Below are 115,343 nucleotides of genomic sequence, written 5' to 3' on the forward strand. Positions count from 1 at the left end.
CTGTTAACAGTAAACTAAATACATTTATATTAGGGAAGTATCCAAGTTTATTTATAATTAAGAACATACCTATTAATATAAATAAAACGCCCCAAAAAATTCTTTCTTTTTTCATCTTATCTCCTCTTTTCTAATAATTTAATTTTTAATGGTTTATAATAATATCTTGAGACATATACCTGTTTATGAGTATTTTGAAATTCAACCTTACTTGATGATGATAGACTATGTGTTATGGAGTAAATATGATTTGTATTTAAAATTGTTGATTTTGAAACCCTCATAAAATATCCTGGCAAAAACTCTTCAAGCTCATAAAGCTTATATTTTACAGTATATATATTATCAATAGTATGTGCACAAATCCCATTTTCTTCAGTTTCAAAAAACAATATTTCTTCCAAAGAAATATAATACTGAGTATCACCTCTATAAAAAGTTATACATTTCTTGTATAATGGCATATCATCAAGCATAATTTGAATATTTTTAACATCTTCATTAATTTCACTACATCTAATAATAACTTCATTTTCTTTAATTGTATTATCTACTTCAATCCGTATTTTCATATTTTCACTCTCCACATTTTCTATTATATTAACTATTTTTTTCCTTGTAAATATAATAACAGTAAGTGGTTAATTATTTCTTGTAAGTGGTATGTTTTTATACAGATGTTATATTAAACTATATAGAATAAGAATTTTCTTGGTATTGATATAGATATTAAAAGAAAAGAAAAAATTGCTTTATCTTTATTGTTTTCATGTCATCAACTTTAACTTTACCTAATAAAATCTTTAATTAATATAAAAAAAGTACTATAATTAATAATACTAATATATTAATTAATACCTATAAATAGAAAATACTGGATTGAGGGGTTTATATATGAAAAAAAAAGATATACTTGAGTTAAAAAAACGTTTTAAAAAAAATGATTGTACCTTCACTAAAATCTGTGGTTGCTATGTCAATGGTGAAAAAAATATTATTTTTAATTTTAGAGAAACCTTTTTAAATTTAGATGAGGATGAGTACTTTAAGTACTTAGAAATTGCTAAAAAAGTTCTATCTGGAACTATTGGTAATAATATTTTAGAACTTAACTTCCCACTTAATGAGAACCTTGAAAATGAAAAACAAATTTCTCTTATACAGCTTAAAAAAAGCCAATTAAAGGATGATTTTCTGCTTCAAGATTTTTATAAATCCATTATAGATAGTTATGATTATACTGGTAATTTTTTAATACTAGTTTTTCATGATGCTTATGATATTATTACTAAAACTACTGACAATGCTAAAATAGATGAATCTGAAGAAGTATATGAGTATATTTTATGTGCAATATGTCCTGTTTCACTTTCAAATCCTGGGCTTAGATACTTTGAAGAAGAAAATAAAATAAAGGCCCGTATTAGAGATTGGGTGGTAGATGCTCCAACCCTTGGCTTTGTGTTCCCTGCTTTTATTAATCGTAGTTCAGATGTTAACTCTGTTATGTACTACACTAAAAATGCAAAGGACCCACATCCTGAATTAATGGAAAAAGCTTTAGGTTGTTCTTCAAAACAGACTGCCACTATCCAAAAAGAAACCTTCCAAACAATTATTAAAGATTATATTAACACCGATGAAAAAAAAGCTGAGAAAACTTTTATAGACATACAAGAAAACCTAAATACTATGATAGATGAATACAATGCAATCTATGATGATACCGATGGTGAACCTATAACCTTAACACAAAAGGATATACAAAATCTTTTAATAGAAAGTGGCGTTCCTGAAGAAGCTACTACTAAGATTGAAAAATCTTATTTAGAAAACTTTGGAGTAGATCTGCCTTTAGCAGAGAATTTAATTGACTCAAAAGTACTTAAGGCAAATGCTCAAAGAAAAAAGGAAGAACAGCTTGAAAAGCAAGTAGAAACACTTCAAGCTAGACTTGAGGACGTTACCCAAGTTGCTGCTGTAGATAATGAAACTCCTCTGTCTACAGAAGTTAATGATGATAATGTGGTTTTAGAAGAAGAAGACGCTGTCGATACAAGCTCAGAAGATAATACGGTTACTTCTCACTATGACGTTATACTTCAAGTAAAACCTGAAAAAATACCTCAAATAAAATATCAAATAATTAATGGTCAAAAATGCATAGTTATTCCTATTAATGAGAATGAACAAACTACAGTTAATGGCTTAACTGATTTGATTTAAGTTATATACTATTCTTAACTTCTCTGTATAAATTAATTTTAACCCCACTTGCAAATGATATGGTTCGACCTATCATTTGCAAGTGAGATTTATTCTATTTACTCGCCTTATAGTTCTCTCTTATAAATGGTTCTTGCACTTTATTATCTAATAACTCTTTATAAGTTCCAACTTTCCTATATGCATTTCCCCAAGTTTCCCTTTTTCTATAATTTCTTATGCTATCTAAATCAAATTCTGCTATTAATATATCCTCTTTAATATCATCTGCTGAAATAATTTTATTATCGATATAATTACCATCCTCATCAAAAACTACTGGACTATATGCACATGAATTTCCCCACTTCTTCCCGGGATAATTTGTCATTGCTATACCAACCATATTTTCAAAAGTTCTTGTTGATAATTGATTTATTCTTGCGGGATTCATATCACAAGCATTAGGTACAAGTATTATTTCTGCACCCTGTAACATTAGAATTCTAGCACTTTCAGGAAATTCTCTATCATAGCAAATCATTACTCCAAGTTTAACTCCACAGAAATCACATATTTTAAACTCTTTTCCACTTTCAAGCAAAGCTTCTAATGAAAAATCACAAGTATGAACCTTTGAATATTTCATCAAAATCTCTCCTGTTCTATCAATAACTAAAGCTGTATTTTGTGGACTAGTATTTCCTTTTGAAAGATATGTTATAACAATACCTATTTCTAATTCTCTAGCAATCACTTTAAAAGATTTAACATATTTACTCTCTTCATCAACAGCTTCAGCAAGCCATTTTTGACGTTCATTTTCGTAACTTTCATCAAACGGATTTTCAAATGCCTCACCATAAGGAGGTTCATATCCGTTTGACCACATTTCAGGAAAGAGAACTATGTCACCTCCTAGCCTTTTTGCTTCACTTATATATTTCAAACCTAATTCTAAATTCATATTAATATTATTTTCTATTGCTTTATGTTGAATTAATCCAACCTTTAAACTCTTCATTTAATAAAATCCCCTTTAATAAACTTTTTACATCCTATACCTATCTACTTTTCTTTGTATTATTTAATCATTAAGTTTTTTCCATATCAAGCCCATGATCTTCAGTTATAAAATTATCTTTTAAATTATAGCTAGACATTACTTTACTATCTGTTTTAGATACTAAATAATTGTAAATTCTTTCTCTTATTATTTTATTTGATACAATAGTATTACTATCATTTTTACTTAAGTATCCAAACATAACACCTAAATTTATCTCTGGATTATCTATATTAAAAACAGATGCTATATTTAATATAAGCAAATTGTACATGTACTCATACTACTTATCATTATTCTCCATATTCTTTATTAAATCATCAAACAATGTGTTATTTTCTTCTAACAATATTTTCATAGCTTTTTGGATATGAAATTCATCCCATGCTTTATCTCTATTTTTTAATATATTTTCATCAATTATTTGACAAATCCTACTTACTAAAAATGGATATCCATTTGTGAATTTATATATTTCCTTACTTAAAACTTCTATATCAAAATTGAGCATATTTTCATTTGAATAATCACTTAGCATAGTTCTTATTTCATACTCATTAAAACTCATATCTATATCAATTTTACCTCTATGTTCCAAGATGAATTATACCTTGACTCTGTATCATCTATAAACTTTATTTTTAGATTCTTGATATCATAAACTCCTGCTAATAGCAAACCAAATTATATTCACAATTTAGTTACGTCCCACGGAAGGTTTTCCAAAGGAGCTTGCGACTGAGGTTGCTAATTTAAAAATACATTGATTAATATGGCATTTTATGTTGAAATAGTTTGTTTTTTTTTGCTGGACAATAAATCCAGGTCTCTTATTTATCTCATCAACTTCCCCTGTTTTAACTATAATTTCTGCAAGTGCTGAATAATCTTATTTTCTAATCTCACGAAATACGATATCCTGTTTATATTTTATTTTATTCATTTAGTTCTTCCTCATTAAATATGTTTTAAAAATAATTTTTACATATATATATATAATTTTTCTATCCAATTAATAATGTTCATATACTATAAATTATTGCCTTTAACGTTTAAAATTATCGTTATATTAAATGTATTATCGCTTTTATTAATTATCATTTCACCACCATGGCTTTCAACAATCTTCTTACATGTTTTAAGTCCTATCCCCGTACTGCTTATAGCTTTAAGATTTTTATTTATAGTATTTTCTATACTAATAAAAAGTTCTTTGTTTTCAACGTAATACCTAACCTCTACAGCTTTAGATTTATCTGCATATTTAGAAATATTAGAAAAAATATTGTCAAAAACCCTTCTCATTGAAATAAGATTTACCTCTATAAAGAATTGACTCTCATAGGAATGAATTTTAAATATAAATCCTTGATTATTTAGCATAAAGAACTGATCTTCAAACAGCTGTTCCAAAAGTTCATTTCCATTAAATTCTTCAAACTGAAGCTCATCCTGTTTATTAAAAAGTATAAAATATTCAAATAGTTTGTCAGACAATGATTTAATCTGATATGCTTTTTCTCGGCTGTTATGAATATACCGTTTCAAATTATCCTCTGTTTTATATTTCTTATATTCTATAATATCTAAATATCCTACTAACGCTGTAAGCGGTGTCCTTAAATCATGTGACATTGCTGTAATAAGTTCGCTATTAGCTGATTTTGCTTCATCCTCATTTCTTAATCGTTCAATAAATGACTTTCTCATTTCATTAATACTTTGAGCAAGCAGAGAAAGCTCATCATTATCTTCTATTGTAATCTCATAATTTAAATCTCCACCTTCTAGTATTTTGATTTCATTTTCAAGTGTCCTTATGTATGATATCTTTTTTTTAATTAAAAGTGATGTAATTACTATAAAACATAATAAAGAAATCGCAATATTTATACATATTAAAATATAGTAGTACTTATATTCAAAATAGCACATTATATACACCTGTGCTCTTAAATCACTAAAATTGATATTATAAGAATAACCAGATAATATCAAAGGTTCGTTTTCCTCAGACTCTAAAGGCTCTTTACGATTAGTTGAATCATAAAGCATATTATTATTTTTGAATATATATATATCTATATATTTATTTTTACGTACCCATTCATCCATTTTTTCAGAATCATTTATTGAAAGATTGTTATTTGACACATATGTTTTAAAATCAGACATAGCTTTATTTTTCTGATTTTGAAAAAAAGAAGTTTTATACAAATGCCTGTCAAGCAGACTCTCACCATTTATCTGAAGTATAAAAAATAAAGAAATAGATATAATCAATGAAATTATAATGGCTATAATTAATTTAATTTCTAGCTTTTTATTTAAAAATTTTTTATTAAATTTATTCAATTCTATATCCCTTTCCCCATACAGTCTTTATATATTTTAGATTATCAGGATTATCTTCAATCTTACTCCTCAAATTCCTTATATGCACCATGACCGTGTTATTGCAAGAATAGAAATATGGTTCTTTCCATACACTTTCATATATATTTTGTGTTGAAAATATCTTCTTTCTATTTTTAGATAACAATAATAATATATTATATTCAATTTCAGTCAGTATAATTTCATTCCCATATAATGATACTTCATTTGATATTTCACTTACTTTTAATCCATTTATATTAATTGAATCACATTCATCAGTCTTTTCTTTGCCTTTATACACATAGTATCTTCTAAGTAATGCTTTTACTCTCGATATTAATTCTGTATATGAAAATGGTTTTGATAGATAATCATCACATCCTGCAGAAAATGCCATACATTTATCAGAATCCTGAGATTTGGCAGTAAGAAATAAAATTGGAGCAGTTGTTTTTTCTCTAATTTCTACACATGCCTTAAATCCTGATTTTACAGGCATCATTATATCAAGTATTATTAAATCTATGTTTCCATCTACTTTATTTACTGCATCTTCTCCATCAACAGATTCTATTACATTATAGCCTTCACTTTCTAATAAGATACGGACTATATCTCTTATTTCATCATTATCATCTGCAATTAAAATATTCCTCATATTCTTTTCCCTCCATTTATCTTTAGTATATAATGCTATACTTTTAAAATCTATATTATTTAAGCTACTTAAGAATTCTTAAGAACTATTATATGTGCAACTTAAGATATTGCAAATATAATAATAGTTATAAATCTTCTAAATAGAAAGGATTAAATAATTATGAAAATTTTCAAAAAAGTATCTTACATAAAAATATTATTAGTTTTATTAGCATTTTCTACTATTGGATTAATCTTTAAATATATTCCAAATATACTTGCAGCTACAGTGTCATTGGATGAATTCAACAAATACTTAATGTCCCTCGGAAAATCTGGAAGTATTATAATAATTTTATTTCAGATATTGCAAACTGTAATTGCACCTATTCCAGGTGAAGTAGTTCAAATTGCAAGCGGATATATTTATGGTGTACCTTTAGGATTATTGTTTACAATGTCAGGACTTATCATAGGTTCTGCAATAGCCTTTTATTTTACTAGATTAATAGGTGGGAACTTTATAACAAATTTTCTTAAGAAGAAAAATTCAAAGTGGCTGCTTGATATTATGGAAAGTAAAAAATTCTCAATTATATTATTTGTGATTTTTTTCGTTCCAGGCCTTCCAAAAGATTTTTTGATATATGTTGCAGGTCTTACTACTATTAAGCCAATAAAGTTTTTTTCCATATTAGTAATAAGCAGATTTCCTTGGATATTAGCTTCTGTAAGTATTGGATCTAATATTCAGAATGGTAACTATTTATCAACAATAATAATATCAATTATAGCTATGCTTTCATTTTTAGTAGGCATAATTTACAAAAATAAAATTATAAATAAATTTTTAGAATATAAATACAACCGATAAGGAGAAGGATATGATAAAAAAATATGTACCTAATATACTAACATTTATTAATCTATCATTTGGAATTACTTCAATAATTAATATTTTCGATCAAAACTATTTGTACGCATCGTTATGTATACTTGCCGCTGCTTTAGTTGACCGATATGACGGAAGAATTGCCCGATATCTTAATGTATCAAGTGAAATAGGGAAAGAACTAGATTCTTTAGCTGACCTTGTTTCCTTTGGAGTTGCACCAGCTCTGATAATCTTTACAAAATATAATTTTTACACTGTAGGCTTTAGCCGCATACTAGGCATATCACTCTTATTACTTTATTCTATATGTGGATGCTACAGATTAGCAAAATATAATATAAGTACATTTGAAGGTGTTTTCACAGGAATACCAATCACCATTGCTGGATGTATTCTTGCCTTATTTTCTTTAATTATTCCATCTACCATAAATTCAGTTGTTCCAATACTATCATTAATAGTACTTTCCTATCTTATGGTATCAAGAATAAAATTAAAGAAAATTTAATTAAATATGAATACAAAATAAACCCACGAAAATCTAACAATTAAATTTCCGTGGGCTTCATGGTGGAAGCGAGGTTTACCATATCTCCATCCAATTTTAGAAAAAACCTCATTTATTTATGGTACGGTTCTCTTTTTATTATTCTAAATATTAATATATCAATCTAAATTAAGTTCCACAGAAGGTTCTATAATTAACTTTTGTTTTAACAGCCCTATACTCCTCTTGCTCCTTTGAATAACTATACGGCTCTGAAAGAACCTCTAAAAGCTTTTCTAAAACACTGTAGTCTCCTTTATTTACAGCATAATCTAATGCCTCTTCTACCCTATGATTACGAGGTATGACTGCTGGATTATTATTTTTCATAAGATTTAATACAGCTTCTTCCTTCTCATCTTGTCTTGATTGCCTTTCCTTCCATAGGTTAATCCACTGGTTAAAATCTTCTTTATCTATAATTTCTGTATCTTCATATTTATTAATGGTTAATGCTCTAAATGTATTTGTATAGTCAGCACTATATTTTTTCATAATAGTTAGAAGACCTTCAATTAAATTTTTATCCGCTTCCTCTTCATTAAATAAACCAAGCTTTTTTCTCATTCCAGAAAGCCATTGCTTAGTATATAGATTATGGAATTCTGAAACAGCCTCTTGAGCTATCTTTATTGCCTCATTCATATCATCATGCAATAAAGGTAAAAGGGTCTCCGCAAATCTAGCAAGATCCCACTCTGCCATACTTGGCTGATTTTCATAGCTATAACGACCATATTTATCAATAGAGCTAAATACAGTTTCTGGATTGTATGTGTCCATAAAGGCACAAGGTCCATAGTCAATTGTTTCTCCACTAATTGTCATGTTATCTGTGTTCATAACCCCATGTATGAAGCCTACTAGCTGCCACTTTGATATAAGGGTTGCTTGCTTCTTTATTACTTCCTTTAGTAGATAAACATATGGATTTTTTTCCTTTATTCCATCTTTATAATGTCTCTCTAGAGTATAATCTGCTAGTGCTTTAAGGTCTTGTATATCATTTAAACCTCTTGCATATTGAAAAGTCCCAACACGAATATGACTTGAAGCCACTCTAGTTAATACAGCTCCTGGAAGTCTTGTTTCACGGTATACCTCTTCTCCAGTCGTAACTACTGATAAACTACGGACTGTTGGTATTCCTATCCCATTCATAGCCTCACTTATAATATACTCTCTAATCATAGGGCCAAGGGAAGCCTTACCATCTCCACCCCTTGAATATGGTGTTCTTCCTGAACCCTTAAGTTGAATATCAAACCTATTCCCCTCATCCGTTACATGCTCACCAAGTAGTATGGCTCTTCCATCCCCTAGCATAGTAAAATTACCAAATTGATGACCTGCATAAGCCTGTGCTAATGTTACTGCCCCCTTTGGAGCTTTATTTCCAGAAAGTATCGCTAAGCCATCTTCACATTGAAGTTCATCTAACTTTAACCCTAGTTCCTCTATTAGCTTATTGTTTAATATCACTAATTTGGGATCTGGTACTTTACTAGGTGATACTAAAGTATAAAATATATCTGGAAGGTCTATATAACTATTTTTAAAATTAAATCCTTTATCCATCATTCTGTCTCCTTATATAAAATTATTTTTTAATTGATATTTATTATCATTTATATTTTTATTTTACCATAAGGTTAGTGTTTCTCATAGATATAGATAATATGTTTAAATTTAATTTTTTATTTACGTATAAAACACCTTTATTCTGAAATTCTTATTATATCCATATTTTCATCATAGCTAATTCCCGACTCCCTATTCTTTATATTATATTTTCATTTTCATTTTCTAGTAACCATTATTTCACTGATAAATTTGTAGTATACAACTAAATCCATCTCTTTACTTATAATAATGTTCTTTACTTTTAAAAGTAAACTTAACGAATTAATATCAATGATTAATTCTACTTTTATCATTGATTTGTAATACTGTTCACTGTAACATGTCTAAATAAAATTTTATCACCATAAACATCTATTATTTCATTGATTATTGGTTAGAATAACATCAGCATTAAATTTTTTGGATAAAGGAGGTATCTTATATGGATTTTTTACAAGGCCAAGAAACACTTACCACCATTGAGTGGATTCTTCGTGCCATTATTGCTTTTTTCTTTTTGCTAACTGTTGCAAAACTCTTAGGACAGCGTACCATCTCCCAATTAAGAATCCTTGATTTTGTTATTTCTTTAGTAATTGGAAATATTATTGCCCATCCGTTGTCTGACGAAAACCTTGGGTTAAAAGGATCCATCATTTCAACAAGTGTATTAGTTGTTCTATATCTTGGTGGCATATTCAGCCTTCTTAAATTTCCATTTTTAAGAAGACTTATTAATAGTTCACCAATCACAATTGTTCAGGACGGAGAAATCCTTTATAAAGGATTAAAAAAAGCAAGAATATCAATTGATGTGTTATTAGAAGAATTGCGTGAAGAAAAAGTAGAGGATGTGAAAAAGGTAGCATTAGCAATTTGGGAAGCTGATGGAAAAATTTCTGTCTTTTTACATCCAAAATACGAACCTATTACTCCTTCATCCTTGCAACTGGAAACAGAACCTTTTGATTTGCCAAGGACCATTATTAAGGAAGGTAAAATTAATCTTAAGGAACTAAACCAAATTCATAGGGATGAAGTCTGGGTTGCTTCCAGTTTAGAAAGTTTATATCAAACTGAGATAAAAAACGTTCTACTTGCCACCCTTGATAAGAAAGGTAATCTAAGAGTTTTTTTATATAGGTAATCCCTTGAGGCCTAAACATCTCCATTTATATATACAGATTAGTTTAAGCCTCTTTGTTTTGAAAAAACCTCATTTACTTATTATAGTATAATTCCAAAGTACAATCTTATGGTTAAATGTGAGCTACTGGTATCATTCACCTTTCTTTGTAAAGGAGGTGATATTTTTACTAGTACTACTAACATTTATAGTGTTACTTATAAATCTCAATAATATATCCTTAATTATCTATAAAAGTTACCATATCTGACAAAGGAAATACTATTGTAACTTTAGTTCCTTTATTTTCCTCAGAGTTAATTTTAATTTTCAATCCTAATTGTGAACACAGCTTTTCGCATAGATACAATCCCATTCCTGTACTTTTACTAAATCTTCTTCCATTCTCGCCAGTAAAACCTTTTTCAAAGACTCTATTTATATCTTTATCTACTATGCCTACTCCATTGTCCTCTATAATTAACATTACTGAATTATCTTCCTTAACTGAATATATACTTATCATTGGCTCTTTACTACTTGAATACTTTATAGAGTTTCCTATTATCTGATTAATAATAAATCCAATCCATTTTCCATCACTATATACAACTTCATTAATATCTTTTATATCTACTTTTATTTTTTTATAAATAAAATCTCTATAATTTCTTTTGACTACCTTTCTTACTACATTATCAAGGTTAATTTGTTTCATAATATAGTCTTTACTAACATTATTACTTCGAGAATAATAAAGCGCTTGCTCTATAAATCCCTCAATTTTATCCATCTGAAAATCTATTTTATTAGTTATTTCATTTTGATTATTTGCAATTATTAACTTTGTAGATGCTATTGGTGTTTTGATTTCATGAACCCAAGTCTCTATGTATTCTCTATAATCTGATTGCATATCTTTATAATATTTTACGTGCTCATGCATATCTCTACTTATTTCTTTAAGTATATAATTAAGTTTTTCTCCTTCGATAAAGGTTGCTTCCCTTATCATCTCTGGAAGTAAATATTTCTTGTCCAATTTTTCTAATATACTATTAATTTCATCATAATAATTTTTATATTTTATAAATTCATAAGCCATATATGAAGCTAATGGTAAAACCCAAATACAAAAAACAAAAGAAATTATAATGCATTTAACATTAATAACAAGCAGTATAGCTGCTAATACAATAAACATTAGTATATTCCATAATATTATCAATATTTTATCTTTTAAAAATTCACCTATACTCATGGCATTATATACCCTAGTCCTCTTCTTGTTTCTATTGGATTTTCTATACCTATTTCTTCAAGCTTCTTTCTTAATCTATTAATATTAACATTTAAAGTGCTATCATCTACAAAATAATCTGATTTCCACAAGTATTCCATAAGTGAATCTCTTTTTACTATATTCCCCTTATTATCTATCAAGTAAGAAAGAATCTTAACCTCATTTTTAGTTAGCTCTAAGGATTTATTTTTATAAATAACCGTTGCATTTGAGAGGTTTAAATTAAAATCTCTATAATTTAATATATTATTAGTTTTTAAGTTTCCATATGTTCTTTTTAATATATTAGTTATTCTTGCTAATAATATCTCTGTATTATAAGGCTTTGTTATAAAATCATCTGCACCTAAATTCATACTTATTAATTCATCTACATCACTATCTCGACTTGTAACTATTATAATTGGAACCTCTGAGGTTTTACGTATTTCTCTACATATATAATAACCATCAAAAACAGGAAGATTTATATCTAGTAATATAAGGTTTGCATTCGCATTCTCAATATATTTTATTATATTATTAAAATCTATAGGCGCTTTTACTTCATATCCATACTTTTTCAAAAAACTTTGTAATTCTTCTCTTATAACTTCATCGTCTTCAATAATAATAATTTTTTGCATTATTAAATTTACCTCCCTATACGAAATTTAGGGCTATTAAACTTTTGGAAATAATAGCCCTAATAATTATTATAAGGTTAAATATTATTTTTTACTATATTTTTGTACCCTGAATAGGTTGTATAGAAATATCCTATATAAACTATAATAAATATTAAAGCTGTTATTAAAGCTGAAGATCTAATATCTATTGGATTAAAATTACTTATATAGTCATTAACTACTACAATTCCAACTACAGAGTGAATTAATGCAAGAATAACTGGAAGACTAAAATATATCAAGGTTTGAATAAAAATTGTTTTGTCTATCATTTTTTTGTTTGCACCAAGTCTCTTTAAAGCTTTATATCTTTCTATGCTATCACTGGCTTCTGATAATTGTTGAAGAGCTAATACAGCCATACTAGTTATTAAAAATACGATGCCTAAATATATTCCGATAAACAGTATTGTAGTTGAGGCTCCCTTATATCGAGAATAAACACCATCCTTTGAATAAGCATCTATATCTTTAACGTTTAAGATTTTATGCTTGCCATTAATTGAATTTTCATTAATTTCCTCGTATTTTTTATTGTTTTCTTCCCTATTATTATCAGAATACATTATATTAAGTACTGATTTATAAATTTTATAATCAGATAAAAACTTATCATTTATAACAATTGTGCAATAAGTATTCGCGCTAGAGGAAGTTTGAAGATTTTCTTCTATAGCCTTATCATTTTTCACCAAGTATTCTTTTCCTTTAATATTAACTTCATTGCTAATTTTTAATTTTTCATTAATTGGCTCAACTAACTTGTTATAATTTGATAAAAGTAAAACCTCATCCTTATTTAAATTTATCTCTTTTTCACCCTTCAATTCCAAGATTTTGTTATAATCAGATATCTTTATAAAGGTGCCCCCCCAACCTTCCAAAGTTTCATCTTCAGTTGTAAATAAGTCCTTCAGTTTTATTCCTACAACATATTCATTGTAAGTTGCATATGTTTCATTTCCACTTATTTTAAAATCAATTTTATTAAGTATATCTTCTATATTTTTGTTTTCATCATTAGCAGATAATATTATACTAGCATCAAAGGGTGTTGTTTTTTCGAGTCCTGCTTCTGAATCTTTTTTAAAGCTTATGCCTATAGATAATACCACTATTGTGATGAATAGCATTATAGAGATTAAAGCCATTGATAAGAAATTTGTATTAACTTTACTATTTATTTGTTTTAATACAAATATGTTTAGCCCTTTAAAATAAACTTTTTTATTCTTATTTACTACATATAATATAAATCCAGATAAACTAAAGAAGAATACTATTGTACATATTATTGCAACAGCAATTGATAATTTAAACATAGGTTCTCTTAAATCTAGACCTATCTCTAGTATGGATTTATATGCAAAGCCAAGTGATATTACACATAAAATAAATGACAATAAATATATAAATGGACTTTTAAATTTTATATTTTCGCCTTTTCTACCTGCTGTTAATAAATCAATTATATTATATTTAGAAATAACAAATACATTAAATATCATAACAAGTAAAAACATTATTCCAAAGTACAATATAGTCTTCCCTATAGCACTTGTTGAAACAGCAAATCTATATTCATCCATTCCAACATCAAATAACTTTAAGGTAAAAGTAGATAATCCCTGTGATACTCCAATTCCTAATATAAGACCAGCAACTAAAGATATAGCTCCCACTATAGATGTTTCTGTTACTAAAATTCTAGATATTTTTCTTTTTCCCATACCTAAAATCATATATATTCCTAATTCTTTTTTACGTTTTTTTATTAGAAAATTATTTGCATATAATATTAAACCGCCTAATATTATAGATACAAGTAATGAGACTCCAGACATGAAGTCAATTAATCTAGATATATATTCTGCATCTAAAGAGTTTATTTCAGCAAGAGCCTTTTGTGAATCTATTGAGTTAAAGCTATAAAATATACAAACAGCTAATATTAGTGTTAAGAAATATATAGTATAATCCTTATAACTCTTTTTTATATTCACCGCTGCTATCTTAAAATACATTGTTATCATCACCTCCAAGAAGAGATATAACTTCTATAATTTTATTAAAGAATTCTTTTCTTGTATCATTTCCTCTTACTAACTCACTAAAGATTTTTCCATCTTTAATAAAAAGTATTCTATGAGCATAGCTTGCCGTAAAGGGATCATGAGTAACCATAAGTATTGTAGTGTTTAACTCCTTGTTTAGACTTTCAAATCTTTCAAGTAATAATCTAGCTGATTTTGAATCTAATGCCCCTGTTGGTTCATCAGCAAGTACTAAAGATGGATTAGTTACTATTGCTCTTGCCGATCCAACCCTTTGCTTTTCTCCGCCTGACATTTGGCAGGGATATTTTTCTAATACTTCTTCAATTTCTAAATACTTTGATACTGCTCTTATTTGACCATCTATTTCTGAACTCTTCTCACCTTTTATTGTTAATGCTAAAGCAATATTCTCATAAGCTGTAAGAGTATCTAATAAGTTAAAATCTTGGAATATGAAACCTAACTCATTTTGTCTAAACTTATCTAACTCTTTTGATTTTAACCTAGTAATATCCTTATTATTTATTTCTATTTTACCTGTGGTAACATTATCAATAGTTGATATACAGTTAAGTAATGTAGTTTTACCACTTCCAGAAGGTCCCATTATCCCAAGGAACTCCCCTTCATCTACCTTAAAACTGATATTATCTATAGCCTTTGTTACATTATCTTTATTACCATAATACTTTTCAATTCTTTCTACACTTAATATGCTTTTCATTTCTAACTCTCCCCTTTTTCTTTATTTAAACTAGTACTTTATAACGTCATCTCATGCAACTTATTTTATATCATTCTATTTTTTGTATCAATTTAACTATATTTCATTAACATTACATTTTCGTTATGTTAATATAAATTTAATTATTTAAATACCAACAAAAAAACCTCGACTAATTAATTAGCCGAGAGTTTTTAATTTTTATGCAGTTCTTGATAGAAATGCTCCATAGGAAACTAGGTATCTTTAATTATGATTTTTTAACTGGATAGATTTTTACTTGTCTTAACAAATCTGTTATTCCTAATTCTTTATCATAAATAAACATGAGGTTTGTAAGTATCTCTTGAGTTATCTAAATATTACTTTATTTTGGAGTGATCCGAATAATTTTATCATCAGCTATATCAGGATTCCCTCTGCCATCCCTATTACTTGTTGTCAGGTAAATCGAACCATCTTTATCCTGAATAACCTCCCGCAAGCGTCCATACTGATTCTTAAACCAGGACTCTACATTCTTCACTATCATTCCATTTCCATTAAAGGATATAGCCAGTAGTTGCTGTCCACGCAAATTTGCAACAAGTAATTTCCCTTCCCACGGACCTTGATTTACGAAGGCAATACCAGAGGGCGCCCATGTATCTTCTCCGCTGTGTATTAATGGCTTTTGTATTATAACTTCCGTGGAATCTTCACTACCTTGAACCATAGGCCATCCATAATTAGCTCCTTGTTTTATTATGTTTATCTCATCATGGGCTGATTGTCCATGCTCTGATGCATACAAGACATTTTTTGAATTCCACGCTAACCCTTGGGGATTTCTATGACCTAAGCTATAAACAGGCGAATTGATAATTGGATTATCTTGCGGAACCCTGCCATCTAATTCTATTCGCAGTATTTTTCCAGCTGTACTTGTGGGATCTTGTGCCAATGCAGGATTCCCTGCATCTCCCGTTGTTATATATAATCTCTTATCAGGTCCTATCTTTATCCTTCCTCCGTTGTGAATTTGTCCACCTGGGATTTTATCCAGAAGAACTCTGTCAATTGATGCCCTATTATTGTTTTCAACTAATCTGACAACGCGATTATAAGCTCTGCCGCCTTCCAAGTATGAATGCATAACATACATATAATGATTTTCTGAATAATTTGGATCAAGGACAATACCCATTAAACCACCTTCCCCTTGACTTACAAAAGGTGCAGGAAATGTGATTAGCGGCTGTGGAAGAAGTTTACCATCTTCAATAATTCTAATCGATCCAGACCTCTCCGTAACATATAGTTTCCCCTCATCGCTTATGGCAATAGCCCAAGGTACATATAAGTTTTCAGCTATAACTTTAATTTCGTAAGGAAATTGTCTTGATGCAATTGTTTTTTCTTTTACATTAACTGCATCACGACTATTAAATACTCTATTAACAAGAAAATTATAAACCATTTTGTTCATACAGTCGCCCTCCAAACTTAAATGAATGTACAATTTAATAAAAAAATTGTAACTTTAAATTATTAATTTTATTATTTTTCTAATTTCCATACTATTCATTTATTAGGATAACAGTACCATCTTAGTCAATAAATCCTAATAAAAATAAGAAATTAAATTTGAACTTTATTTAATCTCTATCAAACTAATAAATAAATTTGTTTAAAAATTCTTTATCCTCTAAATTATCAATAACCAAATTAGGTTTTGCATTTGTATAAGTGAAGCTTCTTCTGCTGAAGTTAATTATCAAGATTATACATTTACTTCTATATCCTATTTTCACTTTCTAAATTTATTTCACAATGCCCGTATAGTCCATTATTAAATGTTATGGTAACTCTATATTAAATAGAATAAATTTTAGGTTAACTTCTACATGCCTCTTCATTAATGGATAATATATATAATGCTAAAATTTTTCCTGTTCTTTATATCGAAAAAGCTACCACTGATTATTGCAGTAGTAGCTTATCATGCTTGTTTATATATATAATTACCTCAATACTTTAAATGATAAATAAATAACTTTTTAGAACTCTTTCTGGTTTTAACCCCAAATTTGTCTTGCCCATTCTGGATGATCAATAAAAGGATTCCTGTTGTGCTGATATTTATTGTATATTATATCATTTCTGTTTCTTTCAAAGTCATCAACAGGATCTTGGGCATTCCATTGAAGCAATGTGCTTAACTTTCCAAAGTATGGGGCAGATCCATTATTAACTTTATTGTTCAATTCTAAATCTATTTCCCCACTATCACCTTCATATCTTACAGCCATGTAGAATAGCATTCTAGCTACATCACCTTTTACACTATCTCTTGGCTCCCATGAATCACTATCATATTTACATAAAGTAGCTTCACGGTCTGCAACTCCACCATTATCAAAATCTAAATTCCCTCTTGTACTATTTACAGATACATCCGTAGGTCTTAAGTGATGTATATCTGTTCCTGGACCTGCTTTAGTTCCAAAATCACCATGTGACTTTGCCCACACATGCTCTCTATTCCAATTATTCACACCTGATCCTTTTGTACTTTTTCCTTGTGAACGGCCTGTATATAATAATATTACATTGTTTGAGTTATTAGGGTCTTCATCTGTATCCATCAATGCATTCCAAACAGCACTGTATGATAATTTTGTATTATCATCAATTATATTATGAAGTGTTGATTTTAAAGTTGTTCCTGTCTTTCCTATCGCTTCTGCATAATAGGTATTATCGTAGGAAGTTGTGCTTGATCCGGTTCCTGTTGCAGCATACGTTGCCGGTGGTATAAGAATAGATAAAATTACAACTAAAATAAGCATAAACCTTTTACTTTTAAACTTTTTATTTTCCAAGATTATCCCCCCCCAAAAAATATTTACTAATAGTTAAAATATATTCTAAGCGCTTAGAATATCCAAATTATACCATACAAGAATTAAAAAGACAACGTTTACAATTAATATTTTACTTACTATTAATATTTCTAACTATAAGTAACACTTTATACATTCTTATAAAAATCATTAGCTAAATTAAAAAATCAACATCTCAGTTCCATGTGGTCAAATAGCCATTCTATCAGGCAAAAAACACCTTCCCTAAATACGTATTCTTACTCAATCTATTCCTTTAAGAATACCTGCCCTCTATTTTTTTGCAACCAATACATGAAACTCACATAAAAAATCCACGTCCAATCTATCTCTAGATTGAATGTGGATTTGACTGGTAGAGGTGAAGCGCACCTAACCCCTGTTTCACTATCCAATTTTAGTAAAAACCTCCGTTACTTATGATATGGTTCTCCGTAACTACTCTAAGTGCAAATAGTTTTCAAATTTATACCTCTATATCTTATCTACTATAACTTAGTTTTCGATGTTTAAAAATAGACCAAAGGATATATCTCTAAAGCTATAGATATATAGATAAAATCAATAATAATAGAGCAAACTATATCTGACAAAAATAGAAAAAGAAAAGAGTGGTACTATGAGTACAGATATAGAAAAAATATATACAGAAAAAATAGGGGTATTACCTATGGTTGCAGAATATTTGATGAAAATGAATTTTATAAATGCTATAGATACAATAGTTGAGCCGTTAAGAAGTAATACTAGACGTTTAAGCCATGGGCAAACAGCATTTATTGTTATATTATTTTTAATATGTCGCCCTCATTGTATGTACAAAGTTGAACAATGGGTAGCTGATACAAGTTACTTAAAGCTTTTAATCCCAGAAATAAAAGGAGAATACTTTACTAACGATAGAATAACCTATACACTTAAGGCTATTTTTAATGCAAAAGTAAAAAATCTATTTAGTGCTCAAACAATAAATGTTATAAAAGCATTTAATCTTGATGTATAGCTCTAATTATGTACTTCAAAAATTTGAGGAAAGCACTAAACCGACTGATATATCACGATTAGTAGGAATTAGCAAAGGTCACTAATTTAAGGTGGAAAGGTAAGTATAAAGATAGTGTTTTATCTTCTATTCCATTAATTGCTCTTTGATGTTTTGGAATTATTTTAGGTTCAAATTCTCTATTTCTATCTCTTGGAATGCTAATTTAAACTGGTCCTAACTCTGATTTTACAGTTTTCTTTGAATATCCATTTCTACTATTATCATTAATCCTTTCGGTTGAATTATATTTACCATCCCCCAATGTTTCATCCATTTCAGCTTCTAACGATTCTTGCAATACATCTCTAAACATATCTTTTAAAGCCATTAAAAGATCATTCGGGTTAGTAAAATTTCGCTCCTTAATATATTCTCTTAATAATTCTTTCGACATATTTGGCATAAAAAACTCCTTCTTGTAATAATTTATTATCTCAATTATTGACAAGAAGGAGTTCATTTTATTCAGTTTACACAAAATTCTTTACAAGGCTTTATTCAAGTAAAAATGCACTATTATAGTTTTGTAAATATTTCTACCTAATTACTTTTATTCTACTATATTATAAACCTCTAACTTATTTGTTGCATTATAACTTTCATCAGCTATACTTGATCTTACATAAAATGTTTTTCCACCATTTTCAAAGCCTACAAATGCTTTATGATGTCTTTCCTCTGTATTAGTAACTATGTTGGTTATATTTGTAATTTCTAACTTATCATTAATATCTGCAATATTTAAAGTATTATTTTGTTTTCCATCCTTTTCCATGGAATATTTCAAACTACTTATAACAACTTTATCTTTATTTTCATTGATATGAAATTCAAAGAATGTCTCACTATCTACATCTACAATTTTTGTAAGCTTCTTGTTATCTATATCATAATTCCAAATTCCATTTTTACCTTCTGCTAAGCCTGAAAATAGTATTCTACCATTTTCACAAAGCATTTCTCCCCTAGTATCAATTTTAATACCATCATCTTCTGATAATATCTTAGTGAATTTATTGTTTTCAATATATCCTATAGTATTTTTTGTAGTACTTTTTTTAGACATATCGAACTTATCTCCTTCTATGTACTCATAGTTAACATAAATTCTATCGCCATCTATTCCTAATATTTGTCTTAAATCCCCATCTCTATCATTAGCTATTAATTCATTTGGAATAACATAATATTTTTCATTTGGGATATCTATTACCGCTGATTTTGGATCTTCCCTACTTCCAAAGTCTGCTACATCTATAGTTCCATTTCTATAGGAACTATGAGTGTCCAGTACATTACCTTGTTCTTTAATTAATTTAGTATATCCAGCTAATTCCTCTAATTCCCCATCCGTATTAACATTGTATACTTTATTATCGTTTTTTATCTTAGTTGAGTACAGTCCATAATAAGAGTTGTCTGTATATATTTTCCCATCAAGATTTTTACTAGTCCAATTTACTTTATTATTGCTATCTAATTTACCAACTCTTACTTCACTAATAGCATCCCCTGGATATTGATAAATAAGTTGAATAACATTTTCCTTTACACCAAGCATCCAATAAATAGTTCCTGGATCTATGGCTTCTGTTTCTGCAACCATTTTAATTTGAAAACCCCCATTTTTTTTGTCTTTTGTATTGTCATCAATAATAATTTCTTCTGTTCCCAATACTACATTTCCACTGTTTCCCTTTGAACATCCAATTGGTATTATTGTTGTTACTATAACAATTAATAATACTAAATATTTTTTTTCATATTAACTCCTCCAATCACTTTATATACTTAGTATAATAATTAGTTGTTGCTCTAATAATATTAAGATGTTTCCAAAATGTTAACATTTGTAAATTTGACAATGAATTTCGATTTAGTTCCATCTACCTCTACTTCTATTGTAGCATTATGCGCTTCTACAATATTTTTACAAATATACAAACCTAATCCATGAGAATTTTTCTTATTTTCACTAGTACCATCACCCTTAACAAAGGGTTCAAATATACTTTCCTTTTTCTCAATTGGAATAACCTTTCCTTGTGATGAAATTGAAAAAATTGTATGTTCATTAATATTTTTTAATTTAATCACTATTTTACTATTATTATTTGAATACTTTACTGCGTTTTCTACTAAGTTATTCACTAATATATATAAATATTGTTTATTGCCCTTTACACTAATATCATTAGTTTCATTAATTATTTCTAATGATTTTTCCTTTATACTTATTAACTTAGCTTGGACTATATCATTTAAAATAAATTTCAAATTAACATTTGCATAGGAATAATCTTCCAAATCACTTATTTGCTTTGAAATATCTAAAAGTGTACCTACTAACTCATTCATTCTTTTACACTCAAAAATAATTCTTTTTATAGCAATAACTTTAAACTCCTCATCCTGAAAGTTATCCTCACTTAATATTTGTGCATATCCTGAAATACTAGTAATTGGTGATTTTAATTCATGAGTTATATTTCTAAATATATTTTTTTCTTGTTCATCCTTCATTTTCAACTTTTCACTCATTAAATTAAAAGAGTCTACTAAAACTCCTACTTCATCATTTGAAGTAATATTAATTTTTGAAGGATAACTACCTTTTCCTACTTCTGAAACTTTATTCTTAAGAAGTATTAAAGGATTAACTATCTTTGATGATAAAAAATATATAGAAATTAATATAATTAAGAAAAGTCCAGTAAAAATATAATTAACTAACTCATTGATATTTTTATTTCTTATATAGTCCTTTTCATAACTATTGGTTAACATTATAACTCCTATAGCCTGATTATTTTTACCATATATTAAATGACTTACTTTTCCAATAATACTATTAGGTCTTCTTTCAATATCTATAATAGCCTTATTATCTTTAACTATATTTAAAGTTTCTTCTGATATCCCATATATATTTAGATCTATTTCTTTTTCATTAATTGCTCCTTTTAATAATAACTTACCATTTAAGTCATATAAAGCGCCTTGGCAATAAGCTCTATTTAAAATAAAGTTAATTACATTATTATTTAAATCACTTACTGTCATTTCATTTTTATTAATATTATTAATGGCTAAATAATCATTTAAGCTGCTAAGTGAAACCTCATAGTTTTTCTTCATATCATTTGTAATATACTCTTTAAAATTCTTATAAAAAAATTTGGTTAATATTATATTGGATATAATTATGAATACAATGAAAATTAGGGATAATACTACTCCATATTTACGTCTTATTGTTAACATTACTTTCCTTTAACATATACCCCACTCCGAAAACTGTTTCTATGTTAACTTCCTTTTTTAACTTTTGACGTAATCTTGTTATATGTACATCTATAGTCCTTGTATATCCAATAAAATCATATCCCAAAACTAAATTTAATAAATCATTTCTTGAGTAAACTCTATTTTTATTTTTTGTTAAAAATAATAAAAGATCAAATTCCTTTGGTTTAAGTTTTATTTCTTCGCCATTAAATTCTACAATTCTACTGCCTTCAGAAATGCTAATTTTGCCGTTAGAAATACTTTCTTTAGTATTACCTTCATTAACAATTTCTTTTTTTCTCCTTAAAGCTACTCTAATTCTTGTTATTACTTCCCTAATATCAAAAGGTTTTGTAATATAATCATCTGCGCCTAATTCAAGACCAAGAATCTTATCTATAATATCAACTCTTGCCGTAAGCATAATTATAGGTATCTTATATTTTGAAATTTCTTTGCAAATAGAAAATCCATCTCTATCACCTAACATAATATCTAGCAATATTAAATCTGGCTTAAAAGTTTGTATATCATCTTCTACTCTTAATCCATTATTATTTATCTTAACTGTATACCCTTCTTTAGTTAATGAAAACATTAATATCTGGCTTATATCTTCATCATCTTCAATTATCAATATATTTTCTCTCAAAGTATCACCTCTTTTATTACCATTATATATTTTTTGTTACTTTTTTACTAGTTTTCTAATTATTATAATTTTATTAATGTTTTTAAATAGAATTGCAAACCTCTGCTGCTTTTTCATAATCCTTTCTTTTCTCATATATAATAGCTAACCTTTTAAATGCCGGTATCCTTCCCTCAAAGGTTTTAATATTACTAATTTCATTTTCTATTTTTTCCTTATTATAAATATTTGAAAGTGCTATAATTTCATTTACTCTACTATGTCATTGCTTGTACTTAGAAATTCGTTGTACCTGATGGATCTTACGCCCACCTTTAGTTTACAAAGTGGCAAAGGCGTTGCTATTATTTTCAAATTTATTATATAATTTTTTACACTACTAAAACTATGATTAGCCTTTTATTTTAAATTAAAAAATGATAGACATCTATATAGATGTCTATCATTTAGTTATAGCTATAATGAAATTGTAAACTAATTATCTTTTATTTTCTATTATATTTGATATAATACTTTTACATCTTCCACAACCTGTGCCTGCATTAGTAACTTCTCCAACTTTTTCAACAGTATCAGCTCCACCTTTTACTGCTTCTACAATTGTATCTATTGATACATTTTTACATCTGCATGCAGTTTTTATAAGAGCTTCTACGTCCTTAAGTTCCTCTTCATTTTCAATAACTATATCAGATAATTCTTTAAGCTCTTCAATAGTTCTAGCTCCCTCTACTTGTGCCTTTCTAACTTGTAAGTATTTACTCATTTCTAATGTCATATATACTCCTCCTAATATTTAAATTTATTTATTAATATTTTATAAATAAGCTTTTTAAATTATATATTTAGTTAACTAATATTAATTTATTTTATTTTATAATAACCATTATAGTCAATATAGTTGACTATATACTTTATAGTACAATATAATTCAAATAAAGTCAACTTAATTTACTTTATTTACTATTAGTTTATTTCTTTCTTTTATGAATTCTTCATAATTATCAATTTCCCATAAGTTTTTATCCTGTGGTATTAAATGCATTTCTAAGTATTCTTTACTTTTAGTAGCAAACCAATCTTTAGGTAAAATGTCACTTTTGCCTGCACCTTGATTTTCATTTAATGTTAAGAGCATGCAGTTTCCTATTTGATTAATTTCAGGCACCTTATATTTTTGTACAGATCTTCCCTTATCACCTTTAACCTTTACTTTTTTCAAGGCTGATTGTGGAAATATATGATCTATATTCGGTTCATTCTCCTTAAAGCTTGGCCTAAAATTGAATTGTTCGTACCATATATTAAATAATAAATATAATTTCCGATTTGATGTTTCAGGGCTATATCCAGCTGCTAAAATATTAGCTTCTGTTATTTCTGGTGATTTATTTTTATTCCTAAACAAATCATTTAGCTCTTTGAAATTCATTCCAATTGTTATTTATATTTTCAATATTTTCAGTTTTTCTAAATTTCTCTACATCATATTTTGCTCCAGCACCTATTAATGTTAAGCATATTTTAAGTATTAAATCTCTATTAAATCTCTATTAAATCTATATCCTACAGAATTTAGTTCCGTTATTAACTCATCAAGCTTTTCCTCTATATCATCTACACTTATTGTTAAAAGCGCAAATAATAAATCACTTTTCTCAAGTATAGTTCCTCCAGAGTTTGCCCTTATAAATATTTCTACAATATCATTTTCCTTGTAAATATCAGTATTATCTACACTGTCTAGCTCTTGATATGCTATTATTTCCTGTGTACATACAACATCTATAAGTTGATCTACTATATCTATTATTTCTTCCTCTTTCTTTTCATCAAGGTTAATTTTAGCATCCTTTATTTTTTTATAATCCCTCTACTAATGCTCATTGGCTTATCATTAGATTCTATTATGTCTTTTACCTTAATCATATTAACTTCTGATTTATCCTCTTTCATAAATTTAAATCTATATTTTACATCATCGTTACTCTCATCATAATTTAATATATCTAAATACGGTAACTATCAAGTGAGTTGACGTATTATTATTAAAAAAAGTTTTACTTGCGCTTATTGGGATTAAATTTAAACTTTTCAATATTATTGAAGTGAATTCGTAAATAGTGACCATTAAAATTTAAAGTATTTTTTTATTAGATGGCCTTATCTATTATTTTTTCTTTAACTTCATCAGTTGGATTTAATGATACAATTTCTGGTGGATTCCAATTTCTTGTTCCTTTTTGGAACCTTAATGGATTAAGTTTTTGTGCTGCTTCATATAATTTCTTCCTATTAGACATTATCTTTTCAGTCTCTCCATTGTGCATACTACTTGGTGTCATAAATTTTAGAGCACTATGATAGTGCTCATTGTTATACCAGTTAACGAATGATAGTACCCATTCTCTAGCTTCTTCAATTGAATAAAATCCATCCTGTGGATAGCTCTGTCTATATTTCATAGTTTTAAAATGAGACTCTGAAAAAGCATTATCATTACTAACTCTAGGTCTTGAATATGATGATAATACGCCTAAACCTTCTAGTTTTGCTTTAAGAGTATAAGATTTCATCGGTGCTCCATTATCTGAATGAAGTACTAGTGGTTTTCCTTTAGTATTTTCCGTAAGCATAGCCCTTTCTACTAAGTCAGCAGCTAGCTCACCTGTCTCTTCTGTCCAAACTTCCCAACCTACAATCTTTCAGCTATAAATATCAATTATTGTATATAATTTAAAGTACATTCCTCTTGTATATGTATTTAGCCAGGTAATATCCCATGTCCACACTTGATTTGGACCATCCGCTATATGTGTAGTTGGTATATGTACTCTTTCAGACGGTTTTGTATGCCTACGATGATGTTGCATATTTTCTTCCCTAAGTATTCTATAGAACGTTGATTCTGAAGCTATATATTGACCCCTATCAGCTAGGGATGGAACTATTTGTGTTTGTGGTAAATCTGCATATTCTGGTATACTTACTATATTTAAAACACTTTGTCTTTCTTCTTTAGAAAGTTTATTCTTGGGTTCTGGTCTTATGCAGTTTTTTCTTTTATCTTCATTTATAGTATCTCCAAGACGCCACCTTTCAAATGTTCGTTTACTAATACCAACTACATCACAAGCGGGAATTAGCCTTGCACCATGGTTATTTGCTTCTTCTATCAGACTTATAATTTTTTTGCGATTCTCTATGCTGATTAATCTTCCTCGTTGTCCCCGAAAATCGCACCTAACTTTTTTTTGAGTACCAATAGAGCTACTGTTTCAGCTAATGCTTTTTCTTTATATATTAAATCTCTAGCTAGTTCTTTTGATTTCTTTTTTTCTTCTTTTAATTCATCACTTAGGTCTAAACTATTAATCCTAACACCGTCATTTGCTGCTATGCAGCTAGAGCGCCAAGCCTTAACTTCTTCAACATATAATCCATTTTCACGACAGTATTTTGAAAGTTCTATTTCGGCTAGTGTGTAAGTTTCCATAACAACCATAAATTTATCTTTAGAAGATTTATTTCGTTTAGGTTTACTTGTTGAACCGCGAGTAGCTAATGTAGATTGGCTACTACCAGTTTCTATTGAAAGGTTTCTTGTTGATATTTGTTCTGGTGGTAACATTCTTGCTATTAATTTTTCTTTTTCTTCTTTTGTATACTTATTATTAGCTCTATTATCTTTTGCCATAGGTAATATCTCCCTTACTTTTATCTAATTTGAGAATAACATGATTTATCTCCTACGACAACTATCTTACCATCTAGGGAACTTCATCTGGATATACCATAATCTTTTCTTCATTTGATATAACCCAAAGCTTAGAATCCATATTTTCAACAAACCCTTTTATCTTCTTTATTTTTCCATTCTCTACTGAACAATAAATAACCACTTCATCCTCTTCACATTCTCCCTGTTTCTTAACAGTGACTTTCAATCCATCCCCTCCTTTTCCCTAACAATAGTTTAATTAGAATCAAAAATCAATACCTCAGTTCCATGTGGTCAAATATCTATTCTATCAGGCAAAAAAACATCTTCCCTAAAGACGTATTCGTACGCAATCTTTTCCGATAGCTAAATAAAACGGTCTATCAATCTCCGCTTTACCAATCATTTTTACAATATCAGATACTTTATTTTTTGTAACTCTTGCAATATATTAAATAATACTATACACATATATTAAATCATTTTTTTCTTCTTTGACCCTTCAATAATTCACGCCTCTCAAACTTTGGGCAAGACAATGCTTTAAGTGTATGAAATCTAATTTGATGTGTAGGATACTTAAACTTCGCCAATTGCCAAAATGCATTTCTAGAAATATCTCCTAAAAAATAATCTTGCACATAATCCCATACAGTATCATCAGCCATGATATATTTCCATTATTATGACACCTCCATATAAAAACGTATACGAATTATTATTATAAATTTCATCCAATCTTTTATTTAATTAAACACATAAAAAAATCCACGTCCAATCTATCTCTAGATTGTCGTGAATTTGACTGGTGGAGGTGAATCGCTGCGGGCGAAATCCACCATATTTTTAAATTTCCAAATACCTGCATCTTATACTAATTACATAAGATAAATTTGATGTGCAATGGAAATTAGCTGCTAAAATTAAAGAATAAGAATATTATTCTCCTATCTACATGTCTTATATCTAGAAAGTTTTCGCCTTATCTTGAGCTTCATTAATTGCAACTTGAACAATCGCCTCTGCATCTTCACCAATAACATCTAATTTATTTGCTGCTATTGTAGTAAAATCAGTTATTCCTAAGAATCCAACGATTGTTCTTAAATATCTATCTCCCATTTCATATCCTGCAGCTGCTCCTTCTGAATATCCACCACCTCTTCCAACAATATGAACTGCCTTTTTGCCTTGGCATAATCCAACTGGTCCCTGTGCTGTATATTTGAATGTAATTCCTGTAACACATATATAATCTATATATGCCTTTAATATTGCCGGGAAGCTTAAATTCCAAAATGGAGCTGCAATTATATATTTATCTGCTTCTGCAAATTGATAGGCATATTTTAGAATTGGATGATCTTTTCCTTCTCCTGGATTAGGTCTATGAAGATTAATTCCTTCCTCTGTTAAAAATCCTATTCCTTCCTTATATAAGTCCAAAGTTATTATTTCGTCATTGGGATTTAACTCTTTATATTTTTCAATAAAGCTATCAGAAATTCTAAAAGTTCTTGATACTCCTTCCTTTTTAGCATTTGCTTTAATATACAATACTTTGCTCATATTAATTAACCTCACTTTATATTTATTAATTTTTATAATGTTATCAATGTTTATTTATTAAAACCATTATAGTTTACAAATTCCTGTATTGGTTTTCTATATCCTCGCAATCTTCTATTCGTTTTATCTTCCTTACCTATAGTAATCAATAAAACCGGTTCAAATTTATCTGGTACATTAAATAACTTTTTTACAGCTTCAGGCTCAAAGCCTATCATAGGACATGTATCCCACCCTCTATCCTTAGCAATAAGCATAAACATCATTGCTGATAGAGAGGCATTTCTAATAGCCTCTTGAACTTTAAACTCTTCCTCTCTACCTTCATATAAGCTATTGATTATTTGCAGTATTCCGTTATATTCTGTTTGATTTAAGATTCCTAGCGAAAGCATTCCCTCATAAATCTTGTTTGCATCCTTATTTGCTTCTTTGCTTCCCAAAACCAAAACAGCAGCAGATGCTGTATGAATCTTATACTGCTTAAATGCTACTTCCATCAGCTGCTCTTTCTTCTCTGCATCATCTATAACTAGATAATTAGCATGTTGAAGATTATAACAGGATGGTGTAAGGGTAACTAATCTAAATATCTCATCAAATTCAAACCTTGGTATCTCTATTCCTTCAATAAAATTGTTTGCAGATCTTCTTTCTTGTATTAAATTAACTAACTCCATTTATAAAATCCCTCCCTTCTCAAATTAACACATTTATCCATCATAAAACAATTCTTATTATACTGTTATAACAACTTTACTATTTACAGTTATCAAATAATTATTCAAAAATAAAATTGTTTATAATATTTAATACAGAATATAAGAATGTCATGACATAAGCCTTATTATAATTTATAATTTATAATTTCAGTCGATTTTGTTATCTATTCATTTATTATACAAATCTCTATCAGAAGAAAATTTAAAGTTGCGTTTCACAATAACATAAAAATTTTAGTCGTTCTATGCTAAAATTTGAATCTGCCAATATCTCTGGCCAAGCTTTTATATCTTCTATTCTTACATTTTTGCTATCAATAGGTAACCTATCCCAAGGTAAAAGCGATGGATGTGTTTTTTTCTTTACATCTATATTATTACCATGTTTCCAACCTGCTTCCTTTTTTTCAAGTGACCAACGTTTATGCTCATATTCTGCTAAAATATTTAATTCTCTTTCTGTAAATTTAACAGCTTCAGGTTTTTGATTAACAGAGGTAACCTCATAATTCACTCTTTGTAAAGCTCTAGGAATATGCTTTACCTGATCGCGAATAGAGTTTTTATGTTCTTCACTAAGATCTTGCCAAGATTTTAAACAATCCAAATTCTGCTTATGAGTATCTACATGAAATCTTAAATTCTTATAATGTATATCCTTAGAAAGCTTTTCAAGCTTCTCACTGAAAAATGTATCCCTCATTAATTGGTGGTAAAATTGCTCTTCATCTACATGTAGCTTTAACTGATTTTTTGAAGGTAAATGAGACTGTTCCCATTTTTTTGCGCTAGATAACCTGCTCATTTCTAATATTGCTTCCATGGATCTTGATTCATGTTTATATCTTGAAACTTTAAGTAATGCTCGTAATACACCATTATCTATTTGTGCTCCACCTCTTTCATTTATCAGATGAGGTGTTTTGCGCTCTAGCAATGAACGTAGCAGCATTGCTCTTCGGATTATAAATAGTTGATCCCATTTTTCATCTATTTGATTAGGGCCTAAAATATTCACATAACCTCTTAAACGACTTATAAAATCTGGCCCCTTAGCACTTTGAAATTCTTTTATAAACTTTTTATGCTCATTTTCATCTGTAATATCTTCTCCACAGAATTCTTTATAAGTACTGCTTGTTCCACCGGCAAATACAAAGATAGCTTTTCCTATGGGATGGACTGAATCTCCTTCTCTAAATATTCCATCCTGCATAGGTGCTAAAAAATATTTTAACCATCCAAGTTTCCCATCAAAGTTAGAATCAAACTCATCAAAAAATATAAGTGGTACTTTACCTTGCAAAGAAACATCTCTTATCTTATGAAAAGCAACAATTAAATCTAAGTTAGTTTGAAACTGAGATAAATTGAAGTTCAATTTTTCAATTAATTTGGGAGCAATACTACTAGCAACTTCTGATACACCGAAAGATTTACCGGAACCCGGTGTTCCAAATACAGCAATAGATAATGGACGATTCGTATTTTTACCAGAAACATACTCTACCAAAAGATTTTTAATACTTCTATATGCTTCAATTTCAGCTCTATCAACAGCTTTTAAGTTTCCAAACTGTGCTATCGGTATAAATTTCAATGCACTTTTATCTCCGTTTTTCACGATATCATAGGCTATTTCTGCTAAATTTGTAGAACTTTTATCTTTAATGATATACCAACAAGTTTGGCAATTAGGATTATTCGAATTTCGTATTACTACATCTTGTATATGCTCCTTGTAAATAAAGTCATTTTCGCCTTCAATAAATGCTTTTGGGTTAGGGAAATCATCCTTATCTACTTTTTCGTCAAAACCATAAATAAAATACTTTTGTGCAGCAACAATACCTTCTCGAATACCTTCACCTATTGCCTTATTCAATTCCTCTTTGTTATGGATTCCTAACATAATATTACGTGTAAGACCAGCAACAAAACAAGAAGTAAGTCCATACATTTTACCTTGAGTCTCTTTAATGAAATCACCTTCAAGTTCATATGTTAAAAAATATAATTCAGATTTTGCTACTCCTTCATTTCTATAGTAAATAGCACCTTCTAGACCAAAAGGTACTATAAGATGACGACAGTTTGCAAGAAAAGATAGATCAGGGTTATTATTAATTTGCCAAACAAAGTCCAGTGCCGTTTTTTCCCATGAAAGCCCTTTACTAATGTTAACTCCTTTTGAACGCAAATCATCTCCATTTATAACTACTATCGTATTTTCAATATAGAATCTTTCTAGGTGCTTCCAAAGTTCAGTAGAGCTATTTGGGTTATTTATTTTGTATATAACTATTGGAGATTTTCCAGGTGTCTTTATAGCTAATGGCCAAAATTCTTTGTTTGAGTTAAAACCATTATCTTCATCATCTAATACAACAATATCAGCATTTTCATCATCGTCTATAATAGGAAATAGTTTTGGAATACCTGAAGTTGGCCCAGTAAATCCTAAAAAGTCCTTTACACGATAAGTTTTATCATCATCCCTTTCATCATTAGTTTTTGCTAATAACTCTAATTCTGCAGTAGAAGTAAGAATATCTTCTTGTAATAAAACATCGGTATTTTGTATTTGTGGTGATAATATATGAATACCTGTAGATAAAGATATAAGTTTTGATAATAGTAATGCTCCTCCAATTTTATAATTCTTATGGACTTCAGGATACTGATGCCAACTCAATCCTTCAGTGCACTGATGGTAAGTTCTCCATAATAAAACATTTATACACACATCTCCAGATACTACGATTTTTAAATTTTTATTTTCCATTATTCTAACCTCTTTTAGTAAATAATTTTTGTTTTATCTCAGTTAATTCTGAAAAGAAGTATTTTGAGCATATTGACCAAAACACTAGGAAAGTATTCTTAGTAACAATTTTAAAGTAACAATTATATCTTCAAATAAATTAAATTTATGCAGTCCTTCAAAATAACTGAATATTATTTTTAAACCATTCTCTATATAACTGAAAAGTGGTTATGCTATAATAGTAACAACATAATGTTTTTATAACAAGAAGGCACTTTTTTGTTTCAAAGTACCTTAAAATATACCTCATAAGGAGAAAATTATATGAAAAATAATATAAACCGTCATGAACAGTGTCATATGAAAGACCAATGCCTTAAATATGAAATATGTCCAATGGTTTTAGCAGAAAATTTATTTTCAGGAAAATGGAAAATATCGATTTTGTGGTATTTAAGTTATTCTCCACTTAGATTTAGTAATATCCAAAACCAATTACCAAATGTCACCAGAAAAATGCTTACACAGCAATTAAGAAGTTTAGAAGATGATAATCTTATATATAGAAAGGTTTATCCTGTAGTACCACCAAAGGTAGAATATGGATTAACAGAAGTAGGTAAAAAGATAATACCTATTTTAGAAATGATGCATAGCTACGGAGCTGAATACTTAAATAATAATTACGCTATCAAAAACCAGTCACAGTAAGATATGAGATTAAAAATAATTTAAGATAGTATTAACGAAATCCAGAGCTTATTAAGCACAATACCTAACAAGGAGGGTGTGAAAATTTTTCTGTAAATAGCTTTCTATGATAATTATTTTAATGGCATGGAGGTCATGATACGGCCCCATGCCTTAAACCTGATATACTTTGCTAATTCGCTGCCTTTGTTATCACTCATTGTATGAATCAGAAGGTATTTTTTATTAAATATTAGCTTGATTGATATATCTCCCCATATCAATCAAGCTAATATTTTGAGGTACTTCATATTTACCAAACGGGTCTTAACTTCGATGGCAATTTACCTTCACTCGTTTCATAAACTAATTTAGTTAAATCTCCTTTAAGCATTTGCATTCGTTCAGCACCTATATTCTCACTCCAACGTTGCTCAATTTCGGTTAGTATCTCATCTTTTGCTTTCATTACTGACCAGCCTCGTTCGGTCAAAACAATAATTTTTCCTCTCTTATCAGAAGGGTGAGTTTTGCGTATTACATAATTATTTTTTTCAAGATAATCTATTATTTTACTCACAGCTTGCTTTGTAATTCCTAAATATTCAGCTAGTTCTATACCTGTTGCTCCATCAGGGCTGATACAACTAAACATAAAACCATGTACAGGTCTGATATCTTCAAATCCCAATTCCATCAATCTGTCATGTAATTCGTTAATAGCTGTACTAAAAGATAATAAAAAAAGTGATGTAAGATCTAATCTATTAAATGTTTGATGACTCATACATAAAACCTCCTCAAAAAGTCAATTATGTTGACTTTTTTTTATTTTTATTATACTATATACAATATAGTCAATCAAGTTGACTATATTGTTTTTGTTATGAATAACTAGGTTCGCTAAAAAATCAATACACTATGGATGTTATATTTAACATTTTTTCTACTCTACCGGCAGTATACCTAATAATAACAATCGCAATGCAATACCTATTTTTAATGATTCATATACCAACGTAAGATAAATTAACAGGAGGCAAAGATAATGACAACAGTTTTATTTGTAAAAGCAAACAATCGTCCTGAAGATCAGGCGGTTAGTGTAAAATTATATGAGGCTTTTTTAGCAAGCTATAAAGAATCACATCCAAATAGTACAGTGGTAGAACTTGATTTATACAATGAAGAATTACCATATGTGGGAGTAGATATGATTAACGGTACTTTTAAGGCTAGCAAAGGATTTGATTTAACAGAAAAGGAAGCAATAGCAGTTGCTGTTTCTGATAAATATTTAAATCAATTCCTTGAAGCTGATAAAGTTGTATTTGTGTTCCCGCTATGGAATTTAACAATCCCAGCTGTGCTACACACATATATTGACTACTTAAACCGTTCTGGTAAAACATTTAAATATACACCAGAAGGTCCAGTAGGTCTTATTTCTGATAAGAAAATTGCATTATTAAACGCAAGTGGTGGTGTATATTCTAAAGGACCAACAGCTGAAATGGAAATGGCAGTTAGATATGTATCAAACATGATGTGCTTCTTTGGGGTAAAAGATATAGAGACAGTAGTCATTGAAGGACACAGCCAAGCACCTGATAAAGCAGAAGAAATTATTTCTTCTGGACTTAAAAAGGCTATTAAGCTAGCAAGCACGTTCTAATTAAGAAAATACTTGTCAATCTATGTAGCAGTTCTAATACTTTTTTAAAAGTATGTACTGCCTTTTTATTTGCTTACCATGCTATTTCGGAGTAATAATATCCCAACTGCTGTGAGCTTTTCATTTTCAATTTATTAAACAAAAGAAAGCGAGGTTTCAATATAATGGAACGTTTATGGACAAAAAACTATATAAAGCTGACAATTACAGCACTACTGCTATTTAGCGGTTTTTATTTACTAATGCCAACACTACCTATGTTTATTAAAGAATTAGGTGGAAGTGAATCTCAGGTTGGATTTATTGTTGGAGTATTTACAATTTCTGCAGTAATTATTCGTCCTATTATTGGAGGATTAATGGATAAATATGGCCGACGAGTATTTATAATAAGTGGGCTACTATTTTTTGCAATTACAATGTATTTTTATAATTGGGTACTAGGAATTGCTTTCTTAGTGGTTTTACGTATCCTTCATGGAGTTAGTTGGGCAATGGCTACAACTTCTATAGGAACGGCTGTAACTGATGTTATTCCACAATCTCGTCGTGGAGAAGGAATGGGATGGTATGGACTTTCAATGACTTTAGGAATGGCTCTTGGCCCAATACTCGGTCTTTGGGTAGCAAAATCATATTCATTTAATTATCTATTTTTACTATGCACAGTATTAGCAATTATTGCATTTATTCTTGCATTTAGTACAAAAATACCAGTAATTAAACATACACAAAAAAGCACAATATCATTTTTTGAAAAAGACCTTTTACCAATGGCTATTGTTACATTTTTCCTATCAATAACTTTTGGTGGAATTACAACATTTTTACCACTGTTTGCGGCAAAAATTCAAGTTAATGTTGGTACTTTTTTCTTAGTATATGCTGCAACACTTGCAGTAATTAGACCAATTACAGGAAAAATATCTGATAAATATGGAGAAGCTGTCATTATTATTCCTGCGCTTTTCACACTAATTATCGCACTATTAGTCTTAACATTCACAAATGGAATTGTTGGACTAGTTATTACAGCTATTTTGTACGGAATTGGATTCGGCTCAGCACAACCTGCCCTTCAAGTAGCTATTCTAAAATTAGCTAAACCTGAAAAAATAGGAGTAGCTAATGCCACATTTTTTACTGCTTTTGATTTAGGAATTGGTTTTGGATCTATTATTCTAGGATTTGTTTTACAACTCATAGGCTATAAACTGTTATTTATTGTTTGTGCTATCTCTGCTTTTATTAGTCTATTAATTTTTATTTTCTTTGTAAAAAAGACATTAAAATAACTTTTTAGCTATAAAAATACCTTATGACTTTTTAAGCCATGGCTTCCAAGTAAAGTTTTATAGAAAGCCAGCTTCAATTATGGTAGGATACACAAAAACTTATAATACAAGTTTTTTAAACTATAAAACCTATGCACACTCTATGCATAGGTTTTATTTTTTCTTCTTCAATCATCGTTTCACTTCTGTAATTATATTAATAATTACAAGGGAAATGCAGATTAAATTCAAAATTAATATTTCTCTTAGTTATATTAGATACATTTCTCCCACTGTAATTTCAAGAAATGGAAGTAGAGCTTTGCCACTTTCATTAACAGAGTATTCCACATGAGATTCATTTCGTTAGATTGTTGCCCAGAAACAACACTAATATCCTCTAAATTATAAATAGCTAGCGTTAACATTGTGTTTTTAATATTTGGAATTGCTTTTTTCAATTCTCCAAAACGTCTAGAAGGCTGGTTGATTCAACGTAATTTATTTAATTAATATATTAGTCCTCAGTGAGTGCATAATAAAGTTTTCCATCATAACCACTATAATTAGGATTATCAACTTTAAGACTTTGTTTAAACTTCATTCCCATTTTCTCTATTACTCTTTTTGAAGCTACATTATCAGACTTTACTACTGCAATGATTCCCTTTAATCCTATTATATCAAAGCCATACTGTAGAATTGCAATAGCTGCTTCAGTGGCTAATCCTTTTCCCTAATATTCGCCAGATAAGCCATAAAACATCTCTACATCTTCTGGTTTGCAATCAAGGAACCTAAACCACACCAGCCTATTATAAATTTAAATGTATCGATAATATGTACTATTATATCATCGTATATTTTTACTTTATTATATATGTTTGTGCTATTTTCATTATAATAATTATGGATTATACTATTTAATTTGTTTTTATCATCAATATCTATATTACTTATCAATAAAAATCATGAGTTGCCATGTAATATTTTTTCTCTTCATAATTACTCCCTTTTACACCTTTCTTATGATAAGGTATTTTCAACTTTAAAACTAGCCTTAGCTATTAATTTCACTTAGCTAAGTCTAGTTTTCGCATTTATTTATGGTACGGTTCCCTATTCATTATTATAAATTATTTACTTGCAAATTTATTTATAGCATATATATATTCTGCAAAATCGCCTAAATGTTTTTCTATAATCATTTGAACAACTTTCATATTAACATTCTCATAATTATGAACTGCTATATTTCTAAATCCAACCATTGATTTCATCTTATTTGATAATTTTTTCTCTACTACTCCATTAGACTCTAAAACTTCAAATCCATCTCTACTATTTTGTGGTATACCAAGTTTCTTTTCTGAAACTATATGCATAGCTAAATCAATTGAACATTCACATGCTCTTTGAATATTTAAAATAATAGAATACTGTTTGGTATAATCCTCTAAACTTTCAGGATTACCACAATAAACTTCCTCTATTCTATTTATGCATCTTTCTATACTAGAAATTTTATTAAAAATTATATCCTTTAATATTTCCGCTCTTTCTTCATTTAGCAATGCATATTCTTTGAAGCTTCTCATTTCAAAATACATTCTTTTATTCTCATCATTACAGAATATTTTTTTAGCTGTCCCTATGATTTGTGCTTTAAAAACAGTTGATGCCTTTTTCATATCTATTAAATCAACATCTCTATTAAAAATACTTGCAAGTTCTTGTGCTTTCATAAAACAAATATATTCGTCAATGTCATCATCTGATAAAAAAGAAATATCAATATCACTCTCGTTTCTTAGTTCACCTCTACTAGCTGATCCAAATAAATATATAATTACAGGATTGAAATCTTGTAATAATTTTATTGCTTCATCTAATTTTTCTTCAAAATCCATATGATCACCTCTCTTATTTAAGATTATGATAAATCAATATATTTTAAACAACAACTTCAAATATACTATTATCTTCAACACAATACTCATGTGTTCCATAACTACACATTATCCTATACTCTACATGAACCATCATGATTATCTTTAAACATTTCTGCGCGTCTTTTCTTATTAATATAATTAACAGCTCTCATTTTAAATCTTTCTGGTTGTTTGTATTTATAAAATGCAACTAAGTCTGCAGATATAAATAGTGCATCCATAACTAGATATTTAAGATCTCTAAGATTTTCTTGGTCTTTTTCTTCTACTTTTTCAACATCTATTCTTATTTTTATTGATTCAAAACTATTTTGAGCACATAAAAGTTCTTCTTTGATTTGTGTCTCATTGCAATCTCCAAGGTCACTATTAACTAATCCTTCTATAAAATTAACATAATCATTATTTACTCTAGTATATTCTTCATAAGCTTTTATTAAATTCATTTTTACTACCTCTTTCTCTCTAAGTAATATTAGTCATTTCTAAATAAATAACAGTCCAGTTTTTTCTATATCATACGTGTAAGCCAATAAATTTTCTCTTTGGATATTTTGAATCCTAGATTTTCTTGAAGTTTAGTTGATGCTTCATTTCCTATTACAACTTGACCATAAGGGATTCTATTTTGATATAACGCCAAATTTGTAGCATATATTTGCAATGAAGTTGCTATTCCCATTTTCCTATATTCAGGTAACACATCTAAAAGTCCAATTGACCCTTCTTCATGAGTACCTACAAATCCTACTAATTTATTATCAATAAATGCTCCAAACATAGTTTTAGACTTTATTCTTTCTCTTATATATTCAATCCCAGTTGTAAAGTCATTATGATACTGGCTAAAAACATCACTGGTATATTCCTCTGTAAGAAGTTTTATTGTTCCAGGACAATTTGAAATTGGAAGTGGCTCACTTTCTATATAAACAGTTTGATAGCAATACATTTCATTTATTGCATTAAATCTTTCCTTTAAATATTCATAATATAAATCCTGATGGCCAACTACAAGTTCTGTTGAATCTGGAATTTTATCTATTAACTTTTTAGCATCTTTAAAATTATTAGCACTAATCATAACAACTTTGCTAGATACATCTTCAATTAATACCCCATCTTTATTTAGATCAATTATTTTATGCTTATTTCTTTTAATACAATCAATCATATCTACATTTAATAAAAAATCCTGTGATAAAAATTCTATAATTTCCTTATTATTCATAAATATTCTCCCCTATTTTGGCCATAGTATTATTTAAATGAGCCTTATGTTACTTACTATTTTTTTTGTAAAGCGCCTTAATTCCCCTAGTAATCCATTCTGGTGCATATGTTGAAGTTCCACCTTTAGGAACCTGTCTCTTATCTAACTTACCTAAACTCTCTCCAACTTCAATACATTTTTGTGTGTATTCTGAAAAATGTATACCTATTTCACATAAACAACGGTTCATAGATTCTTGCTTACATCTTGGAGCATCCTTCATTTCGTTTTCTATTTTTTTAATAATACTATCAAGATCCAAATCTATAGCCCTATCTATAGTATTTTCACTTATTACTTTTGCAATTATAATATCCCAAGCTGCACGACCTCTACACTCATCATCTGAATCAACTAATTCATTATATAATTCATCTGCATAAATTGTTTTTGCTATAACATTATAAACAAACTCATCTACTAATACAGAATAAGTAAGTCCATCAATCATCTCCATTATTTCATTTGCGGATAATTCATCTTTATCAATAATCATAGTAGAAAGTATTCTAGCATCTACATTTCCACTTTTCCAAAGTTCCATTGCAAGAATATGATTTATTTTAAGTTTAATAGCTAATACTCTTAAATTACCAATGGCAACTCCAAATTGATTATCTCCAGCATTTTTCTTTGCATTTGTCTTTCTTCTTGCTTCTGTTCCCCATGCTTCAAGCAGTGAAAAAACCTCATCAAAGGTCATTTCTGAACTCATTTTTAAATTTTCCAATGTTTATCACTCTCTTCATCTTTATTTATCCACTGCACTTTTTTTAAATAATATCTTAGCAAATTGATCTATTACTATTTTAAAAAGTATCCAATATCTATTAAATTAATCTTTTCTATAAACTTACTATATAGCTTTTGCATATGTGGTTCATTTATTGTGTACTCTTCTAGTTTATCTAGCTCTATCCACTTAACACCACTATTTTCATCCTCTTTAACTACTAACTCTTGCTCTTCATTTGCTTCTAATAAATAAGCTGATGATAGATGTAAATGAGGTGCTACATATTTACCTTTTTTAATATGGCTTTTAACTTGAAGCACATCTAATGAGAATATATTTGGTACTATAACTTTAATATCTGTAACCCCTGTCTCTTCTTCTAATTCTTTAATTGCAACTTTTAGCAGATCAGCATCCCCATCGCAATGCCCACCTGTCCATGACCATGAGTTGTATATGTTATGATGAATCATAAGAACTTTATCTCTTTTTTTATTAATTACAAATGCTGATGATGTCATATGTACAATTTCATTATTTCTAGTTAAAATATCTTCAAATGTTTTTATGCATTTTAAAATTATTTTCTTATCCTTTTCTTCTTGTTCATTAAATGTCTTATATCTTATTATTGAATTAATCCATTCCATAAATAACTCTCCCCATTGTATCGCCCTTAATATTTATCAAAGTCATTATTTTTTATTTGAATTTAATATTATTGTGGTCTTAACTGACAGCTATTACCTTCACATCTATATGCATTTTCACCATCATAGCCTATTTCACTTAGCATTTTTCTTACTACTCTTTTTCCTATTTCATCTTCTGTCATTTCACATAATGCATCTTCTATCTTTGCCCAGCCTATTCCTTCTACTTCATCAGATTTTTCTATTTCTCCATCTAAGTACTTAGCCATAAATGTTAGCATTAATATTTCTTTATCTTTTACATAGTCAGAGCCTAAGTACTTAACATCTTTTATCTCTAACCCAGTTTCTTCTTTAACCTCTCTATATACTGCATCTTCTGCTGTTTCATTATTTCCTACATAGCCTGAAACAAGAACCCTAGAATTCTTAAATATATAACTTTGCTTTAATAAAAGAATTTCATCACCTTTTATTATAGCTACAACTATACAAGGTCTTGGAGTATCAAAAAACATTATATTATCATGTTTACAATAAGGAACTCCACCCTCATCCCAGCTATATTTCTCGTCTAATTTTTTCCCACACATAGGGCAAAATTTAAATATCATAAAGTATACCTCTCTTTTCTTAATTATACTATAATATTATCTCTACAGGTTCATTTATTGATAATCCATCTTCTTCTACTATACAATTATATGCAAAAACATCTACACCGCTTTCTTTTGCCAGTCTTAAAGCTATTCCAAAGGCTGGATCTCTTTCATCTTGAGGTGAAAACTTATCAACCTCATCTAATTGTATTAAGAACATAACACCAGCTCCATAGCCTTGCTTTTTAGCTTCTATTAATTCCATTAAGTGTTTTGTCCCTCTTTCTGTTGGAGCATCTGGAAACCTTGAATACCTATTTTCCTCTAAAGTTACTCCCTTAACCTCCAAATAATATACTTCATCTTCATCTGTGGATAACTTAAAATCAAATCTACTTTTTCCAAAGGTCTTTTCTCTTAATATATTATTATATTTCTTGAGTTTTTCTATTTTACCCATTTTTAAGGCTTCATCCACAACTTTATTAGGTACTTGCGAATCTATGCTTATTAATTTATCACCTTTTAACGCTGCAACCAAATCATATTTAGTTTTTCTTGTTGGATTTAGCTCTTCTCTTAAATATACTCTGCACCCTTTAACCAATATTTCCCTGCATCTTCCTGTATTTGGAACATGTACAATAATTTCTTCATTATTCAACAAAACCAGAGCATTAAATCTATTTGGTCTTTCTAAAAATATTGCTTCAAATATTTTTTTTTCATACTTCATACAGTTTTCACCTCTAAATATCCTATTTTTCGACTAAATTTACTATATAATTAAAATCATTTTTCTGAAAATTAAAAAAAGTTGTCCACAGTTTACTCTATTTTTATCCTATTTTTGGTTTTTATTCTTTAATTTGGTTTAATAATAGTTATTATTGAAGGGTTATCCACAGAACTTATCCACATTGTGTTGATTTTGTGGATAAGTATGTTTTTTCCAAAAACTTGATTTTTTCCCTTTTTATTCACTTTATATTTTTCCCTAAAAATCATCATATTGTTACACACAATATTTTGCCCCATATATGTTGTGTCAATACTTTTTTTGCGATTTTTAAAAGTTGTCCACCGTTTTTCGAAGTTATCCACATTTTGTGGATAACTTTCCACATTGTTAACAGCCTATATATTAGTATAACAAGACTACTTATAAAGAAAATAACAATTCAATATATAAAATATACTAGTATGTTGCCTTGTTATTTTTTTTAATATTCATTATTCTACTTCAAATAAATACATTAATATATCTTCAACCTTTACCCCATGATAACTAGGTTTTAAAGCTTTAAACTTTTTTTTAAATTTTATTTCAATTCCATCTATATAACTCAAAGTAAATGGTAAATAACTACTTATCACTTTAATGTATTCTTTAGAAAAGTATTCTTTACTATCAACAATTGCAAAAAGCACCATGGTTATGCAGTTATTTTTTATAAGTTCTTTTAGCTCTTTTATATTTTCTCCTTTAAAACAGGTAGCATTATCTACTATATCTATAATTATATTTATTAACTTATTAATAATTTTATCTAGATTATATTTTCCTGCTAATTGAGATATTATTGTCATATGATTTTTTTCTAAATCTGAATTAACATCTTGAAGATCATCACATAGTTGAAGCAAAAACCCATATCCATAAGCAAATATTTCTTCTTCTTTTGTAAGTTCTCCGCAAACTAAATATCCATCTACTAAAACAGAAGCTCCACCTTTTTCAATTGAAATATTAAGCATATCTCTTTCATATGGCATACTAACTGATTCTTGCTCATACAAACTTTTTTCCTGACCTTGCTGTATTAATAATAACCCTTCATAGACTTTTGGATAATCAACTCTATTAAATACCTCTTCAATACATTCAACTAGCTTATATACCTTTTCTTCATAACTATCTTTAGCTTCTATATTTTCACCACTTAGTCTTTTAGAAAATCTTTTATTAAAATCATTCTTGCTTTTTAAAGTTACTTTTGTATCATCTAAATAATTATCTGTATATGGATAAAGCATACTATAACCAAATATGGCCTTGCTAAATTCAATATCTCTTCCTATTATTTTTTGAAAAATATTAACTATCCATACATTTCTCATAGCTTGCCCAATGTCTTTATACTCTATATTTTCATCAAATTCTCTACAAGTATTTATAAATATTTTTGTACTTTTAAAAAATTGTTCTTTCATTTTTTTATCTAAAGTTCCAAGTCTAAATGTATCCTCTACCTCAATCATTTTATCAACATATTTATTACCTGTATTTCTCCATACTTTTCTTTCTTCAACATCCTTTGGGAATTCACCTATATGTTTAATTATTTTATCTATAAATACTTCTAAAGTCTTTTCTCTTTTCTTTTTTTCTAAATAACTAATTTTTTTCATATTTATATTTAATTTTGCACTAGTTTTCCACCACATATTACTGTATAAATCATTTAAATAGTCAATATTTTTAAGCACTCCCCATCCCCCTTTTTTTGAAACTCCCTTAGGAATATTTAAATAAAAAGGCTCCCTTATGGGAACCCTTTTATTTAAATATCTATATTATTAATAATTAACCTAACAGAGGCTTAATAGCTGTAACTATTGTATCTATTCTTCTTAACCCAAAATCTGATCCTTTAGCTGAATAATACTTAACACCTTTTAAATCTAAATCTTTTTTAACTTTTGCATCAACAACTAACATTTCTGGTGATATAAGTACAAGGTCTATATTGTCCTTTTCAACAATCTCACCATATTGATTTTCATTAGCAAAAATCCATTCTATATCTAATGTATTCTTTTCTGTAAATTCTAATGTAGCTTTCTTAAAAGCTATTGATTGGCCTGTCCCCTTGCACATAACTAAAACTTTTTTCATAATTATATCTCCCTTTTCTCATACCCATAGTATTTATTTTTTTATTAACTGTTCATAATTATTATATCACTTTTTCCCAAATTTAGAATACACCTTCTCATTTTTTTAATACTTTTTACATTTATGATCTAGACAAGACGGGGATGTCATAATAAAATGACATCCCCGTCTTGTCTATATACTATTCATTTATTGAAGGTAATGCACTTAAGTTATTTCCTTCATTATCATCTGGTAAACTTCTTAAATATTCTTCACCTTTACGGGAAATTCCTACTGCAACTCCTGCAATATGACCTTCTTTTGCCATTTGAACACCTTGTTCTTTTGAAATTTTTTCTCCATTTGAAAGTTCATAGCCTGTAACATCACCTGAATTTTTTACTAGCTTTGTTATTTGCATAGCCTCACTATCTGGATTTGGAACTACTTTATTAATATTTATTGGTAATCCACCCATCATTCCATCGTTATTGTTATTATCACTCATATAAAAGTACCTCCTTATTTTTATACTATTAGATTTCCCAAGAAAGTTCTTTTAATACATATTAATTTAATTAAGTGCCCCTCAAAAAATAATAAGCCAAGATGCTAGTTTTTTGCACCTTGACTTGTTATTTTTTAAATTTGCTAAAATTCAATTATTGGGAATCCTTTTCCTGTTACCTCTTCTATATGCGCTACTGTTAGAAATGCGTCTTTATCTATTACTTTTATAAATTCTTTTAATTTACCTATTTCCTTTTTCTCTAAAACTGTATATATTACATCTTTACCTGTCCCATCAACCATATTGGAAGCTTTCAAATGTGTACAACCTCTTTCAAGGGTATTCTTAATGTAATTTGATATTTCATTGTTTTTATCACTTACTACTGTTATTTGCTTTTTAGCATTAAATATTCCTATTAATTTATCTATCATAGGTCCATTTCCTAATACACATAATAGTGCATAAAATCCTGTATCTAATCCAAATATTAATCCGGCTAATAATGTTACTAAAAAATCAACCATAAGTAATGATATTCCTATATTAAATGTTGTATATTTGTTTAATATTTTTGCTATAATATCAGTTCCACCTGTAGATGCATTTGCATTAAATACTATCGACATTCCTATAACTACTAATATTGTTCCAAAAATTGATGCTAACATTAAATCATTTGTAATAGCTTGTGGCTTAAAAAACTTTTCCATAAACCATATTATTGCTGACAATCCAAAACTTGCATATATAGTCTTGAAACCAAACTCAGGTCCTATTATTAAGAATGCAATTACATATAAAATACTATTCCCTACAAATAGCATTCCTCCAATTGTTATACCTGGAATTAAATGATTAACTATTAGCGCAACCCCTGATAATCCACCTGCTGCTAAGTTGTTTGGAGCATAAAAATATACAAGTGCTATTGCAACTAGTACTACTCCAAAAGTAATAGTGACGTAACTTTTTAACTCTTCAATAAAATTCTCTTTATTCATTTGTTTCACTCCTATAATGCATTTATAAATGCCTAACTATTTAAAATTAGGTTTATTACTATTAATTAACTATTCATATTTATTACAGTGCCTTGTTATTATTTTTAAACCCACTTAATAGAATAACAAATTTTTTTAAAATTTAATAGTAAAAATAAAAAAATACTAAGTTCAAATAATATGAACTTAGTATTTAAACTTATAGAACTGCAAGAGAATAACTAGTCAAAGATTCTGACTAGTTATTTCTTCAAATATTACTAATCCAGAATAGCTTCTGCTTGTTCTCTTAATAATTCTATTTTATTTTCTGATTCTACTACTGAAAATTTATAAACATCTGTGAAGTTGTAGAAATAATTTGCAAAGGCTATTCTCTTTGTTCTTGATATTCCAAATTGCTTTGCTATATTATCTAAAAATTCAACTTCCTTATCTCCATATTCACCATCTACTAATGCAAGTCCTATAAGTTCAAAATAAACTATTTTTTTTATTCTGTCCTTTGATTCATTTAAAGTTTGTAGTGATTTATCAAAATTTAATTTACCTATTATGTCTTTAGTTAATTTTAGGTCTTTTAAATAACCTTCTAAAACTTCCTTTTCTTCTTTTGCAAATGTATTATCCACATTTGCGAACTCTGAAACTACATTTATAAATGCAGTTGCTTCATTTTCATTTAATTCATTTAAAAACATGATACATACTCCCCCAAACTCTAATATTTATTTTACTATATCTTTCATTATAACTAATATTATATATTTTTTAAATAGATTGATTATAAATTCTTAGTATATTTTTCTAAGGTCTCCATACTTCTGCTATAACCCCATCTATTTTTTGTATTGCTTTTTCTACTGCCTTTTGTTTATCCTCTTCTGTAAATCCTGTCCCATCTACTAATAATTCCTCAAATCTTTTTATTCCAGCAAACTTCATTATATCCTCTATATAATTTACACCTTTATTCATTACCATTTTTAAAATCCAAGGTATTGATGCCCCTGAGGATTGAATATAAACCATACCTCTTTGTTTATCATCTAATAAGCCATCTATTTTATCTTTATTTATCTCCACTGTTTTCCCTTCTATAAGAATACAATCAATATATTCCTTTAAAGGCGCTGGAAATGATAAACTCCACATTGGTGCTGCAATAACATACATATCCGCTTCTTTAAATTGATCTGCTAATTTAACTATTTTATGAACTTCATCTTGACCTTTTTTATCCAATTTATTAAATGACTCTTTTTCAACTAAACAATTTCTATTTTCAAAATACTCATATTGAAGCCTTGGTAATTCAGTTTCAAAAAGATCTAACTCTTCAACTTGAAAATCATTATATGTTTCTAAAAATCTATTAACAAATGCTCTTCCAACAGTTTTGCTTGCTGAAAGTTCTTCTGGCTTTGAATTTACTGTAATGTATAATAACTTTTTCATAAATAAAACCCTACCTCTACTAATTTATTTTAATTAGTATTTACGTTATAGATAGGTTTAATTCATTTCTTTATGATGATACTTGTTCAAGACACTTTTATACTTTATACATTGCTTAATATTACTTATAATTTAAATTTGTTAAATTCATTCATTATATCTCTTGTTTTTGAACTTAAACCTTGAGCTGAAATTGCAACTTCTTCACTTGCTTGGTTTAATTCATTGCTTGATGCTGATATTTCTTCAGATGAAGCTGATACTTCTTCTGAAATTGCTGATATTCCCTCTATATTCTTAACTATATTATCTTTATTTCCTTTTATTTCCGCAAACTCTTTATATGTATTATTTAATTCTGGAATAATACTTTCTACAGAATCTGCAATATTATCAAATACTTCTAATACATCTCTTATATTATCTTTTTGATTTGTTAATTCGTTATTTATATCATTTGTTTTCAATACTATAGCATTAGTATTTTGACAAGATTCAGTTATTATTCTATCTATCTCTTCTGAACTTGATTTACTTTGTTCAGCTAAGTTTCTTATTTCATCTGCAACTACTGCAAATCCTCTTCCCATTTCACCAGCTCTTGCTGCTTCAATTGCTGCATTTAAAGCTAATAAATTTGTTTTATCTGATATTTCTTTAATTAAATTTGTTATTGAACTTACTGTAGTCATATTTTCGCCTAAGGTTGAAATATTGCTATTAAATTCATTGAACTCTTTATCAAATTTATTTACTGAATGTTCCATTTTTAAAACTGTAGCTTTAGATTCTTTTGTCTTTTTATCTATTTGAATAGCATTAGTATTTACATTATTAACATACCCAGATACAATATCTATTTTATCTGAGAACTCATCTATTGTTATAGTTATATCACTTATTGAACCAGCTTGCTCAGTGTTTCCATTCGCCACCTCATTAATAGCGTTTGTAATATCACTTGTGGAAGATGCTAATTCCTCTGAGAATGATGATAAACTTGTAGCTTCACTATCTATTTCATTCCCTATATTCTTTATACTTAAAATCATAGTACTAATTGAATATTTTAATTCTTCTAGAGCCTTGCTTATAGTTCCTATTTCATCTTCTCTATCTAATAATTCTTTTTCTATTTCTACTGTAAAATCACCCTTTGAGATCACATCTACTTTTTCAGTTATTTTCTTTATTGCTTTTGATAACTTATCAGCAAATAAAGCTGTTATTAAAATACCTACTAATATAGAAATTAGTGTTAAAATTAGTGCTGTATTTTTAATTCCCTCAACACCAGCTAGTATATCATCATACTCAGCAAATATTCCTATAGACCATCCGCTATCTCCAACTGGTGAATAACTTATTGTTTTCTTTTTACCACCATAGCTATATGTACCTATTCCATCTTCACCATTAATCATTTTGGTTTCTATTTCTGCTAACTCCTTTAAATCTACATCACTTTTTGAGGCTTCTATAGAATTATCGAAAGTATTTACTAATTCTTGATTTGGATGCGCTATTACGGTACCTTTTCTATTTAACATATAAGCACTTCCAGTTTTTAAGAAAGTAATTTCTTTTATAATAGAACTTATTTCCGCTGCTGGTCTTGTATATTCAAGTATTGAAATTACTTTGCCATTATTATCTTTAATAGGTATTCCATACGCTATTATAATTTCATTATCTACACTGTCTATAAATGGTTCCGATATAAATATATTTCCCTCCACTGTCTTTTTGAATATATCTTGTCCACTTATATCTATTATTTTACCTGTAGATAATGTTAACTTCCCATCTGTAGTTATTATACCTATAGACTTATGTTCATACAATTTCATATTATAATTTAACATTCTATTTTTATCTTCTATTGATGAATTTAAATTCTTTATAATAGGGTCACTGGCAACTGTTAATCCCATTGTTACTTGTTCACTTAATTTAGCTTCCACTAACTTTGCAGCTTGTACAGACATTGTATCCATCATACCCATAGTATTATCTATATTAGATTGTCTTGCTTCTAAATAGAAGACACCTGAAAATACTAGGGTAATAACTACAATTAAAGTCCCAAAATTTCTTATCATAGACCCCTTTATACTTTTTGATCTGCTATTATTAAATCTTAAGTTCATGATTAACTTCCTCCCACTATTTTATTTTTTCATTTCAATATGTTATCGTTCTACTTAATAAATACTTGATATTTTTTAAATAAATATTGTAATTTAATTATAATATTTATTAAATTTGGCTGTTTTTTCATATAATTATTTAATATAAATATAAAACAAGCACCAAATTTATTATATACATCTATTATTTTAATTTAATAATAGATTTCATAATAAACTTGATGCTTGATATGATATATTTCAACATAATTTGCAACACTTATTAAATACAAGAAAATTTAAATAAGCATTGAAACCCTGAATGGTATTTTATTATAATTTGAATTTGTTAAATTCATTCATTATATCTCTTGTTTTTGAACTTAAACCTTGAGCTGAAATTGCAACTTCTTCACTTGCTTGGTTTAATTCATTGCTTGAGGCTGATATTTCTTCTGATGAAGCTGATACTTCTTCTGATATTGCTGATATTCCCTCTATATTCTTAACTATATTATCTTTATTTCCTTTTATTTCTGTAAACTCTTTATATGTATTATTTAATTCTGGAATAATACTTTCCACTGATTCTGCAATATTATCAAATACTTCTAATACATCTCTTATATTATCTTTTTGATTTTTTAGTTCATCATTTATATCATTTGTTTTTAATACTATAGCATTAGTATTTTGACAAGATTCAGTTATTATTCTATCTATCTCTTCTGAACTTGATTTACTTTGTTCAGCTAAGTTTCTTATTTCATCTGCAACTACTGCAAATCCTCTTCCCATTTCACCAGCTCTTGCCGCTTCAATTGCCGCATTTAAAGCTAATAAATTTGTTTGATCTGATATGCCTTTAATTAAGTTTGTTATTGAACTTACTGTAGTCATATTTTCGCCTAATGTTGAAATATTACTATTAAATTCATTGAACTCTTTATCAAATTTATTTACTGAATGTTCCATTTTTAAAACTGTAGCTTTAGATTCTTTTGTCTTTTTATCTATTTGAATAGCATTAGTATTTACATTATTAACATACCCAGATACAATATCTATTTTATCTGAGAACTCATCTATTGTTATAGTTATATCACTTATTGAACCAGCTTGCTCAGTGTTTCCATTCGCCACCTCATTAATAGCGTTTGTAATATCACTTGTGGAAGATGCTAATTCCTCCGAGAATGATGATAAACTTGTAGCTTCACTATCTATTTCATTTCCTATATTCTTTATACTTAAAATCATATTACTAATTGAATGTTTTAATTCTTCTAAAGCCTTGCTTATAGTTCCTATTTCATCTTCTCTATCTAATAATTCTTTTTCTATTTCTACTGTAAAATCACCCTTTGAAATCACATCTACTTTTTCAGTTATTTTCTTTATTGCTTTTGATAAATTATCGGCAAATAAAGCCGTTATTAAAATACCTGCTAATATAGAAATTAGTGTTAAAACTAGTGCTGTATTTTTAATTCCCTTAACACCATCTAGTATATCATCATACTCGACAAATATTCCTATAGACCAGCCTCTATCTCCAACTGGTGAATAACTTATTGTTTTCTTTTTACCACCATAGCTATATGTACCTATTCCATCTTCACCTTTAATCATTTTAGTTTCTATTTCTGCTAACTCTTTTAAACCTACATCACTTTTTGAGGCTTTTATAGAATTATCGAAAGTATTTACTAATTCTTGATTTGGATGTGCTATTACGGTACCTTCTTTATTTAGCATATATGCACTTCCAGTCTTTAAGAATTTAATATCTTTTACGCTATTACTTATTTCGTCTGCTAAACTTGTATACTGAATCATTGAAGTTACCTTGCCATTATTGTCTTTAATAGGTATCCCATAAGCTATTACCATTGCTCCATCTATACTACTTATATAAGGATCTGCTATATATACATTTCCCTTCATTGTTTCTTTAAAAAGTTCTCGTTCACTTATATCTATTGGGTCTCCTGAAGTTAATATTAACTTTCCGTCTGTAGTTGCTATACCTATACTCTTATGTCCATATAATTCCTTGTTATTATTTAATACTCTCTTTTTATCTTCTATTGATGATTTTGAATCTCTTATAATCGGATCATTAGCAACTGATAATCCCCTTGTTACTTCTTCACTTAATTTAGCTTCCACTAAATTTGCAGCTTGTACAGACATTGTATCCATCATATCCATAGTATTATTTATATTAGATTTTTTTGCTTCTAAATAGAATACACCTGAAAACACTAGTGTAATTACTACAATTAAAGCTCCAAAACTTCTTATCATAGACCCCTTTATACTTTTTGATTTGCTATTATTAAACCTTAAATTTATCATAAACTTCCTCCTACTATTTTATATTTTTTCATTCCAATATGTTATCGTTAAACTTATAAAATACTTAACATTATTATTAATTAATGTCATAATTTAATTATAATATTAATTAAATTTAGCTATTTTTTTATATAATCATTTAATATTAATATAAAATAAGCACCAAATCCATTATATATATCTATTATTTTTAATAAAACAATAGATATGAATAATAAACTTGATGCCTAATATGATAAATTACAACATAATTTGCAATACTTATTAAGTACAATAAAATTTAAATAAGCATTGAAACCCTGAATGGTATTTTATTATAATTTGAATTTGTTAAATTCATTCATTATATCTCTTGTTTTTGAACTTAAACCTTGAGCTGAAATTGCAACTTCTTCACTTGCTTGGTTTAATTCATTGCTTGAGGCTGATATTTCTTCAGATGAAGCTGATACTTCTTCTGAAATTGCTGATATCCCCTCTATGTTTTTAACTATATTATCTTTATTTCCTTTTATTTCCGTAAACTCTTTATATGTATTATTTAATTCTGGAATAATACTTTCTACAGAATCTGCAATATTATCAAATACTTCTAATACATCTCTTATATTATCTTTTTGATTTGTTAATTCGTTGTTTATGTCATTTGTTTTTAATACTATAGCATTAGTATTTGCACTTGATTCAGCTATTATCTTATATATTTCTTCTGAACTTGATTTACTTTGTTCTGCCAGGTTTCTTATCTCATCTGCAACTACTGCAAATCCTCTTCCCATTTCACCAGCTCTTGCAGCTTCAATTGCTGCATTTAAAGCTAATAAATTTGTTTTATCTGATATTTCTTTAATTAAGTTTGTTATTGAACTTACTGTAGTCATATTTTCACCTAATGTTGAAATATTACTATTAAATTCATTGAACTCTTTATCAAATTTATTTACTGAATGTTCCATTTTCAAAACTGTAGCTTTTGATTCTTTTGTCTTTTTATCTATTTGAATAGCGTTAGTATTTACATTATTAACATACCCAGATACAATATCTATTTTATCTGAGAATTCATCTATTGTTATAGTTATATCACTTATTGAACCAGCTTGCTCAGTGTTTCCATTCGCCACCTCATTAATAGCGTTTGTAATATCACTTGTGGAAGATGCTAATTCCTCTGAGAATGATGATAAACTTGTAGCTTCACTATCTATTTCATCACCTATATTCTTTATACTTAAAATCATAGTACTAATTGAATTTTTCAATTCTTCTAAAGCCTTGCTTATAGTTCCTATTTCATCTTCTCTATCTAATAACTCTTTTTCTATTTCTACTGTAAAATCACCCTTTGAAATTACATTTACTTTTTCTGTTATTTTTTTTATTGCTTTTGATAGATTATTTGCAAATAAAGTTGTTATTACAATACCTGCTAATATAGATATTAGTGTTAAAATTATTGCGGTATCTCTAATACCCTTAACACCATCTAGTATATCATCATACTCAACAGTTATTCCTATAGACCAACCTCTATCTCCAATTGGTGAATAACTTATTGTTTTCTTTTTACCATTATAGCTATATGTACCTATTCCATCTTCACCATTAATCATTTTAGTTTCTATTTCTGCTAACTCTTTTAAATCTGCATCACTTTTTGATTCTTCTATAGTATTACTTAAAGTATTTACTAAGTCTTGATTTTTGTGTGCTATTGTTACCCCTTTAGAACCAATTACATATGCACTTCCAGTTTTTAAAAAAGTAATATCTTTTATAATATCGCTTATTTCAGTTGCTGGTCTTGAGTACTCAACCATTCCAATTACTTTTCCATTATTATCTTTGATAGGTATTGCATATGCCATTAGCATTGTCCCATCTATTTGATCTACAAATGGCTCTTCTACATATACAGAACCCTTTATTGATTCTTTGAAAATATCATATTGACTTATGTCTATTGTTTTTCCTGAAGTTAATGCTAACTTACCATCCGTAGTTGCTATACCTATAGACTTATGTCCATACAATTTCATATTATCATTTAACACTCTATTTTTATCTTCTATTGATGAGCTTGCATTTCTTATAATGGGATCATTTGCAATTGCTAACCCCATTGTTATTTCTTCATTTAATTTAGCTTCAACTAACTTAGCTGATTGACTAGACATTGCATTCATTATATCCATAGTATTATCTATATTAGATTTTTTAGCTTGTGAATAGAATACAACCGAAAACACTAGTGTAATTACTACAAATAGAGCACCAAAATTTCTTATCATATCACTTTTTATACTTCTCGACTTATTGTTACCCCTTAATTTTTTCATCAGCTTCCTCCTACTATTTTATATATTCAATGTATTATCGTTATATATTATTGAATACTTAACTATATTTTCGACACAATAAAAGTTTTTTCTACATTTTTATTATGACTTTATTTTAATTTTATCGTTTTCATATTGATATCGATACAAAAATAGGCACTAAATTTATTTTAGGTTGATTTTTAATAAAATCAACCTAAAACAAACTCAATGCCTACTATAATATTTATATTATTCTCTTTTAAAATAACTTTCCAATAGTATGTTCATATTGCCTAGTTTTTTTGAAACAAACTTAATTTACTTGAGTTAATAATCTTTTTATTATATCTCTTAATTTAACTTCTCCAAGTTCATCATGAGCTATTGCCACTACTAGCTTAATATCATTATCTGATGGCTCCCACTTATATGTTCTAATTTCTATAATAGCTTCTTCTGGAAGGTAATCTTCTATTTCAATTGCAAGCTCTTCCCCTAACGCTACATATTCTTCAAATAATTCATCTTCTGTTAAATCATCTAAATTACAAGTATCTTTTATTTCATCATTTAAAACATCTAAATCAATACTTATGTTATAAGCTATAATATCTTCTCTTTTTGAACCTTTAGTCATATCTTTAATTATTTTCATTTCTGTATTTGCTTCTATCTTTTCCTTTATCTCTGTGCTATCTACAATTTTATTTCCAAATGCTACGTACATATTAATCCACTCCTATTTATTACTATGGAACCTTATGCCTATTCAAAAAATAATAAGCCAATATGATTCCTAATATTAATTTTCTCACCTACCATTATAATCATAACTTATTATAATAGTCACTATATGATACTAATTTTTATAATTAATTATAAATAAAAATCTATTTTTATAGGTTCACTTTTATTTTGACATATAAAATCACCCCATTAAATGAATTTTACAACTCTTTTTAGCTGTTTCCACTTAACAGGGTGCAGTTCATATATGTCTATTAAAAAATTTTTTTCCTAAATTATGCTCCGAACATTGATAATACTTTTCCTAATATAACTCCAATTACTCCAAAGTCAGCATCTGAGAATGTTGTCCCACCGAACCCTAGTCCTGCTAATACTGGAAGTAATAATGCTGGCAAGAAAGTAATTAGTAATCCGTTTGCGAATGATCCAAATATTGCTCCACGTCTACCACCTGTTGCATTACCAAATACCCCGGCTGTTGCTCCGCAGAAGAAGTGAGGTACAACTCCTGGAAGAATTGCTGGTGCACCTAATGCTATTAGAATGAATAACCCAACTAGTCCACCTAAGAAGCTACATAAGAAGCCAATTAATACTGCATTTGGTGCATATGGGAATACTACTGGGCAATCTAATGCTGGTTTAGCATTAGGAACTAATTTCATAGCTATTCCTCTAAATGCTGGAACTATTTCGCCTAAAATTAATCTAACTCCTGCAAGTATTATAAAAACTCCACCTGCAAATGTTATTGATTGAATTAATGCAAATACTACTAAATTTTTACCGCCACTAATTCCTGCAACAAATTCTGGACCTGCTGCAAATGCAACTATTAAGAATAATGCTAACATTGTTATTGAAATAGCTACTGACGTATCTCTTAAAAATGTTAAACTTTGCGGAAATTTAATTTCTTCTGTTGATTTTGATCCTTTTCCAACTACTTTACCAACTAAAGCTGATAAAACATATCCGAATGTACCAAAATGTCCAAATCCAACTTCATCTGTACCTGTAATTTTTCTCATAAATGGTTGTGCCATTGCAGGCATTAAAGACATTGTTAACCCTAAAAGGATTGACCCAACAATTACTGCCGTTGTTCCAGTGATTCCACCTGCATATAATATAGCTGCAAACATACAAGCCATATATAATGTATGATGTCCTGTTAAGAATATGTATTTTAATTTTGTGAATCTAGCAATTAATATATTAGCTACCATACCAAATGCCATAATTAAAGCTGTAGTTGTTCCTAAATTGTCCAACGCCATTCCGACTATCGCTTCATTGTTTGGAACTATACCTGTAATCCCAAATCCATGTTCAAACATTTTCCCAAAGTGCTCAAGTGAGCCTACAACTATACCTGCTCCACCACCTAATACTAAGAATCCCATTATTGTTTTTACTGTTCCTGATATACAATCTGAGAATGATTTTTTTTGCAATACTAAACCTATAAGTGCTACTACCCCCACCAATACAGATGGTTCGCTTAATATGTCAACTATAAAATCTAACATTATTATTTCGCCTCCAATTTAATTATCTTTTCTTATATATGGTTTAATTTCTTTAATACTTCTACTAATTTTTCTTTTAATTCCTTTGAATCTATCATATTGTTTAATGAAATAACTTCTCCGCCTAACCCTTCTAATCTACTTGAAAGATCTCTTGTTGCTACATAAACATCAGCTGGAGTTCCTTTTGCTGAAGATAAATCTGAATGAGCTACCTCAATACCCTTTATTCCTAAATCCCTTAAAACATTTTCAATATTCATTTCAATCATAAAACTACTTCCTAAACCTGACCCACAACACACTAAAATTTTCATAATAAATTCCTCCTAAATTTTATTTATTTATATTTTTTTATAATATTACTTACATCTTTAACCGATTTTGCGTTAAAAATCATATCTAAATCTTTACTATTCATTAACATTTCCATTAATTTAGATAATAAGCTAACATGTCCCGTATTATCCTTTGCTGCTAATGTTAGTACTAATGTAACTGGATCGTTCAACTCACTTCCAAATTTGATTGGATTTTTCAAAGTCATTATGCTCATTCCAGTTTTATTTACTCCAGCTTCTGGTCTCGCATGTGATAATACAATTCCAGGTGCAATTACCATATATGGTCCTAAATTCTCAAAATTTTTAAATATTTCTTCTTTATAGCTTTTTTCAACTATGCCCTTTTCTTCTAACATAGCTACTCCATTTTCTATCGCTTCTTTCCAATCTTTACAATCTACTTGTACTTTTATAAATTCTTGTGTTATTATTTTTGCTAACATTTTGTTCACCCCGTACTTTATTTAACTCCCTTGCTACAATATCATTATATTATATTTCTCCCCCTACTTGAATAGGTTTACACCACCTTCTATTTCTAATTAAAAGTGAAGAAATGAACTTATTTATTTTTCTACCTATTAAACAGAAAAAGGACATGCATTTTCAGCTTGCCCTTTTTCTATTTATTCAAATATCCCTAAGTACTAATAAATTTCTATTTTACTAACTCTGTGCACTCTCGTGCTATATCTTCAGCTGTCATTCCATACTTCTTAGCTAAAAATTTCATTCCTCCAACTTCTCCAACATGATTCAAAACTCCTAGACTTCTCATTAATGTAGGGCACTTTCTGCATGATACTTCTGCAATTGCACTATATAATCCACCCATTACATTATGATTTTCAATTATTACTGCCTTTTTAGTTTTTGCTAATGACTTAATAATTGTTTCTTCATCTAAGGGTTTTATTGTTGGAATAGAAATAACCTCAGCATTTATACCTTTTGATTCTAATATTTTGCTAGCTTCTAATGCTGCATTTGTCATTAAACCAGTTGAGAATATTGTTACATCTTCTCCTTCTTTTAACACATCTGCTTTTAGCATGTCATATTTATAGTCCTCTCCATGTACTCTTGGTACTTCTTTTCTTGGCATTCTTATATAAACAACACCTTTATAATCAACTGTATTTAATAAAACTTCTCTTAATTGAACTTCATCAACTACATCAATTATTACTAAACCAGGTATGCTTCTTAAAACTGCAATATCCTCAAAGCTCATGTGAGTTCCACCATTTGTTTCTGCTGCAATACCTGCATCTGTAGCTATAATTTTAACACTTTGCTTCGCATATGCTAGTGAAATTGCTATTTGGTCACATATTCTTCTTGATGCAAATGCTGTGAATGTACAAATATATGGGTTCATTCCATAAGCACTCATTCCCCCTGCCATACTTGCCATGTTTTGTTCACTTATCCCAACATCAAATGCTCTTTCTTTAAATATTTTCCTAAGTGGCATTGTTCCATTTGCCTCTGCTAAGTCAGCATCCATAAATATTATATTTTCATGTTTTTCCATTAACTCTTTCATTGTGTCACATAAAACTTGTCTCATTTCCATAATTATATCCCCCTTACTTTAAATCTTCTAAAGCTTTTGTTAATTGTTCTTCTGTTAATCCCATACTATGGTTCTTGTATCCTGCCTCTTCTATTACAGAAACGCCTTTTCCCTTTATTGTGTTTAATATAATGGCAACTGGCTTATCTTGTTTTTTACCTTCAACTATCGCCTCATGCATTTCTTGCATATTGTGTCCATCAACATTTTTAACAAAGAATCCAAATGCTTCCCACTTCTTATCCATTTTCCCCATATCAACTATATCTACTAATTGTCCATCTAGTTGCATCTTATTGTAATCTACAAATAAAATTAAATTATTTAATTTAAATGAAGATGCTGCTAATGCGGCTTCCCAAACTTGTCCTTCATTACATTCTCCATCACCAATAGCACAATAAATATATGCATTATCCTTCTTTATTTTAGAAGCTTTTGCCATACCAACAGCACAACTAATTCCTTGACCCAGTGATCCTGTTGTCATATCTATTCCATTTGTTCTGTTCATGTCACAATGACTTGGTAATAATGTATTTTCTTTATTTAACGTTAATAAAGCTTCCTTTTCTAGGTATCCTTTATCTGCTAATGTTGCATATAAAGCTGGGCCTGCATGGCCTTTTGATAAAACGAATCTATCTCTACCTTCCATTTTAGGGTTTTTGACATCTATATTCATTTCTTTGTTATATAGTAATACCAATACATCAACTATTGATAAGCTTCCACCATAATGCCCTTTGCCTGCACTGTGAATTTCTTGCACTAATAATCTTCTAACTTCATTTGATCTTTCTTTAAGGAAATTAAGTTCCTCTATTCTCATATTAATTCCTCCTACATTCTTTTATATTTTTTTAATATTTCTCTTACTTCATCTTTAGATGAAGTGGTCATAAGCCTATCTAAATCTTTTGAATTATTTATCAAACTCATAAATTCTAATAGTGCATTTAAGTGTGATTGCTTGTCCTTTGTAGCGAAAGTTAGTATTAATTTTACTGGATCATTAAACTCACTATTAAATTTAATTGGATATTTTAAATTTACTAAACTCATACATGTTTCATTTATTTCATCTGTCCTATCTACATGCGCTAGGCATATTCCTGGTGCGATAACCATGTATGGTCCTAATTTCTCAAAGTTTTCAATTATGCCTTCTTTATATTTTTCTGTTATAGAATCTTTCTTTATTAGGATATCCGATGCTTTACCTATTGCATCTATCCAATCCTTACAATTTAACTTTAGTTCTATGTTTTCTCTTTTTATGAAGTCTTTAAGGGAATTTTTTTCTACTTTATTAATTTCTTTTTCATTTTGCTTTTTTAACTCATATAAAATTTCATATCGTAATTGTTCCTCATCTCTTACTTCACAATGTTTTTTTACTTTAGCTAATATTCTATTTACTAGTAAAAGTTCTTCTCCCTGTTGTTCTTTTTTTGCAACTGGAACTAAATACTTTTCTAATTTCTTAATATCATTTTCTGAAAACAGTGGAGATATTTTTATGTACTCGTCTTTATTTAATCCTCCAATGTCTATTGTACTTATTATAAAATCACAAGTACTTTTTAACTCCACATCAACATTTCTACTTCCATAAGTTCCCATTATGTCTAAGTTGAATCTTTCTGATATTTTAGAAGCTATCATTTTAGATGCTCCAATTCCAGATCCACATACTATTATTATCCTTGTTTTCCCATCTATTCTTTGTTTATATCTAGCAAGTGCTGCTGCATAATGAAGAACTATATACGAAGTTTCGTGTTCTCCAAGTTCTTCGCCTATAAACTCTTCTAAGTATTTGCAAGCAGCTTCTACAACTTTAAATAAATTGCCTTGCTCTTGCTTAATTCTATCAAACAATGGATTTTCTATTCTAGAACCATATTTTATTCTATAAAGGCTTGGTCTTAGGTGCAATAATAAACCCTGATATAATCCTTCTCTCTCATTATTTAAATTTATATTATAGATTGACTCTACATATTCAGTCATAACTTTTATTAAGCTTTGCAACTCATTTTCTCCACAAGTATCCCCAGCTTGAAATGTATTGTTAACAACTTTTGCTCCTAAAAGATGTATAACTATATAACATGACTCCATTTCTGGAACAACAATATTATAATATTCTTCAATCTTTCCTATTATTTCTAGTGCTACTTGGTATTCTACTGTGCTTTTAACAAATCCATCATCTAGCTCTGGAAGATAAATCACTTTGTCCAATTGAACTCTTTTTATCATTATTGATAAGTGAGTTATAAGACCGCCATATGCCTCATCGCTAAATTCCCTTTTTAAATCTATTTCAGCCTTCTTTATTAATCTATCTATAAAATCTATATCTATATCTTCAAATAAAGTGCTGAATTGTAAGTTATTTATTTTCGATTGAATTGATTTTTTTGAAACATAATTTACAACATCCTCTGCTGATACACTTTTAGCCATTATATCTATTACAGCATTTCTCTTATTCATTTCTAACCCATCTGCTATAAGTCCTAATCTTGGCTTTCTAACTAGTTTTAAATCATACTTTTCTAATTCATAACCAATTTCATCTAATTCTTTTAATAATGTATTCTTTGATACACATAACTTTTCTTCAAAATCTTTAATTTTTATATACTCATTGCTTTGAAGTAGCTTTAAAGTCATAAAAAGTTTTCTTTCATATTTTGAATATACATATTTATAAGGTGTATATTCTCCTATGAATTTTTGCATGTATTCCTTTACTTTAAGGGTGTCGTTTATTCTTATACCCTTCTTATACTTTTTATCAAAGTATCCAAATCCATTTTTCACTAAGAAAGATTCAATTTTATCAATTTTATATCGTATTCCTCGATTAGTTATTTTGTATCTTGCAGCTATTTCTTCTAATTGCACATAGTCATCTTTTTCAATCATGTATTGAAGTATCTCCATACATTCTTTATTAAGCTCCATATTACCAAATCCCCTCTCCTATATTATATAAATATAGTCTTATCACTTGTATCTCGTATATATACTTTTCTCTTCTGTTTAAATGTGAAAATATGAACTTATTATTAGTAATATTAAGTTCACAAAATTGCTTAAAAGCATTTTTACTCCTAAGTTTCTTTTTCTTACCTTATATACCACCAATTATGTTAGTATTCGCTAGTACATTATGCTATTATTAAGTAATCATAGCGTATCTATTAATATTTTAAAATAAATATTGCTTAACCTAGACACATCAAGGTGTCTAAACTATATTCTAAAAACGAAAGGTATGAAATAATGAATTTTAAACAATTAGGAATAAATGAAGAAATAGTAAACTTATTAAAAAAATCTGGAATCACAGAGGCAACTCCAGTTCAAGAACAAAGTATTCCATTAATTAAACAAGGAAAAGATGTTATAGCTGAAGCTCAAACTGGTACTGGGAAAACCCTTGCCTTTTTACTTCCTATTATTGAGAATATATCACTAACTAATAATTCAGTTCAAGCATTAATTATCTCTCCAACAAGAGAACTTGCTATTCAAATAACTGAGGAAGCAAAGAAGCTTAAAGAGGCTAAAGATATAAAAATATTAGCAGCTTATGGTGGAAAAGATGTAGGATCACAAGTTAAAAAGCTACAAGGAAACATTCATTTAGTTATTGCAACTCCTGGTAGACTTATAGATCATATCGAAAGAGGAACTGTTGATCTTAGCACATTAAAAACTTTAGTTTTAGATGAAGCTGATCAACTGTTATTTATGGGATTCAAAAATGAAGTTGACACTATTATGAGTAAAGCTCCAAAGAAACGTCAAATACTTTGTTTCTCTGCAACTATGGATTCTCAAGTAAAAAAACTTGCTTATAGATACATGGTTGATCCAAGTATTATTACTGTAACTAAAGAAGAGGAAATTACCCTTGATAGCATTAAGCAATTTGTTGTTGAAACTACAGACAGAAAAAAACAAGATGCTTTATGTGCTGCTTTAGCAGAAGATAATCCATTTATGTCTATTATATTCTGTAGAACTAAAAGAAGAGCTGATGAGCTTGAAATGGGACTTAGCAGACGTGGTATTAAAACTGAGAAATTACATAGTGATATCCCTCAAGCGAAACGTGAAAGAATAATGAGATCTTTTAGAAAAGCAGATATTCAATATCTTATAGCTACTGATGTAGCATCAAGAGGATTAGATGTAAGTGGAGTTACTCATATATATAACTATGATATTCCTGAAACTGCTGAAATTTACATTCATCGTATAGGTAGAACTGGAAGAGCTGGAGAAGCAGGATATACATGTATGTTCATAGATCCAAAAAACCAAAAGATTTTAGATGAAATAGAATCAAAAATCAAATTCAAAATACCTAGAAGAGAATTAAATATATAATATAGATGAACATTGTAATGTTTTAGAATTAATTTAAAAGGTACTATTCCGCGTAGAAATACACGAAATAGTACTTTTTTTATTTAATTATAAAAACATTCCATTAAATTTACTTAGTTCTATAATATAATATTAACCTCGGTTCCCTTTTCTAATTCACTAATCATTTCAATTTCTCCACCATGATTTTTAATAATTTCTTTTGATATAGCTAATCCTAATCCAGAGCCCTTATGAGCCTCACCTGTATTTGTTCCTCTATAATATCTATCAAATATATATTTAAGTTCCTCTTCTTTTATTCCTCTTCCATTATCTTTTATTATTATTTCAACTTTGTCCTTTTTTCTAATTTCTACTTTTATTGAAGCTTCTTCATTATTATGAACCATTGAATTGAAAATCAAATTAGTTACTGCTCTTCTTATTAAAATAACATCTATCTCTTTTTCAATAACTTCCATACTACTAATAAATTCTATATTTCTATTCTCATATCTACTATCATTTAATATATCTATTACTATATTCCTAATTAGACTAACTAAATTAGTATTCTTTTTATTTAAAACCAAGCTATTATTTTTAAGTCTTGTTGATAAATTTAAATCATCAACTAATTCTTTTATATATTTTGATTTACTATATATTATTTTATTATAATCTTGAATTTCCTCTTTAGAAAAATCATATTCCTCATCACCTATAATTTCTGCATACCCTTGTATTGATGAAAGAGGCGTTTTTATATCATGAGTTATGTTTGCTAGCCATTCCTCTCTCATTTTTTCTAGCATTTCTCTTTCATTCTCATTTATTTTTAAAGTATCAGCTAATCTATTTACATTTTCAAATACACCTTTATATACTCCATCTTCTTTTATATATAAACTGTATTCCCCTTTTGCTAGGGTATCTACTCCCCCTATTAGTTTTGAAATAGGCTTAGTTAATTTTCTACTAAATAAATATCCAAATATTAATGCAATAATAGCATCAATAATTAAACCTAAAGTTATTATTGATTTAATAAATTCTATTAATGCCTCTTTAGAATAACTTATAGTTATTCTGCCTACTTCATCACTAGGTAATGCAATTATAATATTAACGTGCTTATCACTTAATTGCTTCTCTAGAATAAAATTTATATAATAACTCTCTATATATTTATAGTTATTAACTATCTCAAAAGGTGTATATTTTTTAGGCACTCCTTCTGGCACATTGAACTCATTTAGCACTTCACCATTATCATTTAAAACCTGTATCCACCCAGCCTTATTTTTTAATATTTCCTGTCCATTTTGTGCTATTTCTAGTTTTCCATCATCTTCATATATATATTGCTCAAAGTCTCTTACAAATTGCTCTGGTCTACCTTGCAAGTCCCCTCTTTTCCATTCATTATTTAAGCTTATAATATATACCATAAATATAGTAATAATATTTATTATTGCTACTAATATAACTACTGCAACAATAGTTCCTATAAATCTACCCGTTACTTTCCACTTCATAATTACTCTTCCTTTACTGATAGTTTGTATCCAAGCCCTTTTGCTGTTAGAATATACTTTGGCTTTGATGGATCATCCTCAACCTTTTCTCTTAACCTTCTCATATGTACCATTATTGTATTATCAAATCCTATATACTCTTCTCCCCATACCTTGTCACATAACCTTTCTTTACTTATAATTTGATTTGGATAATGTGCTAGTAAAGAAAGTATCTTTAATTCCTTAGCGGTTAAATCTATATGCTTTTTACCTTTTATTAATTCTGCTCTACTTTCATTTAACATATATGGTCCAAACTTTATAATATCCTCTTTTTCTATCTCTACCACATTATTTGCTGATTCATTAACATAATTTGCTCTTCTTAAATGAGCCTTTACTCTAAACGCTACCTCTTTAGGGCTAAAAGGTTTACTTATATAGTCATCTCCACCTATTGCAAATCCTAATATTTTATCTAATTCTTCTGTTTTTGCTGATAAAAATAGTATTGGCACATTAGATTTTGTCCTAATTATTTTACATGCATCATATCCCTGACCATCTGGTAACATTATATCTAATATAACTAAGTCTGGATTTATCCTTTCAAATTCAGATAATCCTTCTCTCATTGTAGTTGCCGTATATATGTTATTAAATCCTTCTTTTCTTAAGACAGTTTCTAATAGCTTTAATATTTCTCTTTCATCATCTACTATTAATATTTTATTATCCATAACTTCCTCCTCAGTTTAAGAGTTCTAAAAAATAACAATCCCACTTCAAAGCAAACTAGGATTTTGGCTATTTATTTTTTGCAAATGCTCATCTCTTATATTTTCTTATTTTACTACATTTATCTTCTAAATTAACCTTATATTTTTTTTAATATTCCTTGTACTAAAGTAGGGAGGAATTTAAATATAAATTCCTCCCTACCTACATTTTTAGTTATTTGTTTGTGACTTCCTAAGGTTCTTTCAAAAATAATAAACCAATTTACTAGTCTATTATTTTTTTAAGTGCCTAAAATAGATTTATTATAATAATCTTTTACTATTTACAAAATTCTTATATGCTATCATTGGTAATAGTATTATTAATGATACTGCAACTATACCAGATAAAATCCTAATTGTTATAGGAACTTCATACCTGACTATTAATTGGCTCATCATCATCCAGTTTGGTGTTAGTGCCATAAATTTCACCATTTTTTCTGGAACAAATGCTAACCCAAAATAAGAAATTCCCATAATTAATCCGCCTAATATAAATGGCATTGTTGCAGATTTAAAGGCAGATGATAGAGCTAATCCTATTTGTGCGAATACAAATGAACCTACTATAACAGATGCTATAACTATTAAGTACATTTGCAATACAGTAATATTCGATCCACTATTTTCAAAATACCATAATTGTTTAATTGGTATATCTAAGCTTTGGAAATTTTCATATTTAAATGCCTTTATTCCCATTACTAATACTGCTGAAATATTTATTAAGGATAAAGCTATTCCATTTGCTATAGCTTTAGCTATTACTACATTCTTTCTACCATTTTTTGTAGAATTTATTAACCCTACCATGCTTGATTCATATTCTTTTGTATAGTTACCTGATATAACTATAAACATAACTAACCCAATAAACGGTATGCACCCTTCTATTTTACTAAATACATCTGAATAAGTATCTAAAGTTTCAAAATTTCTAATTAATAATCCTGAAAACCCTAAAAATAATATCCAAATTATTAAAATGCTTTTTTTACCTAATGTTTTTCTTAATTCTGATTTTATTAAATTTATCATATCTACTACACCTCTTTTGCATCTTCTAAATCAAAATAGAACATATATACATCTTCAAATCTTGCAGGTTCAGCTTGTATATTAGCTTCCTTTGGAATTTCACTAGATACTACCCTAAGTACAGTTGAATCTACATCTCTTTGAATGCTTACAACCTTATATTGGCTTTGGATTCTATCAACTTCACTTTCATCCTTAACACTTATACTATAAACCTTATTAGCCATATCAGATAATATTTCCTTATGAGTTCCCTTCATAAGAAGCTTCCCGTTTTTAACCATTATAGTTTCCCTAGCTACAGATTCAATATCTGATATTATATGAGTTGAAAGTATTATTATTTTATCTCTTGATATTTTAGCTATTAGATTTCTAAACCTAGTTCTCTCTTGTGGATCTAACCCCGCTGTTGGTTCATCTAAAACTATTATTTTAGGATCATTTAATAAAACTTGAGCTATTCCAACTCTCCTCTTCATTCCTCCTGAAAATTTTCCTACAGCTTTGTTTCTCACTTCATAAAGCCCTACTAATTCTAATAATTCATCTATTTTGCTTTTTAATTCTTTACTCTTCAGTCCTTTTAAAGCACCTACATACTCTAAAAACTGCTTTGCTGTAAAGTTTTTATAAACTCCAAACTCTTGTGGCAAATATCCAATAATGTCTCTATACTCATCACCCATATCAAATATATTTTTGCCATTATAACATATTAATCCGTCATCAGGTTTTACTAATGTTGTTACTTGTTTCATTAATGTTGTTTTTCCAGCTCCATTTGGCCCAAGTAATCCATAAACACCATTTTCTAATGTTACTGTTATTCCATCATTAGCTTTTTTCTTACCATATACTTTAGTTAAATTCTTAATTTCTAATTTATTCATATTAACTCCTCCATTTATCTGTTATATATTTATCTGTTTATATATTTTGTTCTAGTTACCCATACGCTCAATGCTGTTGCAATTGCAAATATGGCTCCTAACATTACTATTGCTAAATTCATAAGATCCATATTATATCCAAATATATTAATTGATCCCATATAACTTCCTATTAGAGTATTAAACATAAACATTAAGTCATAATAATTGCTATATGAAAACATTAATACTAAAGTTGATGGAAGTATCTTAACTGCTGATATAGCTTTTGTTAATGCAATAAATAATCCAAAACCACTTATTGACCCTATAGAACTTGTACTTATAAATGAGAATAACATTAATATCATTGCCCATCCTTCAAACATTAAAAGTGCTACAGCTATATTTCTTAAAACATTTTCTACAATAGTTGGATTACCTTTTAAGATTGATATATGATTAATTATTCTAACAGCCTCTAATTCACCATTAACCGGACTTCCTTTTTGTATATAAGTTATAGTAAATACCCCTACCAAATATATACTATAGATTACTATAGGTATTAAAAGTGCAATTACTATTTTAGAATTTAAAGCTCTTTTTTTCTCCTTTGAAGAAAGTATTATATCTCGTACAGAGCTTATTATTTCATCCGTATATAAATTAGATATAAGTATCATTATAATTACAAGCATTCCTATGTTTATAAGAGGGTTTGTAGCCCTGTAAGTAAACACTTGCCAAAATCCTACCTCTTCATAATTCATACCCTCTATACTTTTTATTTTCTCTTCTGCCATAGATTTAAGTATTTTAGAATCTTTATCATTATCAGTTAAATTAGCTTGTTCTTCTAAAGATTCTACTTTCATTTGAAATTTTTCTTTAGCTATTTCTAATCCAGCTCTACTATCTACTACAAAACCTTTATTATCATCAAAGTAATTATTTTCAGTTTCTAATGTTGGCTTTATAAATATGGATATTATCAACACTAAACAAAGTACTCCTAATGACATTAACGTACTTTTAGATTTAATTAATTTTTTTAATTCCCACTTTATCATTTTGTCCTCCAATCTTCTTTTGTCTTACTAATTCTTATTTTAAATTACTAACCTTACATGAATGTAATCTCAAGCTTAAATAAACCTTAAATAAAGAATCTACAAATAAATAACAGAGCAGTATTCTTGATTTTACAATGTCTAATATATTTTTAATAAGCAAAAAAAACTTTAACAAAGGCTATCCAATGTTAAAGTTTCTTAAAATTATATTTCTACTAAATCCTATTTTATAATTATATCTATTTGTTTAATTTAGATATACCACTCTCAACTGCAACCCTTGCAACTTCTTTAGCTACAACTTGTGCAACTCTACTATCAAAGGCTCCTGGTATTATATAATCTTCATTTAATTCACTCTCTTCAATTAAACTTGCTATAGCTTTAGCTGCTGCAAGCTTCATTTCTTCTGTTATATCGGTAGCCCGTACATCTAATGCACCTCTAAATATTCCTGGGAATACAAGAACGTTGTTTATTTGGTTAGGAAAATCTGATCTTCCTGTAGCTATTACTCTTGCTCCACCTTTTTTTGCTTCTTCTGGCATTATTTCAGGGCTTGGGTTTGCCATAGCGAATACTATTGCATCTTTATTCATAGTAGCTACCATTTCACTAGTTACACAATTTGGACCAGAAACTCCTATGAATATATCTTTACCCTTCATAACATCAATTAAATTTCCTTTTTCATTATGCTTATTAGTTATTTTTGCCATATCTTTTTGAGCTTCATTAAGCCACTCTGCACTAGATTCTACAGCTCCATTTCTATCTACAAGAACAACATTTCCTACATTAAATTGTAAAAGCAATTTACATATTGATATTCCAGCTGAACCTGCTCCGTTTATTACTATGTTAACATCCTGCATTTTTTTACCAACAAGTTTTAATGCATTTATAAGTCCTGCTGAAACTACTATTGCAGTACCATGTTGATCATCATGAAATACTGGTATATCTAATTCTTCCTTTAATCTTCTTTCTATCTCAAAACATCTAGGAGCACTTATATCTTCTAAATTTATTCCACCAAAGGTAGGTGCTAGATATTTTACAGTCTTAACTATTTCATCTACATCCGTAGTGTCTAAACATATTGGAAATGCATCAATATTTGCAAATTCCTTAAATAATATAGCTTTTCCTTCCATAACTGGCATAGCCGCTTCTGGTCCTATATCTCCAAGGCCTAGCACTGCTGTTCCATCTGTAACAACCGCTACTAAATTTCCTTTTGCAGTATATTTGTAAACATCTTCTTTGTTTGCATGTATCTTTCTACAAGGCTCTGCCACCCCTGGGGTGTAAGCTGTACTTAAATCTTCTCTTGTTTTTACACTTACCTTTGAAGTTATACTTATTTTCCCCTTGTTATTTTCATGCATTTCTAAGCTTAATTTGTTATAATCCATAAACTCATCTCCTATATATATCTAGTGTATGCAATGATACACTGATTGATTTTTCTTATTTCATACCTAAACTACATATAAACACTGTCGTCTATTATTTTTTGAAATTTCCTTACTACATTAATATCTTTAATAGAGCACTAGCTAGTATAAGCACTAATGCACCACATATCCGAGTAGCAATTTGAGCAAATGGTATTAATTCCATTCTATTTGCTGCTGATAAAACTGCTACATCTCCTGTCCCACCCATATTAGTTGTACATAGCCCTGCAGTAATAGCTGATTCTATAGGATAGAATCCTACTATTTTACCACCTATTCCAGCACCTATTGCAACACCAGATACTACTATAAATACAAGTATTAGATATAGTGGGGTTATAGCTGCTGCAACTGCATTTAAATCTATCATAGATATTCCTATTCCAACTAAAAGTGCACTTGTTAAATTAGTCATTACAAACTGTCCCCATTGACTTGCAGACTGTTCAATCTTTTCTGGTATTAATCCTACTATTTTAGCAAATACAACTCCTATTATCATCCATGCGTAGGTATGTATTGATGGTATTATTTTTCCTATTACAGTACCAAAAGTGAAGAATGTAAGTGATAATAATAGTCCTATTCCAAGCATTCTTAAATCTAGCTTACTACTTACTTTTTCATTTAATTCTCCCGAATCATCTTTCATTAATTGTCCATTACCTGACCAACTTGGCTTTATAATAGCTATCTTAGCTATTATACCACCACCTATTATAGCCATAACATTTCCTAAAGTCGATGCCGGTATCATAATTGAAATAAGTTGTGCTGGATCTCTTCCAAGTGCTTCTGCATACATATTAGATAAAGGAATAACTCCAGCTCCCATTCCACCACCCATCATAGGAATTGCAATAAACATTATTGCCTCTTTAAACCCATAGCCCACAAGGAATCCTACTGAACCTACTAAAAGTAAGGCAAAAGTTATTGCACAAATAGCTACTGGTAAAAACCTAACAGATGCCTTTATTAAAAGCTTTCTATTCATTCCAAGGATACTACCAGTTATAAGTGCTGATATATAGAAGTTTAAAAAACCTACATCATTCATAAAAAAATCCACATTTTCTATAACTTCTTTTGGAATTACATTAAATGTAACTAAAGCTGCTGATCCAAATATTGCAACTATTGCCCCTCCCCCTAAATAAGTTTTTACTATTGGAGTTCTATTTCCTATTTCATTAAAAGCTGCCCCAAGCACTATTGTTATAGCTAGCGCTCCAACCATTCCACCAGGTAGATATCCCATAGCAGTTGCTCCTAACACTATTATAGCAACCATTGAAAATTGTAATAAATTCATTCCCATTACTTGTATTTTATTACCCTGCATAATGATCCTCCCTATTTTACTAATTTATTTGTAATTAATAAACTAGTCCCATATATAATTTCTTTCTTTAACATCATTATACAGAAAACGTTTTCTAATATATATATTAGAAAAGTATTGAATACCTTTTGTAAGTAAAGTACATGTTAATAAAATAGCAATCTATATGATTTAGCCAATATTAAATATAATATTTAATGCTTGGTCTCCCACCAGTTTGATAATCTATCTCACTATTAATTTCCTTAATTTCTATCATGTAATTCATATATCGTCTTATTGTAACTCTAGATAACCCCACCTTTTCTGCTATTTCTTCACTAGTATGTAATTTTTCACTACTAGCTTTCATAAATTCTCTTATCATATCTAATGTCTTTTCATTTAATCCTTTTTTAATATTTCCTGAATCATCCTTATTTCTATTCGCTATAAGGATATCTATATCAGATTGCTTAAATTTATAATTTGTGTTTATAAGCGTATATTTTTCTAGAAATTTATTCAAAGCTCCTAAAAACCGCTTATATTCAAAAGGCTTAATTAAATAATCTATAACACCTAAATTTAATATTTCATTTAATGACTTAGTTTCATCTGCGGCTGTAACCATTATTACATCACTATTAATATTCATTTTTCTTAATTCCTTTAAAAGTTCGATTCCATTTAATTTTGGCATATATACATCTAATATAATGAGATCCACTTTGCTTTTTTTAAGCACCTCTAATGCATCTTTTCCATTGTTACATATCCCTACTACGGTTAATTGTGGTACATCTTCCACATATTTTTTATCTATTTCCGCTACCATCGGATCATCTTCCACTATAAGCACTCTAATCATTTATCTTCTCCTTATTCTCATTAAACATATTTAAATAAATAACAAGCTAGTATTCTTGTCTTTTATTTTACAATACCTTACTTATTCTTATTTCAATGCAAGTCCCTATCTCTTCTTCGCTTTCTATAACTATTTCCCCACCATAGTTGTCTAGTATACTTTTTATTATATACATTCCTACACCTCTATTTTTGCCTTTTGTTGAAAATCCTTTGTCATATATTCGTTTTAAATTCTCACTACTTATTCCATTACCAGTATCATCTATAGTTATTAGCAAACTATTTTCATCATTATAAATTAGTAAACTTATATTTTTTAAATCATTATCTTTTTCATTTATAGAATCTATAGAGTTTTCAATTAGATTTCCTATTATAGTTACTAATGAATTTCTACTTATTAAATTATCATTCATATTAAAATAACTGTTTGGGTTTAAGTTTAGTTTTATACCCATTTCTTTTGCTCTACTAATTTTACCAATAATCAAAGCCGCTATAGTAGGATCTTTAATTTTTTTTATAATAAGGCTTACTATTTCACTTTGTTCTTCTCTTATATTCATAATATAACTTTTAGCATCTTCAGTTTTACCTATTTGTATAAGCCCTAGTATAACATGTAGCTTGTTCATAAATTCATGAGTATTACTTCTTAGCGAATCTATTATTTGATTTATACCTGTAAGTTCCTCTGCTAGCCTAGTTACTTCAGTTTTATTTCTTAATATAGTTACTGCCCCAATAACCTTATTATTTTCTATTATGGGTATTCCATTACTAATAATAATATTATCTTTTATTATTATTTCTTCATTATTTCGACTTTCTCCACTTTGAATAATATTTACTAACTTACTCTTTGAAAATATATCATTAATAAATTTACCTTCTATATTCTTAGTTTTTCTTATATCTAACATATTTATTGCAGCCTTATTAAATATTATTATTTTTCCATTTTCATCTACAGCTATTATTCCTTCTTCTAATGAATCAACTACCTCTTTTCTTTGCATATACATTTTTGTAAATTTGTAAGGTTCATGTCCTAATAAAGATATTTTTATATTTCTAGATAAATATAATGATACAACTATTCCTACACTAAATATAAATGCAGCTAAAATTATGTATATTTTAAACATTTCAATTTTTAGTTTATTTATATTTTCCATAAGAGTACTTATCATTATAAATCCTAATTGTTTTCCACTTTTATTTTTTATTACAAAAAATGCACGTTTTTGTTTTCCTAAACTACCCTCTGCTTCAGATATGTAACTTTCCTCTCCACCTAAAACTTTTTTTTCATCTCCACCTACAAATTTTTTTCCTACCTCATCTTCATTTGGATGATAATATCTCTTTCCATTATTATCGGCTATAACTATAACATCTATATCGTTCGCACTAACTATTATGTCATCTAGATATCTCTCTACAGCGCTACTAATTTCTTTATTATTTAGATCATCTATAACCATAGGATTTTTAGCTATTATTTTCGAAATGTTTAATAAATTAGCTTCAAGCTTTTTCTCAATTATATTCATATTGAATTTTAAGGTTATAGTCATTGTGGTAATTAACATGATAGTCATTAGTAATATATTTGTGAAAGTAATTTTACTTTTTAAAGATACTTTCTTATTCGATATCTTATTTAACATATTCCCGTTGCCAAAACCTTATAAAACTCTATAAAGCTTGTTTAATCCGCTAATTTTCTATGAAGTAGTTTAATCTGCTTTTTTATTTTTATAATATTACTTGTTTTGACGAACTTACTCCCTTCCTTATTTTTTAGGTATTTGCTATATACCCTACGTTGTAATCTACGTAGCCTGTTTTCAATTATGATTGAATTTTCTTTGACTTTACATTTTGAAGATGCTCATCTCTTACATTTTCTTATTTTACTACATTTATCTTCTAAAGTAACCGATTCAAATAATGCTCAGCCATTAATTTCTGTAAGAGAACAATAAAAGAATAAAAGGTTGAACTAAGTTATCTTTAGTCCAACCTTTTCTTATATATTTTCTATTTTTGTATTTTAACAATAAATTCTTCTACTAAGGCATCATATTTAATCTAACATTTCTCCAGCCCTATAACTTTCATATATGCACTCTGGGTTACAATAATAAAATCCTATTATATAATCATCTATACATTTTGATATATATGAATTATAAACTTCTATTATGTTATTAATTATATCACCTTGTAATCTTAATAATAAATCCATATAAACTCGTCCAATATCCCAGAAAGAAGGAATTCTTAAGTTGTGTTTCTCAAGTTCTACAGTATTATCAAAGCTACCACTTTGAATATTATAATCAATAATAAACTCATTTGCAACAGCTTCAATATTTTCACAATGCATTACCTCAGCATCTTGATATATTCTATCTAACCCATTTTTTCCAATAGTATTCACAATTAGACTTCCTTCATTTTTAGTAACTCTACCTATATATTCTATAAGTGAACATGTAAATAATAAGTCATTATCATATATGCTTTCTATCACATTTAAAACTCCTCTCAAACCTTAATACCTCTAATGATCTATTTGTACAAAAACATATTTGATGCGTTGGATATCTAAATTTTGCAAGTTCCCAAAATGCCGTTCTACTAATTTCACCTTTTAAAAATTGATTAATAAAATCTTTAACAAATTTTCTCATTTTGCATAACTATATCTTTATTATATCAAGCCCTCCTGTTTTAAACAACTTTTATAGCACTATGTTCACTGTGACCATCATAAGTATAACTTATTAATGTTTTTCCAGATGCACTCTTAGATTCTAAAATCCCTTCCTTATTATATGTGTAATTATACATCATATTTCCAGTGTAGGCATTATTCAAAGTTCCATCTGCATTATAGTTAAATCTTTGATTTACAAGGTTTAGCTTATACTTATCTAAGTCTTCTATTACTTTAGGATTTTGCTCTTCTAATAATTTCTTTTCTTTTTGCCTTTTTATTCTTTCTGTAAATCTATTATTACTAAGTGCTAAAGGTTTTGTTAATCCTATGTTTTTAGCATTTTCTTCTTCAGCTTGTTTAGCTTCTATCGCCATTAATTTTTGGTTTACTGTATAAGCTTTCAGATCAATAATATTTCTATCAATATTGTATCGTCTTTCCACTACCACCTTATATTGCTCTTTTACTTTCGCTTTGCAGGAAAAACCCCATCATAATTTACTTATGATGGGATTCATAATTTTACACTTCTAATATGTCTTGAGAAATAAATTATTGAATTTTAACTCATCCTCAAATTTATTGTCACTTCCATAATAATAGTAAATTAAATTAATTCTTATAATTAATAATTATTGGTTTTAGACCTGACCCCATAGAATAAACTGGAAACCTTTTATTCTTGCTACTTACATTTACTAAATGGCAAGAGAAAATTTAAATTAATGTGTTACTCTAGGGGTAGATATCTATACTAATACATATTTCCAAAATATATTATTTATTAATTCTTATATTATCTCATATTGTTTCATAAAGTTATACCACTTTTCACTACTTCCAAGCTCTAGGTATCTTTCTCCAATCACATATTGATTAAAGAAATCTCGAAATTTATTGTATTCCTTTATTTTGCATTTTTCTCCCAACTCACTAGTTACACAATATACATTCCCATTTTTTTTATTAAGTAATATTGGATATGGCTCTATTTGTCCTATACATATATATTGGCTTTGATTTGGAACTTTATACATAATAATATCATTCTGATGTTCTTTAAATTTTTCGTCATCTACCCAAAACAAAACATCAGCAAATCTCATATATTCATATTGATTTCTTATCCATAAAAAGTCTTCTATCATATCTGTTGATTTAAAGTCTATTATATATTCGTTACTATCTCTCTTTTCTAATAATGCTAATGCCATCTTCATAATATCTTTATCCAAAACTCCCTGTATTCTTTGGAGTTTTATAATTATATCTTTATTCATATTATCACCTTTCCGTAATTATTTTTACTCTTCCATTTTCAGGTACAGCCCTCATTTGTGATCCTAAATTTATCCCAATCTTTCTATTTGTATACATTTCTGCCATCTTTAGATTTCCCCATTCATCTGCTCCATTCAATTGCAACTCCCAAACATGATCAGGATCCATATTATCTAATTCTTTCATAAACTTCTTTAATTCTACAGTATTATCTTTGTATTTTTCTACTAAAGCCTCCCTCATATATTCCTTATAATCTCTTGTAACACTTGGTTTCCGTTTAGATTTTGTTTTATATAATTTATTATTATCACTTAGTCCCTCTAATTTTCCAGCTTTATAATTAAAATAATCTATATTTATTTGCTTTAAATCTTTTCCCCACTTAAATGTTTTTTCATACTTTAATTTGACTTGATAGTAATCTCCCAATAAATCATACTTTTTAATTGCCTTATTATAGTCAGGTATTCTTCCTTCTACCGCTTCAACATTATTCCAATATGAATTGTATCTCTTTCCATCTTTTTTGGACATTTCTCCAAAAGCACTTGCTTTGGTATCACAATCCCTAGCATACCCACTAGGATCACAATACCCAACTGGATTATTCCCACAATAAGCATAAAGATTTAACCCATCGCCCCTATAAACATCTTCCTGAGTAAATCTCCCTATTACAGGATTATAGAATCTAGCTCTCAAATAATACTGCTGAGTAATTCCATCAAATTGTTGCCCCGTATAAGTTATCCTATTATGAACATCTTCCTTACTATCTAAAACATTACCAAAAGCATCATAACAATATTCATTCTTTATTCGCTGCCCTTTATCTGTAATAAATATTGTACTACCCTGCTCATCCTGACTATAATAATACCTGTTTAAATTATATTCAAATTTCGAATTTTAATCTTCATTATTACCATCAGTAATATCAGCCGCAACAACTTCATAACCTCTAACAAATCTAGAAATCGAATTATAATCCCCATCTGTTTCAACTAAAATATTTTCCTTATGGAATATAAATTTAGTTAACTTTTCATTTTCTTTAATCTCAACTCTTAAGCCTTCTGTATCATATCTACTAACTAAAGTATTTCCTTCTTTAGTTATAGCTTTCACTTGTTGGTTTAACGTATTGTATTCAAAATTGTTATTCCCATCTTTTCCTTATTCTTTTATTGTATTTCCTTGTTTATCATAAGTAAAGTAGTTTATTTCATTTTTATTGTATAGTTCTTTTAACTGATTTTTCACATTATAAACATACTTGTCAGTTATATCATTTGTTGTTTTTGTTAATCTATTTCCTACTTTATCATAAGTGAAGCTTTCTTTTCTTCCATCATAGCTAGAATCTTTTAATCTATTCATACTATCGTAATCGTAGAAGTTTTTATGCTTTGAGCTCAGCTTTTGAAGTCTATTTCCATTTAAATCCTAAGCATAATTATAATCTACTAATACTTTTCCAGTTGATGATATTGTAACTAAGCTTTGAACATTTCCATTATAACCGTAATCTATCTTTAATCTATTTTTACAGATAATTAAAGAGCCAATATTGACTTTATATTTACTCAATATCGGCTCTTTATATTATAGATTTTTTACTTAGTGGTTATAATATTTCATTTATATACCCACTAAATTCTGCATTATCTTCATGTGATATTTCTAATAATATACTCTTAATAATTTCTTTATTGCTATCATCTAAAATTTTAAATATACTTTTATACATTCTTCTTGATGGAGCATCATTCAATATTCTATAATGAAGTATTTTGACCCATTTTTTTGCTTGTGGTAACATTTTCGGAACTGCTTTAGCTAATTCTAATAACCCATCTTTCTCATCAAAATCCTCAATAAGATGAACTAATCCAAACATCACTTCTTCATCTTCTGTATTATCATCAAGACATTTACATAATTCTATTATAATTTTAGGATCTCTTACATTTGATAAATTTTGTACTGCTTCTTCAAAATTAATAAACTCATCTCTATCTCTTAATAATCTATTATTTTTCAACTTGTCTAATTCTATATTTACTTGATTCAAATTCATTTTAGTACACTCCTTTTCCAAATATATCATGCCTATATTTCACATATTTTTCTGAATATGATTGTAGCACTGGTAACATTTCTTTATATATTCCTTATATTTTTTAAATCAAATGCTACAGCATCTCTTGGTTTTAATAAATAATAAAATTTCTTTTGTTTATCAGTCATATTACGCCCATAAGTATAAGTTTCTCGATGCCTTCCGCCCTTAGTGCCCTGTTCCATATTCATACATAATCCTTCACCTTTAGAGACTGTATATTATTTCATAAATTCAGCTGATGGGAAATGGTGTGGCGTAATGTTATCTCCTCTTTTCCCCAATTTAACTAATTCTTCATACGTGCCAATTTTACCTTCCATATAAAAAGATACTTTATCACAATATGAGTTATACATCTTTGCATCTTCTTTGGACATTTCTCCAACAGTACTTGCTTTGGTATCACAATCCCTAGCATACCCACTAGGATCAAAATACCCAACTGGATTATTCCCACAATAAGCATAAAGATTTAACCCATCGCCCCTATAAACATCTTCCTGAGTAAATCTCCCTATTACAGGATTATAGAATCTAGCTCTTAAATAATACTGCTGAGTTATACAATCAAATTGCTGCCCAGTATAAGTTATCCTATTATGAACATCTTCTCTGCTATCTAAAACATTACCAAAAGCATCATAATAATATTCATTTCTAACTTGCTGCTCTTTATCTGTAATAAATATTGTACTACCTTGCTCATCCTGACTATAATAATGCCTGTTTAAATTATATTCTAATTCTAAATTTAAATCTTCATTATTACTATCATTAATATCAGCAGCAACAATTTCATAACCTCTACCCAATCTAGAAATTGCATTAAAGTCTTTATCTGTTTCAACTAAAACATTTTCCTTATGGAATATAAATTTAGTTAACTTTTCATTTTCTTCAATTTCATATCTTAAACCTTCAGCATCATATCTACTAACTAAAGTATTTCCTTCTTTAGTTATAGCCTTAACTTGTTAATTAAACAATTAATTTCAAAAGCCACCTGAAATTAATCAAGTGGCTAATAAATCCTTAATTATATCTTATTCATTATTTTTTCAACTTTTAGTAACTTTCCTAATTCTCCAAGTGATTTTATCTTTTCTAACGCTTCATCTATTTCAACATCCTCTATCAATACAAAAGGTACATCTTTATATCCTTTCAGTATCTCAAATGCAAGATATTGTATATCAAATACTTTTTCTATAATTCTCAAATCACTTGACCCATTTTTAGGAGGTTCGATTAATATCACTCTTCCTAAATCCTGTTCTTCTTCATCCTCCTCATCTTCCCAATCACTATCTTTTGCTCCATCATTTATCCATTCTATAAAACTTTCGTTAACTAGAGTTGAATATTTAGGATTTAACACACCGGAATCTACTTGTAAAATTGCTAAATCACTTTCATCTGCAGCCATTAAAATAAACTTTCCGCCCCCGTTACTTGCAATAGCTATATATCCACTTGCATATTTACTAACTTTATATTCTATATTCATTTCTACAAGAAGTTCTGTATCAAAAATTTCCATTCCATTTTCTACTGATAAGCCATTAGACATCTGTAATAAATTTCTATATACTTTTGGTAATTTATATCCTAAAGCGATTTCTACTTTTTTAATTTCATCTAATTTTGCTGGTTCACGCAATGCATAATTTAAATTATCTAATTTAATCATTTTTTAAAATCCTCCTATATTGTCAAAATATCTATAAGCTTCTCTAATAGCTTTTTTAGCATATTTACATTTAGCACCTGCTTGTATCAGTTCTTTATATCCCATATTAAATTCATGCACTATATCAGTGTTAAATCCTTCAATACTCCATCTTTCACTTTGCAACGCTGAAATTTTAGAGTGTATTTCTCCTTTTCCTGTTCTTAATAGTATCGTTGGTGCTTTATAACTGCTATATTTTTTTCCTGTTGCTTTTTCCCATTGTTTTGCCCATTCATCTTGTATTGGATGATGCGCTTCTATTAAGCCATCTTGTTTTGTATGTGCGTAGCCATTAGCACGATTTCCGCCTTTTCCTGCTTTACTATATTTATCTATATCATAAGTCTTATACCCTCCATTTTTTAGCTGACTTTTTGCTGCTCTTGGTGAAAATTCAATACCAGATCTTTTATTTATCTTAGAGTGTAATTGTTCTGACGTTAATCGTCCATGTTTCTGTCTTAACTCATCTAATCTAGATTTACTGGAAGATTGAACTTTACTATCACAGTTCTTATATCCACTAGGATCAAAATACCCCACCGGATTATTCCCACAATAAGCATAAAGATTTAACCCATCTCCCCTATAAACATCTTCCTGAGTAAACCTACCAATCACAGGATTATAGAATCTAGCTCTCAAATAATACTGCTGAGTTATTCCATCAAATTGTTGCCCTGTATAAGTTATCCTATTATGAACATCTTCTCTACTATCTAAAACATTACCAAAATCATCATAAGAATATTCATTCTTTATTCCCTGCTCTTTATCTGTAATAAATATTGTACTGCCTTGTTCATCCTGACTATAATAATACCTGTTTAAATTATATTCTAATTCTGAATTTAAATCTTCATTATTACTATCATTAATATCAGCCGCAACAATTTCATAACCTCTAACCAATCTAGAAATTGCCTTATAATCTTTATCTGTTTCAACTAAAGCATTTTCCTTATGGAATATAAACTTAGTTAACTTTTCATTTTATTCAATTTCAAATCTTAAACCTTCAGTATCATATCTATTAACTAAGGTATTACCTTCCTTAGTTATAGCCTTAACTTGCTAGTTCAACAAGTTATTTCAAAAGCCACCTGAAATTAATCAAGTGGCTAATAAATCCTTAATTACAGCTTATTCATTATTTTTTCAACTTTTAGTAATTTTCCTAATTCTCCAAGTGATTTTATCTTTTCTAACGCTTCATCTATTACAACATCCTCTGTCAATACAAAAGGTACATTTTTATATCCTTTTAGTATCTCAAATGCACGATATTGTATATCAAATGCTTTCTCTATAATTCTCAAATCACTTGAACCATTTTTAGGTGGTTCAATTAGTATCAATCTTCCTAATTCTTGTTCTTCTTCCCCATTCTCCACTAACTCGTAAGGATCAATAGCTCCATTATTTATCCATTCTATAAAATCTTCTGCAAACGGTTCTGCATTAATGGGATTCATGTCCCCACAATCTACGCTTATTACTTCTTTTGCAGTTTCTTCTGTATGCATTAGTAGAAAATCATCACCATCTCTAAGCCCTATGGATACATATCCCTCTGCATATACTTGAACTTCATAGGTTCTATTTCTTTCAAGTATCTCGGCTGTCCCAAATATTGATACAGTTCCATTTGTTAATAAACCATTAGTTACAGCTAAAAAGTCCTTATACTCATTTGGCAATTTAAATCCAAACTCTTCTTCAATTTTGATTACCTCCTCTTTAGTTGCTGGTTCATATAATGTAAAATCTGAATTATTAGTTATATTAATCATTTAAAGTCCTCCTAAACTTTCAAAATATCTATATGCTTCCCTAATAGATTTTTTAGCATCTTTAGGGTTAACACCTGCTTTTATCATTTCTTTATATCCTATATTAAATTCATGTACTATATCAGTATTAAATCCCTCACTACGTCTTCTTTCTCTCTAAAGTGTACTTAATTTAGCATGTGCCTCACCATAATTACTTCTAAGGAGTATTCCTGGTGCATTTCCTCTCACATATTTTATACCATTTCTTTTTCCCCATAACTTAGCCCATTGATCTTGAATCGCATGGTGTGACTGTACTTGCCCATCTGCTTTTGAACGTGAAGACCCATTAGCTCGATTATCATTTATACTATTTTTCCTATGTTTATCTATATCATTTGTTTTATATCCCCCATTTTTTATATACTTGTTTTCTGCTCTTGGTGAAAATTCAATACCAGATCTCTTATTTATCTTAGAGTGTAATTGTTCTGACGTTAATCCTCCATGTTTCTGTCTTAACTCATCTAATCTAGATTTACTGGAAGCTTGAACTTTACTATCACAGTTCTTATATCCACTAGGATCAAAATACCCAACCGGATTATTCCCACAATAAGCATAAAGATTTAACCCATGGACTCTTTATATATAGCCGTTATAACTCTAGTTGTTAATAATCAATAATTTAAAATGTTACATAAGTATTATAAAACTAGACCAGTAAATCCTTTAACCGACAAGCAATCTTTAATTGCACTTTACGATAATATTCTTAAATTAATACTTGGAATTATAAAAAATAATAGAGAATATGCTCCTAATAAATTTTTAGAAGTCATAAACTAAAGCTACTTGAATTAAAAATAGAACTGGAAGGAATGGTTATTAAAAACAAGACCTTATGACTTATATCCAGTCTCGGAGAATATAAAACCGGCCATTCCATTAAGATTGTGCACGATGGAACTTTTGATTAAATTCATTGAGAAATGAGAGGGTTGATCTAATGTAAAACTGTAGTACTCCATAAGTCTATATAATTAAATTTTGAACATCTACACGATGTTCTATTTTTCATGCAAAATACAATTATCTATTATTATAAATTACATAGAAATACTTAATTCATAAGCTTTGTTTTATATATAAATTATAAATGCTAGAGTATTTTTAAGAATACTCTAGCAAATCAAAGATTTTTTTAACTTATACGAAAGAGGTATTAGCCCCTCTGAACTTGTGAATGGAAACGGTGCTTTCTATTATAGTCTTTTATTAAGCACTCTATTGAAATACTTCTTAATCATAATATCCCTTTTCAAATATAATAATAGATTCTACAGGTTCTTTTGGTTCATCTTCTGCAAAAGGTGCATAAACTCCAATCCCATATTTTATTGATGTAAACCCATTATCATCAAAATCAATTGTATTATCAATAACTTCAAAAAATTTCTTTATATTATTGTAAGGTTCTCCCATTAATGATTTTCCGTTAAATGTAATTTTAGCTATCTCAAAAAATTCAATAGCTTCACACTTATCTTCTTTGGTATAGTACACATGGCAGTATCCAAAGTCATCTGTTGAAGTTTCACTAATTGGTGTTTTTTTAAATTCTTTAAATTTATTATCAAAACATTTCCTAATATAATTTCTAGTCTTTCCTAACTTCAAATATCCTGCTCCAACATAAGAGCTTATTTCTAAATTCATTTATACTCCTCCTCATTTTCATGGTCTCTTTTTCAATAATTCATCAGTTAATGGTTTCTTTTTTAATAATTCATCAGTATACTGTGTTAATTCATCTATCCCCCCATCATATTTAGCACCAAATTTTGACTTTACATCATCAAAATCCATTTGTTGTGCTTCTTTAAACTTACCTTGTTCAATCAATTTCTTCTGAGCGAGCCTATGGGCTTTTGCTTCTTTTGAACTACCACAACTTGCTGTTTTTCTATGATCTGGCTTTTCCATATTTAATGCTGGTCCTGAATACATGCTATATGGACTAACAGAATTTGCTGGAATATGATGGTTTTCGCCTCCATTTTTAGGTACTGTACCATATGCCCCTGCAATTTTAGGTGATGATAAACCTACTAGAATTTTTTCTTCTACCAATTCTACTTGCCTGTCTTTACTATCACATTCCATATATCCACTAGGATCGTAATACTCCACAGGATTATTCCCACAATAAGCATAAAGATTTAACCCATCGCCCCTATAAACATCTTCCTGCGTAAATCTCCCAACCACTGGATTATAAAACCTAGCTCTCAAATAATATTGCTGAGTTATACCATCAAATTGTTGCCCTGTATAAGTTATCCTATTATGAACATCTTCTCTGCTATCTAAAATATTTCCAAAAGCATCATAATAATATTCATTTCTAACTTGCTGCTCTTTATCACTAATATAAATTGTACTACATTGTTCGTCTTGACTATAGAAGTATCTATTTGAGTTCGATTCTAATTCTAAATTTAAATCTCCCTCAGCAATATCAGCCGCAACAACTTCATAACCTCTAACAAATCTAGAAATTGAATTATAATCCCCATCAGTTTCAACTAAAATATTTTCCTTATGGAATATAAACTTAGTTAACTTTTCATTTTCTTCAATCTCAGATCTTAAACCTTCTGTATCATATCTACTAACTAAAGTATTTCCTTCTTTAGTTATAGCCTTAACTTGTTGGTTTAAAGTATTATATTCAAAATTGGTATTCCCATCTTTTGCTTCTTCTTTTATTGTATTTCCTTGTTTATCATAAGTAAAGTAATTTATTTCATTTTTATTGTGTAATTCTTTTAACTGATTTTTTACATTATAAACATATTTATCAGTTATATTATTTGTAGTTTTGCTTAGTCTATTTCCTACCTTATCATAGTCAAAACTTTCTTTTCTTCCATCATAGCTAGAATCTTTTAATCTATTCATGCTATCGTAATCGTAGAAATTTTTATGCTTTGAGCTCAGCTTTTGAAGTCTATTTCCATTTAAATCATAAGCATAATTATAATCTACTAATACTTCTCCAGTTGATGATATTGTAACTAAGCTTTGAACATTTCCATCACCATCATAAGTATAATCTGTTTTTAAACCATTGCCTACAGTTAGTGTTTTAACATTATCATTTTTATAATAATCATAAACTGCTAAAGAATTTTCATTGTTATCTTTTATTTCTTTAACTCTGTTAGCCTTATCATAACTATAACCACTGCTCTTTCCTGTAATATCTTTTATAGTTTTAATATTATTATTTCTATCATAAGTATAACTTATTAATGTTTTTCCAGATGCACTCTTAGATTCTAAAATACCTTCCTTATTATATGTGTAATTATACATCATATTTCCAGTGTAGGCATTATTCAAAGTTCCATCTGGATTATAGTTGAATCTTTGATTTATAAGGTTTAGCTTATACTTATCTAAATCTTCTATTACTTTAGGATTTTGCTCTTCTAATAATTGCTTTTCTTTTTGCCTTTTTATTCTTTCTGTAAACCTATTATGACTAGGTGCTGAAGGTTTTGTTAATGCTATGTTTTTAACATTTTCTTCTTCAGCTTGTTTAGCATCTATCGCCATTAATTCTTGGTTTACTGTATAAGCTTTTAAATCAATAATATTTCTATCAATATTGTATTTTCTATCTACATGATTTTGATTTCTATCAATGTGTTTAGTTAAATTCCCTTCATTATCATAATAGAAATATTCGCTATTTCCTTCTTGATCTTTTATTTCAGATACTTGTCCTAGGCTGTTATAGAAATATTCTACAGTTCCACCATTTGCATCAGTGGTACTTGTTATATTCCCTGCAAAATCATAAGTGTATTTTTCAGTTCCACCTTCTGGTGTTTCTATTTGAGTTATTCTTCCCCAATCATCTAAGATGTAGCTAGTTTCATTTCCATTGCCATCTGTTATTCCAGTAATATTTCCCCTAGCATCATAATTATAACTTTGAGCTATTTTATTTTCTTTTTTAGAGTTTGGAGTTGTTATATCTTTTATTTGACCAAGTAATGTGTAGGTATATTCTACTTTATTATTTTCCCCATCAATTGAAGTTTTTATATTTCCTTTAGGGTCATAAGTATTTTGAGTTATAGTTTCCCCTAATGCATTTTTAACTTCAACAACTTGTCCTTTTAAGTTATAGACATATGTTGTTCCTACTCCATTATCTTTAGTTTCATCATATTGCTCTGGAAGTACTTGTTTTATTATTCTATCATTTCTATCATAAAATAACCTCGTTGTATTCCCTGAAACATTAACAAAATGAGTAAGTCTATTTTGAGAATCATAATTGTAAGTCTTTTTCTTTTCATATTTAGCTTTATCTTTAGCTTCTGTTCCTGAATATTCATTTAAAGAAACAACGTTATTAGCTTTATCGTATTTATAAATATTACTTCTAAATATTCCATTTGCTTCATCTTTTTCATATTGCTCTATAACTCTATCAATTTCATCATAAACTCTTTCTATTTTATAGCCCTTTGGAGTTATGATTTTAGTTATATTTCCATTTTTATCATATTCATAACTTGTAATTGCCCAAACATTTTTCCCTTTAGTTTCTGGGGCTACAAACTTACCATTGATTTCTTCTTTCTTTTCTATTAAATTTCCTACTTTATCATAATTGTAATGAATTATTTTATTTGTAGTTCCATTAATTTTAAAGCTTTCATAAATCTTATTATTTAAGCAATCATATTTATATAAAGATTTTGCTCCATATTTATCTTTTACTTCAATAAGCCTATTTTCTTTGTCATATTCAAAGTAAATTTCATGGTAATAGTTACAAACTTCATCTTCTTCTACTAATTCAGTTCCATGTTTTTCTAATGTCTTATTACTATTTTTATCATAAGAATAGCAAGTTACATTATATTTAACTTTCTCAACCTTAATTTTATTTGTAGGTTTATTTTCTTCTGCTAAATCTACTTCTTCAGCTGGAACTCTCTTTTCAATCAGATTTCCAAATAAATCATATTTAAATAAGCTTGAATTTCCTTCACCATCAATTTCTTTTATCATATTTCCATGAAGGTCATATTCAAAGGTTTTTTCTGCAATTCCTTCTTCATTTATTATTGAACTTAATCTATTCATAGCATCATAAACATAACTATATCCTAATCCATTATCTGTTTCAACATTATAATATTCTGGGCTTATATGTCTTATAACATTTCCATTTGAATCATAGAAAAATCTTTCTATTCCCCCATCTGGATATATAGTTTTTATTTTTCTATTATCTTTGTCATAGACATATTCTACTCCAAGACCATCTTTACTATCATCATTATAATAATTAGGGTTTATTTCTTTTATTATATTTCCTTCGCTATCTCTTATGCTTTTTTCTACAATTCCTAATGGATTTTTTATGCTTATTAGCCTATCCATATGGTCGTATTTATATTTATAGCCTTCACCTTTAACACCGCTGTTTGGCGTATAAAGACTTACTAGATTACCCATTTTATCGTAATTTTTTATTGTTTTATTTCCACTAGCATCTTTAATTTCAGCAACATAATTTAAATTATTATATCCAAATTCTATAGTCCCATAATCTGTCTTTATCTCAGTATTTCTTCCTACTTCATCATACTCATATTCATACTTATATCCACTGTTTGTAAATACTCTTACTGGATCTTTTCCTTGTTTTCCTTCTAAGAAATTTCCTAAGTCATATTCATATTTTGAAGTATTTCCATTACCATCAGTTTTACTTGAAATTCTTCCCTTAGAATCATATGTGTAACTTTCAGTTTTCCATTCTCCAACTGAAATCTTTGTTTGCTCTTTTATTAAATTACTTTCACTATCATAATCATAAATAATCTCTTTTCCATTGTTATCTGCTTCTTTTATTAGGTTTTCATTTTCATCATACGTATATTCTGTTTTTAACCCATTTGGCAGGGTTTCCTTAAGTAAACTTCCAAATTCATTATATTTTCTATGAGTTTCAAAACCATTTCTATCTTTTATATAAATCTTATTTTCATAATCATCATATTTATATTCTTCCGCACTTCCATCTTCATAAAATACATGTGTTATTAGTCCATCTTTATTAAATCTTGTTTTTTCTGTTCTTTGACTTTTATTGTAATAGAATGTTACTTCTTTTTTAGAATCATTATAAGTTATATTACAAACATCATCATTTGGAAAATATTGACTTGCAACTCTTCCTTTTTCATCAAAGAAGTTCTTAGTATAAGTTTGTCCATTTTGGTCTGTTATGCTGCTTATATATCCTTTTTCATCATAAGTATATCTTGTTATCCCTTGATCTACATGAACAACATGAGTTAAATAATCTCCATCATATTTATATTGAACTGTTCTATTAAGTTCGTCCCTTATTTCAATTACTTTTTTATCTTTATATGTGAAGAAAAGCTTATAATTTGAGAATGTTGTTAAAGTATCTATATTTTCTCCAACATAAGTTAAGCTAAGTTTATTATTATGCTTATCAGTTATATCAATAAGCTTACCTAGATTATTATATCTATAAGTTTTTTTATCTTGGAAGGATTTAAATATCCAATAATTTTCTTTTCTATCTAAAGCGTAGATTCTTGCTCCGCCTTTATCATTTACCCATTCACCATCAAGCTGATAAAAGGTTTCAACATGACCATCTGAGCAAAGTACACAAGCCTTTTCTCCTACTACGCTAAGACAAGTTTCAAAGTTATTTGTCCAGCCATATCCAAGTAATCCTACTCTATTATTTACAGATTCATATTTTCTCTCTATCTTAAATTCTTCATGAATATCTGGTAATACAATATCTGTTGCTGGAATATATAAACTTCCTGTTGCTCCATCTACTGGGTCAGAAAAACACACTTTGTTCCCCACATACTTCTTTAAAAAGGTACTTGTAAGGTTGGCATCTCCTGTAGTAGCTAATTGACCTGCCATGTCTAATGCAACATCTGAAGCTAATCTAATTTTACCTAGTGTTTTACATGAAATCTTCTTAGCTTTCTCTAGATTTTTAATATTCTCTAGTTTTTTAAATTTATTCATCGCACCAATATTTACACATGATAATGATGCAGAAGTTGCAGCTGATTTTACATAACTCATTACGTCATTATCAAGTTTTCCATTATCAGCATAATCAGCTAGTGCATTGAAAGCAACATCTCCACCTGCATCTAATGCTGTCTTTAATAATACTTCACTAGCCGCTCCTCCTGTTGCAACCGCAAGTATCACACTTGATATAAGAACTGAACCATACTTTACAATATTATAAAGTGTTTCATTTCCACCACACACAGTATCCCGCATAAAATTATAGGATTTCGAGAAATCTGCACTTTGCACTTTACTATAATCTGATAGACCCTCACCAATTTCTGATGCACCTGCTGCGGCTGCTGCCATACCAACCCCTAAAGCTACAAGTGCCCATCCCCCAGTTAAAACTGTAGCTGCTGCAATTAGTACCCCTACACCAATAGCTAAAGCAATAGCTCCAAATCCTATTTTACTTTTAGCTTCTTGAAGTTTTTCTTCCACATAAGCTTTAGCCCCATTATTAATTTCCTTTATTTTATCTTCATCTTCATCATTTCTATTTGCTATTTCAGCTGGTAATTCTACTGAATCTTTAATAGCTCCCTCATATTTAATTACAGGTCCTTGGATAAACATTTCCTCACCCATTTGAATTACAAGTGCTCCACCTTTAGATATTTCTATTTTACTTTTAGCTGAAATTTGTATGCTCTGTGGTCTAAAAGCCGGACCATCTCCACCACTAGTTCTCATTCCAAGCTCTAAATTTTCTGTAGCTGTAAAATTTATGTTTTTTCCATTAATAGACACATCTCCTGATTTAGATAAGTTTAAATTTACCCCACCACTATCATCTGCTGTGAAATTCATATCATTTGGTGTTAGCTTCATTTCGCTTCCGCTTGAATGAGAAAATGATTTATCATCTGGATTTTGTGTTTTACTTGCATACTTTGCAGCTCCATCTGCACTTCTTACTGCATGAATTGCAATTGCGTCTTTTTCTTCATTAGTTGAAAAATAAATATGAACTTTACTTTCTTTTTCTGGCATACAATACCAACTACTGCTTTCTATGGCATATGTGAAATATTTTTGATTTGAGTAAGATTCACAAGCTTCATCTATCTCAAAATGTACACTCATAGTGTTACCTTGTACATCTTTTACGGTTGCCGGAATGCTCATTCCAAAGATTTTATGATTAACCTTAGATATACTTCTAAGTCCTCTTTTTAATCCTAATGTATAAATGGTTCTAAGTTCTTCTTTATAAATTTCAGTATGAATTTTTGCTACTACGCATTTAACATTATTAAATAAAATTTCTTCTCCCAGTATTAATTCCTTAGCACTTATAATATTCCACTTTGTATATTCTTGAATAAAATTATCTTGCAAATTCATAGCTTCGCATTTATTATAATTATCAATATCTTTTACAACTTCATATTCATCTAAAACTATTTCTTCATTGTTATTAATCTTTGGTATTCCAAAATGAAATCTTCCATAATCCTCTGTACATTCTGAAAGTAATACCCCATTAAAATGACTTGCGATTCTTTTTAAAAACTCCCAATCAGTTTCTTCGTATTGAAGTATAAATTCCCCTATAGCTTCCCCATTAGTTATATTATCAGTGAAACTTTTACTTGAGTAAGGTTCTAAAACCTTATTTATAACTTGCTTATATGTCATATCTAAATCACAAAAAGTTCTGCTATTTTTCTTAATATCAAACTCTTTTGTACAAGAAACACATTTTAGTTCCATAATATGAAGTCCACCTTCATATGACATATGAACTTCCTTTATTTTTCCTACAAATATCTTAGTTTCTTCGCTTTGTCTTATTACTGTTATTTTTTCTTCACTAACGTCATTATTTATATACTGTGATATTTTGCCTTCTACTATTAATAATTTTATTTCTAAATAACTATGATCATTAATAGGCTGTATTATATCTATATCTTCCACTTGAATTGCTTCATAAGGTATTTCTATTTTAAGATTCTTATATGTAAGTATCATATAACTCCTCCTTGCCCTTTATTATTCCATTTGCCCACTTGTATATAATGTAATGTGTCCCCCATATGAACATTCAAGGGTGCATTTTCCAAGTAATGATGGTTTCCCATCAACAAGAACATCCTCCTTGCCATCTATCCACTCTGTAAATATTTGAGGAATACACTTTCCTACACATTTTGATAGTAAATCATCACTTACTTCATAAGATGGTTCTTTAGAAAATAAATCCATAACTTTATCCATAAAACTTTTCGGTCTTTCTTTAATATTCTTCATTATTTCCTTAGCAGCTTCTTGCACTGCAGGATTCTTTGGACTATTACATATACCAAAACTTCTTATATTTATCTCAGGCTTGCTATCACCTACGTTTAACTGATAATTTCCATGTATCAATTCTCCATGACTTATAGGAAGCACAACATAACTTTCATGTATTGCACAACTACAAATAATAACTGCAGTATGTAAAATATAGCTCTTTTTAAGTTCTTCCATTCTCGCGGCTTCTACTTCTGCTGCTTTTTTTTCATCATCTTTTTTTTGATCTTCTGCCGCTTGTGCCTCATCTGCTTCTTGTTTTTTTCTTTCTTTTTCAGCAGCATGCTCTTGAGGTGTCATATTAAGCCAGTCGCCTGCTTTTTTAATATCCCTATTTAAATATCCACCTACATTCTTTGCCATAGTAGCCATTTGAGATGCTGACTCTACTGTATCTTTTACACCTTTTTCCACTTCCGTTTTAGCCGTTCCTGCTATAGTTCCATATTGTTCTTCATTTTCACTTGCCATTATTTATATCACCTCTACTTCCTCGAATTTAATTCCTATAAATTTTCTCTTTAATATACTTTCCACTACATCTAGAGAAACTATAAAATAATAATCTACACCCACTTTTATTTCAAATATATTGTAATCTCCTATTTTTTTAGAATCTAAAACTATTTTATCTACCCACCCATTTTTTAAATATAGTGTTTTATCACTTAATACATCTAACAAATCAGGAAGGACTAATCTATACACCTTTTGTTTTTTCATTTCTAAGTCACTAAATACTGCAATTTTATAAATTATTGTATTTTCATATAAGTTAAAAACCTTATGAAGCGCATCTGAAACAAGTAATACTGGTGCTTGAATAAAATCTGGATAAACACTGTTTTCATTCCCTTTTACAGGCACATTTGTAGATTCCTTAAACTTATTTTCATTTTCTTTTAGCAATGTCATTCTTTTACTATTATTAAAACCTTCTATTTCAATTGCATTTTCAAGATTTTTATCTTGTTTTAAAATAAAGTACTTCATACTTCGTTCCCTCCATCTATGTATATAGTTTGGAGTTGCTCTGGAGTTAAATGTATATATGGTATATCTTTTTCACTAAATATTGCGTCTTCTACATCTGCACCTTCAAAAGATACATTTGTAAAATTTGCATTTGTAAAATTTGAGTTTTTAAGATTTGCATTTCCAAAATCTACATATTGCAATTCTGATTTTCTAAAATCTCCACCTCTGCAATCCCCATTATTAAAATTGCAATCTTCAATTTTAGAATTTTCAAAAGACGTTCCAATTAATATTGAATTTTTAAATTCACATTTTTTAACTTCTGTATCTTTAAATTGTGATCTTATTATGTCACTTTCTGAAAAATCTATCTTTTTTAATTTGCTTCCTTTAAAATTAATAAATAACATATTTTGTTTTGTTAAATCACCATTTTCTAATATGCTATTTTTCCATACAGTATATACAAAAGGTAACTTTTCCTCTGATTGTTTTTTTAATTCTAATAGTTCTTTAATATTTTTTTCTTTATTATCCATTGTGAATATTGTTTCACTTTCTCCTTGATATTCGCTCCATTTTATAATATAAAAATCTTGTATTGAGCTTTCTTTCATCCATTCTTCTTCATCTAAATTCCATAACCAATTCCTTGCACTCTCTGACATATTGTTATAACATTCTACTGCTAAATCAAAGATTATTTCTTGAATATCATAGTTATTCACTTTTCCCATATAAATCTTTTTCTCTTTAATTAATTTTTCCTTTAAATCAATAAAAGGCTCAAATAAAAATTTCAAATCTATTTCTTCATATATTGAATCTTTATCTAAATACCACAATGAATTATATCCATGAATAAACGTCTTATAACTTTCGTTTAAAATATTTATTCTAAGAAGTTCAAATTGAAAAACTGCTATCTTATAATCTTCAATTACTTGTTGAAAATCCTTTGCCTTTTTTATTAAGCTTTTCATATTATCTATTATTAGATTTTTAACATTTTCCTCATTTTCTTTAAAGTTTTCTTCAAATTTTACTTTACACTCTTCTGCCAAATTTTTAGCCATATTTTCTTTAAACTGTTTTAATGACTCTTCTCTATTCATCAAAATCCCTTCCTTTACTTATAGGAATTATAATCTTCTTCTTAAAATATTTTTTCATAAATTAATTGTTATTAACTTTTGTGCCTTTTTCTCTTATTTGTCCTTGCTCATCAAAATCCAATCCTGCATTCTTGTCACAAGCAAAGTTTATTGTTTGTTTAGCACTTATTAAAAAGCTTTTTTGAGCTTCAATCTTAATATTTTCTTCTGCTGTTACATTTATATTGTTTTGACTTGTAATATTAAGTGTTCCATCACTTGTAAGATTCATCTCTGCTTGTCCACTATCACAAGAAATAAAAATACCTGCTGGAGTTAGTTTTACTTGCTTATCCTGTGCTGTTCTTAAATATTTATCATCTGGACTTCCCATTCTATCTTCTGCTTCCCCTGCACCTTGTTTGTATTCACTAACTGCACTTACTGCAAATGATTCATCTTCATCTTTTGTTGGGAAATATGCTTTTACGCTATCTCCTATTTCAGGCATGCAATACCATCCACTTCCATCACTTGAAGCTGACATAGTAGAAAATTTAAACAAATATGCACTTCCTATATCTTGAGATTTATCTATATTCAAGTGAATTTTTACTAAATCTCCTTGTATACTTATTATTTTTCCATCAATTGAACTTCCTATAATCTTTGTGTTATAAATTCTTTTTTGTCTTAATCCATTCTTTATCCTTAGCTTATAAGTATTTTCTAAAATACCATTTTTCATTTCATAGGTTCCTTTATATACATAAAAAGCTTGGTTTTCTAGTTGTATATTATCCCCTAATTTTAGTATTTCGTAATTTTGTATTTTATAAGTTATATAATCTGTTTCACTAGCATCTTGAAGATGATTTTGAAGCATATACTTATAATTCTCTAATTCTTTATATACTTCATAATTAGTGTTTAATGATTTTAACTTCTTAAATTGATTTGGAGTTGCCATAACATATTGTATTTGCTTAGACTCCATAGATCCAAATAGCCCTTGATTATATTTAGATGCCATTTTCTTTAAAAATTCCCAATCAGTTTCTTCATATTGAATAAGTAATTCCTTCACAGGCTCATCTGGTATATTTAAAATATAATTAGAATTGCTATACTCTTGCATTATAGAATTTATAAGCGTATGAGTTGTCATATCTATATTTTGGAAAGATCTAGATTTTAATTTTATATCCATTAAATAAGACATACTCTTTGCTTCTATATTAAGGGTGTACACTTTAAAATCTACATTTATTTCAATATTAGTCACAACTCCATAAAATAAAGTTGCATTTTCACTTCCTTCATAATAAATCTCTATAGTTTTATTATTTGTAGTTGAATGAATGTCTTTTTCCCCTTCTTCATTCTTTAAAACCCCTGTTAACTTTAAAGTTGCATGTTCATTTGTAGTAGTCTCTATCTTTAGGTTTTTAATTGACTCTAAGTTGTAACCATTAACTCTAATTTCTTTATAATTAATTGCTTCTACCATTTTTATACGCCCCCTTCTTTTTTAAGTTTCTTTTTCTTAATATACTGATGATATTGTTAATTAATTTTCATAAGCATTATGCTTGCTTTTATAAATAGTTCCCATGTTTTTATATCTGTATAAAAGCAATTATAATTTCCAATCAATACCGTTCCCTTATGTTGTTTATAGAAAATCAGATTATAAAGGTCTCCTTTACCTGTTGGTGTCTTATAAGTTCCATAAGATATTTTAGAAGTTCCTTCTCCTATTTCCCCTTCTTCTAACCATTCTAAATAAAGCTCCATATCCTTAAGGCTTTTTTCCATTCCTGCTTTAAATTGCTTAAATGTTTGCTTCACTGCACCTTTTTTAACATAATTTGCTGCAAAGCTTACTCCATACAAATCATTCACTAATGTAACATTAGAAGTAGTATTTACCTTCTCTTCAAAATATGCTAAAGGAACAGGCATCTCTATCTTGTTACCTAAAAAAGATTTTCGTCTAAATTTAAAACTTCTTTCTTCTAAATTCACCTCGCCTTCTTCCATTTGCTTTATTACTTCTTCAAGAGTAATCTCATCACTATTCTCTTCTGTATCTTTTTCTAATTTTTCATTTGATTCTTTTTCATTTAATTCTTTTTCTTTCTGAATTCTTTGCTCTAGCTTTAACTTTGCTATTTTTTCATCTACGTTATTATTCATCTTAAATTGCACTCCTTTATTGTAATTACAACCATAATTTTTATTTAGAGATGTTTAAAATCTACTCTAACCTACCCATTGTTATGAACTCTATTTCCAGCAACTAAAATTTCATCCCCATCAGACATTATTAAACTACTTCCTGATTCACATAAAATATCTATACCCTTTTGAGCTGTAATTGTCATTTCATTTTCTGCCCTTAAAGACAAACTTTGAGCACAAGCAATATAAATATTCTTCTGTCCAACAATATCTATTGTTCCATCCTTATTAAGATTCATAGAAGTTTGTCCGCCATCACATTCTATAAGTACTCCCTTTGGTGTAAATTTAATTTCTTTTCCAGATTCTGTCTTTAACGATTTATCATCTGGATTAGACATTCTATCTTCTCCACCATTTGATTTTTTAGTATCTATTGCATTTATAACAAATGCCTTACTTTCATCTTTAGTTGGACAATTCAATCTTATTTTTTCACCTATTTCCGGCATACAATACCATCCCCCACCATCTGGTGATGCTGCAACTGAAGCATAAGGGAACCAATAAGCTGTAGAGCTATCTGCATTATCGCTTATTTCTAGTTTTACTTTAACCTTATCTCTAGCAACTTCTAATATTGATCCATTAATAGATATCCCTATAACATTCATATTATATAAACGTTTTAATCTAAGACCGCCCCTTGGTCTTAATTCATATATATTTTCTAATTTACCTTCATCCATTGTATAAACTGCTTTTTTAACATAAAATTGTTGACCAATAAAATTAAAATTTTCCCCTAAATTTAATATTTCTTGAGTTCGTATTTTATAAGTAACAAAATCTGTTTCTAATACATTCTCTACGTCATTACTTCTTACATCATTGTATTCCTCAATAACTTTCGAAAGTGTATAATTGAAAATTTCTGTTTTAGGCTTTACTGATATCTCAGGAGTACCTAAAAACAAATGAATATTAGGTATTTCCATTGCACTTATAAGACTTTGATTATATCTAGATACTATACGTTTTAAAAATTCATAGTCAGTTTCATTGTATTGAAGTATGAATGCTCCAATAGGTTCATTTGGAATATTTATATCATACTTTGCACTAGGATAAGATTTCATCACTTCATCTATTAATTCATGTGTAGTCATATTAACATTTTGGAAATCCTTTTTTTTCTTCCTAATGTCCATTCTATAATCAAGACTCTTAGCTTCTATAGACATTATGTATACATAATTAACCACATTAACTTTTATTTTTGTAATAAGACCATTAAATAAAGAAAAATGTGATTCATCTTTTTCATAAAATACTTCAATAAGTGTTTCTTCATCTGCTGCTTGTACATAGCTATCTTTCATTTCATCATCTAAAATACCCGTAAATTTTAGAATTGCATGATTATTTATATCATTTTCTATACTCATATCCTCTATATGCTTAAATTCAAATGGGGATATTCTTAAGTTATCATATGCTATAAAATCCTCTTTCATAATTACACCCTTCCTTTCTTTTTAATCTATAAGTATCTTTCTATACTTGCTTCTCCCTTGATTACTACTTGCCCTAGTTCCACCTTTTATTGCATTTAATATCTCTAAAAGATGATTATAAATTTCTTGATTTGAGTAATCATTTATTTTAATATTTAATTTGTATACTAAATAACTCACTATTATTTCTTTTTCAACAGGATCTTTGCTTTGAATGCAAGTCATTCCAAAGGATATATCCCAAGGATCAGTTAAATTACATTTTAATAGACCCTTTCCGAATTCTCTTAAAATGTCAGAGTTTAGACTACTCTCTCCATATGCTGCATAAGGTGCATTTATGGTGTTTACTGTATCGTATTCTGTACATAAATCATCGAAACCTACGTGATTTGTCCTAAGCTTTGCACCAGTTCTAAGCTTAAATCTGCAGATCTCAATTTCATCAACTTTAAGTTCTAAATTTTCATCTAAGTAAACTTCTGTAGAAATTTTTATAAAATCCTTACATTCCACATTAGGTAAAAACTTCACTTTTAAAATCATCATTTTATTATTACATTTATACTCAATTTCTCTATCATCTTTTAAAAGATAAAGAACATCTTGATATTTTATTATTCCTTTTTCAACAACTATACAATCATCAGTTACATGTATATCACAGCCTGAAATTATTCCATTTGAATATTTTTTTAACATTACATCAAAAAATTCTCTTGGAAAATCTCTAAGTTCTTCTAACATATTTATTTTTAAAAGTCGTCCACTATTAAAAAGCGGATAATTATTCTCAAACAAAATCTTTACCCCCTAACTTCTATTTAAGCCCATCAAAAAAGTTTTGTTCCCATTTATCATTTTCAAAATAAAAGAACTTTTCTTTTCCCTTATAAAGTTCGTCATCTTTTCTTAAAATTGCAAGGACATAAAATCCCCAAAGTTCTTCCTTTGCCCATACAAAGAATTTTATTTCATTGTTTTCTATATTGTCTGTTTCATGTTGATTTATATTAGAATACATTTCCCCTATGGTCATTGCATCTGTTTCTTCTAATTCATCACTATTAAATTGGTAATTGTATTCATATTTTACAGCATCATTACTATCCTTTAAATATAATTTCAAAAGGATTCTATCCATAAATCTTGATATAAATCCCTTGCTTATTTCCTTACCTTTAATTAATACCTTTTGATCCCCTGTATGGCTATAAGCCGTTACAAGGTATGGAAGAGTTGGTGCTTTGCTTTCTATTTTTATATCTGCATATCCAAAATTTCTAGCATATAAATACTTTAATGCTCCCTTAAGACAAGTTAACTTTAATTCATACTCTTCTTTAGCTTCTTTTCTACTCTTGTTAACTTCAATTATTCGTCCTGGTATAAATTCTTTTAAGGCATCTTTAAATATCTCAACCTTACAAGATTGCCCTGTTAATTTAATAATAGAATAATCAAATAACTCATCATTTTCATATAACTTTTCTAAAAATTTCTTTATTATGTTATAAATATCACCTTTTATTAAGGTAGTTATCTCATATATACTAAGAGAAATTTCTGGTGCTTCTTTCACAACCTTTAAAACATCTTTATCTATATATGATAATTTCCACTTATCATATTTTACTGTGTTATCCTCTGAATCTTTAAGGTCTTTAGGCGTTAACATAACCTTTAAAATATCTGGATTTGTAAAAAATAACTTTTTAACTTCTTCTGCTAAATCAAATAAAAGGTAATAATTGCTCCTTACCTTACAATAATCGTTTTTGCTTCTTGTTTCATATAGTTGAAACTTTGTAGGAATTATTGATTCAGATTTTTCATATTCTTCATTTAAAGTCTCATATAATTGATTAATTCCTGACTTGTCTATAAACTTGAATATATCAATTTTAAATTCATCTATTATAGCTTTTTTTATATTTTCGCTTGTGTTTCTTAAAGAATTTGCCATTAAAATCTTTATGAACTGCATTATTCTAAAAGTAAGATTATTTCCACCAAAATCAGTATCTCCATTTTCATATGATGTCTCTATGTCTAATTTATAAGAAACCCTACTATTAGATATACTAAAGCTACATCCTGAAAGGTCTGTAGTTCCCCCTCCGCAATCTATAATAAGAGCTTTATACCATTCTCCTTGAACATACTTCTTTCTTTCAATTAAATCAGAAATAGTATTATAAAGTACGGCAACACTTTCTTCTAATATATTTTCACTTTCAACTGTATAATCACTTAAAATATCCTTAAATAAAGTATGGAATTTATATTTTTGCTTTGATGGACATGTTATATAAATATTCTTGAATTTGCACTTAAATCTTTGCTCTGCTAAGGATATAACATATTCCAAATAGGCTTTTATAATATCCTTTCTTTTTATAAATGTTGTTTTTTCATTAACATCTATTACCTTTTCACTTTTTTCAAAATCACTTATCCATCTTTTTATATCATAAAATAAGCTAAGTCCATCATCTGTATATCTTTTTTTTGATTCCATCATTGCATCATATCCAAAGATATATTCTATTTTATCTTCTTTTATATGTTTAACCCCTACAACACTTGGTATAAGTGGTGTTATATCTACATTTTCTTTAGTTGTATTTATTATTTTGACGAATCTTACTTTATCTTCTTCATAATCTGTATATTCTTCATTTTCGGTTAAGTTTTCATTTAATCCTGGAAATATCTCTTTATCTATGTAAATGCCAGCTGTTGTATTTGATGTTCCAAAATCAATGGCTAGTGGCATTGTTGTCTCATTTAATGGTTTTACTTCAAATTGCAATATAGGAAAAGAATTGAAGGATATAGAATAATCTATCTCATTTGTATCGCCTTCATAAATATCGTAAAGAAGCTCTGAATCTTTTTCTGAAAAAAATAAAAGACTGTAGTGCTTACTTTGAGATTCTATTACCTCTATTTTTTCATTTTTTGTTAAAAAGTACTTTTCTTTATTATTTTGAATTATTTTTTTTATATTAAATATGCTACAAACCTTAAATTTTTCATCAACTAAAAGTACATTACTCTCTTCTAAATTTTCATAACTATTTAGAATATAATTATCATAAATATCAAGTGATAGATTTTCATAAAGAGTTATTTTTCCTGGATAATCTATTTTTTTGCTTGTCATTATGGTTTTATTACTTCTTTTTAAAAACTTCTCAATTTTTTCAATTCCATTAGCCATATAGTGATTTATAAGTCTACTATCTTTTTCACCTCTATACTTCATTATTAGCCTTATAAGTTCTTCTTTATCAAGAGGATTGACTATGCTTTTTACTAGCTTTTCTTTATTACATATTTCCCTTAATTGAAATGTAGTCATGAGCCTTATATCTTTTTCTTTATATTTACTTTGCCTCTTTTCTTCTTTAGTTACCTTATGTAACTTGTATGAATATAAACTCATCTTATCCCCCTAATTTTTCATTAATTTTACTCAACCATAACTATTTCATCATTTTTCATAGTACTATTAAGTCCTAAAATCCCAAAGTGATGATTCCAAAATATTAATGGCTTCATCTCTATGGATAGAAATGTATCTAATATAAAATCAATTTTATTTTCAAGCTCTTTTGTCCTTATCTCATTTAAATAAATGTATATATCTTTTGGTTTTTCTCTATTTGAATATACAATACTATTTTTAAATATTTTTCTTAAAATCTTATTAAATAGCTGAATTGATACCCCTGTTTTATACAAAGTAATAAGTCCATTTAATAAAATATCTAATTGTTCTTTTTCAAAAGAAAGTATGTTTTTTGCCAACTTATCTCCAAAAACTTTATCTAATATATCTTTTAGAAGAAAAAAACTATAGAATTCTGTTTTACACAATCCTCTTTTAAGATCTAATTCTCCTAAATAGTGCAATAATATATCTAAAAGTACATCTCTAAATTCTCTACTTTCCTCAACATTAATATTAAATAAATCTTTGAAAATCCCATAAAATCTATAACACTCATTTACCTCTATAACTTTATCTTCTGGTAGCAATGCAACATTAAGATCTTCAAAAGCAATTTCCATATAAGGGCTGCATATTTCAGATTTTATAAATTTTATCTTTTCCCTATCAATTTTTTCTTTATCAGCATTTAATAATATATCCCAAATGTAATTCATAGTAATCTTCCTTCACACTCATACTCAGGATAAAGAAATTGTATTTCTGATACTAAAAAGCTTAAAATATCTTTATTTAAATAATTATCCTTATCTATTGGCTCAAAATATAAAATTAAAGCTTTCTTTATATTTTCATCTCTTATTTCATCAATTATAAAGTCATTTACATCATAGGTTTCTTTAATTTTTTTCAAATGATTTTTTTCTAATTTTATATCCTTAAATTTTAGATATTTAGATGCTTTTAATGAATTTATAACCCTTGCTAGTTCTGTTTTTGTCTTTATTGTATATGGATTTTGAAATGCTAGTTTATTAGAAAAGTTTACATTAACTTTATTAGTCATTAGTTCATATTCATATTTAGAAGTTTTATTTTCTTCACCGGATATAATATCCCATAGATTCCAAAATGCAGTTTCATTTGTGGTTGAGGATATTATTACTGATTCTTTTGTAAATGTAACATAGTTAATATCTACATTTTCATAATCAACTAAATATCCATTTTTCTCTCCTTGTTTTACAATTGAAATATTATGTTCATAATTAATTTTATCAATGCATGGCATTGGAAATCCATTGCATTTTAGCTTTAATTCCTTTATATTCCAAAGTGGTACCATATCATATTCTACGTATTTATTGTATTCTCCAAAATCCACTTCAATTTTAATTACGCTTTCATCATTTTCAATTTTATCTTTACATCCTATTAAAACTATATCAGCAATCTTATGAATATAAGGGTTATTAACCGTTGTCCATGTTACATTACTATTTATAAAGCTTTTATATAATCTGCTTACTTTATCTGTATATTCTTTATTTTCCACTACTTTAAAATAGGCTTCATGAACTTTTTTATTTGTTTCAATAACTCCCTTAATATTTAAATTATTACTAATAAATTCTTTAAAAATCAGATAATCACATTTAAGAAAAACCTTAAACATATTACTTGTCTTTTTTTCTTCAATTGATTTTAAAATCTTTATAGTATCATATGTTTTTTCTTCCACATCTTCTGATAAAATAGGATATAGGAAATCATCAGTTTGGTCTATTTTATTTCTTTTTATTATTGTTGAATAAATATTATATTTTTCTTTTACATACGGCACTTCATTAAAGACTCTTTCTTCTAATTGATTAAATCTATCTTCTGAATATTCTTCTAGTGATGAAAATACACTATTCATTATTTTTTTTAGTAATACTCTATCCCCTAATTCCTTAATTTCATTTAACTTCTCATGAATTTTATTATCCATTTTTTCACCTACGTTTACTTATTATTGTGCTTATATATAGACTATTTTATTGCAGCTAATTTACTATCTACTTTTGCTATGTCATCTATGTATCCTAAATTACTGTATATATCTTTTGCTAAAATATATAATACTTTTGCCGAATTAGTATCTCCTGAAGCATACCTTTTGTTTCCCTCAGCTACATACCTATCTGCCTCACCTTTTTTATCTGCCACTTCAATTATTTTTTTATCCATAAGTGCTATTTTTTCTTCTAACTCATAAACTGAACTATTTGCCCTTATCGCTTTAAACGCTTCTTTAGCTAAAGCATAATACATTTTTGCACTTACATAATCCCCTGCAACATACTCTAAATCTCCATTTTTCCTAAGATCTATAGCTTTACTTTGTAGTTCTTCTATAGCCTTCTTATCTTCATCTGCCTTTTTTTTAGCATCTTCATCTGTTTTTTTCTTATCTTCTGCGGTTTTATCTTTATCTGCTTTTTTCTGTTTCATATCTTCCGCTTTTTTATCATATATTTCTTGAAGTTTACCCATAGCTTCTTTCTTTTCATCTTTTAAATAGTAATTTAAAGATAATTCTTTAGCTTCTAAATAATTTGCTTCAGCTTCATTTAGCAATCCGCCTTCTACTTGTTTATCTCCTAAAATTAATAAATCTGAAACATTAATACAATTTTTAACTATATCTATTTTTTTAAGTATATATTCTCTTCCTATGTTTTCAACATTCCCTGCTTTTTCTAATGCAATCATATATTTATCTAAAGCATCCTCATATTTTTTAGATTCTAAGTCTTTATCAGCTTCTGCTATTATTTCTGTGTACTTATAATCTTCATCTAAAAGCTCAGCATCATTTTCAAGTTTATATTTTTTAGCTATATCTAAAGCCTTTTTATATTCTTCACTTGATTTTTCAATATTTTCATTTTTTATGTATTGCTCCGCATTTTGTTTATATTCACCCATAGTTAAAATATTATCTTTCTTTCTATTATTTTTAATAATTAATATAGTTACTAGTATTGCTATAATCAAAAGTATCGGTATTGCGGTTAATATAACTTTTTTTATTATTTTCTTTCTTTTAGGGTTTATATAAGCTTTTTCTACAAAAGTTAATGCTAAAGTATAATTTTCTAGATCCTTTGATTGCTTTGATAAAATCATATCTTCTACGCTATCAACTACATCTTTTGGAGACTTTGCCCCTTCTAGAGCATCTTCTATTTCCTTTGCATCACAATTTTCCCATATCCCTTTTGTAAGAAGAGCAAATGCATCTCCATCTGCAAGCTTAATTCTTTTTGATACATATGGTTTGCTTATATTATTTTCTCCTAAGTATGAAGAAAGATTATTTCTCTCAGTATGTTTTGCTATTTTATCTAAAGGAATCATTTCTTTATCTGCTAGTTCTTGAGTTAAAGACTCATCTTTACTTTTTAATTTTAAATATCCATCTTTAAATAAATAAAATCTAGTGTTTCCAATAGTTGAATACACTAACTTACTATAATTAGTTACAACTACCGTAATTGATGCTTTTAATCTCACATTTCTACTACTTGCTATTAATGCATTATTTGCATTTTTTAAATATTTTCTTATAATAAATTTGTTCATTGTAGGCTTTTCTGTGAAATCTTTTATAAATTGTGTTACTGCTATTTTTTGACTTTTTAATTCTTTATCCTCATCTATTCCATCTGCTATTACATAGCATGCATAATTATCTAGTTCAATAAATGCAAAATAGTCTTTATTTTGTAGAAAAGCTCCTTCTTCTGATACAAAGTTTGTATTAAATCTTGAGTTTAGCTTCTTCATTTTATTCACCCTAACTTATTTTTATTAGCTCTGCTATTTCTATTAGCTATATTTTTTATATGTATTATCTCTTTTTTTACCACAATATTTCATAAGTATGATACTACCATTACAATTATTTGAATTGTTATTTTTAACTTTTTGCATTATTTCCTTACATACTTCTTCTATGTCAATATTCTTTTTTTCTAAAATACTCTCAAGCTCTATCCACCTTAATCCTTCATATACTCCTCTACTCATAAGTACAATTATGTCATTTTTATAAAGCTTAATTGGGACTTCGCAATTTTCCATATTCTTAAATGATTCTTGACCTAGATAGTATAAAAGTTTTTTTTCTTTTAATGCATATAAAGCCTCTAACTTATGAATCTTTCCATTGTAATATTCTCTTTTTGCTACTTCTCCCATAGCATGTCCTTCACTTAATCTAATAAGCTCTTTGTTTCTAAAAACAGTAAGCATGGCGTCTCCAACTAATGCATAATGTAATAAATTATCATTTATTATTACACTAAGTACAGTTGCCCCACCCTTGTCTCTTTCAACTCTTTTTATTATTTCATGGTTTGCCTTATTGAAAGCCTTTTTAAAAAAATAATTTACTTTATCTAAGCTTCCTTCTTCTTTAAACATCTTTGTTATTGTCTTAACTGATACCATGCTAGAAATTCTTCCTGCTTCATTTTTACCTCGACCATCTGCTAAAACTGCTAATGTTCCATAAGGTGCACTTACTATATCTACATAATCTTCTTGAATTTCTTCATATCCAATACATACGCCTTGTGCTATTTGTAAATCTTTTTTATTTATTTTCTTTAATAAATAAACCCTTATTATCAATAGAATTATTAGTAATGCTCCAAGTAAAACTATAAGCTTTATATTTCCATATTCATTAATATTTAGCATATATAATTCACCTACTCATTATCTTGCCATTCAAAATGTTCTCCACAAAATGGTACAAAAAGGAACTTGCTTTTTCCAAGTTCAATTACATCATAAGCAGAAAGTTCTGATGGCATATAAGCTGGTTCTCCATTTAAATAAGCTATACCCGAAGAATCTCCTGGTAATAATACATTGTTTTTCTTTTTAGGATCATATACTACTATTGCATGATTTCTATTTGCAATATAATTATCTCCTATTATTTGTATATCCATATCATCTGCTCTACCTATGAAATTTTTCCCACTTTTTATCTTATAATCTTTACCTACCCTTGTACCTTCAATACATACAAGCCAGCCACAAACAGGATCAACTTCTTGATATAAAAGATTAGTCTCTATATCTGATTTTTTTGGCGAAACTTCTGATTTAGTTTCTTTTTTTGTAGTGTCCATATTACAATATGGACATATTGTTCCATAACGTCTTTCACTAAACATATGTCCGTTTTGACATCTAATAAGTCCCACTTATCTCACTCCATTTCATTTAAGTAAAAGTTTAACTTTAGAAATAAATATAATATCTCCTTTTTTTAATTCACAAGGAGCATCCTTTACAATTCTATACTTTTTACCATCATCTATTTTTTGAATACTAACTCCATTTTCAGAAGATAAATCTTCTATATACCACTTTCCAGCAGCATAATTTAAAACAGCATGATTATTATCAATCATCGTTGAATAAATAGAATCATTTAAATCTATAAAAACTTTATCATTTATAGTATTTTTTCCTATAATAAATGCTATTTGCTCTTCTATATTCCATGTTCTTATAATTTCATTATCTTCATTAATTAATTGAATACTATTTATATTACTTTCATCTTGTAAAATTTCTTCTTTATGTAATTTATAATATAACTTTATAAAACATATTATTCCAAAAATTATTGCAATAATTATAATTATTCCTCTTATATATGTAGATTCTATGGTAATATATGCTACCATACATATTAATGCAATTATAGCTCCTATAAATACATTAATTAATTGCATACTTGCTACTAATTTGTTATTAAAATTTTTATTATTACTATTCAAAGTAACTCACCCCATTACTTCTTTTTTATATTAAAAAAGCCTTCAAACATATTACTCGTATCTATTGGATTCTTTTGGTTTTTTAATTTATCTTTATCTATATTATTTGTATTTGCATCAAATCCAAATAAGCTTTCAAAATATTTATTCAAATCTGCCATACTATCACTTTTGTCTTGAGATTTTCTATTATCATTACTAGATTTATTATTTTTACTATTTGTATCTTTACTATTGCTTTGCTTAGAACTAGATATTTTTTTATCATATTCTTTTCTTGAATCTTCATTACCTAAAATTTCATATGCTTCATTTATCTCTTGAAAATTTCTTAAAGCATTTTCATTATTTACATTTCTATCTGGATGATATTTTTTTGCTAAAATCCTAAATGCCTTTTTAATTTCATCTTTAGTTGCATTAACTGATATATCTAATGTTTTATAATAATTCTTCACATTCTACCTCATCTTATATTTTTATAGAAAAAGATTTTCCTCTTGAAAGTATGCTCTCAAGAGAAAAATCAATTGTAATATTAAGCGCTATATCCGCCTTCTATTGTAACTAAGCTTAGCTTGTCTTTCTTTTGTCTTACAATAAGCTCAAATGTACCTATACCTTCAGTATCTCCAAAATGTTCTTTATAATCTACTACAAAAGCATTTGGATATGTTATTTTTCTTATAATTTGATCTGCTGAAATTACTTCTACAGTAATTTTTCTATAACAGTCTGCTTTTTCTGCAGGTACTAGTGACCATGTTCCCATTTGTCTTGTAGCGTCAAATGGATCTCCGTCTACCGCTGTTAATATTTTACCACTTATTATCATTGTACTTCCTACGTCTTTTGAACGAGCGTTTGTATCTTTTGGTGTATCAGTTGCAAACTTTACAGTTTCAACACTTTCTATACTAAGGTTTATTGTTTCTGCACCTTCAATTTTTACTTTAAATCCCATTTTTTATTTCCTCCTTATCTTAAATTCTATTCTCCGAAACCGCCTTCAAACTTAACGTTTGCTGTTTTGTCTTTCTTTTGTTTAACATATAATTTAAATGTTCCTACGCCTTCTTCATCTCCATAAGATTCCTTATAATCTACTACAAAAGCATTAGGTAAAGTAAGTTGTCTTACTATTTGTGAAGCTGAAATAACATCTACTTTTACACTTCTGTAACAATCAGCTTTTTCTGCTGGTACAAGTGACCATTGTGCTAATTTAATAGTGTTATCTGCTGCCTCTCCTCCAACTGGTGTTAATATTTTACCAGTTATAACTAATGATGTTCCTAGATCTGTTGAACGTGCATTAGAATCGTCTGGTGTATCTGTTTTAAATTCTACAGTTAAAATACTTTCAATATTTAAATCGATACTTTCTGCGCCCTCAATCTTTACTCTAAATCCCATTTTTTTGTCCTCCCTTTAATTTTTATTTATAATAAAAATAGATGTGTAAAACGTCTATTGAAATTAACCTACATCGTTACGTGTGATTTCCACTTCTAAATTCTTAACATTTCCGTTAAATACAAGATCAATGTTACATTTTCCTGTTTTATCATTTATCACAAAATTGATATCATCACCATCTTGAATAATAGAATTACAATATTCTTTATTTGCCATCCATTTGCTTTTTACACTTGTTGGATTATTACTAAAGAATCTAACAATATTATCTTCTTTAAAATCATTAGTGTGGAACCTTAATATTCTTTCTATATATGTTGTAACTAATGTTTTATATATTGATTCAAAATCATTTTCAGTAGCTTGTAAACTTCTTGCTTTATAAACTGTTATTTGCTTTATATCTTTTCCTTGTAATTGGGCATTTTCAGATGAAAAAACAAATCCAAAGTTTCTTTTATTTATTAAATTTTTAATTTCATTTGTAAACCCTGATATTTCTTTTGCTAGTGTTGTTGTTATTTTCAATGCATTTGATCCAGATTCTATATCAAATCTAACCCCTGGATATTCACTAGATATATAATCATAATATTCTCTTAAATATTCTGGACATTGGTATGCAGCTACAATACCCGCTGCTATATATGAACTCCCAATATAAACCCCTTCTATCCAAAGTTTAAGAATATCTTCTTTTTCTTTAGATAGTTCTGCTGATCCATTTTGAGAAAGTATCATTCTCTTATCTAATATTACTCCTGATTTTTCTTTTGGAATAACTGTAAAATTAGGTATACATGGAATTGCAAATTCGCTATATGTATTATTTAATAAAGGTGAACATTTATCTATAAATTTATCAATTCCTGCTGTTGCTACATGATTAAATGTAGTATCTTCTCTTGGTTCAAAACTAAAGAAAATTTGTATTCTATATTTTTGAACTGTATCTAAAAGCAGTGATAATTCTTCCATGGAATTTGAATCTGTCTTTTCAGTTTGTTTATTTGACTTAAATCTTTCTCTTATAATTTTATTTTTACTTTGTCCTTCAAGTTCAATTGATGGAACAATACCAAACCAAATTGTATTATCAAAATCATTTTTGTCATTTACTGAACTTAAAAAAGTATTTAATCTAGGTAAATTATTAGAACTTACTAACTTACCTAACTTTGTATTTGTAACTAATAAAGATGGCTTCATACCTTTATTTTTTGTTTTATATTGATCAAAAAACATTTTCACTCCTAATATTTTTTCAATCAGAGGTTTTACTGTCTTTATGAAATCATCTTTAGAACTTTTATAAAACTCTAAATAAGTATTATAATTTTCTACTTCTACATCTAAATTAACTGAGCTTTCCATAGTTGACACTAATGGACAAAATGTTCTTATAACTAAGCTCTTTACATAATCAGATTTAACTTCATTAATATCATCATAATCATCTTGGAAAGCTTCCATTAACCCTACATTTGCTTTATCATCTATTGCAACTAATGATTTTTCCTCTACCTTTGGTGCTTCTAAAACTTTTAATTCTCCATTTCCACCCATACTCAAAACACCTATTTGAAAACAATCATTTCCGTTCTTATTATCTTCTGCCCCAAGAAGTAATCTTGTTTTTATGTCTTCAATAGCAAGAGGTAACATTGCCATAATATTATTATAATTTGAACTTGCTTCTTCAAACATAATATTAAGCTTGTCTCCTAAATCTAATTTACTTGGGTCTTCATCTTCTAAAGCTTCATATTTACTATATGTATATTGAATTTCTTTTCGAGTTTGTTTTATATCATCCATAACTTTTTTAGGAGATATCATATCCAACAAATTTTCGAATTTAAAATCTACATTTGCTATTCCTTGGGCTCTTTTGGTATCAATTAAAGTAAATAACATTTTTAAAAAGTCATTTGATTGATTAATTGGAATTTCTGTTACCAATTCATCTGAAATGCCTTCTGGTTTTTTTAGTGTATACATTACCTTTTGATTTGATGCATTAAAAAATGAATATACTACTGGAGCAAACTTTTCTAAAAATTCATCAAAACTGTTAACTAGAAAATAGTCATTAATTTCCTTTACTTTATCATCATTTAAACTATTTAATCCCTTTGTGTCCCCTATTACTGAAATTAAATCTAATTTTTCTGGATTTATTTCCTCAAATAATATTGTTCTATTTGTTTGTTGAATTACTTCCATATTTGCACTCCTTTGTTTAATATATATATAATTGCAAATTATAGTATATATTTTTCATTTTTTTAATGTTTTTTTAAATTTTTCATTAACTTTCTTGTCTACTTTTATTATTTCGTAGTTTATGTATATTACTTTATAGCAAATTTGTTATTTTTTTGTTATATGTGTATATTAATCCAAATTCAAAATTTTTTAAATATTAAAATTTTGCTTACTTAGAGTATAATTTTAGTAGGCTACCCTAGTAGAAATGAATAGAATTTCAAGCAAAAAAAGAGTGCCTAATACCTTAAAGGTATCAAACACTCTTTCATTATTTTCTTAAGCATCTCCCAATAAATAACTAATCAGTATCCATTGGTTTTACGATGCCTTATTTAAAAGCTTTTTCGTAATCTTGTGTGAATTTTGCGATTCCACTATCTGTTAATGGATGTTTTATCATTTGAGCTATTACTGAATATGGTACTGTTGCTATATCTGATCCCGCTAGTGCTACATCTAATACATGCATTGGATTTCTTACACTTGCAGATATTATTTCTGTTTCTATTCCATGTATAGCAAATATTTCAGCTATTTGTTTTACAACTTCAATACCTGGATTTCCGATATCATCTAATCTTCCAAGGAATGGACTTACAAAACTTGCACCAGCTTTTGCAGCTAATAAAGCTTGAACTGATGAGAATATAAGAGTTACATTTGTCTTAATTCCATCTTTAGATAATAACTTAGTTGCTTTTAATCCTTCTTCACACATAGGGATTTTAACTACTATATTTTTGTGTATTTTTGCTAATTTCTTACCTTCTTCATACATTTCTTGGCCATTTAAGCTCATTACTTCTGCACTTATAGGTCCGTCAACTATTGAACAAATTTCATTTATAACTTCACTAAGATCTCTACCTTCTCTTGCAATTAATGATGGGTTTGTTGTTACCCCACATATAACTCCTAGTTCATTTGCTTTTCTTATATCCTCTATATTTGCTGTATCTACGAAAAATTTCATATTAATATTCCTCCTATGCTAATATTTCTTTTACTTTGTTTATTATTGATTCAGATGTTAAACCATATTTAACCATTAGTTCATTTGGAGTACCTGATTGACCAAAGATATCATTTATTCCTACCATTTTAACTATAGTTGGACATTCACTTGTAACAACTGTAGAAACTACTGACCCAAGGCCTCCAATTATTGAATGCTCTTCTGCAGTTACTATACCCTTTGTTTCTCTTGCTGCCTTTAGGATTATTTCTCTATCTATAGGCTTTATAGTAGATATATTTATTACTCTAGCTCCTATACCTTGCTCAAGCAAAGCTTTTGAAGCTTCAATAGCCTTTTGAACCATCATTCCTGTTGCTATAATAGCAACGTCATTTCCAGGAGCAACTTCTACGCCCTTACCAATTTCAAATTTATAATTTGCATCAAATATATCATCTGTATTACATCTTCCAAATCTTAAATATACAGGACCATCATAAGCTGCTGCTGCTTTAACAGCTTGCATTGCCTCTGTGTGATCTGCAGGAACTATTACAGTCATATTAGGTAGTGAATTCATTAATGCTATATCTTCAATTGATTGATGTGATCCACCATCTTCACCTACTGTTATACCTGCATGAGTTGCTGCTATTTTAACATTCATATTTGGATAACATATTGAATTTCTTATTATTTCAAATGCTCTACCAGTAGCAAATACTGCAAATGTACTAGCAAATGGAATATTTCCTACATTAGATAAACCTGCAGCCATTCCCATTAAGTTTTGCTCTGCTATTCCTACGTTGAAAAATCTATCTTTAAACTTATTCTTAAAATCATTTGTTTTTGTAGATTTTGAAAGATCTGCATCTAAAACTACTATATTCTCATTTTCATATCCTAGCTCTACTAAAGCCATTCCATATGATTCTCTTGTTGCTTTTCCCATATTATTTTCTCCTCCTATCTTTCAATATCTATTATTGCTTGTAATCTTTGCTCTTCACTTGGAGCCTGACCATGCCATTCTGCTTTATTTTCCATAAAGCTAACACCTTTTCCTTTTACTGTTGTAGCTATAATTACAGTTGGTTTGTCTAAGCACTTTTCTGCTTTAGCAAAAGCTTCATGAATTTCTTCAAAATCATGACCATTGCACTTAACTACATTCCATCCAAAGCTTGTAAATTTATCATCTAAAGGAGATATAGACATAACATCTTCATTTTTACCATCTATTTGTAGTCCATTATAATCAATTACTGCCACTAAATTTGATAACTTGTAATGAGCTGCTGCCATTGCTGCTTCCCAAACTAATCCTTCTTGAAGTTCTCCATCACCAAGGACTGTATAAACCTTTGCCTTAGATTTCTTTAATTTAAGGCCAACAGCCATTCCAACTGCATTAGATATTCCTTGGCCAAGTGATCCTGTTGATACATCTACTCCTGGAACCTTCTTTTTATCTGGATGACCTTGCAAAATTGCTCCTAGTTTTCTTAAACCATTTAACTCTTCCCTTGGGAAAAATCCTTTTTCACATAACACTCCATAAAGTGCTGGTGCTGCATGGCCTTTACTTAATACAAATCTATCTCTATTTTCATCTTTTGGATTATTCGCATCTACATTCATCTTTTCAAAATATAAATAAGTTAAGATATCTGTGCAAGATAAAGATCCACCTGGATGACCAGATTTTGATTCATATATCATGTTTATAATATCTTTTCTAACTTCCTTTGATTTTTTAATAAGTATCTCTTTATTCATAAAATCTCACCTCTTAAAATTTCAAGAGAACCCTTTTGAATTCCCTTGTTACTTATTCTAACTTTAGTTTAATAACCTTTTACTTTTTCATTATTTAATATTTTTATTATTGAACTAGTTCCAAGTCTGCTAGCTCCAATTTTAATAAATTCCTCTGCTGTTGCTAAATCCTTAACCCCTCCAGCAGCCTTAATTTTAACATTCGGTCCAATGTTTTTAGCAAAAAGCTCTAAATCTTCCTTAGTAGCGCCTCCTGTTCCGAATCCAGTTGAAGTTTTTATGAAATCTGCCTTAGCATTAGTTACTATTTTGCACATTTCAATTTTTTCTTCTTCTGTTAGGAAGCATGCTTCAATAATTACTTTTAATATATTATGTCCACAAGCCTTTTTAAGTCTTATTATTTCCTCTTCGATCGCCTTAAAGTTTTTATCTTTAAGATCACCTAAGTTAATAACCATATCTATCTCATCTGCACCATTTGCTAGTGCATCTGTAGTTTCAAAAACCTTAGTGTTAGTTGTCATATATCCATTTGGGAACCCTATTACAGTACAAACTGCTAGCTTATCCCCTACATATTCCTTAGCTCTTTTAACATATGCTGGTGGGATACATACTGATGCAACCCCATATTCCATTCCATCATCACATATAGTTTTTATTTCTGCCCATGTAGCAGTTACATTTAATAAAGTATGATCAACCTTTGAAACAATATCTTTCTTATCCATTTTATTTTCTCCTCACTCTTAGGTATTTTTTTAAGGCATTGTAAAATAAATACCTTATATAATTTTATTAATTATTGATACTTTAGCTGGTTTCTTATCTTGAATATCATATGCTTCTAATAGAACTTCTTCAGCTTTTACAAATAGATTTTCGTGGCTAGAATATAATGTAGCAAGTACATCACCCTTTTTAACATAGTCGCCCATTTTTATTTTTAATAGGATTCCAGCACCATGATCTATATTATCAGCCTTTGTTTCTCTTCCAGCTCCAGTGATTAATGATGATATACCTACTTTTTCTGCATCTAAATCAAATACATAGCCTTCTTTAGGTGATTTAACTTCATGAATCAATGGTGATATAGTAAATTTCTTTGGATTATCTATAACAGCTGGATCTCCACCTTGATTTACAACTAATTCTCTTAATTTTGAAAGGGCTTTTCCATTAGCTAATAATTCTTCGAGTAGCTTTCTTCCCTTTTCTACATCTACTTCTATATTTCCTAATTTAAGCATTTGAGCTCCAAGTTCTAAGCACAACTCTCTTAAATCATCTGGACCTCTATTACTTAATACTTCAATAACTTCTTGAATTTCAAGAGCATTACCTACTGCATAACCTAAAGGTTCCCCCATTAGTGTAATTGCTGCTGAAGTGTTACGTCCTAAATTTTTACCTATACTAACCATAGCTCTTGCTAATTCTTCTGCATCTTTTGCTGTTTTCATAAATGCACCTTCACCGTATTTAACGTCTAAAAGAATTGCATCTGATCCTGAAGCTATTTTTTTACTCATAATACTTGCTGCTATAAGAGGTATGCTATCAACTGTAGCTGTTACATCTCTTAAAGCGTATATCTTTTTATCTGCTGGCACAAGGTTTTGAGTTTGACCTGCTATTACAAGTCCTGCATTTTGAACTAAATCTTTAAACTTAGCTTCATCTACTTCTATGTTAAACCCTGGAATAGATTCTAATTTATCTAAAGTTCCTCCAGTGTGCCCAAGGCCTCTACCTGATAATTTTGCAACCTTCCCACCAGCTGCTGCTACCATTGGTATTAAGATAAGAGAAGTCTTATCACCAACACCTCCAGTACTATGTTTATCAAGTTTAATTCCATCTATCATTGTAAGGTCTATTACATCTCCTGAATTTACCATTGCCATAGTAAGATTGGATGTTTCTACCTCTGTAAAACCATTTAAATATATTGCCATTAATAATGCCGAAGTCTGGTAATCGGTTACTTCTCCGGTAACATAATTTTCTATGAAGAAATCAATTTCATCTTTAGATAGCTCTTTATGATCTCTCTTGTTTTTAATAATATCATACATTCTCATTTAAAATTCTCTCCTTTTATAATGATATTTAAACATCTTTAAAAGAATAACAAGCAAATATGCTAGTTTATTTCTTCAAATGCTTTATCTATTAATTTCCCATTCCTCTAGCTCATTTGCCGTTAATGGGATAATTATCTCTTTATTAATTATTTTATTTCTTATAGTTTCTACTCTTTGTACTATTTGATCTGATAACTCTACACTAGAACCCTCTCTAGCCTCTTGTAGTACATTTTCCTTCATAGCATATTCATGAACTCCAGGATTCCAATTTCCAGATTTCATATCTTTAATTTCTTCATACAATATGTTATTAATATCTCTTCTGGCTGTTGCCACAATATGATCACTGTCGTAAAAATTTTGATTTCCATCAACACCAAATGCATATTTATCAGCTTCATTTGCAGCTGCAAACACTCCAAGTCCTGCTGATCCTGCTAAGTGTTGTATAAAAATTGCTCCCCTACTATATAAAAGCAACGCTATCTCCTTCGCCTTTGAATGTGCTGCAAAGTCATTAACAACTGCTGATATAACCTTTGCATCAGGGTTTACATATTTAACGCCTGACTCAAATGCCACTGCTGCTTCTCTAAGTTGACTACTTTCTATTCCAAGTATGACCCCTGCCACATTTTCTTTGGAATTATTATTAACGTCACTTAGCATTGCTAGTCCAGCTATAGTGCCATTTAAGAAAACCTGCTCTGTCCATTTTTCATATATAGAAACCACGTTAGGTAACGTAGCTCTTGAATCACTTATCATAAATTTTTGCTTTGGAAAATCCTTAGATACCTTTGCTACCCCATCCACTTGTTCTGATTCAACTGCAATTATTAGAACATACTCTTCACTTTCTGCGTATTCTCTAATTACATTTTCATATTCCTTAGGGGATTTAGGTTCTGAATAGTCAAATTCTATTCCTAGTTCATCTTGTGCTCTTAGCACCCCTTCATAACACAAATCATTATATGACTTGTCTCCTAAACCGACAGAACTAAAAATAATTGCTATTTTTTCACTCTTATATCTAGATTCAGTACATCCTATTGTCATTAATAGTACTAAATTTAATAATACAAGAATTGAAATTAATTTTTTCATTATTTCCTCCTAGGATACTCCATAGGAATAGCAAATACTTTTAACTTGTTCTTTGCTACACCTATAGTATATTAAATATTAAGCTTATTTTAAATGAAGCCCGTTGATAACCTTTACAACAATTTTGATTTTCTATTGTAAAATATTGATATTTTATTATTATATTGATATTTAAAAACTATATTGATATAAATATAGTTAATATCTATCATCTTCCGGAGATACATTATGGCATTTCTTATAACTTTTTGAAAAATACCCCGTATTAGCATAACCTACTTCATTAGCAATTTCACCTATTTTTTTATCAGTATTCTTTAGAAGATACTCAGCTTTTTTCATTCTATAATTTGTAAGATATGTACTGAAATTTTCCCCTACTTCTTCTTTAAATAATCTAGAAAAATACTCATGTGATAGAAATACATGTTTGGATATATCTCCTAATGAAATATGATCCTTATAATTATCATCTATATAATCCATAGATCTTTTAATTGCCTTTGAATATTGCTTTCCTTTATTTTCTATTCTTTCCTCAGAATTATTTTC

Annotated in this window: 111 protein-coding genes and 4 pseudogenes (2 of these 115 only partly in view); 10 read left to right on the forward strand and 105 right to left on the reverse strand. The window is 28.4% G+C overall.

What is annotated here, in order from left to right; all coding sequences use genetic code 11:
• Positions 1–115, reverse strand: the start of a protein-coding gene (locus BLS77_RS06330) for a LiaF transmembrane domain-containing protein (protein WP_089967068.1). It extends 584 nt beyond the left edge of the window; only the first 115 of its 699 coding nucleotides appear in the window; its start codon is at positions 113–115; its stop codon lies off the left edge, out of view.
• Between the two features lies 1 nt (position 116).
• Positions 117–572: a LytTR family DNA-binding domain-containing protein gene (locus BLS77_RS06335; protein WP_089967070.1), complete on the reverse strand. Its 456-nt coding sequence runs from the start codon at positions 570–572 to the stop codon at positions 117–119.
• Between the two features lie 322 nt (positions 573–894).
• Between BLS77_RS06335 and BLS77_RS06340 the strand changes: the two genes are divergently transcribed.
• Positions 895–2,226 carry a DUF4317 domain-containing protein gene (locus BLS77_RS06340; RefSeq protein ID WP_089967072.1) on the forward strand — a complete coding sequence of 444 codons (1,332 nt, stop codon included), beginning with the start codon at positions 895–897 and terminating at the stop codon, positions 2,224–2,226.
• Positions 2,227–2,320: 94 nt separating this feature from the next.
• On the opposite strand, the gene BLS77_RS06345 is transcribed toward BLS77_RS06340, so the two are convergent.
• From BLS77_RS06345 to BLS77_RS06365, 5 genes are all read right to left on the reverse strand, one after another.
• Positions 2,321–3,229, reverse strand: a complete 909-nt coding sequence (locus BLS77_RS06345; RefSeq protein WP_089967075.1) for a carbon-nitrogen hydrolase family protein — start codon at positions 3,227–3,229, stop codon at positions 2,321–2,323.
• 70 nt (positions 3,230–3,299) lie between these two features.
• Positions 3,300–3,545, reverse strand: a complete 246-nt coding sequence (locus BLS77_RS06350) for a hypothetical protein (RefSeq protein ID WP_089967076.1) — start codon at positions 3,543–3,545, stop codon at positions 3,300–3,302.
• Between the two features lie 9 nt (positions 3,546–3,554).
• On the reverse strand, positions 3,555–3,839 hold the full coding sequence (locus BLS77_RS06355) for a hypothetical protein (protein WP_175490792.1): 285 nt from the start codon (positions 3,837–3,839) through the stop codon (positions 3,555–3,557).
• Between the two features lie 461 nt (positions 3,840–4,300).
• Entirely contained in the window at positions 4,301–5,446 is a 1,146-nt protein-coding gene (locus BLS77_RS06360) for a sensor histidine kinase (protein WP_242873945.1), read from the reverse strand.
• Between the two features lie 172 nt (positions 5,447–5,618).
• Positions 5,619–6,308: a response regulator transcription factor gene (locus tag BLS77_RS06365; protein WP_089967082.1), complete on the reverse strand. Its 690-nt coding sequence runs from the start codon at positions 6,306–6,308 to the stop codon at positions 5,619–5,621.
• Between the two features lie 162 nt (positions 6,309–6,470).
• Here BLS77_RS06365 and BLS77_RS06370 point away from each other — a divergent pair, with 162 nt between their 5' ends.
• Both BLS77_RS06370 and pssA read left to right on the forward strand, forming a co-directional pair.
• The gene (locus tag BLS77_RS06370) at positions 6,471–7,163 is read left to right on the forward strand and encodes a TVP38/TMEM64 family protein (protein WP_089967084.1); all 693 of its coding nucleotides are present in this window, start codon (positions 6,471–6,473) and stop codon (positions 7,161–7,163) included.
• A gap of 10 nt (positions 7,164–7,173) precedes the next feature.
• The gene (pssA, locus tag BLS77_RS06375; protein WP_089967086.1) at positions 7,174–7,692 is read left to right on the forward strand and encodes a CDP-diacylglycerol--serine O-phosphatidyltransferase; all 519 of its coding nucleotides are present in this window, start codon (positions 7,174–7,176) and stop codon (positions 7,690–7,692) included.
• Between the two features lie 168 nt (positions 7,693–7,860).
• Here pssA and BLS77_RS06380 read toward each other — a convergent pair whose 3' ends face one another.
• On the reverse strand, positions 7,861–9,312 hold the full coding sequence (locus BLS77_RS06380; RefSeq protein WP_089967088.1) for a protein adenylyltransferase SelO: 1,452 nt from the start codon (positions 9,310–9,312) through the stop codon (positions 7,861–7,863).
• A gap of 484 nt (positions 9,313–9,796) precedes the next feature.
• On the opposite strand from BLS77_RS06380, the gene BLS77_RS06385 reads away from it, so the two are divergent.
• On the forward strand, positions 9,797–10,501 hold the full coding sequence (locus BLS77_RS06385) for a DUF421 domain-containing protein (RefSeq protein WP_089967090.1): 705 nt from the start codon (positions 9,797–9,799) through the stop codon (positions 10,499–10,501).
• 220 nt (positions 10,502–10,721) lie between these two features.
• On the opposite strand, the gene BLS77_RS06390 is transcribed toward BLS77_RS06385, so the two are convergent.
• The 6 genes from BLS77_RS06390 to BLS77_RS06415 form a co-directional block, all read right to left on the reverse strand.
• The gene (locus tag BLS77_RS06390; RefSeq protein ID WP_089967092.1) at positions 10,722–11,741 is read right to left on the reverse strand and encodes an ATP-binding protein; all 1,020 of its coding nucleotides are present in this window, start codon (positions 11,739–11,741) and stop codon (positions 10,722–10,724) included.
• Complete coding sequence (locus tag BLS77_RS06395; protein WP_089967094.1) at positions 11,738–12,409, reverse strand: response regulator transcription factor; 672 nt, start codon at positions 12,407–12,409, stop codon at positions 11,738–11,740. Before BLS77_RS06395 ends, BLS77_RS06390 begins: the two co-directional genes overlap by 4 nt.
• Before the next feature lie 77 nt (positions 12,410–12,486).
• The gene (locus BLS77_RS06400; RefSeq protein WP_089967096.1) at positions 12,487–14,475 is read right to left on the reverse strand and encodes an FtsX-like permease family protein; all 1,989 of its coding nucleotides are present in this window, start codon (positions 14,473–14,475) and stop codon (positions 12,487–12,489) included.
• Positions 14,465–15,232 (reverse strand): ABC transporter ATP-binding protein, encoded by a 768-nt coding sequence (locus BLS77_RS06405; protein ID WP_089967098.1) that lies wholly within the window; start codon positions 15,230–15,232, stop codon positions 14,465–14,467. Before BLS77_RS06405 ends, BLS77_RS06400 begins: the two co-directional genes overlap by 11 nt.
• A 367-nt stretch (positions 15,233–15,599) precedes the next feature.
• A complete protein-coding gene (locus BLS77_RS06410) occupies positions 15,600–16,700 on the reverse strand; it encodes a PQQ-dependent sugar dehydrogenase (RefSeq protein ID WP_089967100.1) in 1,101 nt (366 codons plus the stop codon).
• Between the two features lie 589 nt (positions 16,701–17,289).
• Positions 17,290–18,096, reverse strand: a complete 807-nt coding sequence (locus tag BLS77_RS06415; RefSeq protein WP_242873946.1) for an endonuclease I family protein — start codon at positions 18,094–18,096, stop codon at positions 17,290–17,292.
• 640 nt (positions 18,097–18,736) lie between these two features.
• Here BLS77_RS06415 and BLS77_RS06420 point away from each other — a divergent pair.
• Positions 18,737–19,120, forward strand: a complete 384-nt coding sequence (locus BLS77_RS06420) for a DUF4277 domain-containing protein (protein WP_089967102.1) — start codon at positions 18,737–18,739, stop codon at positions 19,118–19,120.
• A gap of 103 nt (positions 19,121–19,223) precedes the next feature.
• Here BLS77_RS06420 and BLS77_RS06425 read toward each other — a convergent pair.
• The 13 genes and pseudogenes from BLS77_RS06425 to BLS77_RS06480 form a co-directional block, all read right to left on the reverse strand.
• A pseudogene (locus BLS77_RS06425) lies at positions 19,224–19,565 on the reverse strand (transposase); the annotation flags it as partial.
• Positions 19,566–19,712: 147 nt separating this feature from the next.
• Positions 19,713–20,837 (reverse strand): hypothetical protein, encoded by a 1,125-nt coding sequence (locus BLS77_RS06430; protein ID WP_089967104.1) that lies wholly within the window; start codon positions 20,835–20,837, stop codon positions 19,713–19,715.
• A gap of 149 nt (positions 20,838–20,986) precedes the next feature.
• Positions 20,987–22,300, reverse strand: coding sequence for a sensor histidine kinase (locus BLS77_RS06435; RefSeq protein ID WP_175490793.1), 1,314 nt, complete (start codon positions 22,298–22,300; stop codon positions 20,987–20,989).
• A gap of 106 nt (positions 22,301–22,406) precedes the next feature.
• Positions 22,407–23,102, reverse strand: coding sequence for a response regulator transcription factor (locus BLS77_RS06440; protein WP_089967108.1), 696 nt, complete (start codon positions 23,100–23,102; stop codon positions 22,407–22,409).
• Between the two features lie 478 nt (positions 23,103–23,580).
• A complete protein-coding gene (locus tag BLS77_RS06445; RefSeq protein ID WP_089967110.1) occupies positions 23,581–23,880 on the reverse strand; it encodes a (2Fe-2S)-binding protein in 300 nt (99 codons plus the stop codon).
• Positions 23,881–24,048: 168 nt separating this feature from the next.
• Positions 24,049–24,534, reverse strand: coding sequence for a GmrSD restriction endonuclease domain-containing protein (locus BLS77_RS06450; RefSeq protein WP_089967112.1), 486 nt, complete (start codon positions 24,532–24,534; stop codon positions 24,049–24,051).
• A 721-nt stretch (positions 24,535–25,255) separates the two neighbouring features.
• Positions 25,256–25,738, reverse strand: coding sequence for an integrase core domain-containing protein (locus BLS77_RS20850; RefSeq protein ID WP_242873947.1), 483 nt, complete (start codon positions 25,736–25,738; stop codon positions 25,256–25,258).
• Between the two features lie 575 nt (positions 25,739–26,313).
• Positions 26,314–26,799: a hypothetical protein gene (locus BLS77_RS20855; RefSeq protein WP_089967116.1), complete on the reverse strand. Its 486-nt coding sequence runs from the start codon at positions 26,797–26,799 to the stop codon at positions 26,314–26,316.
• 73 nt (positions 26,800–26,872) lie between these two features.
• Complete coding sequence (locus BLS77_RS19815) at positions 26,873–27,049, reverse strand: hypothetical protein (protein ID WP_175490794.1); 177 nt, start codon at positions 27,047–27,049, stop codon at positions 26,873–26,875.
• Between the two features lie 253 nt (positions 27,050–27,302).
• Positions 27,303–27,491, reverse strand: a complete 189-nt coding sequence (locus BLS77_RS06465; protein ID WP_089967118.1) for a DUF3990 domain-containing protein — start codon at positions 27,489–27,491, stop codon at positions 27,303–27,305.
• Positions 27,492–27,789: 298 nt separating this feature from the next.
• Positions 27,790–28,392, reverse strand: coding sequence for an FMN-dependent NADH-azoreductase (locus BLS77_RS06470; protein WP_089967120.1), 603 nt, complete (start codon positions 28,390–28,392; stop codon positions 27,790–27,792).
• 50 nt (positions 28,393–28,442) lie between these two features.
• Positions 28,443–29,072, reverse strand: a complete 630-nt coding sequence (locus BLS77_RS06475) for a nitroreductase family protein (protein ID WP_089967122.1) — start codon at positions 29,070–29,072, stop codon at positions 28,443–28,445.
• A 244-nt stretch (positions 29,073–29,316) separates the two neighbouring features.
• Positions 29,317–31,899, reverse strand: coding sequence for a RyR domain-containing protein (locus BLS77_RS06480; RefSeq protein WP_089967124.1), 2,583 nt, complete (start codon positions 31,897–31,899; stop codon positions 29,317–29,319).
• Positions 31,900–32,205: 306 nt separating this feature from the next.
• Between BLS77_RS06480 and BLS77_RS06485 the strand changes: the two genes are divergently transcribed.
• Positions 32,206–32,592: a winged helix-turn-helix transcriptional regulator gene (locus BLS77_RS06485; RefSeq protein ID WP_089967126.1), complete on the forward strand. Its 387-nt coding sequence runs from the start codon at positions 32,206–32,208 to the stop codon at positions 32,590–32,592.
• A 292-nt stretch (positions 32,593–32,884) separates the two neighbouring features.
• Here the strand turns inward: BLS77_RS06485 and BLS77_RS06490 are convergent, their stop codons facing one another.
• Positions 32,885–33,358: a MarR family winged helix-turn-helix transcriptional regulator gene (locus BLS77_RS06490; RefSeq protein WP_089967128.1), complete on the reverse strand. Its 474-nt coding sequence runs from the start codon at positions 33,356–33,358 to the stop codon at positions 32,885–32,887.
• A gap of 261 nt (positions 33,359–33,619) precedes the next feature.
• On the opposite strand from BLS77_RS06490, the gene BLS77_RS06495 reads away from it, so the two are divergent.
• Together BLS77_RS06495 and BLS77_RS06500 are read left to right on the forward strand one after the other, a co-directional pair.
• Positions 33,620–34,246, forward strand: coding sequence for an FMN-dependent NADH-azoreductase (locus BLS77_RS06495; RefSeq protein WP_089967130.1), 627 nt, complete (start codon positions 33,620–33,622; stop codon positions 34,244–34,246).
• Between the two features lie 164 nt (positions 34,247–34,410).
• Positions 34,411–35,541 carry an MFS transporter gene (locus BLS77_RS06500; protein WP_089967132.1) on the forward strand — a complete coding sequence of 377 codons (1,131 nt, stop codon included), beginning with the start codon at positions 34,411–34,413 and terminating at the stop codon, positions 35,539–35,541.
• A 254-nt stretch (positions 35,542–35,795) separates the two neighbouring features.
• Here the strand turns inward: BLS77_RS06500 and BLS77_RS20735 are convergent, their stop codons facing one another.
• The 26 genes and pseudogenes from BLS77_RS20735 to BLS77_RS06625 all read right to left on the reverse strand — a co-directional run bounded on the left by BLS77_RS20735 (position 35,796) and on the right by BLS77_RS06625 (position 60,582).
• Complete coding sequence (locus BLS77_RS20735; RefSeq protein WP_139164824.1) at positions 35,796–36,011, reverse strand: winged helix-turn-helix transcriptional regulator; 216 nt, start codon at positions 36,009–36,011, stop codon at positions 35,796–35,798.
• Positions 36,012–36,037: 26 nt separating this feature from the next.
• A pseudogene (locus BLS77_RS20740) lies at positions 36,038–36,244 on the reverse strand (GNAT family N-acetyltransferase); the annotation flags it as partial.
• A gap of 412 nt (positions 36,245–36,656) precedes the next feature.
• Positions 36,657–37,070: a type VII toxin-antitoxin system HepT family RNase toxin gene (hepT, locus tag BLS77_RS20280; protein WP_242873956.1), complete on the reverse strand. Its 414-nt coding sequence runs from the start codon at positions 37,068–37,070 to the stop codon at positions 36,657–36,659.
• Positions 37,056–37,430 (reverse strand): annotated as a pseudogene (gene mntA, locus BLS77_RS20285) (type VII toxin-antitoxin system MntA family adenylyltransferase antitoxin); the annotation flags it as partial. The pseudogene mntA and the gene hepT, both read right to left, overlap by 15 nt.
• Positions 37,431–37,543: 113 nt before the next feature.
• Positions 37,544–37,918, reverse strand: a complete 375-nt coding sequence (locus BLS77_RS06515; protein WP_089967138.1) for a hypothetical protein — start codon at positions 37,916–37,918, stop codon at positions 37,544–37,546.
• A 65-nt stretch (positions 37,919–37,983) separates the two neighbouring features.
• Positions 37,984–38,703, reverse strand: a complete 720-nt coding sequence (locus tag BLS77_RS06520) for a GNAT family N-acetyltransferase (protein ID WP_089967140.1) — start codon at positions 38,701–38,703, stop codon at positions 37,984–37,986.
• A 49-nt stretch (positions 38,704–38,752) separates the two neighbouring features.
• Positions 38,753–39,475 carry a DNA alkylation repair protein gene (locus BLS77_RS06525; RefSeq protein ID WP_089967142.1) on the reverse strand — a complete coding sequence of 241 codons (723 nt, stop codon included), beginning with the start codon at positions 39,473–39,475 and terminating at the stop codon, positions 38,753–38,755.
• A 74-nt stretch (positions 39,476–39,549) separates the two neighbouring features.
• Complete coding sequence (locus tag BLS77_RS06530) at positions 39,550–40,131, reverse strand: NUDIX hydrolase (protein ID WP_089967143.1); 582 nt, start codon at positions 40,129–40,131, stop codon at positions 39,550–39,552.
• A gap of 68 nt (positions 40,132–40,199) precedes the next feature.
• Complete coding sequence (locus tag BLS77_RS06535) at positions 40,200–40,748, reverse strand: NAD(+) diphosphatase (protein WP_089967145.1); 549 nt, start codon at positions 40,746–40,748, stop codon at positions 40,200–40,202.
• 28 nt (positions 40,749–40,776) lie between these two features.
• Entirely contained in the window at positions 40,777–41,469 is a 693-nt protein-coding gene (gene sfsA / locus BLS77_RS06540) for a DNA/RNA nuclease SfsA (RefSeq protein WP_089967146.1), read from the reverse strand.
• A 497-nt stretch (positions 41,470–41,966) separates the two neighbouring features.
• Positions 41,967–43,223 (reverse strand): hypothetical protein, encoded by a 1,257-nt coding sequence (locus BLS77_RS06550; RefSeq protein ID WP_175490796.1) that lies wholly within the window; start codon positions 43,221–43,223, stop codon positions 41,967–41,969.
• A 97-nt stretch (positions 43,224–43,320) separates the two neighbouring features.
• Positions 43,321–43,632 carry a PTS sugar transporter subunit IIB gene (locus BLS77_RS06555; RefSeq protein ID WP_089967150.1) on the reverse strand — a complete coding sequence of 104 codons (312 nt, stop codon included), beginning with the start codon at positions 43,630–43,632 and terminating at the stop codon, positions 43,321–43,323.
• 181 nt (positions 43,633–43,813) lie between these two features.
• The gene (locus tag BLS77_RS06560) at positions 43,814–44,122 is read right to left on the reverse strand and encodes a DUF3892 domain-containing protein (protein WP_242873948.1); all 309 of its coding nucleotides are present in this window, start codon (positions 44,120–44,122) and stop codon (positions 43,814–43,816) included.
• A gap of 143 nt (positions 44,123–44,265) precedes the next feature.
• On the reverse strand, positions 44,266–45,129 hold the full coding sequence (locus BLS77_RS06565; RefSeq protein WP_089967152.1) for a YitT family protein: 864 nt from the start codon (positions 45,127–45,129) through the stop codon (positions 44,266–44,268).
• A gap of 260 nt (positions 45,130–45,389) precedes the next feature.
• Positions 45,390–45,830 carry a tellurite resistance TerB family protein gene (locus BLS77_RS06570; protein ID WP_089967154.1) on the reverse strand — a complete coding sequence of 147 codons (441 nt, stop codon included), beginning with the start codon at positions 45,828–45,830 and terminating at the stop codon, positions 45,390–45,392.
• A 106-nt stretch (positions 45,831–45,936) separates the two neighbouring features.
• Positions 45,937–46,587 (reverse strand): FMN-dependent NADH-azoreductase, encoded by a 651-nt coding sequence (locus tag BLS77_RS06575; protein WP_089967156.1) that lies wholly within the window; start codon positions 46,585–46,587, stop codon positions 45,937–45,939.
• A 125-nt stretch (positions 46,588–46,712) separates the two neighbouring features.
• Positions 46,713–48,737, reverse strand: a complete 2,025-nt coding sequence (locus BLS77_RS06580; RefSeq protein ID WP_089967157.1) for a methyl-accepting chemotaxis protein — start codon at positions 48,735–48,737, stop codon at positions 46,713–46,715.
• Positions 48,738–49,049: 312 nt separating this feature from the next.
• A complete protein-coding gene (locus tag BLS77_RS06585) occupies positions 49,050–51,077 on the reverse strand; it encodes a methyl-accepting chemotaxis protein (protein ID WP_089967159.1) in 2,028 nt (675 codons plus the stop codon).
• A 314-nt stretch (positions 51,078–51,391) separates the two neighbouring features.
• A complete protein-coding gene (locus BLS77_RS06590; RefSeq protein ID WP_089967161.1) occupies positions 51,392–53,416 on the reverse strand; it encodes a methyl-accepting chemotaxis protein in 2,025 nt (674 codons plus the stop codon).
• Positions 53,417–53,711: 295 nt separating this feature from the next.
• Positions 53,712–54,125, reverse strand: coding sequence for a hypothetical protein (locus tag BLS77_RS06595; RefSeq protein ID WP_089967163.1), 414 nt, complete (start codon positions 54,123–54,125; stop codon positions 53,712–53,714).
• A 295-nt stretch (positions 54,126–54,420) separates the two neighbouring features.
• Positions 54,421–55,680, reverse strand: coding sequence for a PTS ascorbate transporter subunit IIC (locus tag BLS77_RS06600; RefSeq protein WP_089967166.1), 1,260 nt, complete (start codon positions 55,678–55,680; stop codon positions 54,421–54,423).
• 32 nt (positions 55,681–55,712) lie between these two features.
• The gene (locus BLS77_RS06605) at positions 55,713–55,997 is read right to left on the reverse strand and encodes a PTS sugar transporter subunit IIB (RefSeq protein WP_089967167.1); all 285 of its coding nucleotides are present in this window, start codon (positions 55,995–55,997) and stop codon (positions 55,713–55,715) included.
• A gap of 23 nt (positions 55,998–56,020) precedes the next feature.
• Positions 56,021–56,467 (reverse strand): PTS sugar transporter subunit IIA, encoded by a 447-nt coding sequence (locus tag BLS77_RS06610; protein WP_089967169.1) that lies wholly within the window; start codon positions 56,465–56,467, stop codon positions 56,021–56,023.
• Positions 56,468–56,682: 215 nt separating this feature from the next.
• Positions 56,683–57,603 (reverse strand): transketolase family protein, encoded by a 921-nt coding sequence (locus BLS77_RS06615; RefSeq protein WP_089967171.1) that lies wholly within the window; start codon positions 57,601–57,603, stop codon positions 56,683–56,685.
• Between the two features lie 13 nt (positions 57,604–57,616).
• Positions 57,617–58,435, reverse strand: coding sequence for a transketolase (locus tag BLS77_RS06620; protein WP_089967173.1), 819 nt, complete (start codon positions 58,433–58,435; stop codon positions 57,617–57,619).
• Positions 58,436–58,446: 11 nt separating this feature from the next.
• Entirely contained in the window at positions 58,447–60,582 is a 2,136-nt protein-coding gene (locus BLS77_RS06625; RefSeq protein WP_089967175.1) for a BglG family transcription antiterminator, read from the reverse strand.
• 321 nt (positions 60,583–60,903) lie between these two features.
• Between BLS77_RS06625 and BLS77_RS06630 the strand changes: the two genes are divergently transcribed.
• On the forward strand, positions 60,904–62,016 hold the full coding sequence (locus BLS77_RS06630) for a DEAD/DEAH box helicase (RefSeq protein ID WP_089967177.1): 1,113 nt from the start codon (positions 60,904–60,906) through the stop codon (positions 62,014–62,016).
• 119 nt (positions 62,017–62,135) lie between these two features.
• Here BLS77_RS06630 and BLS77_RS06635 read toward each other — a convergent pair whose 3' ends face one another.
• From BLS77_RS06635 to BLS77_RS20745, 24 genes and pseudogenes are all read right to left on the reverse strand, one after another.
• Complete coding sequence (locus BLS77_RS06635; protein WP_089967180.1) at positions 62,136–63,536, reverse strand: HAMP domain-containing sensor histidine kinase; 1,401 nt, start codon at positions 63,534–63,536, stop codon at positions 62,136–62,138.
• A gap of 2 nt (positions 63,537–63,538) precedes the next feature.
• Positions 63,539–64,258 (reverse strand): response regulator transcription factor, encoded by a 720-nt coding sequence (locus BLS77_RS06640; RefSeq protein ID WP_089967182.1) that lies wholly within the window; start codon positions 64,256–64,258, stop codon positions 63,539–63,541.
• 303 nt (positions 64,259–64,561) lie between these two features.
• Positions 64,562–65,338, reverse strand: coding sequence for an ABC transporter permease (locus BLS77_RS06645; RefSeq protein ID WP_089967184.1), 777 nt, complete (start codon positions 65,336–65,338; stop codon positions 64,562–64,564).
• 5 nt (positions 65,339–65,343) lie between these two features.
• Positions 65,344–66,231, reverse strand: coding sequence for an ABC transporter ATP-binding protein (locus tag BLS77_RS06650; RefSeq protein WP_089967186.1), 888 nt, complete (start codon positions 66,229–66,231; stop codon positions 65,344–65,346).
• 29 nt (positions 66,232–66,260) lie between these two features.
• Complete coding sequence (locus BLS77_RS06655) at positions 66,261–67,283, reverse strand: hypothetical protein (protein ID WP_089967188.1); 1,023 nt, start codon at positions 67,281–67,283, stop codon at positions 66,261–66,263.
• Positions 67,284–67,525: 242 nt separating this feature from the next.
• On the reverse strand, positions 67,526–68,704 hold the full coding sequence (locus tag BLS77_RS06660) for an NAD(P)-dependent malic enzyme (protein ID WP_089967190.1): 1,179 nt from the start codon (positions 68,702–68,704) through the stop codon (positions 67,526–67,528).
• 115 nt (positions 68,705–68,819) lie between these two features.
• A complete protein-coding gene (locus tag BLS77_RS06665) occupies positions 68,820–70,094 on the reverse strand; it encodes a 2-hydroxycarboxylate transporter family protein (RefSeq protein WP_089967191.1) in 1,275 nt (424 codons plus the stop codon).
• A gap of 181 nt (positions 70,095–70,275) precedes the next feature.
• Positions 70,276–70,944, reverse strand: a complete 669-nt coding sequence (locus BLS77_RS06670; protein ID WP_089967193.1) for a response regulator — start codon at positions 70,942–70,944, stop codon at positions 70,276–70,278.
• A 67-nt stretch (positions 70,945–71,011) separates the two neighbouring features.
• A complete protein-coding gene (locus BLS77_RS06675) occupies positions 71,012–72,502 on the reverse strand; it encodes an ATP-binding protein (RefSeq protein WP_175490797.1) in 1,491 nt (496 codons plus the stop codon).
• A gap of 536 nt (positions 72,503–73,038) precedes the next feature.
• The gene (locus BLS77_RS06680) at positions 73,039–73,488 is read right to left on the reverse strand and encodes a hypothetical protein (RefSeq protein WP_089967196.1); all 450 of its coding nucleotides are present in this window, start codon (positions 73,486–73,488) and stop codon (positions 73,039–73,041) included.
• Positions 73,469–73,648 (reverse strand): DUF3990 domain-containing protein, encoded by a 180-nt coding sequence (locus tag BLS77_RS06685; RefSeq protein WP_089967198.1) that lies wholly within the window; start codon positions 73,646–73,648, stop codon positions 73,469–73,471. Before BLS77_RS06685 ends, BLS77_RS06680 begins: the two co-directional genes overlap by 20 nt.
• A gap of 40 nt (positions 73,649–73,688) precedes the next feature.
• Positions 73,689–74,120: a hypothetical protein gene (locus BLS77_RS06690; RefSeq protein ID WP_139164822.1), complete on the reverse strand. Its 432-nt coding sequence runs from the start codon at positions 74,118–74,120 to the stop codon at positions 73,689–73,691.
• A 348-nt stretch (positions 74,121–74,468) separates the two neighbouring features.
• Entirely contained in the window at positions 74,469–74,957 is a 489-nt protein-coding gene (locus BLS77_RS06695; protein WP_089967201.1) for a hypothetical protein, read from the reverse strand.
• A gap of 4 nt (positions 74,958–74,961) precedes the next feature.
• Positions 74,962–75,807, reverse strand: coding sequence for an RHS repeat-associated core domain-containing protein (locus BLS77_RS20290; RefSeq protein ID WP_341423430.1), 846 nt, complete (start codon positions 75,805–75,807; stop codon positions 74,962–74,964).
• A 63-nt stretch (positions 75,808–75,870) separates the two neighbouring features.
• Positions 75,871–76,089: a hypothetical protein gene (locus BLS77_RS06705; RefSeq protein ID WP_089967203.1), complete on the reverse strand. Its 219-nt coding sequence runs from the start codon at positions 76,087–76,089 to the stop codon at positions 75,871–75,873.
• Positions 76,090–76,137: 48 nt separating this feature from the next.
• Positions 76,138–76,341 (reverse strand): hypothetical protein, encoded by a 204-nt coding sequence (locus BLS77_RS06710; protein WP_089967205.1) that lies wholly within the window; start codon positions 76,339–76,341, stop codon positions 76,138–76,140.
• A gap of 66 nt (positions 76,342–76,407) precedes the next feature.
• Complete coding sequence (locus tag BLS77_RS19820; protein WP_175490798.1) at positions 76,408–76,551, reverse strand: hypothetical protein; 144 nt, start codon at positions 76,549–76,551, stop codon at positions 76,408–76,410.
• 37 nt (positions 76,552–76,588) lie between these two features.
• A complete protein-coding gene (locus BLS77_RS06715; RefSeq protein ID WP_175490799.1) occupies positions 76,589–77,041 on the reverse strand; it encodes an Imm30 family immunity protein in 453 nt (150 codons plus the stop codon).
• Between the two features lie 83 nt (positions 77,042–77,124).
• Positions 77,125–77,274 (reverse strand): hypothetical protein, encoded by a 150-nt coding sequence (locus BLS77_RS19825; RefSeq protein ID WP_175490800.1) that lies wholly within the window; start codon positions 77,272–77,274, stop codon positions 77,125–77,127.
• A gap of 30 nt (positions 77,275–77,304) precedes the next feature.
• Complete coding sequence (locus BLS77_RS20295) at positions 77,305–77,898, reverse strand: RHS repeat-associated core domain-containing protein (RefSeq protein ID WP_242873949.1); 594 nt, start codon at positions 77,896–77,898, stop codon at positions 77,305–77,307.
• 224 nt (positions 77,899–78,122) lie between these two features.
• A complete protein-coding gene (locus BLS77_RS06725) occupies positions 78,123–78,776 on the reverse strand; it encodes an SMI1/KNR4 family protein (RefSeq protein ID WP_089967208.1) in 654 nt (217 codons plus the stop codon).
• Between the two features lie 3 nt (positions 78,777–78,779).
• Complete coding sequence (locus tag BLS77_RS20145; RefSeq protein ID WP_207648677.1) at positions 78,780–79,730, reverse strand: RHS repeat-associated core domain-containing protein; 951 nt, start codon at positions 79,728–79,730, stop codon at positions 78,780–78,782.
• A gap of 224 nt (positions 79,731–79,954) precedes the next feature.
• Positions 79,955–80,611: an SMI1/KNR4 family protein gene (locus tag BLS77_RS06735; RefSeq protein WP_089967210.1), complete on the reverse strand. Its 657-nt coding sequence runs from the start codon at positions 80,609–80,611 to the stop codon at positions 79,955–79,957.
• Positions 80,612–81,067, reverse strand: a pseudogene (locus tag BLS77_RS20745) (hypothetical protein).
• A gap of 219 nt (positions 81,068–81,286) precedes the next feature.
• Here BLS77_RS20745 and BLS77_RS19835 point away from each other — a divergent pair.
• Positions 81,287–81,442, forward strand: coding sequence for a hypothetical protein (locus BLS77_RS19835; protein ID WP_175490801.1), 156 nt, complete (start codon positions 81,287–81,289; stop codon positions 81,440–81,442).
• 453 nt (positions 81,443–81,895) lie between these two features.
• On the opposite strand, the gene BLS77_RS06745 is transcribed toward BLS77_RS19835, so the two are convergent.
• The 27 genes from BLS77_RS06745 to BLS77_RS06875 form a co-directional block, all read right to left on the reverse strand.
• Entirely contained in the window at positions 81,896–82,312 is a 417-nt protein-coding gene (locus tag BLS77_RS06745; protein ID WP_089967212.1) for a hypothetical protein, read from the reverse strand.
• Positions 82,313–82,330: 18 nt separating this feature from the next.
• Positions 82,331–89,749, reverse strand: a complete 7,419-nt coding sequence (locus tag BLS77_RS06750) for an RHS repeat-associated core domain-containing protein (protein ID WP_089967215.1) — start codon at positions 89,747–89,749, stop codon at positions 82,331–82,333.
• A gap of 21 nt (positions 89,750–89,770) precedes the next feature.
• Positions 89,771–90,544 carry a DUF4280 domain-containing protein gene (locus tag BLS77_RS06755; RefSeq protein ID WP_089967217.1) on the reverse strand — a complete coding sequence of 258 codons (774 nt, stop codon included), beginning with the start codon at positions 90,542–90,544 and terminating at the stop codon, positions 89,771–89,773.
• Positions 90,545–90,547: 3 nt separating this feature from the next.
• Positions 90,548–91,066: a hypothetical protein gene (locus BLS77_RS06760; RefSeq protein WP_089967219.1), complete on the reverse strand. Its 519-nt coding sequence runs from the start codon at positions 91,064–91,066 to the stop codon at positions 90,548–90,550.
• Positions 91,063–92,166, reverse strand: a complete 1,104-nt coding sequence (locus BLS77_RS06765; RefSeq protein ID WP_089967221.1) for a pentapeptide repeat-containing protein — start codon at positions 92,164–92,166, stop codon at positions 91,063–91,065. Before BLS77_RS06765 ends, BLS77_RS06760 begins: the two co-directional genes overlap by 4 nt.
• Positions 92,167–92,227: 61 nt before the next feature.
• Positions 92,228–93,655, reverse strand: coding sequence for a late control protein D (locus BLS77_RS06770; protein WP_089967222.1), 1,428 nt, complete (start codon positions 93,653–93,655; stop codon positions 92,228–92,230).
• A gap of 56 nt (positions 93,656–93,711) precedes the next feature.
• On the reverse strand, positions 93,712–94,344 hold the full coding sequence (locus tag BLS77_RS06775) for a hypothetical protein (protein ID WP_089967224.1): 633 nt from the start codon (positions 94,342–94,344) through the stop codon (positions 93,712–93,714).
• A gap of 71 nt (positions 94,345–94,415) precedes the next feature.
• Complete coding sequence (locus tag BLS77_RS06780) at positions 94,416–95,846, reverse strand: phage baseplate assembly protein V (RefSeq protein WP_089967226.1); 1,431 nt, start codon at positions 95,844–95,846, stop codon at positions 94,416–94,418.
• A gap of 21 nt (positions 95,847–95,867) precedes the next feature.
• Entirely contained in the window at positions 95,868–96,647 is a 780-nt protein-coding gene (locus tag BLS77_RS06785) for a hypothetical protein (protein ID WP_089967227.1), read from the reverse strand.
• A gap of 19 nt (positions 96,648–96,666) precedes the next feature.
• A complete protein-coding gene (locus BLS77_RS06790) occupies positions 96,667–99,297 on the reverse strand; it encodes an Hsp70 family protein (RefSeq protein WP_089967229.1) in 2,631 nt (876 codons plus the stop codon).
• 26 nt (positions 99,298–99,323) lie between these two features.
• Positions 99,324–100,022, reverse strand: a complete 699-nt coding sequence (locus tag BLS77_RS06795) for a hypothetical protein (protein ID WP_089967231.1) — start codon at positions 100,020–100,022, stop codon at positions 99,324–99,326.
• Positions 100,019–101,299: a normocyte-binding protein gene (locus BLS77_RS06800; protein WP_089967233.1), complete on the reverse strand. Its 1,281-nt coding sequence runs from the start codon at positions 101,297–101,299 to the stop codon at positions 100,019–100,021. Before BLS77_RS06800 ends, BLS77_RS06795 begins: the two co-directional genes overlap by 4 nt.
• Positions 101,300–101,340: 41 nt before the next feature.
• Complete coding sequence (locus tag BLS77_RS06805) at positions 101,341–103,140, reverse strand: PP2C family protein-serine/threonine phosphatase (RefSeq protein WP_089967235.1); 1,800 nt, start codon at positions 103,138–103,140, stop codon at positions 101,341–101,343.
• Positions 103,141–103,182: 42 nt separating this feature from the next.
• Positions 103,183–104,058: a PP2C family protein-serine/threonine phosphatase gene (locus BLS77_RS06810; protein WP_089967237.1), complete on the reverse strand. Its 876-nt coding sequence runs from the start codon at positions 104,056–104,058 to the stop codon at positions 103,183–103,185.
• 11 nt (positions 104,059–104,069) lie between these two features.
• On the reverse strand, positions 104,070–104,573 hold the full coding sequence (locus BLS77_RS06815; RefSeq protein WP_089967239.1) for an FHA domain-containing protein: 504 nt from the start codon (positions 104,571–104,573) through the stop codon (positions 104,070–104,072).
• A 15-nt stretch (positions 104,574–104,588) separates the two neighbouring features.
• Positions 104,589–105,110, reverse strand: a complete 522-nt coding sequence (locus BLS77_RS06820) for an FHA domain-containing protein (RefSeq protein ID WP_089967600.1) — start codon at positions 105,108–105,110, stop codon at positions 104,589–104,591.
• Between the two features lie 59 nt (positions 105,111–105,169).
• The gene (locus BLS77_RS06825; protein WP_089967241.1) at positions 105,170–105,613 is read right to left on the reverse strand and encodes a J domain-containing protein; all 444 of its coding nucleotides are present in this window, start codon (positions 105,611–105,613) and stop codon (positions 105,170–105,172) included.
• Between the two features lie 80 nt (positions 105,614–105,693).
• Positions 105,694–106,119 carry a membrane-associated protease 1 gene (locus BLS77_RS06830; protein WP_089967243.1) on the reverse strand — a complete coding sequence of 142 codons (426 nt, stop codon included), beginning with the start codon at positions 106,117–106,119 and terminating at the stop codon, positions 105,694–105,696.
• Between the two features lie 26 nt (positions 106,120–106,145).
• A complete protein-coding gene (locus BLS77_RS06835) occupies positions 106,146–106,571 on the reverse strand; it encodes a membrane-associated protease 1 (RefSeq protein WP_089967245.1) in 426 nt (141 codons plus the stop codon).
• 63 nt (positions 106,572–106,634) lie between these two features.
• A complete protein-coding gene (locus BLS77_RS06840) occupies positions 106,635–108,800 on the reverse strand; it encodes a transcriptional regulator (RefSeq protein WP_089967247.1) in 2,166 nt (721 codons plus the stop codon).
• Positions 108,801–109,173: 373 nt separating this feature from the next.
• Positions 109,174–109,818: a fructose-6-phosphate aldolase gene (gene fsa / locus BLS77_RS06845; RefSeq protein WP_089967248.1), complete on the reverse strand. Its 645-nt coding sequence runs from the start codon at positions 109,816–109,818 to the stop codon at positions 109,174–109,176.
• A 13-nt stretch (positions 109,819–109,831) separates the two neighbouring features.
• Complete coding sequence (locus tag BLS77_RS06850) at positions 109,832–110,758, reverse strand: transketolase family protein (protein WP_089967249.1); 927 nt, start codon at positions 110,756–110,758, stop codon at positions 109,832–109,834.
• A gap of 14 nt (positions 110,759–110,772) precedes the next feature.
• Entirely contained in the window at positions 110,773–111,585 is an 813-nt protein-coding gene (locus BLS77_RS06855) for a transketolase (protein ID WP_089967251.1), read from the reverse strand.
• Positions 111,586–111,653: 68 nt separating this feature from the next.
• Positions 111,654–112,319: a deoxyribose-phosphate aldolase gene (deoC, locus tag BLS77_RS06860; protein ID WP_089967252.1), complete on the reverse strand. Its 666-nt coding sequence runs from the start codon at positions 112,317–112,319 to the stop codon at positions 111,654–111,656.
• Positions 112,320–112,373: 54 nt separating this feature from the next.
• On the reverse strand, positions 112,374–113,675 hold the full coding sequence (locus BLS77_RS06865) for a pyrimidine-nucleoside phosphorylase (RefSeq protein ID WP_089967254.1): 1,302 nt from the start codon (positions 113,673–113,675) through the stop codon (positions 112,374–112,376).
• Positions 113,676–113,759: 84 nt separating this feature from the next.
• On the reverse strand, positions 113,760–114,791 hold the full coding sequence (locus BLS77_RS06870; protein WP_242873950.1) for a BMP family ABC transporter substrate-binding protein: 1,032 nt from the start codon (positions 114,789–114,791) through the stop codon (positions 113,760–113,762).
• A gap of 198 nt (positions 114,792–114,989) precedes the next feature.
• Positions 114,990–115,343: the 3' portion of a response regulator transcription factor gene (locus BLS77_RS06875; RefSeq protein ID WP_089967258.1), read on the reverse strand. The gene runs 399 nt beyond the window's last position; only the last 354 of its 753 coding nucleotides appear in the window; its start codon lies off the right edge, out of view; its stop codon occupies positions 114,990–114,992.

Origin of the sequence: Clostridium gasigenes (assembly GCF_900104115.1) — a bacterium.
Lineage (GTDB): Bacteria > Bacillota > Clostridia > Clostridiales > Clostridiaceae > Clostridium > Clostridium gasigenes.

What these genes read in the sequence shown, in the direction of transcription:
- BLS77_RS06370 (WP_089967084.1), top strand. Translation starts at nt 6,471, where the DNA reads ATGAAAATTTTCAAAAAAGTATCTTACATAAAAATATTATTAGTTTTA.
- BLS77_RS06780 (WP_089967226.1), bottom strand. Translation starts at nt 95,846, where the DNA reads ATGAAAGAGGATTTTATAGCATATGATAACTTAAGAATATCCCCATTT.
- BLS77_RS06490 (WP_089967128.1), bottom strand. Translation starts at nt 33,358, where the DNA reads ATGAGTCATCAAACATTTAATAGATTAGATCTTACATCACTTTTTTTA.
- BLS77_RS06470 (WP_089967120.1), bottom strand. Translation starts at nt 28,392, where the DNA reads ATGAGCAAAGTATTGTATATTAAAGCAAATGCTAAAAAGGAAGGAGTA.
- BLS77_RS06480 (WP_089967124.1), bottom strand. Translation starts at nt 31,899, where the DNA reads ATGGAAAATAAAAATTTAAAAATCGTAGTATCTGGAGATGTGTGTATA.
- BLS77_RS06475 (WP_089967122.1), bottom strand. Translation starts at nt 29,072, where the DNA reads ATGGAGTTAGTTAATTTAATACAAGAAAGAAGATCTGCAAACAATTTT.
- BLS77_RS06635 (WP_089967180.1), bottom strand. Translation starts at nt 63,536, where the DNA reads ATGAAGTGGAAAGTAACGGGTAGATTTATAGGAACTATTGTTGCAGTA.
- BLS77_RS06385 (WP_089967090.1), top strand. Translation starts at nt 9,797, where the DNA reads ATGGATTTTTTACAAGGCCAAGAAACACTTACCACCATTGAGTGGATT.
- BLS77_RS06500 (WP_089967132.1), top strand. Translation starts at nt 34,411, where the DNA reads ATGGAACGTTTATGGACAAAAAACTATATAAAGCTGACAATTACAGCA.
- deoC (WP_089967252.1), bottom strand. Translation starts at nt 112,319, where the DNA reads ATGGATAAGAAAGATATTGTTTCAAAGGTTGATCATACTTTATTAAAT.
- sfsA (WP_089967146.1), bottom strand. Translation starts at nt 41,469, where the DNA reads ATGAAGTATGAAAAAAAAATATTTGAAGCAATATTTTTAGAAAGACCA.
- BLS77_RS06760 (WP_089967219.1), bottom strand. Translation starts at nt 91,066, where the DNA reads ATGAAGTACTTTATTTTAAAACAAGATAAAAATCTTGAAAATGCAATT.
- BLS77_RS06605 (WP_089967167.1), bottom strand. Translation starts at nt 55,997, where the DNA reads ATGAAAATTTTAGTGTGTTGTGGGTCAGGTTTAGGAAGTAGTTTTATG.
- BLS77_RS06660 (WP_089967190.1), bottom strand. Translation starts at nt 68,704, where the DNA reads ATGGATTATAACAAATTAAGCTTAGAAATGCATGAAAATAACAAGGGG.
- pssA (WP_089967086.1), top strand. Translation starts at nt 7,174, where the DNA reads ATGATAAAAAAATATGTACCTAATATACTAACATTTATTAATCTATCA.
- BLS77_RS06655 (WP_089967188.1), bottom strand. Translation starts at nt 67,283, where the DNA reads ATGATAAAGTGGGAATTAAAAAAATTAATTAAATCTAAAAGTACGTTA.
- BLS77_RS06840 (WP_089967247.1), bottom strand. Translation starts at nt 108,800, where the DNA reads ATGGAAGTAATTCAACAAACAAATAGAACAATATTATTTGAGGAAATA.
- BLS77_RS06420 (WP_089967102.1), top strand. Translation starts at nt 18,737, where the DNA reads ATGAGTACAGATATAGAAAAAATATATACAGAAAAAATAGGGGTATTA.
- BLS77_RS20855 (WP_089967116.1), bottom strand. Translation starts at nt 26,799, where the DNA reads ATGGCAAAAGATAATAGAGCTAATAATAAGTATACAAAAGAAGAAAAA.
- BLS77_RS06390 (WP_089967092.1), bottom strand. Translation starts at nt 11,741, where the DNA reads ATGAGTATAGGTGAATTTTTAAAAGATAAAATATTGATAATATTATGG.
- BLS77_RS06600 (WP_089967166.1), bottom strand. Translation starts at nt 55,680, where the DNA reads ATGTTAGATTTTATAGTTGACATATTAAGCGAACCATCTGTATTGGTG.
- BLS77_RS06450 (WP_089967112.1), bottom strand. Translation starts at nt 24,534, where the DNA reads ATGAATTTCAAAGAGCTAAATGATTTGTTTAGGAATAAAAATAAATCA.
- BLS77_RS06435 (WP_175490793.1), bottom strand. Translation starts at nt 22,300, where the DNA reads ATGAAGAAAAACTATGAGGTTTCACTTAGCAGCTTAAATGATTATTTA.
- BLS77_RS06615 (WP_089967171.1), bottom strand. Translation starts at nt 57,603, where the DNA reads ATGGAAATGAGACAAGTTTTATGTGACACAATGAAAGAGTTAATGGAA.
- BLS77_RS06515 (WP_089967138.1), bottom strand. Translation starts at nt 37,918, where the DNA reads ATGAATTTAATAAAAGCTTATGAAGAATATACTAGAGTAAATAATGAT.
- BLS77_RS06640 (WP_089967182.1), bottom strand. Translation starts at nt 64,258, where the DNA reads ATGGATAATAAAATATTAATAGTAGATGATGAAAGAGAAATATTAAAG.
- BLS77_RS06610 (WP_089967169.1), bottom strand. Translation starts at nt 56,467, where the DNA reads ATGTTAGCAAAAATAATAACACAAGAATTTATAAAAGTACAAGTAGAT.
- BLS77_RS06745 (WP_089967212.1), bottom strand. Translation starts at nt 82,312, where the DNA reads ATGAATTTAGAAATAAGCTCTTATGTTGGAGCAGGATATTTGAAGTTA.
- BLS77_RS06590 (WP_089967161.1), bottom strand. Translation starts at nt 53,416, where the DNA reads ATGAAAAAATTAAGGGGTAACAATAAGTCGAGAAGTATAAAAAGTGAT.
- BLS77_RS06495 (WP_089967130.1), top strand. Translation starts at nt 33,620, where the DNA reads ATGACAACAGTTTTATTTGTAAAAGCAAACAATCGTCCTGAAGATCAG.
- BLS77_RS06530 (WP_089967143.1), bottom strand. Translation starts at nt 40,131, where the DNA reads ATGGAATGGATTAATTCAATAATAAGATATAAGACATTTAATGAACAA.
- BLS77_RS06410 (WP_089967100.1), bottom strand. Translation starts at nt 16,700, where the DNA reads ATGAACAAAATGGTTTATAATTTTCTTGTTAATAGAGTATTTAATAGT.
- BLS77_RS06595 (WP_089967163.1), bottom strand. Translation starts at nt 54,125, where the DNA reads ATGTACGTAGCATTTGGAAATAAAATTGTAGATAGCACAGAGATAAAG.
- BLS77_RS06400 (WP_089967096.1), bottom strand. Translation starts at nt 14,475, where the DNA reads ATGTATTTTAAGATAGCAGCGGTGAATATAAAAAAGAGTTATAAGGAT.
- BLS77_RS06555 (WP_089967150.1), bottom strand. Translation starts at nt 43,632, where the DNA reads ATGAAAAAAGTTTTAGTTATGTGCAAGGGGACAGGCCAATCAATAGCT.
- BLS77_RS06835 (WP_089967245.1), bottom strand. Translation starts at nt 106,571, where the DNA reads ATGGGATTTAGAGTAAAGATTGAGGGCGCAGAAAGTATCGATTTAAAT.
- BLS77_RS06380 (WP_089967088.1), bottom strand. Translation starts at nt 9,312, where the DNA reads ATGATGGATAAAGGATTTAATTTTAAAAATAGTTATATAGACCTTCCA.
- BLS77_RS06670 (WP_089967193.1), bottom strand. Translation starts at nt 70,944, where the DNA reads ATGATTAGAGTGCTTATAGTGGAAGATGATCCGATGGTAGCGGAAATA.
- BLS77_RS20850 (WP_242873947.1), bottom strand. Translation starts at nt 25,738, where the DNA reads ATGCTTACGGAAAATACTAAAGGAAAACCACTAGTACTTCATTCAGAT.
- BLS77_RS06405 (WP_089967098.1), bottom strand. Translation starts at nt 15,232, where the DNA reads ATGAAAAGCATATTAAGTGTAGAAAGAATTGAAAAGTATTATGGTAAT.
- BLS77_RS06855 (WP_089967251.1), bottom strand. Translation starts at nt 111,585, where the DNA reads ATGAATAAAGAGATACTTATTAAAAAATCAAAGGAAGTTAGAAAAGAT.
- BLS77_RS06355 (WP_175490792.1), bottom strand. Translation starts at nt 3,839, where the DNA reads ATGAGTTTTAATGAGTATGAAATAAGAACTATGCTAAGTGATTATTCA.
- BLS77_RS06810 (WP_089967237.1), bottom strand. Translation starts at nt 104,058, where the DNA reads ATGCTAAATATTAATGAATATGGAAATATAAAGCTTATAGTTTTACTT.
- BLS77_RS06775 (WP_089967224.1), bottom strand. Translation starts at nt 94,344, where the DNA reads ATGAATAATAACGTAGATGAAAAAATAGCAAAGTTAAAGCTAGAGCAA.
- BLS77_RS06675 (WP_175490797.1), bottom strand. Translation starts at nt 72,502, where the DNA reads ATGAATATAATTGAGAAAAAGCTTGAAGCTAATTTATTAAACATTTCG.
- BLS77_RS06710 (WP_089967205.1), bottom strand. Translation starts at nt 76,341, where the DNA reads ATGAATAGATTAAAAGATTCTAGCTATGATGGAAGAAAAGAAAGCTTC.
- BLS77_RS06630 (WP_089967177.1), top strand. Translation starts at nt 60,904, where the DNA reads ATGAATTTTAAACAATTAGGAATAAATGAAGAAATAGTAAACTTATTA.
- BLS77_RS06565 (WP_089967152.1), bottom strand. Translation starts at nt 45,129, where the DNA reads ATGAATAAAGAGAATTTTATTGAAGAGTTAAAAAGTTACGTCACTATT.
- BLS77_RS06580 (WP_089967157.1), bottom strand. Translation starts at nt 48,737, where the DNA reads ATGAACTTAAGATTTAATAATAGCAGATCAAAAAGTATAAAGGGGTCT.
- BLS77_RS06335 (WP_089967070.1), bottom strand. Translation starts at nt 572, where the DNA reads ATGAAAATACGGATTGAAGTAGATAATACAATTAAAGAAAATGAAGTT.
- BLS77_RS06485 (WP_089967126.1), top strand. Translation starts at nt 32,206, where the DNA reads ATGAAAAATAATATAAACCGTCATGAACAGTGTCATATGAAAGACCAA.
- BLS77_RS06805 (WP_089967235.1), bottom strand. Translation starts at nt 103,140, where the DNA reads ATGAAGAAGCTAAACTCAAGATTTAATACAAACTTTGTATCAGAAGAA.
- BLS77_RS06715 (WP_175490799.1), bottom strand. Translation starts at nt 77,041, where the DNA reads ATGAATTTGAATCAAGTAAATATAGAATTAGACAAGTTGAAAAATAAT.
- BLS77_RS06685 (WP_089967198.1), bottom strand. Translation starts at nt 73,648, where the DNA reads ATGAGAAAATTTGTTAAAGATTTTATTAATCAATTTTTAAAAGGTGAA.
- BLS77_RS06765 (WP_089967221.1), bottom strand. Translation starts at nt 92,166, where the DNA reads ATGAATAGAGAAGAGTCATTAAAACAGTTTAAAGAAAATATGGCTAAA.
- BLS77_RS06350 (WP_089967076.1), bottom strand. Translation starts at nt 3,545, where the DNA reads ATGTACAATTTGCTTATATTAAATATAGCATCTGTTTTTAATATAGAT.
- BLS77_RS06620 (WP_089967173.1), bottom strand. Translation starts at nt 58,435, where the DNA reads ATGAGAATAGAGGAACTTAATTTCCTTAAAGAAAGATCAAATGAAGTT.
- BLS77_RS06790 (WP_089967229.1), bottom strand. Translation starts at nt 99,297, where the DNA reads ATGAGTTTATATTCATACAAGTTACATAAGGTAACTAAAGAAGAAAAG.
- BLS77_RS06395 (WP_089967094.1), bottom strand. Translation starts at nt 12,409, where the DNA reads ATGCAAAAAATTATTATTATTGAAGACGATGAAGTTATAAGAGAAGAA.
- BLS77_RS06695 (WP_089967201.1), bottom strand. Translation starts at nt 74,957, where the DNA reads ATGAATAAAGATATAATTATAAAACTCCAAAGAATACAGGGAGTTTTG.
- BLS77_RS06735 (WP_089967210.1), bottom strand. Translation starts at nt 80,611, where the DNA reads ATGATTAATATAACTAATAATTCAGATTTTACATTATATGAACCAGCA.
- BLS77_RS06520 (WP_089967140.1), bottom strand. Translation starts at nt 38,703, where the DNA reads ATGAATAATAAGGAAATTATAGAATTTTTATCACAGGATTTTTTATTA.
- BLS77_RS06345 (WP_089967075.1), bottom strand. Translation starts at nt 3,229, where the DNA reads ATGAAGAGTTTAAAGGTTGGATTAATTCAACATAAAGCAATAGAAAAT.
- BLS77_RS06575 (WP_089967156.1), bottom strand. Translation starts at nt 46,587, where the DNA reads ATGAAAAAGTTATTATACATTACAGTAAATTCAAAGCCAGAAGAACTT.
- BLS77_RS06795 (WP_089967231.1), bottom strand. Translation starts at nt 100,022, where the DNA reads ATGAATTACATTTGGGATATATTATTAAATGCTGATAAAGAAAAAATT.
- BLS77_RS06865 (WP_089967254.1), bottom strand. Translation starts at nt 113,675, where the DNA reads ATGAGAATGTATGATATTATTAAAAACAAGAGAGATCATAAAGAGCTA.
- BLS77_RS06755 (WP_089967217.1), bottom strand. Translation starts at nt 90,544, where the DNA reads ATGGCAAGTGAAAATGAAGAACAATATGGAACTATAGCAGGAACGGCT.
- BLS77_RS06560 (WP_242873948.1), bottom strand. Translation starts at nt 44,122, where the DNA reads ATGAGTGATAATAACAATAACGATGGAATGATGGGTGGATTACCAATA.
- BLS77_RS06625 (WP_089967175.1), bottom strand. Translation starts at nt 60,582, where the DNA reads ATGGAGCTTAATAAAGAATGTATGGAGATACTTCAATACATGATTGAA.
- BLS77_RS06365 (WP_089967082.1), bottom strand. Translation starts at nt 6,308, where the DNA reads ATGAGGAATATTTTAATTGCAGATGATAATGATGAAATAAGAGATATA.
- BLS77_RS06750 (WP_089967215.1), bottom strand. Translation starts at nt 89,749, where the DNA reads ATGATACTTACATATAAGAATCTTAAAATAGAAATACCTTATGAAGCA.
- BLS77_RS06340 (WP_089967072.1), top strand. Translation starts at nt 895, where the DNA reads ATGAAAAAAAAAGATATACTTGAGTTAAAAAAACGTTTTAAAAAAAAT.
- BLS77_RS06820 (WP_089967600.1), bottom strand. Translation starts at nt 105,110, where the DNA reads ATGCAATTAATTAATGTATTTATAGGAGCTATAATTGCATTAATATGT.
- BLS77_RS19825 (WP_175490800.1), bottom strand. Translation starts at nt 77,274, where the DNA reads ATGAATATGGAACAGGGCACTAAGGGCGGAAGGCATCGAGAAACTTAT.
- BLS77_RS06570 (WP_089967154.1), bottom strand. Translation starts at nt 45,830, where the DNA reads ATGTTTTTAAATGAATTAAATGAAAATGAAGCAACTGCATTTATAAAT.
- BLS77_RS06445 (WP_089967110.1), bottom strand. Translation starts at nt 23,880, where the DNA reads ATGACATTAGAAATGAGTAAATACTTACAAGTTAGAAAGGCACAAGTA.
- BLS77_RS06360 (WP_242873945.1), bottom strand. Translation starts at nt 5,446, where the DNA reads ATGTCTGATTTTAAAACATATGTGTCAAATAACAATCTTTCAATAAAT.
- fsa (WP_089967248.1), bottom strand. Translation starts at nt 109,818, where the DNA reads ATGAAATTTTTCGTAGATACAGCAAATATAGAGGATATAAGAAAAGCA.
- BLS77_RS06850 (WP_089967249.1), bottom strand. Translation starts at nt 110,758, where the DNA reads ATGGGAAAAGCAACAAGAGAATCATATGGAATGGCTTTAGTAGAGCTA.
- BLS77_RS06870 (WP_242873950.1), bottom strand. Translation starts at nt 114,791, where the DNA reads ATGAAAAAATTAATTTCAATTCTTGTATTATTAAATTTAGTACTATTA.
- BLS77_RS06650 (WP_089967186.1), bottom strand. Translation starts at nt 66,231, where the DNA reads ATGAATAAATTAGAAATTAAGAATTTAACTAAAGTATATGGTAAGAAA.
- BLS77_RS06770 (WP_089967222.1), bottom strand. Translation starts at nt 93,655, where the DNA reads ATGGTAGAAGCAATTAATTATAAAGAAATTAGAGTTAATGGTTACAAC.
- BLS77_RS06585 (WP_089967159.1), bottom strand. Translation starts at nt 51,077, where the DNA reads ATGATAAATTTAAGGTTTAATAATAGCAAATCAAAAAGTATAAAGGGG.
- BLS77_RS06830 (WP_089967243.1), bottom strand. Translation starts at nt 106,119, where the DNA reads ATGGGATTTAAAGTAAAAATTGAAGGTGCAGAAACAATAAACCTTAGT.
- BLS77_RS06645 (WP_089967184.1), bottom strand. Translation starts at nt 65,338, where the DNA reads ATGATAAATTTAATAAAATCAGAATTAAGAAAAACATTAGGTAAAAAA.
- BLS77_RS06465 (WP_089967118.1), bottom strand. Translation starts at nt 27,491, where the DNA reads ATGGCTGATGATACTGTATGGGATTATGTGCAAGATTATTTTTTAGGA.
- BLS77_RS06800 (WP_089967233.1), bottom strand. Translation starts at nt 101,299, where the DNA reads ATGGATAATAAAATTCATGAGAAGTTAAATGAAATTAAGGAATTAGGG.
- BLS77_RS19835 (WP_175490801.1), top strand. Translation starts at nt 81,287, where the DNA reads ATGTTACATAAGTATTATAAAACTAGACCAGTAAATCCTTTAACCGAC.
- BLS77_RS06725 (WP_089967208.1), bottom strand. Translation starts at nt 78,776, where the DNA reads ATGATTAAATTAGATAATTTAAATTATGCATTGCGTGAACCAGCAAAA.
- BLS77_RS06665 (WP_089967191.1), bottom strand. Translation starts at nt 70,094, where the DNA reads ATGCAGGGTAATAAAATACAAGTAATGGGAATGAATTTATTACAATTT.
- BLS77_RS06535 (WP_089967145.1), bottom strand. Translation starts at nt 40,748, where the DNA reads ATGATATTTAAATTTTGCCCTATGTGTGGGAAAAAATTAGACGAGAAA.